Annotated in this window: 105 protein-coding genes and 4 tRNA genes (2 of these 109 running past the window's edge); 29 read left to right on the top strand and 80 right to left on the bottom strand. The window is 58.5% G+C overall.

Going from position 1 to position 114,396, the window contains the following annotated elements; all coding sequences use genetic code 11:
• Positions 1-663, top strand: partial view of a glycerophosphodiester phosphodiesterase gene (locus SIC15_RS12615; protein ID WP_136629788.1) — the 3' portion only. 132 nt of this gene lie to the left of the window's left edge; 663 of the gene's 795 nt are visible here — the last part of the coding sequence; its start codon lies beyond the left edge, outside the window; the stop codon is at positions 661-663.
• A 72-nt stretch (positions 664-735) separates the two neighbouring features.
• Here the strand turns inward: SIC15_RS12615 and sthA are convergent, their stop codons facing one another.
• The 10 genes from sthA to SIC15_RS12665 all read right to left on the bottom strand — a co-directional run bounded on the left by sthA (position 736) and on the right by SIC15_RS12665 (position 11,125).
• The gene (sthA, locus tag SIC15_RS12620) at positions 736-2,127 is read right to left on the bottom strand and encodes a Si-specific NAD(P)(+) transhydrogenase (RefSeq protein WP_136629789.1); all 1,392 of its coding nucleotides are present in this window, start codon (positions 2,125-2,127) and stop codon (positions 736-738) included.
• Positions 2,128-2,185: 58 nt separating this feature from the next.
• Positions 2,186-2,434 (bottom strand): (Na+)-NQR maturation NqrM, encoded by a 249-nt coding sequence (gene nqrM, locus SIC15_RS12625; protein WP_153633576.1) that lies wholly within the window; start codon positions 2,432-2,434, stop codon positions 2,186-2,188.
• A gap of 12 nt (positions 2,435-2,446) precedes the next feature.
• Entirely contained in the window at positions 2,447-3,496 is a 1,050-nt protein-coding gene (locus SIC15_RS12630; protein WP_412536066.1) for an FAD:protein FMN transferase, read from the bottom strand.
• 9 nt (positions 3,497-3,505) lie between these two features.
• Positions 3,506-4,732, bottom strand: a complete 1,227-nt coding sequence (nqrF, locus tag SIC15_RS12635) for an NADH:ubiquinone reductase (Na(+)-transporting) subunit F (protein WP_136629792.1) — start codon at positions 4,730-4,732, stop codon at positions 3,506-3,508.
• 37 nt (positions 4,733-4,769) lie between these two features.
• Positions 4,770-5,378 (bottom strand): NADH:ubiquinone reductase (Na(+)-transporting) subunit E, encoded by a 609-nt coding sequence (gene nqrE / locus SIC15_RS12640; protein ID WP_104320397.1) that lies wholly within the window; start codon positions 5,376-5,378, stop codon positions 4,770-4,772.
• Positions 5,378-6,043, bottom strand: coding sequence for an NADH:ubiquinone reductase (Na(+)-transporting) subunit D (locus SIC15_RS12645; protein ID WP_153633578.1), 666 nt, complete (start codon positions 6,041-6,043; stop codon positions 5,378-5,380). Before SIC15_RS12645 ends, nqrE begins: the two co-directional genes overlap by 1 nt.
• A 2-nt stretch (positions 6,044-6,045) precedes the next feature.
• Entirely contained in the window at positions 6,046-6,849 is an 804-nt protein-coding gene (locus SIC15_RS12650) for a Na(+)-translocating NADH-quinone reductase subunit C (RefSeq protein ID WP_412536067.1), read from the bottom strand.
• Positions 6,842-8,050: an NADH:ubiquinone reductase (Na(+)-transporting) subunit B gene (locus SIC15_RS12655; protein WP_064228852.1), complete on the bottom strand. Its 1,209-nt coding sequence runs from the start codon at positions 8,048-8,050 to the stop codon at positions 6,842-6,844. The genes SIC15_RS12650 and SIC15_RS12655 overlap by 8 nt, the downstream gene beginning before the upstream one ends.
• Positions 8,051-8,054: 4 nt before the next feature.
• Positions 8,055-9,401 carry a Na(+)-translocating NADH-quinone reductase subunit A gene (locus SIC15_RS12660; protein WP_069183241.1) on the bottom strand — a complete coding sequence of 449 codons (1,347 nt, stop codon included), beginning with the start codon at positions 9,399-9,401 and terminating at the stop codon, positions 8,055-8,057.
• A gap of 269 nt (positions 9,402-9,670) precedes the next feature.
• Entirely contained in the window at positions 9,671-11,125 is a 1,455-nt protein-coding gene (locus SIC15_RS12665) for a glyceraldehyde-3-phosphate dehydrogenase (protein WP_412537618.1), read from the bottom strand.
• Positions 11,126-11,361: 236 nt separating this feature from the next.
• Between SIC15_RS12665 and mfd the strand changes: the two genes are divergently transcribed.
• Positions 11,362-14,895: a transcription-repair coupling factor gene (gene mfd, locus SIC15_RS12670; RefSeq protein ID WP_412536068.1), complete on the top strand. Its 3,534-nt coding sequence runs from the start codon at positions 11,362-11,364 to the stop codon at positions 14,893-14,895.
• Positions 14,896-14,924: 29 nt separating this feature from the next.
• Positions 14,925-15,752 carry a CsiV family protein gene (locus SIC15_RS12675; RefSeq protein WP_412536069.1) on the top strand — a complete coding sequence of 276 codons (828 nt, stop codon included), beginning with the start codon at positions 14,925-14,927 and terminating at the stop codon, positions 15,750-15,752.
• Here the strand turns inward: SIC15_RS12675 and SIC15_RS12680 are convergent.
• The 5 genes from SIC15_RS12680 to SIC15_RS12700 form a co-directional block, all read right to left on the bottom strand.
• Positions 15,727-16,515 carry an S-methyl-5'-thioinosine phosphorylase gene (locus SIC15_RS12680; RefSeq protein WP_305967306.1) on the bottom strand — a complete coding sequence of 263 codons (789 nt, stop codon included), beginning with the start codon at positions 16,513-16,515 and terminating at the stop codon, positions 15,727-15,729. The two genes, SIC15_RS12675 and SIC15_RS12680, sit on opposite strands and share 26 nt — an antisense overlap.
• Entirely contained in the window at positions 16,512-17,735 is a 1,224-nt protein-coding gene (locus SIC15_RS12685; RefSeq protein ID WP_069183236.1) for a mechanosensitive ion channel family protein, read from the bottom strand. The genes SIC15_RS12680 and SIC15_RS12685 overlap by 4 nt, the downstream gene beginning before the upstream one ends.
• 24 nt (positions 17,736-17,759) lie before the next feature.
• Positions 17,760-18,224 carry a L,D-transpeptidase family protein gene (locus SIC15_RS12690; RefSeq protein WP_370686080.1) on the bottom strand — a complete coding sequence of 155 codons (465 nt, stop codon included), beginning with the start codon at positions 18,222-18,224 and terminating at the stop codon, positions 17,760-17,762.
• 84 nt (positions 18,225-18,308) lie between these two features.
• Positions 18,309-18,986 carry a TetR/AcrR family transcriptional regulator gene (locus tag SIC15_RS12695; protein WP_069183234.1) on the bottom strand — a complete coding sequence of 226 codons (678 nt, stop codon included), beginning with the start codon at positions 18,984-18,986 and terminating at the stop codon, positions 18,309-18,311.
• A 60-nt stretch (positions 18,987-19,046) separates the two neighbouring features.
• Positions 19,047-19,940, bottom strand: coding sequence for a hypothetical protein (locus SIC15_RS12700; RefSeq protein ID WP_222464836.1), 894 nt, complete (start codon positions 19,938-19,940; stop codon positions 19,047-19,049).
• A 157-nt stretch (positions 19,941-20,097) separates the two neighbouring features.
• Here SIC15_RS12700 and SIC15_RS12705 point away from each other — a divergent pair, with 157 nt between their 5' ends.
• Entirely contained in the window at positions 20,098-20,718 is a 621-nt protein-coding gene (locus SIC15_RS12705) for a riboflavin synthase subunit alpha (protein ID WP_209396905.1), read from the top strand.
• Between the two features lie 13 nt (positions 20,719-20,731).
• Here the strand turns inward: SIC15_RS12705 and SIC15_RS12710 are convergent, their stop codons facing one another.
• The 5 genes from SIC15_RS12710 to SIC15_RS12730 all read right to left on the bottom strand — a co-directional run bounded on the left by SIC15_RS12710 (position 20,732) and on the right by SIC15_RS12730 (position 29,147).
• Positions 20,732-21,880: a class I SAM-dependent methyltransferase gene (locus tag SIC15_RS12710; RefSeq protein ID WP_412536071.1), complete on the bottom strand. Its 1,149-nt coding sequence runs from the start codon at positions 21,878-21,880 to the stop codon at positions 20,732-20,734.
• Positions 21,881-22,045: 165 nt separating this feature from the next.
• The gene (locus SIC15_RS12715; protein WP_412536072.1) at positions 22,046-23,092 is read right to left on the bottom strand and encodes a methyltransferase; all 1,047 of its coding nucleotides are present in this window, start codon (positions 23,090-23,092) and stop codon (positions 22,046-22,048) included.
• A gap of 125 nt (positions 23,093-23,217) precedes the next feature.
• Entirely contained in the window at positions 23,218-23,391 is a 174-nt protein-coding gene (locus tag SIC15_RS12720) for a hypothetical protein (protein WP_167352692.1), read from the bottom strand.
• Positions 23,392-23,511: 120 nt separating this feature from the next.
• Positions 23,512-24,195: a carbonate dehydratase gene (gene can / locus SIC15_RS12725; protein ID WP_069183229.1), complete on the bottom strand. Its 684-nt coding sequence runs from the start codon at positions 24,193-24,195 to the stop codon at positions 23,512-23,514.
• A 65-nt stretch (positions 24,196-24,260) separates the two neighbouring features.
• Complete coding sequence (locus SIC15_RS12730) at positions 24,261-29,147, bottom strand: NAD-glutamate dehydrogenase (protein WP_153637157.1); 4,887 nt, start codon at positions 29,145-29,147, stop codon at positions 24,261-24,263.
• Between the two features lie 163 nt (positions 29,148-29,310).
• Between SIC15_RS12730 and SIC15_RS12735 the strand changes: the two genes are divergently transcribed.
• The 6 genes from SIC15_RS12735 to SIC15_RS12760 are packed head-to-tail and all read left to right on the top strand — an operon-like array spanning position 29,311 to position 36,275.
• Positions 29,311-30,273 (top strand): MoxR family ATPase, encoded by a 963-nt coding sequence (locus SIC15_RS12735; RefSeq protein WP_349342915.1) that lies wholly within the window; start codon positions 29,311-29,313, stop codon positions 30,271-30,273.
• A gap of 37 nt (positions 30,274-30,310) precedes the next feature.
• Positions 30,311-31,252 carry a DUF58 domain-containing protein gene (locus SIC15_RS12740; protein WP_136629802.1) on the top strand — a complete coding sequence of 314 codons (942 nt, stop codon included), beginning with the start codon at positions 30,311-30,313 and terminating at the stop codon, positions 31,250-31,252.
• Positions 31,249-31,719, top strand: coding sequence for a DUF4381 domain-containing protein (locus tag SIC15_RS12745; RefSeq protein WP_136629803.1), 471 nt, complete (start codon positions 31,249-31,251; stop codon positions 31,717-31,719). Before SIC15_RS12740 ends, SIC15_RS12745 begins: the two co-directional genes overlap by 4 nt.
• Complete coding sequence (locus SIC15_RS12750; protein ID WP_412536074.1) at positions 31,713-32,744, top strand: vWA domain-containing protein; 1,032 nt, start codon at positions 31,713-31,715, stop codon at positions 32,742-32,744. Before SIC15_RS12745 ends, SIC15_RS12750 begins: the two co-directional genes overlap by 7 nt.
• Positions 32,734-34,545, top strand: coding sequence for a VWA domain-containing protein (locus tag SIC15_RS12755; protein ID WP_412536075.1), 1,812 nt, complete (start codon positions 32,734-32,736; stop codon positions 34,543-34,545). The genes SIC15_RS12750 and SIC15_RS12755 overlap by 11 nt, the downstream gene beginning before the upstream one ends.
• On the top strand, positions 34,539-36,275 hold the full coding sequence (locus SIC15_RS12760; protein ID WP_412536076.1) for a BatD family protein: 1,737 nt from the start codon (positions 34,539-34,541) through the stop codon (positions 36,273-36,275). Before SIC15_RS12755 ends, SIC15_RS12760 begins: the two co-directional genes overlap by 7 nt.
• Before the next feature lie 3 nt (positions 36,276-36,278).
• Here the strand turns inward: SIC15_RS12760 and ccmI are convergent, their stop codons facing one another.
• The 9 genes from ccmI to ccmA all read right to left on the bottom strand — a co-directional run bounded on the left by ccmI (position 36,279) and on the right by ccmA (position 43,522).
• Positions 36,279-37,547: a c-type cytochrome biogenesis protein CcmI gene (ccmI, locus tag SIC15_RS12765; protein ID WP_412536077.1), complete on the bottom strand. Its 1,269-nt coding sequence runs from the start codon at positions 37,545-37,547 to the stop codon at positions 36,279-36,281.
• Positions 37,548-37,615: 68 nt separating this feature from the next.
• A complete protein-coding gene (locus SIC15_RS12770) occupies positions 37,616-38,089 on the bottom strand; it encodes a cytochrome c-type biogenesis protein (protein ID WP_412536079.1) in 474 nt (157 codons plus the stop codon).
• Positions 38,089-38,625: a DsbE family thiol:disulfide interchange protein gene (locus tag SIC15_RS12775; protein ID WP_008173107.1), complete on the bottom strand. Its 537-nt coding sequence runs from the start codon at positions 38,623-38,625 to the stop codon at positions 38,089-38,091. The genes SIC15_RS12770 and SIC15_RS12775 overlap by 1 nt, the downstream gene beginning before the upstream one ends.
• A complete protein-coding gene (locus SIC15_RS12780) occupies positions 38,622-40,628 on the bottom strand; it encodes a heme lyase CcmF/NrfE family subunit (RefSeq protein WP_053112449.1) in 2,007 nt (668 codons plus the stop codon). The genes SIC15_RS12775 and SIC15_RS12780 overlap by 4 nt, the downstream gene beginning before the upstream one ends.
• 37 nt (positions 40,629-40,665) lie before the next feature.
• A complete protein-coding gene (gene ccmE, locus SIC15_RS12785) occupies positions 40,666-41,136 on the bottom strand; it encodes a cytochrome c maturation protein CcmE (protein WP_104270017.1) in 471 nt (156 codons plus the stop codon).
• Between the two features lie 14 nt (positions 41,137-41,150).
• A complete protein-coding gene (gene ccmD / locus SIC15_RS12790) occupies positions 41,151-41,390 on the bottom strand; it encodes a heme exporter protein CcmD (RefSeq protein ID WP_053112452.1) in 240 nt (79 codons plus the stop codon).
• A gap of 3 nt (positions 41,391-41,393) precedes the next feature.
• Positions 41,394-42,137: a heme ABC transporter permease CcmC gene (gene ccmC / locus SIC15_RS12795; RefSeq protein WP_008173103.1), complete on the bottom strand. Its 744-nt coding sequence runs from the start codon at positions 42,135-42,137 to the stop codon at positions 41,394-41,396.
• A 31-nt stretch (positions 42,138-42,168) separates the two neighbouring features.
• A complete protein-coding gene (gene ccmB / locus SIC15_RS12800) occupies positions 42,169-42,894 on the bottom strand; it encodes a heme exporter protein CcmB (RefSeq protein ID WP_008173102.1) in 726 nt (241 codons plus the stop codon).
• A complete protein-coding gene (ccmA, locus tag SIC15_RS12805) occupies positions 42,884-43,522 on the bottom strand; it encodes a cytochrome c biogenesis heme-transporting ATPase CcmA (RefSeq protein ID WP_053112454.1) in 639 nt (212 codons plus the stop codon). The genes ccmB and ccmA overlap by 11 nt, the downstream gene beginning before the upstream one ends.
• 255 nt (positions 43,523-43,777) lie before the next feature.
• Between ccmA and SIC15_RS12810 the strand changes: the two genes are divergently transcribed.
• Positions 43,778-45,037 (top strand): flagellar hook-length control protein FliK, encoded by a 1,260-nt coding sequence (locus SIC15_RS12810; protein WP_412536080.1) that lies wholly within the window; start codon positions 43,778-43,780, stop codon positions 45,035-45,037.
• Positions 45,034-45,348, top strand: a complete 315-nt coding sequence (locus SIC15_RS12815) for an EscU/YscU/HrcU family type III secretion system export apparatus switch protein (RefSeq protein WP_014577604.1) — start codon at positions 45,034-45,036, stop codon at positions 45,346-45,348. The genes SIC15_RS12810 and SIC15_RS12815 overlap by 4 nt, the downstream gene beginning before the upstream one ends.
• Here SIC15_RS12815 and SIC15_RS12820 read toward each other — a convergent pair.
• The 16 genes from SIC15_RS12820 to flhA all read right to left on the bottom strand — a co-directional run bounded on the left by SIC15_RS12820 (position 45,334) and on the right by flhA (position 63,124).
• Positions 45,334-46,437, bottom strand: a complete 1,104-nt coding sequence (locus tag SIC15_RS12820) for an ATP-binding protein (RefSeq protein WP_014577605.1) — start codon at positions 46,435-46,437, stop codon at positions 45,334-45,336. The genes SIC15_RS12815 and SIC15_RS12820 overlap by 15 nt on opposite strands.
• Positions 46,434-48,716: an ATPase, T2SS/T4P/T4SS family gene (locus tag SIC15_RS12825; protein WP_053112460.1), complete on the bottom strand. Its 2,283-nt coding sequence runs from the start codon at positions 48,714-48,716 to the stop codon at positions 46,434-46,436. Before SIC15_RS12825 ends, SIC15_RS12820 begins: the two co-directional genes overlap by 4 nt.
• 26 nt (positions 48,717-48,742) lie before the next feature.
• A complete protein-coding gene (locus SIC15_RS12830; protein ID WP_053112462.1) occupies positions 48,743-49,135 on the bottom strand; it encodes a DUF2802 domain-containing protein in 393 nt (130 codons plus the stop codon).
• A gap of 67 nt (positions 49,136-49,202) precedes the next feature.
• Entirely contained in the window at positions 49,203-49,691 is a 489-nt protein-coding gene (locus tag SIC15_RS12835; RefSeq protein ID WP_008173094.1) for a chemotaxis protein CheW, read from the bottom strand.
• A 134-nt stretch (positions 49,692-49,825) separates the two neighbouring features.
• A complete protein-coding gene (locus SIC15_RS12840) occupies positions 49,826-50,635 on the bottom strand; it encodes a chemotaxis protein CheW (protein ID WP_008173093.1) in 810 nt (269 codons plus the stop codon).
• Complete coding sequence (locus SIC15_RS12845) at positions 50,628-51,425, bottom strand: ParA family protein (protein ID WP_412536082.1); 798 nt, start codon at positions 51,423-51,425, stop codon at positions 50,628-50,630. Before SIC15_RS12845 ends, SIC15_RS12840 begins: the two co-directional genes overlap by 8 nt.
• A gap of 197 nt (positions 51,426-51,622) precedes the next feature.
• A complete protein-coding gene (motD, locus tag SIC15_RS12850) occupies positions 51,623-52,405 on the bottom strand; it encodes a flagellar motor protein MotD (RefSeq protein ID WP_008173091.1) in 783 nt (260 codons plus the stop codon).
• Positions 52,406-52,423: 18 nt separating this feature from the next.
• Positions 52,424-53,164 (bottom strand): flagellar motor protein, encoded by a 741-nt coding sequence (locus SIC15_RS12855; RefSeq protein ID WP_008173090.1) that lies wholly within the window; start codon positions 53,162-53,164, stop codon positions 52,424-52,426.
• Entirely contained in the window at positions 53,164-54,315 is a 1,152-nt protein-coding gene (locus SIC15_RS12860) for a protein-glutamate methylesterase/protein-glutamine glutaminase (protein WP_412536084.1), read from the bottom strand. The genes SIC15_RS12855 and SIC15_RS12860 overlap by 1 nt, the downstream gene beginning before the upstream one ends.
• A gap of 65 nt (positions 54,316-54,380) precedes the next feature.
• A complete protein-coding gene (locus SIC15_RS12865) occupies positions 54,381-56,549 on the bottom strand; it encodes a chemotaxis protein CheW (RefSeq protein WP_412536085.1) in 2,169 nt (722 codons plus the stop codon).
• A gap of 16 nt (positions 56,550-56,565) precedes the next feature.
• Positions 56,566-57,351, bottom strand: coding sequence for a protein phosphatase CheZ (locus tag SIC15_RS12870; RefSeq protein ID WP_069183676.1), 786 nt, complete (start codon positions 57,349-57,351; stop codon positions 56,566-56,568).
• 20 nt (positions 57,352-57,371) lie between these two features.
• Complete coding sequence (gene cheY / locus SIC15_RS12875) at positions 57,372-57,755, bottom strand: chemotaxis response regulator CheY (RefSeq protein ID WP_008173086.1); 384 nt, start codon at positions 57,753-57,755, stop codon at positions 57,372-57,374.
• A gap of 162 nt (positions 57,756-57,917) precedes the next feature.
• Positions 57,918-58,661, bottom strand: a complete 744-nt coding sequence (locus tag SIC15_RS12880; RefSeq protein ID WP_069183202.1) for an RNA polymerase sigma factor FliA — start codon at positions 58,659-58,661, stop codon at positions 57,918-57,920.
• Positions 58,662-58,692: 31 nt separating this feature from the next.
• Positions 58,693-59,505: a MinD/ParA family protein gene (locus SIC15_RS12885; protein WP_069183201.1), complete on the bottom strand. Its 813-nt coding sequence runs from the start codon at positions 59,503-59,505 to the stop codon at positions 58,693-58,695.
• 67 nt (positions 59,506-59,572) lie between these two features.
• A complete protein-coding gene (flhF, locus tag SIC15_RS12890) occupies positions 59,573-60,883 on the bottom strand; it encodes a flagellar biosynthesis protein FlhF (RefSeq protein WP_412536086.1) in 1,311 nt (436 codons plus the stop codon).
• 60 nt (positions 60,884-60,943) lie between these two features.
• Complete coding sequence (gene flhA / locus SIC15_RS12895; protein ID WP_153633608.1) at positions 60,944-63,124, bottom strand: flagellar biosynthesis protein FlhA; 2,181 nt, start codon at positions 63,122-63,124, stop codon at positions 60,944-60,946.
• A 218-nt stretch (positions 63,125-63,342) separates the two neighbouring features.
• Here flhA and upp point away from each other — a divergent pair, with 218 nt between their 5' ends.
• Genes upp through SIC15_RS12910 form a run of 3 tightly spaced genes read left to right on the top strand, consistent with a single transcriptional unit; the run spans position 63,343 to position 66,075 of the window.
• Positions 63,343-63,981: a uracil phosphoribosyltransferase gene (gene upp / locus SIC15_RS12900; RefSeq protein ID WP_069183198.1), complete on the top strand. Its 639-nt coding sequence runs from the start codon at positions 63,343-63,345 to the stop codon at positions 63,979-63,981.
• A 2-nt stretch (positions 63,982-63,983) separates the two neighbouring features.
• Positions 63,984-65,240, top strand: coding sequence for a uracil-xanthine permease family protein (locus SIC15_RS12905; RefSeq protein ID WP_412536088.1), 1,257 nt, complete (start codon positions 63,984-63,986; stop codon positions 65,238-65,240).
• Positions 65,221-66,075, top strand: coding sequence for a class I SAM-dependent methyltransferase (locus tag SIC15_RS12910; protein ID WP_412536089.1), 855 nt, complete (start codon positions 65,221-65,223; stop codon positions 66,073-66,075). Before SIC15_RS12905 ends, SIC15_RS12910 begins: the two co-directional genes overlap by 20 nt.
• A gap of 466 nt (positions 66,076-66,541) precedes the next feature.
• Here SIC15_RS12910 and flhB read toward each other — a convergent pair whose 3' ends face one another.
• The 23 genes from flhB to SIC15_RS13025 form a co-directional block, all read right to left on the bottom strand.
• Complete coding sequence (gene flhB, locus SIC15_RS12915) at positions 66,542-67,678, bottom strand: flagellar biosynthesis protein FlhB (RefSeq protein WP_412536091.1); 1,137 nt, start codon at positions 67,676-67,678, stop codon at positions 66,542-66,544.
• 6 nt (positions 67,679-67,684) lie between these two features.
• The gene (fliR, locus tag SIC15_RS12920) at positions 67,685-68,470 is read right to left on the bottom strand and encodes a flagellar biosynthetic protein FliR (RefSeq protein ID WP_153633611.1); all 786 of its coding nucleotides are present in this window, start codon (positions 68,468-68,470) and stop codon (positions 67,685-67,687) included.
• A 3-nt stretch (positions 68,471-68,473) separates the two neighbouring features.
• Positions 68,474-68,743 carry a flagellar biosynthesis protein FliQ gene (gene fliQ, locus SIC15_RS12925; RefSeq protein WP_008173075.1) on the bottom strand — a complete coding sequence of 90 codons (270 nt, stop codon included), beginning with the start codon at positions 68,741-68,743 and terminating at the stop codon, positions 68,474-68,476.
• A gap of 8 nt (positions 68,744-68,751) precedes the next feature.
• A complete protein-coding gene (gene fliP / locus SIC15_RS12930) occupies positions 68,752-69,528 on the bottom strand; it encodes a flagellar type III secretion system pore protein FliP (RefSeq protein ID WP_136631518.1) in 777 nt (258 codons plus the stop codon).
• 4 nt (positions 69,529-69,532) lie between these two features.
• Complete coding sequence (fliO, locus tag SIC15_RS12935) at positions 69,533-69,982, bottom strand: flagellar biosynthetic protein FliO (protein ID WP_412536092.1); 450 nt, start codon at positions 69,980-69,982, stop codon at positions 69,533-69,535.
• Between the two features lies 1 nt (position 69,983).
• Positions 69,984-70,475 carry a flagellar motor switch protein FliN gene (gene fliN, locus SIC15_RS12940; RefSeq protein WP_069183191.1) on the bottom strand — a complete coding sequence of 164 codons (492 nt, stop codon included), beginning with the start codon at positions 70,473-70,475 and terminating at the stop codon, positions 69,984-69,986.
• The gene (gene fliM / locus SIC15_RS12945; protein WP_069183190.1) at positions 70,468-71,466 is read right to left on the bottom strand and encodes a flagellar motor switch protein FliM; all 999 of its coding nucleotides are present in this window, start codon (positions 71,464-71,466) and stop codon (positions 70,468-70,470) included. The genes fliN and fliM overlap by 8 nt, the downstream gene beginning before the upstream one ends.
• A gap of 36 nt (positions 71,467-71,502) precedes the next feature.
• Positions 71,503-72,012, bottom strand: a complete 510-nt coding sequence (gene fliL / locus SIC15_RS12950; protein WP_412536093.1) for a flagellar basal body-associated protein FliL — start codon at positions 72,010-72,012, stop codon at positions 71,503-71,505.
• A 163-nt stretch (positions 72,013-72,175) separates the two neighbouring features.
• Positions 72,176-73,363, bottom strand: a complete 1,188-nt coding sequence (locus SIC15_RS12955) for a flagellar hook-length control protein FliK (RefSeq protein WP_412536095.1) — start codon at positions 73,361-73,363, stop codon at positions 72,176-72,178.
• A gap of 154 nt (positions 73,364-73,517) precedes the next feature.
• Positions 73,518-73,865 (bottom strand): Hpt domain-containing protein, encoded by a 348-nt coding sequence (locus SIC15_RS12960; RefSeq protein ID WP_136631523.1) that lies wholly within the window; start codon positions 73,863-73,865, stop codon positions 73,518-73,520.
• Positions 73,858-75,615 (bottom strand): PP2C family protein-serine/threonine phosphatase, encoded by a 1,758-nt coding sequence (locus SIC15_RS12965; RefSeq protein ID WP_412536096.1) that lies wholly within the window; start codon positions 75,613-75,615, stop codon positions 73,858-73,860. Before SIC15_RS12965 ends, SIC15_RS12960 begins: the two co-directional genes overlap by 8 nt.
• A 24-nt stretch (positions 75,616-75,639) precedes the next feature.
• A complete protein-coding gene (locus tag SIC15_RS12970; protein WP_412536097.1) occupies positions 75,640-75,945 on the bottom strand; it encodes an STAS domain-containing protein in 306 nt (101 codons plus the stop codon).
• 122 nt (positions 75,946-76,067) lie between these two features.
• The gene (gene fliJ / locus SIC15_RS12975) at positions 76,068-76,511 is read right to left on the bottom strand and encodes a flagellar export protein FliJ (RefSeq protein ID WP_412536098.1); all 444 of its coding nucleotides are present in this window, start codon (positions 76,509-76,511) and stop codon (positions 76,068-76,070) included.
• A complete protein-coding gene (gene fliI, locus SIC15_RS12980) occupies positions 76,511-77,908 on the bottom strand; it encodes a flagellar protein export ATPase FliI (protein ID WP_209400990.1) in 1,398 nt (465 codons plus the stop codon). The genes fliJ and fliI overlap by 1 nt, the downstream gene beginning before the upstream one ends.
• Positions 77,889-78,782, bottom strand: coding sequence for a flagellar assembly protein FliH (locus SIC15_RS12985; RefSeq protein WP_136631527.1), 894 nt, complete (start codon positions 78,780-78,782; stop codon positions 77,889-77,891). Before SIC15_RS12985 ends, fliI begins: the two co-directional genes overlap by 20 nt.
• Positions 78,782-79,825 (bottom strand): flagellar motor switch protein FliG, encoded by a 1,044-nt coding sequence (gene fliG, locus SIC15_RS12990; protein WP_153633620.1) that lies wholly within the window; start codon positions 79,823-79,825, stop codon positions 78,782-78,784. The genes SIC15_RS12985 and fliG overlap by 1 nt, the downstream gene beginning before the upstream one ends.
• A complete protein-coding gene (gene fliF / locus SIC15_RS12995; RefSeq protein ID WP_136631529.1) occupies positions 79,818-81,521 on the bottom strand; it encodes a flagellar basal-body MS-ring/collar protein FliF in 1,704 nt (567 codons plus the stop codon). The genes fliG and fliF overlap by 8 nt, the downstream gene beginning before the upstream one ends.
• A gap of 15 nt (positions 81,522-81,536) precedes the next feature.
• A complete protein-coding gene (fliE, locus tag SIC15_RS13000; protein ID WP_069183179.1) occupies positions 81,537-81,905 on the bottom strand; it encodes a flagellar hook-basal body complex protein FliE in 369 nt (122 codons plus the stop codon).
• Positions 81,906-82,123: 218 nt separating this feature from the next.
• Complete coding sequence (locus SIC15_RS13005; protein ID WP_412536099.1) at positions 82,124-83,587, bottom strand: sigma-54-dependent transcriptional regulator; 1,464 nt, start codon at positions 83,585-83,587, stop codon at positions 82,124-82,126.
• 12 nt (positions 83,588-83,599) lie between these two features.
• Positions 83,600-84,838, bottom strand: coding sequence for a sensor histidine kinase (locus SIC15_RS13010; protein WP_412536101.1), 1,239 nt, complete (start codon positions 84,836-84,838; stop codon positions 83,600-83,602).
• A gap of 230 nt (positions 84,839-85,068) precedes the next feature.
• The gene (locus SIC15_RS13015; RefSeq protein WP_412536102.1) at positions 85,069-86,520 is read right to left on the bottom strand and encodes a sigma-54 dependent transcriptional regulator; all 1,452 of its coding nucleotides are present in this window, start codon (positions 86,518-86,520) and stop codon (positions 85,069-85,071) included.
• Between the two features lie 70 nt (positions 86,521-86,590).
• A complete protein-coding gene (locus SIC15_RS13020; protein ID WP_412536103.1) occupies positions 86,591-86,920 on the bottom strand; it encodes an SOS cell division inhibitor in 330 nt (109 codons plus the stop codon).
• A gap of 17 nt (positions 86,921-86,937) precedes the next feature.
• Positions 86,938-88,296, bottom strand: coding sequence for a DUF1329 domain-containing protein (locus SIC15_RS13025; protein WP_412536104.1), 1,359 nt, complete (start codon positions 88,294-88,296; stop codon positions 86,938-86,940).
• Between the two features lie 224 nt (positions 88,297-88,520).
• Between SIC15_RS13025 and SIC15_RS13030 the strand changes: the two genes are divergently transcribed.
• Both SIC15_RS13030 and SIC15_RS13035 read left to right on the top strand, forming a co-directional pair.
• Positions 88,521-89,033 (top strand): DUF6586 family protein, encoded by a 513-nt coding sequence (locus tag SIC15_RS13030; RefSeq protein WP_412536105.1) that lies wholly within the window; start codon positions 88,521-88,523, stop codon positions 89,031-89,033.
• A 51-nt stretch (positions 89,034-89,084) separates the two neighbouring features.
• Positions 89,085-89,345, top strand: coding sequence for a hypothetical protein (locus tag SIC15_RS13035; protein ID WP_008177453.1), 261 nt, complete (start codon positions 89,085-89,087; stop codon positions 89,343-89,345).
• A gap of 4 nt (positions 89,346-89,349) precedes the next feature.
• On the opposite strand, the gene SIC15_RS13040 is transcribed toward SIC15_RS13035, so the two are convergent.
• Positions 89,350-89,841 (bottom strand): cell division inhibitor SulA, encoded by a 492-nt coding sequence (locus tag SIC15_RS13040; RefSeq protein WP_069183172.1) that lies wholly within the window; start codon positions 89,839-89,841, stop codon positions 89,350-89,352.
• Positions 89,842-89,883: 42 nt separating this feature from the next.
• Positions 89,884-90,495: a transcriptional repressor LexA gene (lexA, locus tag SIC15_RS13045; RefSeq protein WP_174805002.1), complete on the bottom strand. Its 612-nt coding sequence runs from the start codon at positions 90,493-90,495 to the stop codon at positions 89,884-89,886.
• A 225-nt stretch (positions 90,496-90,720) separates the two neighbouring features.
• On the opposite strand from lexA, the gene SIC15_RS13050 reads away from it, so the two are divergent.
• The 3 genes from SIC15_RS13050 to SIC15_RS13060 are packed head-to-tail and all read left to right on the top strand — an operon-like array spanning position 90,721 to position 93,185.
• Positions 90,721-91,722, top strand: coding sequence for an amidoligase family protein (locus SIC15_RS13050; protein WP_136631536.1), 1,002 nt, complete (start codon positions 90,721-90,723; stop codon positions 91,720-91,722).
• Positions 91,715-92,449 carry a gamma-glutamyl-gamma-aminobutyrate hydrolase family protein gene (locus SIC15_RS13055; RefSeq protein ID WP_069183169.1) on the top strand — a complete coding sequence of 245 codons (735 nt, stop codon included), beginning with the start codon at positions 91,715-91,717 and terminating at the stop codon, positions 92,447-92,449. Before SIC15_RS13050 ends, SIC15_RS13055 begins: the two co-directional genes overlap by 8 nt.
• Before the next feature lie 31 nt (positions 92,450-92,480).
• Entirely contained in the window at positions 92,481-93,185 is a 705-nt protein-coding gene (locus tag SIC15_RS13060; RefSeq protein WP_412536107.1) for an SIMPL domain-containing protein, read from the top strand.
• A gap of 2 nt (positions 93,186-93,187) precedes the next feature.
• Here the strand turns inward: SIC15_RS13060 and SIC15_RS13065 are convergent, their stop codons facing one another.
• Both SIC15_RS13065 and SIC15_RS13070 read right to left on the bottom strand, forming a co-directional pair.
• Positions 93,188-96,871 carry a translocation/assembly module TamB domain-containing protein gene (locus SIC15_RS13065; RefSeq protein WP_412537619.1) on the bottom strand — a complete coding sequence of 1,228 codons (3,684 nt, stop codon included), beginning with the start codon at positions 96,869-96,871 and terminating at the stop codon, positions 93,188-93,190.
• 74 nt (positions 96,872-96,945) lie between these two features.
• Positions 96,946-98,700, bottom strand: a complete 1,755-nt coding sequence (locus SIC15_RS13070; protein ID WP_412536109.1) for an autotransporter assembly complex protein TamA — start codon at positions 98,698-98,700, stop codon at positions 96,946-96,948.
• Between the two features lie 186 nt (positions 98,701-98,886).
• Between SIC15_RS13070 and SIC15_RS13075 the strand changes: the two genes are divergently transcribed.
• Together SIC15_RS13075 and SIC15_RS13080 are read left to right on the top strand one after the other, a co-directional pair.
• Complete coding sequence (locus tag SIC15_RS13075) at positions 98,887-99,894, top strand: hypothetical protein (RefSeq protein WP_412536110.1); 1,008 nt, start codon at positions 98,887-98,889, stop codon at positions 99,892-99,894.
• Between the two features lie 45 nt (positions 99,895-99,939).
• Positions 99,940-101,427, top strand: a complete 1,488-nt coding sequence (locus tag SIC15_RS13080) for an amidase family protein (protein ID WP_136631539.1) — start codon at positions 99,940-99,942, stop codon at positions 101,425-101,427.
• Positions 101,428-101,483: 56 nt separating this feature from the next.
• Here the strand turns inward: SIC15_RS13080 and SIC15_RS13085 are convergent.
• Positions 101,484-101,560, bottom strand: a tRNA-Met gene (locus SIC15_RS13085).
• 99 nt (positions 101,561-101,659) lie between these two features.
• Positions 101,660-102,997 (bottom strand): acetyl-CoA C-acetyltransferase, encoded by a 1,338-nt coding sequence (locus SIC15_RS13090; protein ID WP_412536112.1) that lies wholly within the window; start codon positions 102,995-102,997, stop codon positions 101,660-101,662.
• A gap of 322 nt (positions 102,998-103,319) precedes the next feature.
• On the opposite strand from SIC15_RS13090, the gene SIC15_RS13095 reads away from it, so the two are divergent.
• A complete protein-coding gene (locus tag SIC15_RS13095) occupies positions 103,320-104,726 on the top strand; it encodes a 3-oxoacyl-ACP reductase (protein WP_412536113.1) in 1,407 nt (468 codons plus the stop codon).
• Between the two features lie 41 nt (positions 104,727-104,767).
• Here the strand turns inward: SIC15_RS13095 and SIC15_RS13100 are convergent.
• The 6 genes from SIC15_RS13100 to SIC15_RS13125 form a co-directional block, all read right to left on the bottom strand.
• A tRNA-Val gene (locus SIC15_RS13100) sits at positions 104,768-104,843 on the bottom strand.
• Positions 104,844-104,866: 23 nt separating this feature from the next.
• Positions 104,867-104,943: transfer RNA gene (locus SIC15_RS13105), tRNA-Asp, on the bottom strand.
• A gap of 66 nt (positions 104,944-105,009) precedes the next feature.
• A tRNA-Val gene (locus SIC15_RS13110) sits at positions 105,010-105,085 on the bottom strand.
• Positions 105,086-105,247: 162 nt separating this feature from the next.
• A complete protein-coding gene (locus SIC15_RS13115) occupies positions 105,248-105,493 on the bottom strand; it encodes a hypothetical protein (protein WP_412536114.1) in 246 nt (81 codons plus the stop codon).
• A 49-nt stretch (positions 105,494-105,542) separates the two neighbouring features.
• Entirely contained in the window at positions 105,543-106,415 is an 873-nt protein-coding gene (locus tag SIC15_RS13120) for a DUF2846 domain-containing protein (protein WP_412536116.1), read from the bottom strand.
• A gap of 139 nt (positions 106,416-106,554) precedes the next feature.
• Complete coding sequence (locus tag SIC15_RS13125) at positions 106,555-107,526, bottom strand: hypothetical protein (RefSeq protein WP_136631543.1); 972 nt, start codon at positions 107,524-107,526, stop codon at positions 106,555-106,557.
• 298 nt (positions 107,527-107,824) lie between these two features.
• Here SIC15_RS13125 and purE point away from each other — a divergent pair, with 298 nt between their 5' ends.
• The 6 genes from purE to SIC15_RS13155 form a co-directional block, all read left to right on the top strand.
• On the top strand, positions 107,825-108,316 hold the full coding sequence (gene purE / locus SIC15_RS13130; RefSeq protein ID WP_153633634.1) for a 5-(carboxyamino)imidazole ribonucleotide mutase: 492 nt from the start codon (positions 107,825-107,827) through the stop codon (positions 108,314-108,316).
• 168 nt (positions 108,317-108,484) lie between these two features.
• Entirely contained in the window at positions 108,485-109,603 is a 1,119-nt protein-coding gene (locus SIC15_RS13135) for a 5-(carboxyamino)imidazole ribonucleotide synthase (RefSeq protein ID WP_136631544.1), read from the top strand.
• 71 nt (positions 109,604-109,674) lie between these two features.
• Positions 109,675-110,253 carry a superoxide dismutase [Fe] gene (sodB, locus tag SIC15_RS13140; protein WP_136631545.1) on the top strand — a complete coding sequence of 193 codons (579 nt, stop codon included), beginning with the start codon at positions 109,675-109,677 and terminating at the stop codon, positions 110,251-110,253.
• A 288-nt stretch (positions 110,254-110,541) separates the two neighbouring features.
• Complete coding sequence (locus tag SIC15_RS13145; RefSeq protein WP_136631913.1) at positions 110,542-112,602, top strand: putative bifunctional diguanylate cyclase/phosphodiesterase; 2,061 nt, start codon at positions 110,542-110,544, stop codon at positions 112,600-112,602.
• A gap of 22 nt (positions 112,603-112,624) precedes the next feature.
• Positions 112,625-113,212: a LemA family protein gene (locus tag SIC15_RS13150; protein WP_069183158.1), complete on the top strand. Its 588-nt coding sequence runs from the start codon at positions 112,625-112,627 to the stop codon at positions 113,210-113,212.
• Positions 113,213-113,223: 11 nt separating this feature from the next.
• Positions 113,224-114,396 carry the 5' portion of a M48 family metallopeptidase gene (locus SIC15_RS13155; RefSeq protein WP_412536118.1) on the top strand. Its footprint extends 825 nt past the window's final position, so only the first 1,173 of its 1,998 coding nucleotides appear in the window; it begins with the start codon at positions 113,224-113,226; its stop codon lies off the right edge, out of view.

The raw sequence follows: 114,396 nt of genomic DNA on the forward strand, positions 1-114,396 counted from the left end.
GTTCTTGTGCATGACCTTTCGGTAGACCGCACCACCAGTCAGAAAGGCAGCATCAGCCAGTACACAGCGGCCGAACTTGCAGCCATGGACGCTCGTCGTAACACGAGCTCCTGGCCCAAACCTACAGGGATCCCCGCCCTGGAAGACCTTCTCGATCAGTTCGACGACATCGAACACCTGCAACTGGAGGTCAAGAAGGATACGCGTCAGCGGCTCAACATCCTGAGCAATCGGCTGACCGAGGTGATCCAGCGTCGCAACCTTTACCAGACGGTGGCGATAACCTCGTCAGATACCTGGTTTCTGAAACAGATCCGGAGGCGGAACACAAACATCCGCATCGGCCTCGTAGCGGAACGAAAGTTTCCACGGCCACTGAGCATGGCAAACCGGCTTGGCTGTGACTATCTCTGCATCAATTGGAAGCTGTGCTCCAAAATGCTGGTTGAACAGGCCCATCGCAGGGGTATGCACGTGTCCACCTGGACCGTGAACCGGATTCACGACATGTTGCAACTGGAAGCGATGGGGGTGGACAGCATCATCACCGATTATCCGACAAGCACACGCATGTTTTTCGATAATCGCGCCAGATCGGCGCTGTCGCTCCCCCAGAGTCAGGATGGAGTTACCCCGAACCAGGAGGCCGTCTCGGCGGGTTGAGAGCAAAAGATTGAATCAAAAGAAAACGGGGTCGGAGGGATGCTTTCCCCGGACCCCGTTTTCTATAGCAGCCTAGAAAATTCGATTCAGGCCATTCAATGCGGCAACCCGGTAGGCTTCCGCCATGGTCGGGTAATTGAACGTTGTATTGATGAAGTAGTTCAGAGAGTTGGCCTCTCCTTCCTGATTCATGATCGCCTGGCCGATGTGAACGATTTCTGCTGCCTGGTCACCGAAACAGTGGATACCCAGAATCTGGCGGGTCTCCCGGTGGAACAGGATTTTCAGCATGCCTACCGCTTCTCCGGTGATCTGCGCGCGGGCCAGATCCTTGAAGAACGCCTGTCCAACCTCGTAAGGCACCTTGGCTTCAGTCAGTTCACGCTCGGTTTTCCCCACGGAACTGATTTCCGGAATGGTGTAGATCCCGGTCGGCACATCGGACACAAAGCGGAAGTACTCGTCATCAACAATGTCTGAAGACGCCGAACGGCCCTGGTCATAAGCCGCGCTTGCCAGACTCGGCCAGCCGATCACATCACCCGCCGCGTAGATATTCTCCACCTCGGTGCGGTAGTGCTCATCAACCGCCAGTTGACCCCGACCGTTGGGCACCAGGCCGATGTTCTCCAGACCAAGCTTCTCAGTGTTGCCACTGCGCCCGTTGCACCAGAGGAATGCATCCGCACGGATTTTCTTGCCGGACTGCAGCGACAGCACTACGCCGTGGTCATCACCCACAACCGACTCGTACTGCTCGTTGTGGCGCACCAGGACGCCGTTATTGCGCAGGTGGTAACTCAGGGCGTCGGAAATTTCGTCATCCAGGAACGACAACAGCCGGCTACCCGGGTTGATCAGGTCCACCTTCACGCCCAACCCTGCAAAAATCGACGCATATTCTGAGCCGATAACGCCAGCGCCATAGATAATCAGGGTTCTGGGGGTATGGGACAGGTTCAGGATGGTGTCCGAGTTGTAGATACGGTGGTGACGGAAATCCACATCTGGCGGCAGATAGGGCCTGGACCCTGTGGCGATAATCGCCTGCTTGAAGTGAAGGGTCTCGGAGGACTTGCTGCCACGGACCTCAATACGGTTCTGGTCGATGAAAAAAGCCCGCCCGTTGATCAGATCCACCCGGTTGCGGGAATAGAACTGGGTTCGGAGCTTGACCTGCTTGCCAATGACCTTCTGGGCGTTCTGAAGTACCCGGGGGAAGGAGAACCAGCGGGGCTCCCCGATATCCCGGAACATCTGATTGGTGTTGAAGGTGATGATCTGTTTGACGGAGTGGCGCAGCGCCTTGGAAGGGATGGTGCCCCAGTGAGTGCAGTTCCCGCCGACGGTAGGCTTGTCCTCGATGATCGCGACACGTTTGCCATGTTTCGTCGCATTCATCGCCGCGCCTTCGCCGGACGGGCCGGCGCCGATAACGACGACGTCGTAATGATGTTCTGCCATGCGCGCAGTGACTCCTTATCTACGTCGTGAAAAGTTGATTGTAATTATCAGAAACAGATCAGTGCTTGCTGGTATTGCTGGCGTCGTAAGCCAACGCCTCGGGCTCTTTGCCCTCGTTGGCCAATCGCTCATTTTCTTCTTCGCATTTCTGGGTGTTGCCGCCGCAGATATCACAGGACTGGCTGATACCGAGCGCGCCAATCCCGCCGCAGGTTCCACTGATGGGCTTGCGGCCCAGAATTACGCCGATGGACATGGCTGCAACCAGCAGCACTACAATAAACAGAACCAAAAGAAAGGTACCCATATTGCCCTCCCCTCATTGAGTCACGTAGGACGAAAAAGCCGGCGTCTGGTGTGTCTCGAAGCCCTCTTCCGTCCTGACAATAAAATAGGCCGGGATGTTTTCCCTCACCGCAAGCTCATTGGCCTGCTCATAGCCCATCACGTTAAAGCCGGTCGCAAGGGCGTCCGCTGTCATACAGTCGTCTGCGATAACGGTTACCGACGCCAGCCTGTGCGCGATCGGCTTACCGGTTTCAGGGTCTATTGTATGGGAATAGCGACGCCCTTCCGATTCGTAATAGTTACGATAGTCGCCCGATGTTGCCATAGCACGGGATTCCAGCGCCACAACCCGGTTCACCTCGCGCCCCTCAGACACCGGTTGCTCGATGGCCAGTCGCCAGGTGCTGCCATCCGGTTTCCGGCCGTTTACCCGAACCTCGCCGCCAATTTCCACCAGATAAGCCTCGATACCCTCGCTTTCCAGGAAACGGGCTACCGCATCCACTCCGTAGCCCTTGGCAATCGCCGAAAGATCCACGTATTGCGGCGGTGTCGCACGCACGGCGGGCGGATCTGCCCGCAGTTCAAGTTTTTCGTAGCCAGTGGCGGCAAGAGCCATGGCAAGCGATTCCTCCGACGGCACCTGTTCCGGCCTTGCCTGGGGCCCGAAACCCCATAGATTCACAACCGGACCGATGGTTACGTCAAAAGCGCCGCCAGTCATTGAGGAGATCTCCCGGGCTTTCTGGAGCACCTCAAACAACCCGGCTGAAACGGGAATCCATTCGGACTGATCGTTCCTTTGGTTGAAAAGGGACAGCTCAGAATCATCGCGCCAGGTCGACATTGATGCATCGACGTCTTCAAGCACCTCATCGATGCCACTGGCCAGAGTTTCGAGCTTCTCCGGATCCTCGGTCAATACGACATTGATGTGGTAGCTGGTGCCGAACACGGGGCCGGAGATTTCCCAGATTTTTTCTTCTGGCTGAAACGAACAACCCGCCAGAACGGCAAAGACCAGCGCTGTAAAAGCGCTGGCCAGGGCCACCCTGGCGGGTCGTACCATGCGGGATGTCATCAGGACTGCTTAGCCTCCAAAGTCATCCAGCATGATGTTTTCATCCTCAACACCAAGATCCTTGAGCATCTTGATGCAGGAAGCGTTCATGATTGGGGGCCCACACATGTAGTACTCACAGTCTTCCGGAGCAGGGTGGTCCTTCAGATAGTTTTCGTACAACACGTTATGGATAAAGCCAGTCGGCCCTTCCCAGTTGTCCTCGGGCAGCGCATCGGACAGCGCAACGTGCCACTCGAAGTTTTCGTTCTCTTCCTGCAGACCGTCGAAATCTTCCACGTAGAACATCTCGCGGACGCTCCGAGCGCCATACCAGAAGCTGATCTTGCGCTTTGAGTTCAGGCGCTTGAGCTGATCGAAGATATGGGAACGCATGGGCGCCATACCGGCACCGCCGCCGATGAACACCATTTCAGCATCGGTCTTCTTGGCGAAGAACTCACCGAACGGCCCCATCACGGTTACCTTGTCACCCGGCTTCAGGTTGAAGACGTAGCTGGACATAATGCCCGGCGGGTGATCGGTGCCCGGAGGCGGCGTGGCGATACGAATGTTGAACTTGAGAACACCCTTCTCTTCCGGGTAGTTCGCCATGGAATAGGCCCGGATGGTCTCTTCCTTGTTAATCGCCTTGTAACGCCAGATGTTGTGCTTGTCCCAGTCTTCGTGGAACTCTTCCTCGATATCGAAATCCTTGAAGTCGATCTCGTAGGGAGGGCACTCGAGCTGAACATAACCGCCGGCCCGGAAGTCCACTTCCTCGCCTTCGGGCAGCTTGAGCACCAGCTCCTTGATGAAGGTGGCCACGTTGTGGTTGGAGATAACCTCGCATTCCCACTTCTTGACGCCGAAGAACTCTTCCGGCACTTCAACCTTCATGTCCTGTTTCACAGGAACCTGGCAGGACAGACGCCAGCCTTCTTTCTCTTCACGGTTGGTGAAGTGGGTCTTTTCCGTCGGCAGCATGGCACCGCCGCCTTCCAGCACCTTGCATTTGCACTGTGCGCAGGTACCACCGCCGCCACAGGCAGAGGACAGGAAAATACCGCTGTTTGCCAGGGTACCGAGCAGCTTGCCGCCGGCTTCGGTCTTCAGCGTGTGTTCAGGATCATCGTTGATCTCAATGGTCACGTCACCGGTGCTTACCAGCCTGGACCGGGCCGCAAGAATCACTGCGACCAGGGCCAGAACGATAACGGTGAACATGACCACGCCGAGAATAATTTCTGTATTCATGGTCTCGCCTTTTCGTTAAACCGAATCACCGGGTGAATTACAGTGAGATACCGGAGAAGGACATGAAGCCCAGGGACATCAGACCAACAGTAATGAAGGTGATACCCAGGCCACGGAGGCCTTCCGGAACGTCACTGTACTTGAGTTTCTCGCGGATACCCGCCAGGGCAATGATGGCCAGAGCCCAGCCGAGGCCGGCGCCGAAGCCATACACCACACTCTCGCCAAAGGTGTAGTCACGCTCCACCATGAACAGCGAAGCACCCAGAATGGCGCAGTTCACCGTGATCAGTGGCAGGAACACACCCAGAGCGGCGTAGAGCGCCGGGATATACTTGTCCAGAACCATTTCCATGATCTGGACAATAGCCGCGATTACACCGATATACGTCAGCAAGCCGAGAAAGCTCAGGTCTACGTTGGGCAGGCCTGCCCAGTCCAGGGCCCCTTCCCGCAGAATGCTGTTGTACAGCAGGTTGTTCACCGGCACGGTTACGGTCAGTACCACCACCACGGCAATACCGAGACCCGTCGCCGCCTCGATCTTCTTGGAGATAGCCAGGAATGTACACATCCCCAGGAAGAAGGCCAGAGCCATATTCTCAACGAAAATAGCCTTCAGAATCAGGCTGATATAATGTTCCATCAGAAAGCCTCCTTGGCGACATGGCGGGACATTTTATAGTCCGGCTCTTCAACCTGCTCCGGCTTCCAGGTCCGCAGACCCCAGATGGCCAGGCCGATAATGAAGAACGCGCTCGGCGGCAGCAGCAACAGACCGTTCGGAATGTACCAGCCACCTTCGTTGACTACCGGCATCAGGGATACACCGAACAGGGAGCCGGCACCCAGAAGCTCGCGGAAAAAGGCAACGAAGATCAGGAGTACGGAGTAGCCGAGGCCATTACCAACGCCATCCAGGAAGCTCAGCCAGGGGCCGTTCTTCATGGCGAAACCTTCTGCGCGGCCCATGACGATGCAGTTGGTGATGATCAGGCCAACGAACACCGAAAGCTGCTTGGAGATCTCATAGGCGTAGGCCTTGAGCACCTGGTCAACCACGATTACCAGGGAGGCGATGATGGTCATCTGCACGATGATCCGGATGCTGCCCGGGATCTGTGTGCGAACCAGAGAAACGGCCAGGTTGGAAAATGCGGTAACGGCGATAACCGCCATACACATAACCAGAGTGACGTTCATGCTGGTGGTTACCGCCAGCGCTGAACAGATGCCCAGAATCTGCAGGGCAATCGGGTTATTGCTGAAGATCGGTTCGAAGAGAACCTGTTTGGCTGATGCATCTGCCATGATCAGACCTCCCCTTCACGAAGTTTTTGCAGGAACGGCGCGTACCCGCGGTCGCCCATCCAGTAGTTGACCAACTGTTCAACGCCACGGCTTGTCAGGGTCGCACCAGAGAGAGCATCAACCTTGTGCTCCTTATCCTGGGCATCGGCGCTGACGCCGCCCTTGACCAGTCGCACCTGGGGTTCGGAACGGTCTTCGTTGTAGACCTCTTTACCAACCCACTGGCGCTTCCAGCGCGGGTTGTCCACCTCACCGCCAAGACCCGGGGTTTCCGCGTGCGCATAGAAGCCCAGACCTTCAATGGTGTTCAGATCGCCCTCGAGGGAAATGAAGCCGTAAAGGGTGGACCAGAGACCGTAGCCGTGGATCGGAAGAACCACGCGATTGATCTGGCCGTTCTCACTCATGGTGTAGACCTTGGCAACATTCGGACGGCGCTTGATACCGGCCTTGTCTTCAGAAGACGGAATGTTGGTGGACATTTGAGGGTCCGAAGCAGCCTTGTACATGTCGTACTTCATGGGGTCCTGGACACCCACGTCGGAAGGCTCGACGAATTCACCGGTATCCAGATCCACCAGACGAACATCGAAACTCTCGAATTTCTGCAAAATCTGCTCTGTGGTATCGCCTTGATCCAGCATACCTGCAGCAGAAAGAATATTGGTTGTCATATCGAGATGCTGATTCTTGACTTGGGCGGGTCTGAGCATGACTGCCGCGGTAGAAACCACGACAGAGAATACAATACTCAGCACCAGCGCAACGATCAGCGTACGGGAGACAGTTTCTTTAGCTTTAGCCACGAGCAAGCCTCCGTTTGATGTTGGCCTGAACCACGTAATGGTCCATCAGCGGCGCGAACAGGTTAGCGAACAGGATGGCCAGCATGATGCCTTCCGGGAAGGCCGGGTTGATCACGCGGATCAGAACCGTCATCACGCCCACCAGAATACCGAAGCACCAGCGACCGGTGTTGGTCATTGCCGCAGAAACCGGATCCGTTGCCATGAACATCATGCCGAAGGCGAATCCGCCCATGACCAGGTGCCAGTGCGCCGGAATGGCGAACATCGGATTGGTTTCAGAACCGATAATGTTCAGCAACAGGGACATACCGATCATGCCGATCAGCACACCACCGACAATCCGGTAGCTGGCGATTTTCATGGCCAGCAGGATCAGACCGCCGATCAGTACCGCAAGCGTTGAGGTCTCACCCATGGAGCCCTGAATGGTGCCCATAAAGGCGCTCATCCAGCCAATTTGCGCTTCCAGGGCTTCCAGGCCGCCACTTGCAGCCCAGCTCAGCGCGGTGGCACCACTGAAACCATCAACCGCGGTCCAAACGGTGTCACCGGAGATCTGCGCCGGGTAGGCAAAGTACAGGAACGCACGGCCGGTCAGGGCCGGGTTCAGGAAGTTCTTGCCAGTACCGCCGAACACTTCTTTACCGATGACGACACCGAAGGTGATACCCAGGGCCACCTGCCAGAGCGGAATGGTGGGCGGGCAGATCAGTGCAAAGAGTACAGATGTAACGAAGAAGCCTTCGTTCACTTCGTGACGACGCACAGTGGCAAACAGGACTTCCCAGAAACCGCCGACCACGAAGGTCACGAAGTAAATGGGCACGAAGTAAGCCATGCCGTACACGAAATTATCCCATACGCCGGCACCGGCGCCGGTAATGGCAAGCGCCTGGATAAAGGCAGTACGCAGGCCGCCGTCAGCGACCATGGCATCCGGGTTAGATGCCAGGAAACTGTTGGCCTGATAGCCGATGTTCCACATACCGAAGAACATCGCCGGGAAAGTACACAGCCATACCGTGATCATGATGCGCTTGAGGTCAACGCCGTCACGCACATGGGCGGTGGTTGAGGTTACCTTGCCGGGAGTGTAGAAAATGGTATCCACGGCCTCATACAGCGCGTACCAGCGCTCGTACTTGCCACCCTTTTCAAAGTGATGCTCGATTCCATCGAGAAACTGTCTGATAGCCATCGTATTAGCCCTCGATCTCGATTCGGGTCAGGTTCTCGCGGAGAATCGGACCATATTCATATTTGCCCGGGCACACGAATGTGCACAGCGCCAGATCTTCTTCATCCAGCTCCAGCGCACCAAGCTTCTGTGCCATCTCTGTGTCACCGACAATCAGTGAACGCAGCAGCTGCGTCGGCAGGATATCCAGAGGCATGATCTGCTCGTAAGCGCCAACCGGGACCATCGCCCGCTCACTACCGTTGGTCGTGGTGGTGAAGTTGAAAAGCTTGCCACTGGCGAGCTTGGACAGATATATGTTCAGCACCGAGAAGCGGTTCGGGCCCGGAGACAACCAGCCCATGAACTCACGTTTGTTGCCTTCTTCAAGCACGGATACCTGATTGGCAAAGCGGCCAAGGTAGGCGCAGGGTCCGTCGCCACGGCGACCACCGAACACGGATCCCGAAATCGCGCGGACCTCGCAATCCGTGGCAACTTCGCCGTCCAGAAGCTCCTCAAGGCTGGCACCCAGGCGGGTACGCACCAGGCGCGGCTTCAAAGCCTTGGGGCCACCGATCGCGACAATACGTTCAACCGGCACTTCGCCGGATTCAAACAATTTGGCGATGTCGATGACGTCCTGGTAATTGATGCTCCAGACGGTCTTGCTGCCGGATACCGGGTCCAGATGATGGATGTGGGTACCAACATTACCCGCGGGATGCTTGCCATCGAACTGGTGGACTTCAACGGCGTCGGTCTTGGGAACCGCCACGTTGGATCCTGGCTTGCCGGTAACAAAGACTTTGCCTGCGGTCAGCTTGGTAAGCAGTTTGAGGCCGTTTTCAAATGCCTGACTGTTCTCGCCAATGATGACTGTCGGGTCCGCTGCCAGCGGATTGGTGTCCATGACCGACACGAAAATGGAGTTGGGCGCGGAGTCAATTGCGGGAACCTTGCTGTAAGGCCGCGTCTTGAACGCCGTCCAAAGCCCGGATTCCACCAGATTGTCTACCACCTGCTGGCGTTCCAGGCCGGCAAGATCCGCGTCGCTGTAGCGCGCAAAGGTCTCAGCCTCATCGCCATCGATTTCGATAACGATCGACTGGAACACACGACGCTCACCACGGTTAATCTCTTTCACCACGCCGGCGGCGGGTGAGGTATAACGAACGCCTTCGGTCTTCTTGTCCGTGAACAGCAGCGTACCGCGCTTGACACGGTCTCCCTCTTTCACAGCCATCGTCGGCTTCATGCCGATGTAGTCAAAACCGATCAACGCCACGTGGCGAACGGGTTTGCCGTCTGTAATGGTCTGTTCGGGAGCGCCGCTGATGGGAAGATCCAGGCCTTTTTTGATCTTGATCATTAGCCTCATCCAATCATCAGAAACTTTTCAATGGATTCGTAACGCCCGACACCTGCGGCCCAGAAAAACCATGAGAAACGGAGTGCCAGACGTACCCAAAATCGCGCCAATTATAGAGATTAAGGAATCCTATTTCCACCAGAACTCGGAACAGGTTAAATGCCGACATCGAAATACCCCGACGGCAATGCCTGTAAAAACAAAAACCCCGACAGCACTCGCCATCGGGGTTTTCTGGACCTTCACTTCACCAGATCGGCGCGATCGACTCAGTCTCTCGCACGTTTGGGGAAGATCGGGTAACTTACGCCGGCCATCTGGTTGACCACGCGAATAACCTGGGCGCTATAACCAAACTCGTTGTCGTACCAGACGTACAGGATCAGACGCTTGCCGCTGGCGATGGTTGCCTGCGCGTCAACGATACCGGCATGACGGGAACCGACGAAATCGGTGGAAACCACTTCCGGAGAGTTCACGAAGTCGATCTGCTTCTGGAGCTCTGAATGCAGCGCCATATCCCGCAGATAGTCGTTCACACTTTCCGCATCGACTTCTTTCTTGAGATTGAGATTCAGAATCGCCATGGAGACGTTCGGCGTCGGCACCCGGATCGCATTGCCTGTCAGCTTGCCCTTCAGAACCGGCAGCGCCTTGGCAACAGCCTTGGCGGCACCTGTCTCGGTAATTACCATGTTCAGGGCAGCGCTGCGTCCGCGACGACTTCCCTTGTGGTAATTGTCGATCAGGTTCTGGTCATTGGTGTAGGAGTGCACCGTCTCTACGTGACCGTCTTCAATGCCGTACTCATCCTCAATCGCTTTCAGTACAGGGGTGATAGCATTGGTGGTACAGGAAGCCGCGGACAGGATCTTGTCTTCGTTGGTGATCCAGTCGTTGTTGATACCATAGACGATGTTCTTGATGTCGCCTTTGCCCGGTGCAGTCAGGATAACGCGACTGACGCCCTTGGACTTCAGGTGCAGACCAAGCCCGGCCTCGTCACGCCACTTGCCGGTGTTGTCGATCACAATGGCGTTGTTGATGCCGTATTCGGTGTAATCCACCTTGTCCGGACCGTCAGAGTAGATCACCTTGATGTAGTTGCCGTTGGCAATCAGGGCTGATTCTTTTTCATCGACGGTAATGGTGCCATCGAACGGTCCGTGTACGGAATCTCGGCGAAGCAGACTGGCACGCTTTTCAAGATCGTTTTCCGCACCGCCCTGACGCACAACAATCGCGCGCAGGCGCAGGTTGTTACCACCACCGGCTTTCTCAATCAGAATACGTGCCAGCAGACGGCCGATACGGCCAAAGCCGTACAGGACCACATCCTTGGTATCGTTGTGGGCGTCTTCTTCGGACTGAGCGGCATATTGGCCAACCACCGGACCGATTTCACGCTTGAGGAACTCGGTCAGGTCACCGCCTTCCTCTTTGAACTTGACCGCCAACTTGCCGATATCGACGTGAGCGCGGCCCAGATCAAGTTTGTCCATCGCCTGCAGGATCGGCAGGGTGTCGTGAACAGAAAGCTCGCTGTCTTCAACCTGGCGCACGAAACGGTGAGCGCGGATGATATCAATGACCGACTGGTTGATGATGGCGCGGCCATAGACAGAAGTAACCACATTGTTTTTGCGGTAGAGGCGGCCGATCAGCGGAATCATGGCTTCCGCGGTGGATTCTCTTTCCGTCCAGTTGGACAGGTGCTGATTGATCTGTTCGTGACTCACGCTTGAACCTCTGCAGTTGGCACTTGGAAAATGGGGCGCATATTATCCAACTTAATCCGGCTGACCGCAAATACGCCAGACCATGACCTTCGTATAGAACCTGCCCGTCGATTAAGCAAGTGTCAGCCACGACTTCAGCGCCATGACAGTGCCAGTCGCGAGCGTTAGAATACGCGCCACACCGCCGCCCGGACACCCAAACCAGGAGAATCAGACCGCCCATGAGCCAAGGTGCCAGCACACGCCCGTCACTCCGATCCATGATTGCCCCGGAATTCCCTTCCCGAGCGGCTGATCACAGGACATGGGGCCAATTGCATGGCAGCAGTGATGCGCTGGCCATCTGTGAAAGCGCCCGCGCCCACAAAGGCCTGACTCTGGTGATAACCCGGAGCACCGCCGATGCCATCCGGCTTGAACAGGCGATGCGGTTCTTTCTCGGGCTGCCTCCTGAAGAGGATGGCCCCGCCATCAGCGAAGACGGATTGGAGCTGCTCTCCCTGCCGGACTGGGAAACCCTGCCCTACGATCTGTTCTCTCCCCATCAGGACATCATCTCCCGGCGAATCCGGACGCTGCACCGCTTGCCCTCGACCAGCCATGGGGTTCTGGTGGTTCCTGCAAGAACCCTGATGCACAGGTTGCCGCCGGTTAACTACCTCCAGGGCAATACTCTGCTTCTGGAAGTCGGGCAGTCCCTGGATATAGAAAACTGGCGCATGCAGCTGGAGGCGGCAGGCTACCGGCACGCCGAGAACGTCTACGAACACGGTGAATACGCTGTTCGCGGCGCGATACTGGACATTTTTCCCATGGGCGCCAGCCTCCCCTACCGGATTGACCTGTTCGATGATGAAATCGAAACTCTCCGGACCTTCGATCCCGAAACCCAGCGTTCGATTGACCGGATAGATCGGATCGAACTGCTGCCTGCTTTCGAATTTCCGTGGCACAAGGAGGCACGGTCGGGCTTCCGTAGCCGCTGGTTCGAGCAGTTCCCGGACGCTGACAAGGACACGCCCATATACCAGGACGTGACCCAGGGCATCACGCCACCGGGGATCGAGTACTACCTGCCCCTGTTCTTCGACGAGACGGCAACCCTGTTCGATTATCTGCCTGGGGCGACCCATGTCTTTACCGCCGACGGGCTGAACGACGCGGTCAGCCATTTTGACAGCGAAACCCGTAACCGTTACGAAGACCGTCGCCACGATCGACTGCGGCCGATACTGCCACCCACCCGGCTGTTTCTGCAGCAGGAGGAGCTGTTCAGACACCTGAAAGCCTTTCCCAGGGTAACCATCTCCTCCGATTCCCAGGAGGCCACAGGATCGGTCAATTGCCCGACAAGAACCCTGCCGGATATCGCCATGGATGGTCGTGCCGCTGATCCTGCGGGCCGTCTCAAGCGGTTTCTCGATGATTTTGACGGCCACGTACTGATCTGCGCAGAGTCATCCGGCCGGCGGGAAGCCCTGCTGGAGAATCTTGGCGAACAGGGCCTTGAACTGAAAACCCTGGCCGGCTGGCAGGCTTTTCTGGACGATCACGAAACCCCGCTGGCCATTACCATTGCCCCGATGGAGCAAGGCCTGGTACTACCCGAGCATTCCATCGCCCTTATTACAGAAACGGCTTTATTTGGCGAGCGGGTATTGCAGCGACGTCGCCGGGAGAAGCCCACAGAAACCGACGATGCAGGTTTTCGGGACCTGTCGGAGTTGCGGATCGGTGCACCGGTGGTTCACATCGACCATGGGGTGGGCCGCTATCTGGGCCTCGAAACCATAACCGTTGAGGGCGAGGCCAGCGAGTTTCTGATGCTGGAGTACGCCGGTGGCTCCAAACTCTATGTGCCGGTGTCCAGCCTGCATCTGATTTCCCGTTATGCCGGCAATGACACCGAGCACGCGCCACTGCATAAGCTGGGCACGGATCGCTGGAGCACAGCGAAACAGAAAGCCCTTGAGAAAATCCGCGATACCGCCGCAGAGCTTCTGGACGTCTACGCCCGCCGGGAGGCGCGCAAGGGTTTCAGCTTCGAGGATCCGAAGGAGGCGTACCGAGCGTTTGCGGCCGGCTTCCCCTTCGAGGAGACGCCCGACCAGCAGGTGGCCATTCAGTCGGTATTCGAGGACATGACCAGTGAGCGACCGATGGACCGCCTGGTCTGTGGTGATGTCGGCTTCGGGAAAACTGAGGTAGCCATGCGCGCCGCCTTCCTGGCCACATGGTCCGGCAAACAGGTGGCGGTTCTTGTGCCCACCACCCTGCTCGCCCAACAGCACTACGAGTCCTTCCGGGACCGCTTCTCAGAAACCCCGGTTCAGGTCGAACTGCTCAGCCGATTCCGTACCGCCGGCCAGACCAGCAAAGCCCTCGAGGCGGTGGAGAATGGCAAGGCCGACATCGTGATCGGCACCCACAAACTGCTTCAGGGTGACATCAAATTCAAGAATCTCGGCCTGGTCATCATTGATGAAGAACACCGGTTTGGCGTGCAGCAAAAGGAAAGATTGAAAGCGCTGCGGGCCGAAGTGGACATGCTCAACCTCACCGCGACTCCGATCCCGCGGACCCTGAACATGGCCATGGGGCATCTGAGAGATCTCTCGATTATCGCAACACCTCCGGCCCGGCGACTCTCGGTGAAAACCTTCGTGCGCCAGAAAGACAATGCCATGGTCAAGGAAGCCATCTTGCGGGAAATTCTCCGCGGCGGTCAGGTGTACTTCCTGCACAATGATGTGGCAACAATCGAGAAAACCGCCGAGGATCTGCGGGCACTGATTCCCGAAGCCCGCGTGGGCGTCGCCCACGGCCAGATGCGGGAGCGGGATCTCGAGAAGATCATGTCGGACTTCTACCACAAGCGCTTCAACGTGCTGGTGTGCACAACCATCATTGAGACCGGCATCGACGTTCCCAGCGCCAACACCATTATTATCGAGCGGGCAGACAAGTTCGGCCTGGCCCAGCTGCACCAGCTTCGGGGTCGCGTTGGCCGGTCGCACCACCAGGCCTATGCGTATCTGCTGACGCCACCGCCGAAATCGATTACGGCCGACGCCAAAAAACGGCTGGACGCCATCTCGGAGGCGCAGGACCTCGGCGCTGGCTTTATGCTGGCCACCCATGACCTGGAAATCCGCGGCGCCGGTGAGCTGCTGGGCGAGGAACAGAGCGGGCAGATCGAAAGCATCGGCTTTACCCTCTACATGCAGCTGCTGGACGAGGCCGTCAAGGCTATCCGGGAGGGCCGGACACCCAACGCCGACCTGCCCCTGAGCCACGGCACCGAGATGAACCTGAGAATTCCGGCATTGATTCCAGAAGATTACCTGCCGGATGTTCATAACCGCCTGATGCTCTACAAGCGAATCGCCAGCGTCGACAGCCCGGATGCATTAAAAGAACTTCAGGTTGAAATGATTGACCGGTTCGGATTGTTACCGGATCCGGCCAAGAATCTAATCCGCCAGACCGAGCTTCGACTCCGGGCAGAAGGCCTGGGTATCGTGAAAGTTGACGCTGGCAAGGAATGGGCGCGCCTCGAGTTTGGCAGCTCGACGCCGGTGGACCCTCTGGTTCTGGTTAAAAAAGTGCAATCTGCACCGGACCAATACCGGCTCGAAGGTGCCAACAGCTTCCGTTTTCGGCTGAAGGATGCCACAACCGGTGGTAAACTCGACGGCATTTCCCGGATGCTTGGCGAGCTGGAGCCTGCGAAAAGTCACGCATCCGGCTCATGAACGGCCGACCAACATGTGGAGTACGACCCTTGCAGACTGACGGAATTCGCTGGTGCCGATACCCGACCCGGGCCTTTCTGGCCGCCCTCCTGCTGAGCTTCGCGGCCACAGGGGCTGCCCAACAGCCAGACCGGGCAACACTGCCCCTGGAGCCCGGCACCCCCATTCCCGACGATTACTACCGGGCCGAGTTCGTGATTCTTGAGCGGATTATAGAACCCGAGGCCGTGAATGAGCGCATGTCTGGCCGCACGGTAGAGGAGCCGATAGAAACGGAGGAGGTTCTCTGGTCTGCGCTGGAGGATGGCACCACGGAAACCACCCTGGAACTGGCGCCCCGGGAAGACCTTCACCTTGCCAGCGCGGCGGCGCGACTTGAGCGCAGTGGACGGTACCGTGTGCTCCTGGCTGCCGGTTGGTATGAGGCGTTCCCGCCGGATTACGAGGGCACGCCCCTGCAGGTGGAAATTGGTGATTGGATTGACAACGCCCGTACCAGGGAGGTTGAAGGCCACATTACCATCGACCGGCAACGCTACCTGCACGTAAATGTTCACCTCAACCACTGGCAGCTGGCGGAAGATGCTCAAGCCCTGCCTGAAGACGAGACGACCGAGTTGTCACAGGAGACGCCCCCGCCTGCAGGGGCGACCGGCGCTGAAGACACCGCTCCCTCTTCAACGACACTCGACGAATCTGCCGCTCAGCCACTTGCTGTAATGGCTGAGCCTGCCCCGCTGGAGTTATTGACCTGGATCCGGGAAACCCGGCGTATGCGCAGTGAGGAAATCCACTTCCTGGACTCCCCCACGATCGGCGTACTGGTGTTCTTCAAGAAGATTGAGGCAACGGAGTAAGCACTCCAAGGCCGGCCATCGACACTGCGAGAATCCGTTTAACACCGGACATTCCCTGCTCGATGGCCGCCTCGATCTCTTCCATCGTGATGATGTGATCGGATTTGCCAGCCGCCCAATTGACCACCAGCCCCAGACAGACATATCGCATCCCCAGTTCCGCTGCCAGCGCGGCCTCCGGCATGCCGGTCATGCCCACCAGGTCGCATCCGTCCCGTTCCATCCGGATGATCTCGGCTGAAGTTTCCAACCTTGGCCCCTGGGTTGCGCCATACACCCCGAAACCGGAAAACGGCACGCCCTCTGCGCCTGCGGCATCAATCAGGATCTGACGGGCACTCTCGTCATAGGGCCAGGTGAAATCTATATGGGTCACCGACTCCAGGTCACCCTCGAAAAAGGTGCTGGCACGCCCCCAGGTGTAATCAATAATCTGATCGGGAATAACGACGTGGGCAGGCCCCATATCCGGGTGGATACCACCGACGGCGTTGACACCCACTACCGTCCGGACACCGGCATCGTAAAGGGCCTTCAGATTCGCCCGATAGTTCACCTGATGGGGTGGAATACGGTGCGGATTACCATGTCGCGACAGGAAGATAGCGGGCTGATCGCCAAGCCGCCCTTCCACCAGCGGCGCCGATGGACTGCCCCATGGCGTGCCAACCTGCTTTTCACCGGTGATTTCCAGGCCCGAAAGGGTGGTCAGGCCGGTGCCGCCAATAATGCCAACAGGGTGCATTTTCTCCGGTGACGTCATTCTGCCTCTCCTGAATCTTCCACATCTCCGGTTGTCTGGCGATTCTGCGACTTGCCGGAGCTCTTGCCGGATGAATCCGCCGCGCCCTTGTCTGAGGAACCCTCGGACTGTGATCCGGACAGCCTCACGCCCTCCGGAAGATGCAATGTGCGGGTCGGGAAAGCCACCTCGGCACCGTAACCCTCAATGATGTCACTGATTTTCAGCAGCACATCCTGCTTCACCTCGTGGAACCGGACCCACTGGGTTGTCTTGGTAAAGGTGTACACCATGATATCCAGCGAGGAGGCATTGAACGCGAGGAAGTTCACGATCAGGGTCTCATCGCTGTCAATCTCTTCATGCTCTTGTAGCATGGCCTTGATGTCATCAACGATGGACGCCATCTGCCCGACATCGGCATACCGAATGCCGATGGTTTCGTAGATCCGGCGATTGGTCATGCGCGATGGATTCTCCACCGCGATGGTGGTGAACGCGGCATTCGGCACATAAAGCGGCCGTTTATCGAAGGTTCGGATGGTGGTGAGACGCCAGCCGATATGTTCCACCGTACCCTCGATATTGCGATCCGGTGAACGTACCCAGTCTCCTACCTTGAATGGCCGGTCCAGATGGATAATAAAGCCGCCGAAAAAGTTGGCCAGCAGGTCCTTGGCAGCAAAGCCAACGGCAATACCGCCCACGCCGCCGAACGCCAGGACACCGGAAATGCTGTAGCCCATGGACTGCATCGCAATGAGCACTGCAGTAATGATAACCACCGCCCGGGACAGTTTGCTCACCGCGTTGACGGTTGTGTAGTCCATGGGCTGCTTCATTTTCAGAGGCGATACCAGTATCCCCTCAGCTTCCTTGATCAGTCTCAGAACGGCCCACACCAGAACAAAGATGAAACCGATCTGAAGGACGGACTCGTTCGCCTTGAATATCTCTGCTTCCGAGTATTTATGAGCCACTTCCGCAGCCCAGTAGACTCCTTGCAGCCAGACAAACGCTACAACCGGTTTGCGGGCCGCGTGCAATAACGCGTCGTCAAACAGGTTCTTGGTCTGACTGAATTTACGCTCCAGGGCAGCGATGATATGGCTGGCGATATACGCCACCGTGGCTGTCCCGAAAACCAGCGCAAACACGACAATTCCGACGCGCCAGGCTTCAGACAGCAGCCCGAAATTCTCGATCCAGCCATTCACCATGGCCATAACATCTCCGATCATCGGATCCCTCTGGTCTCGAAAGGTTTATCGAATGGAAACGGCCGTTCCCGGCGCGACGCGATCAAACAGATCAATAATGTCTTCATTGCGCATCCGCACACAGCCGTGGGACAGCGGCACTCCCATCGGCTCACTGTCCGGCGTGCCGTGAATGTATATGAAGCGACGGAAAGTATCGACACCCGGCCCCCGATTTTCGCCCCACTGGCGGCCGCACAACCAGAGAATCCGGCTCAGGATCCAGTCGCGGTCAGGGTGCTGACGGGCAAGTTCGGAGCTGTAGATTTCTCCGGTGGGGCGCCGTGCCCGGAATACGGTTCCAACGGGAAGTCCTGCCCCGATACAGGCCCGGACATAGTGCTCTCCCCGGGGCGTACAGCCACTGCCATCGCTCTCTCCCGGCCCGTTCAACGCGGTGGAAACCGGATAGGAAGCAACAAGCTCTCCGCCTGCGGTTTCAAGCCGCAGGCGCTGGAGGCTCAGATCTATATCAATGCGGACTGATGCAGGATGCGTCAAAACCGGCCAGGCTCCCTTGGGGTAAAGGAGGAAGCCTAACCGAGAGAGTGGAACTCAGGCAACCGAGACCTTGCTGCCAACCGGTGGAACCAGCATGGCATCTTCCGCCTGCATGCCGGCGGCCAGGAAGGGGACCAATCGCGCGGCAATTTCCTGAACTGTGGTTTCCACACCCAACTTGTTCTGAAGGATGTCTCTCAATGCATCGCTGCTGGACATGGTGAAGGCTGTTGCTCCCAACATGAACTGGATGCGCCAGTATCTATCCACCGACGAAAGCTGGGGAGTCGCTTCCTTGAGCAACCGCATGAAACGGCTGAAGGGCTCGCTGTATTCCTGTTCCAGGAACTTGCGCAAATGCCCCTGGGACTGGGTGTAGGCAAGCCCAAGCAAGCGCATGAAGATCGAGATGCCCTTCTCGTTGCGTTGAGGCATGCGCACCGCACTTTCGGTAAGCGCCCAGAGCGTCTGATTCAGCGTTGGCGGTTTGCCGTCACAGCGTTCCTCAAGCTCATCAAAGGCGTTCTCCAGGGTTGCAGAAAACGGCGTCAGAAAGCGTGCGAAAACGGCGTGAATCAGGGCGTTCTTTGAACCAAAGTGGTAATTGACAGCGGCCAGATTTACTTTAGCCTTACTGGTAATCATTCGGAGCGAGGTTTCCGAAAAACCCCGGTCGGCGAACAGCTCTTCGGCTGCATCGAGAATCCGGTCAACGGTATCAGACTGCGCCATTTTGTTATCAATGCCTCTAGCAAACGTCTGTTTGAAACATACGTTTGAAGCGCATCCGTGTCAAGTTCTGGGCTCAGGCTCTGCCGCCACTTCCTCCCAACCCCGGTCAATTGCTTCCTGGTTACCCTCGAAAAAGGCCTTCTGGACGCGGCTGTACGCCTTCTCTGCTTCCAGCAGGTAGATCAGGTACAGACGCACATGCTCCCTGCGCGTCAACTGCCGGGACAGAACCCGGCTCTCGGACAACTTCAGGAGATGACTGAACCGGGTATTCTTCAGCGCAGGATTAAAATCTGCCATCCGGGCGCATTGCCAGATCAGGCCGTCCGAGCCTTCAAGGTGGGCAACGTGCTGCCGCGCTTCACGGATCATCCTCTGGCGGGTCATGATCAGGTCAAGATAGGAAGGTTTGGTGGTATAGATTCTGCGTACCGCCGGTATTCCCAGCAACAGAATGATCACGAAGGCGCCGAAGCCGCCGCCTGCAATCCAGGCAGGGACAAACCCGGTCAGCCCGCTCAGAAAGATGGCTGCGGCAATCAGGGCGCTGAACAACCACAGATCCCGCCCACGACGGGCTTCAGCCAACGTAAAGTTATCCGGCCAACCGTTCATGGCCAGCAGATCAAAATCCATCAGCAGAACCCGATCACATTGCCGCAGCATCAGCCGGAGCTTGCGCTGCCGGGATTCTGCCATCACTCTCTCGGCCCCGCTGCTACCTGCCTCCCGGGATTCCTGACCAGCTGAAGCGTTATCGGGCTCTGAACCGGTGTCCGGGCCCTGCTCGGACGGTGCACCTTTGTCAGCCTGACTGTCGGATACTGGAGCCGAAGGCTGGGCATCCGCCGTTCTGGGGGCCGGCACAGGATCGGCCGCCCGCCCCGGCCTCAACACCGGCGCCTGCACCGGCTCATTCGCCTGGGTGGCAGCCTTACTCTGATTTTCAGCCATGGCAGATTGTCCGGATTAAAGGGTTTAAACAGGTATCGACCGTCACATCGGATACTTGAATTCCCTGCCCCGATCTTGGCATTCGCCAGTCCGGTCGCTATCCTTGGCGCACCTGCCAGAAAGGCATCCGAACACCACACTTTACGAGGTCAGGATTATGTTCACAGGCATTGTCCAGGGCATTGCAACCATCGACGACGTCAAGGCCGAGCCCGGACTGAGCACGTTTGCTATCCGGCTGCCCGCAGACAAGGCTAGCGGCGTGTCGATTGGCGCATCGGTGGCAATCAACGGCACCTGCCTGACCGTGACACGCCAGGAAGACAGCGTGCTTTACTTCGATGCCATGCAGGAAACCCTGAGACTGACTACCCTGGGGGATCTGAAAACCGGAGACCAGGTGAATTTCGAACGGGCCGCCCGTATCGGCGATGAGATTGGCGGTCACCTGCTGTCCGGACATATTCATACAACCGCCCGGATTGTCGAAATCCTGAGACCGGAAAACAACGTCACCCTGTGGTTTGAAGTTCCCGACGAGTGGACACGCTACATCTTTCCCAAAGGCTACATCGCCATCAACGGCGCCAGCCTGACCATCGGTGAAGTGCGGGGCAACCGGTTCAACATCCATCTGATTCCGGAAACACTGAGGGCCACAACCTTCGGCACCTGTGAAGAGGGTCAACGGGTTAACATCGAAATAGACAGCCAGACCCAGACCATCGTGGACACCCTGGCCCGACTGGGATACGACCGCCCGGCCCCGACGCTCTGACTCATGTGGTGTTTCAGCGGTTGCCGGCCCGGAACACCACGAATTTGGGGCTGGCATCCAGCTGTTCTACCTGCGAAAAATACCGCCGCAGGCTTCGGTGATAACCCAGGTGGCGATTACCAACCATGAGCAAGCGCCCTCCTGGCTTCAGGTGCTTCGAGGCCTGCTCAAACAACCGCAGGGCAATATGATCACCGACCACGCCGCCCTCGTGGAACGGTGGATTCAGAAGGATCAGCTCGAAAGCGCCCGCACCGACATCAATGCCATCGCAGTGCGAAAAGAACGCGCTGGCCTCCGGGAAAGCCTTTTCGACATTATGTCGGGCACTGAGCACAGCGTGGCTTGAAACGTCACTGAAACCCAACTGCACATCCCCTCTCTCCGCGAGCGCCGTCAAGCCCAGCACGCCGTTGCCACAGGCCAGATCCATCACAGAGCTCCCAGCCTGCAAGGAGGATACCTCTCTCGCCACGTGGGGAAGGAGCAAGCGGCTACCGATATCCAGCTTTTCCCTGGCGAACACCGCGGGCAATGCCTGGACTGCCAGCTCACCGTTCCTGCCGGATAGTGCATACCCCTTCCAGCATCCCGGCCAGCCCGCCAGACTCTCAGTACCTTTCCGACACCGAATGACCCGTGCCTTTTTTCGTGCGGGAAGCACCTGTTCCGTCTGCACCGCTTCGCCAAATACCTCGACACTTTTGGCCGGCAAATGCTTGATCATCCCGCCTGCCAGCAAGACACTGGAATCAGTTATCACGCCATTGAGCCAGCGCAACAACCAGGCCAGATAGTCAGCCTGGCGCGGTATCCGCAACACCACCAGATCGAATGGGCCCGCAGGCGGATCGATCCAGCTATAAACCTGCTTTGCTGAAGAAAACGCGGAATTCAATGCAGCGTTGCTTGCAAGTGCGGCGGGCAGCACAGCACTATCGGCAACAACGATGGGCGACAGTCGCGAAAGCCCCAACGCAAGGGCCCCGAACTGATCGTCCACCACCAGGACCCGGGGCTCTTCTATACCCGCCGCAACGTCAAGAGCCTGTTCCAGCAAAAGCTCGTCAGCAGCATCCCACGCTCTCAGCGTCGGATCATCGGTCCCCGGGCGGCCCAGAATCAGCCTGCCTTCGGAAAAAACGAGTTCTGCAGTTGTCATTTCAGGCATCCTGGAGGCTTTTTGTCACAAAAGCGCCATTCTAGGCTGTTTATTCTAGAAATTAATCCTAACGTTGGAGGTGTTCACCCTGAACATCCCTTTTCCGGTTGGCTCCGTTGTTCTGGACGCAAACCTTTTGCCCCTCACCCCAGGGGCTTTTTTCGTTCAGGAACGCCGAAAAGCGCGATAAACCGAAAACCTGCGGTCTTCTCTCAGGCGCTCAACCGGGCCGATGCAGCGCTTCATCAATGGCTCATAGGGCAGAAAGCTGTTCGCGACCAGACGCACCTCACCACCCGGCGCCAGATGTCGCCCAACTTCCCGGAGAAAGCGCTCGGTCATCGACATGTCCGTTCTGACACCGGTATGAAAGGGGGGATTACTCAGAATAACGGGCCAGGTGCCCTCAACTGCGGAGAGACCATCCGAGGCCAGGATGCGTCCGGAAACGCCATTGCGCTCATAGGTAGCCCGGGCACAGATGACTGCCTGGGACTGAACGTCGATTCCGTCGACTGTGACCCGAGGTTGGTTCTGCTGCTCGTGCCAGCGGTGCAACCAGGCGCCAAGGACTCCGGCGCCACAGGCAAAATCCAGCACAGGGCCAGACCGCAATGGATTTTCGTCCAGCGTCTCCAGCAGCATGCGAGTACCCTCGTCCAGCTCGCCGAGGCTGAAAATGCCCGGCAGTCCCGCGACTTCCAGATGCACCGCTTTGCAGTCAATGCCTGTCCAGCTCATCCATTGCTCAAGCGAGAATTCAGGCAGTGGTTCGATCTGATCAACACACCAGACCTGGCAGTGTCTTGCGCTATCGACCTTAGTAGCCCCAGGGGCCACAGCCTTGAGCTGCTTGACGGCGCCGGCAATCCCTTCTTTTTTTTCACCAACAAGCACCAGCCGCGCGCCCGCCGCCGCCAGCCAGCGCGCCAGGGCAAGACGTAGATCAAGTTCGGCCCGGGCCTTGGGCAGAAATACAACCAGGGTGTCGAAAGCGCCGGCTGCCAGTGCCGGATCATCGTAGCCGAAACAGATCTGCCAGCCCTCTTGCCCGGCGAGCGAGGCACAGACACCGGCATGCTCGCTCATGGCCATGCCACCGGCAGGCAGGTCGGCCAGCAGCCCGGTGGCGGCTACGCCTAACAGGGCGACCCGCCCCTGCAACAGTTGGCGGTTTCGCAATAAGGCTTCATGGGAATTGGGCAATGACATTGATTAGCTGGTCCCGCGTGGTTGGATCACAAGCGGGATACTCTAACCGGAATGAGCCCTCGCGTCTCCCCTGCAAGGCAGAGGCTGGGAGGGCTTTCAGAGGGTAACTACCACGGCAAACTCGGTCACTTGTAGCGGGCAACAGTGCCAACCCGCAAGGCATCTTCAGGGGACATACCCCAGTCTTCGGACTGGCTGGCATCAGAAGGTTTCCGCCCCCGACCCTGCTGCTCCGCGCCGGCCGAGATGTCTTTACGCTGGCTCAGTACTGTCAGGGCTTTTTGCATCAGTTCTTTCATGGTCTACCTCCTCGCTTACTGCAGGATCCACTTTAGCAAAGCGGGAGGCGACCAACCGTGATGACGCCGAGGGTCAGGAAGTGACGCTCATCACGAATTTTTGACGCAATTTTACATTCTTTATTGGACGACTTTCTGACGCCCCGACCTTACCGGCCTTTGCACCAATTCGTCGATACTGTTCTGCCGGACCCGTTCACGATCCTCCTCGCTGGCGACCGATAGTCCCATATCCCGGAGAATCCCGTCGGCAACGTCATAAACAAAACCATGGACCGTTAGTGGCTGGCCCCGCCTCCAGGCTTCCTGAACAATGTTGTTCTGGCACACATGCCCTACCTGCTCAACGACGTTGAGCTCGCAAAGCCGATCCACCCGATCCTGCACGTTAGGCAGATTATCCAGCACCTGCTGATGACGGTCCCGGACATCCTGAACATGACGAAGCCAGTTGCTGATCAGCCCGAACCCTTCATTGAGCAAGGCCGCTCTTACACCGCCACAACCGTAGTGACCAACCACCAGGATGTGCTTCACCTTCAACACTTCGATAGCGAATTGCAGCACCGACAGACAGTTAAAATCCGTATGGACAACCACGTTGGCCACATTTCGGTGTACAAACAGTTCCCCCGGCAGAAGGTCGACGATCTGGTTGGCCGGCACGCGACTGTCCGCACAGCCTATCCACAGGTATTCCGGTGCCTGCTGGTTCGACAGGCGGTGAAAAAACTGGGGATCCTGGGCCTTGATGCCATCCGCCCAGGCCCGGTTTTTTTCAAGAAGATGGTCAAGCTGACCCATTATCCCACTCCATTTGATGGTTCCCGATCAGCGATTGAACGGGAATGCGGGTTTCAACGCAATACTCAGTTGGTCTCAACCTCTGCCTCAGCGTGCGGCTGATGCATTGTGCTCTGGGCCAGATCCAGCAATTCTCGCAATGCCACCGAGAACATGGCGTATTCCGGCTCTCGCACGCCCTTGAGTTCGGACAGCATGGACTTCCAGCGCTCAATCATCTGCTGATGACGCGAGAGCCAGTTCTCAACAGAGGCAGGGACGTCCTCCGGCTTTTCCGCGAGCTTCAGAACACCGGTGGTCAGCGCGCGCTGCTGCCAGTCGAGGTCCTCACGGAAACTCTCCCTGGCCAGTGCCTGCCAGTGGGAAGCCGGTTTGAGCGCAGCAATGGCGTTGGCAAACCAGTTCAGGTCCAGACGATCACCCAGCTCATAATAGAGGTTGGCAACGGTTTTCAGCGGCATGCCAGAGGCTTCGTGGGCCTCAATAATGCCCAGGGACGAATACAGGTGCCCTGTGCCCGAGACCACGGATGCCAGCTCCGAAGGCAGACCGGCATCCACGAGAGCCTGATGCCGTTTCTCCCAGTTGGTCCTGGCCTGATCACCCAGGTATTCAGGCAGCCCCGCAGTAATCGCCCAGACGCTGTCGGCAAAACGCTCCATATGGTGCTGGATGCTGAGCTCCGCTCGACGGTTGCGCAGCAGCCACCGCACCGAACGACGCATCAGACGCATCAGGTCCTGCATCAGTTCCATCTGCAGCTGGGCCGGCACATGAAAATCCAGGGCCTCAATCCTGTCCCACCAGTTATCAATGCGGAACACATCCCGGGCGATGATCCAGGCCAGGGCAATGGAAGCCGCATCGGCGCCGGTAGACTGATTCAGACGCTCCACAAAGGTAATCCCCATGTGGTTGACCATGTCGTTGGCAATCTGGGTCGCGATGATTTCACGGCGCAGTTGATGCTCTCCCAGCTCCTTCGAGAATTTCTGGGTCAGATCCCTCGGGAACACCTTGTACATCTCGCCAGCCAGCAGCGGATCGTCAGGCAGAGTGCTGTCGATCAGGGTCTGCTTCAGATCGCCTTTCACGTAGGAAATCAGAACCGACAGTTCCGGCCGGGTCAGACCCTTCTTGTCGAGCTTGCGCTCGGACAGGGTTTCATCATCCGGCAGGAATTCCAGGGTGCGGTTCAGTTTGCCCTCACCCTCAAAGGTGTTCATCAGCCGGCGATATTCCTCCAGCCGCGTCGCGGCATCCTCACTGGCAATACTGATCGCCTGGGTCTGCCGGTAGTTGTTCTTCAGCACCAGCTCTGCGACATCGTCGGTCATCTCCTCAAGCATGACGTTGCGCTGCTTGTTGGTGAGATCGCCCATGGCCACGGCCCGGTTGAGCAGGATCTTCATGTTGACCTCATGGTCAGAACAATCCACACCCCCGGAATTATCGATGAAGTCGGTGTTCAGACGCCCGCCCCGCAGGGCAAATTCAATCCGGCCAAGCTGTGTCAGGCCCAGGTTGCCGCCCTCGCCGACCACCTTGCAGCGCAGCTCCGAACCATTGATCCGCAGCCCGTCGTTGGCCTTGTCACCCACATCGCCGTGAGACTCACTGGCGCCTTTCACATAGGTGCCGATACCACCCACCCAGAGCAGGTCGACCTGGGCCTTGAGGATGTGCGAGATCAGCATGTTTGGTGGCACCCGATCCGATTTGATACCCAGCAGTTTCTTCATTTCCGGACTGACGGGGATCGATTTCGAATTCCGGCTGAATACCCCGCCGCCCTTCGATATCAGCTTGCTGTCGTAATCGGTCCAGGCCGATCGCGGAAGCCCGAACAGGCGCTTGCGCTCCTTGAAACTTTTCTCCGGATCCGGCGAGGGATCAATGAAAATATGCACGTGGTTGAAGGCCGCAACCAGCTTGGTCTTCTCCGAGCACAGCATGCCGTTGCCGAACACGTCGCCGCCCATATCACCAATGCCGATGGCGGTAAATTCATCGAGCGCAGGGTTGATGCCCATCTCCCGGAAGTGTCGCTCTACCGATACCCACGCGCCCCGGGCGGTAATGCCCATTTTCTTGTGATCGTAACCATTGCTGCCACCGGAGGCGAAGGCATCGCCCATCCAGAAGCCGTATTCCGCGGCCAGTCCGTTGGCAATATCCGAGAAGGTGGCGGTGCCTTTGTCAGCGGCCACAACCAGATAATGGTCATCTTCGTCGTGGCGAATAACCCGTTCAGGGGCCACGATTCCCGAATCCACCAGGTTGTCGGTAATATCGAGCAACCCCCGAATGAACGTTTTGTAGGCCTCGATGCCCTCAGCCTGGAACGCTTCCCGGTCTGACGGGTCCGGCAGGCGCTTGGCCACAAAACCTCCCTTGGCACCAACCGGCACGATGACGGCATTCTTGACCTGCTGGGCTTTGACCAGGCCCAGAATCTCGGTGCGGTAGTCCTCGAACCGGTCTGACCAGCGCAGGCCGCCCCGGGCGACCTTGCCACCCCGCAGGTGCACACCCTCAACACGCGGCGAATACACGAAGATCTCGAACATCGGCATGGGCAGAGGCATGTCCGGAATGCGGGACGGATCGAACTTCACACTGATGTAGGGTTTGGGGCCACCTGCCTCGTCCAACTGGTAGTAGTTTGTGCGCAGGGTGGCCTGCATCAGCTCCAGGTAGAGCCGAAGCACCCGGTCCTCACTGAGATTCTCAACGTTCTCGAGACCGGCATTGAATTCGATTTCCAGTTTCTGCTGGGCCGCCTGGCTCTTGCCGGGACTCTGGTAGCGCTCCGGGTTGAAGCGGATCTCGAAAAACTCCAGCAACAGACGGGTCAACTCAACATGGTTGACCAGCGTGTTGGAAATAAACGTCTGACTGTTGGAGAACCGGATCTGACGCATGTAGCGGGCATAGGTCCTCAGCAGCGCAATTTCCCGCCAGCTCATGTAGGAGGAAAGCAGCATCCTGTTGAAGGCGTCGTTCTCCGCTTCGCCGTGCCAGACCCGACGGAACAGCTCCTCAAATATTGGCCGGATGCGATGGATGTCGACAACACTGCCGGTGTGGGCCTGGAGGGTGAAATCGTGGATCCAGACGGTTTTGTTGTGCCTGTCGGTCACCTCGAAGGGGTGCTCACCAATTACCCGGAAGCCCAGGTTGTCGAATATCGGCATCACATCCGACAGGGGCAACGGCTCATCTGGATAGAAGAGTTTGAAATGCAGCGTGCTTTCGTCCTCCTCCAGGGCCCGGTAGAAGCTCATGGCCAGATCGTGATTGTTGGCCGATGCCGCAATGTGGTCCAGATCGATGGCCGCCCTCCTGGGCGAGAACATGTCGGTATAACTGGCCGGGAATCCACCCGCCCAAAGCCGGTACAGCTCATTACCCTGCTCTTCGCCATAAGCCTCGCTCAGGGCTTCGGAAAGTCCGTCGCGCCAGGACTGCGCAAGCTCAATAACCTTCTCGCGAATCTCGGCTGTGGGCAGTTGGCGGTTTTCAACCTGGGGGACCCGGATGGTGAACTGGACCCGTGCCAGTACCGACTCGGAAAAGTGCGTTACGAACTCCACGTCCTCGGCTTCCAGCCGGTCTACCAGCACCTGCTCTACCTTGAGTCGCAACTCGGTGTTGTAGATGTCCCGTGGGAAGAACGCCAGGCAGGTAACAAACTGGCCGTACACATCCTCCCGCATGAACAGCTCGATCCGGCGGCGCTCCTGAATATACAGAATGCTTTTCGCCACCTTGAGAAGTTCTTCCGGTTCAATCTGGAACAGCTCGTCGCGGGGATACACCGTGAGGATCTGCTCGAGTTCCTTGCCGGCGTAATCATCGCGAAGGAATCCGGACCGCTTCATGACACTCTGGAACTTGCGACGCAGCAGGGGAATCTCGTCGGGCCGCTCGTTGTAGACCCGGGCGGTGTAAAGGCCGAGAAAACGGCGTTCACCGACCACCTCGCCCTTGTTGTTGAATTTCTTGACGGCAATGTAGTCCGGGTACGCAGGCCGGTGGACCCGCGAACGTTGGGCCGACTTGGCGAAGATAAAAATATCGTCGCTTCGGGTCATTTCATGGCGGGTGCGCTGGGGCAATTCATTCAGGCGAACCCGGTCCGGGCGCTCGTTATTGACGCGGAGAATGCCCAGTTCCGAGTTCTCGACCCGGCGAACAACCATTCCGCTTTTGTCCTTGGCGAAGTCGTACTCGTCATAACCAAGGAAGGTAAAATGATCCCGGGCCAGCCATTCCAGAAATGCCCGGGCTTCCTCTTTCTGTTCGTCATTGATGCCCGCCGTGGTGCTGTCCAGCTCGCCCAGGATCTCGTTTACCTTTTCGGTAACGACCGGGAAGTCGCTGACGGCAATCCGAACCTCATGGAGGACATTCTGGAGCGTGTCCTCCAGGTCCCGGAGATCTTCCGGATCACTGTGTCTGTCGATCTCAAGGACAATGAACGCTTCGTAGTCCGAACCGGAGGCCTTCTTCTTGGTGGTGTGCAGTTTCTTCAGCTTCCCATCGCTCTGTCTTTCCACTTGCAAAATCGAGTGCTGGATAGAATGGGTACCAATCTCCCGCTGGTTAATGGCGATACGAAGGGAATCGATCAGAAACGGGATGTTCGGGTGCAGAATAAAGACAACGGTGTGCGTCGACTGCCAGCCATCACTCTCCAGATCAGGATTGAATACGGCAACCGGCGTTTCTTCGGCAGACCGCTTCTGCAGAAACTGCCATGCGGCAAGAACTGCCCCATAGGTGTCGCCGAATCGTCGACTGACCAGTTCTTCAAGTGGGATATGCGCATAATGCTGCTTGGCAAATTCGCTGATTTTCCTGGCTTCGGTTTTTGAAATCTTCTTCGCGAAAGCGTCAGCCAACTGTTCAAAGAATTGATCCTTGCTGGCCACTGTCAGCGCATTCATGGTCGACCTCAGTTAGTGTGAAATAAACGTAATCGGCGTATCGTCACATAAGCATAGTCAAACCCTTGATTTTTGCCGGCCAGACGCCAAAACTTCGGCAACTACCTACGCACGATACGGGTTTCTCCGGAAAATCTTCAGATACAGAGAGCAGTCATTTCCAATGTCGCTACAGCATACGTTCGGTGAGTTACGGGAACAGTTAGCCAAACGGATAATCGGACAGGAAAAACTGGTGGATCGTCTGCTGATCGCGCTGCTTGCCGACGGCCATCTGCTGGTCGAAGGCGCACCGGGTCTGGCCAAAACCACCGCCATCAAAGCCCTTGCCGACCACCTGGACGGTGATTTCCACAGAATCCAGTTTACCCCGGACCTGCTGCCTTCCGACGTCACTGGCAGCGAGATTTACCGCCCGGAAACAGGGCAGTTCGAATTCCAGCGCGGTCCCATATTCCATAACCTCGTGCTTGCCGATGAAATCAACCGGGCACCCGCCAAGGTCCAGTCCGCGCTTCTCGAAGCCATGGGCGAGCGACAGATCAGCGTAGGCATGCGCACCTTTCCGTTGGACCGGCTGTTTCTGGTCATGGCCACCCAGAACCCCATCGAACAGGAAGGCACCTACCCGCTGCCCGAAGCCCAACTGGACCGGTTCCTGATGCATGTGGTCATCCATTACCCGTCGGCGGAGGCTGAAAAGGCCATTCTGCAACTGGCAAGGAACGATTATCGGCATGGCCTGCCCAAGACAGATCTGCGCCTGACGGCAGATCAGGTGTTCGAAGCCCGGGCGGACGTCGCCAACATCTACATGGCAGAGCCTGTTGAGCAATACCTGCTGGCGCTGGTGCTGGCCACCCGTGATCCGGCCGCCCTGGACCCGGAACTGGCCCGCTGGACCGCCTTTGGCGCCAGCCCCCGCGGCACCATTGCCCTGGATCGTTGTGCCCGGGCACTGGCCTGGCTTGACGGCCGCGACTACGTCACCCCGGATGATGTACGTGCCATGGCCTTCGACGTGCTCCGACACCGCATCCTGCTGACGTTTGAGGCAGAGGCCGAAGGCATGACCGCTGATACCGTCATCGAGCGGCTGATCGAGCGTGTTCCGGTGAGCGCCTGAAGCCATCGACGGAAGTAATACACGGGAGCCGTCAGGCATGGGCCACAGCGAAGCCATTACCCACATCAGCCTACCGGACCTGATCCGCTTGCAGGCGGACGCCCGGGCATTGAAACTGCCCTCCGCCCGTCCAGTGCGCTCACGCCAGGCTGGTTTGCAACGCTCGCCCCAGCGCGGCCGCGGCATGGCGTTTGCGGAAGTCCGGCTGTACCAGCCCGGAGATGACATCCGCAGCATCGACTGGCGGGTCACCGCCCGCCGCCAGGAGCCACACACAAAGCTCTATGAGGAGGAGCGGGAAAGGCCCGTGCTGCTCCTGTGCGATCTCGGCCCCAGCCTTTTTTTTGCCAGCACCGGCGCCTTTAAACAGGTCCGCTGTGCCCAGATCGCTGCCATTCTGGCCTGGCTTGCGCTGTGGTCGGGAGACCAGGTGGGAGGCATCGTATTCAATGATGAGACCCTGAGTGTTCTTCGCCCTGCCCGTCGTAAAAAATCGGTGCTGCGGTTGCTGGACACGCTGGACGAACAGCAACGACGGGACAACCAAGCGCCGGCACAGGACGAGCAACCCGCCCAGTGCAGGCTGGACATGGCACTTACCGAGGCCCGCCGGGTCGCCCACACCGGCAGCCGGATTTTCGTGATCAGTGATTTTCTGGATATTTCTGCAGAAACAGGCACGCTGCTCGGGGCCCTGGCCCGCCACAATTCAGTCAGCGCCCTGAGAATCGTCGACCCACTCGAAAAGGAGCTGCCAAAAAGTGGACGCTTCGCGGTTGCCGGCCCGGACGGTCCCGTGTGGTTCGACGCCGGAAACCCCCGGTTCCAGCGCGCCTGGCATGAGAAAGTCACCAACCACGAACACCGGTTGGAAGACTGTTTCCGAACCTCCGGGGTCACCATGGCAGAGGTGTCCACGGCGGAAGATCCGGCGGCGACCCTGAAACTACTGCTTGGGCCGGGAGGGCGCATCGGATGAACCCGCAGGATCCGCTCAGCCAGCTCCGGGACATACACCTGCCCGAGACTGGTGGTTTCTGGCCACCCGCTCCTGGCTGGTGGATGCTGGCCGTCCTGGTCATTGCGGCACTTGCAGCGCTGATCTGGCTTATCCTGAAGCGACGGAAACGAAATCGGTGGCTGCGATCCGCCCGCGCCCAGCTGGCGAGACTGGAAGGTTCAGCCAGCTCCGACCCCGCGTGGTTTGCGCAACTGAATACCCTGCTCAAACAAGCCGCCCGGGAGCGCTACCCTGACCAGCATCCGGAAGCGCTGACTGGTGATGCCTGGGTGAACTTCCTTCTGTCTACCGCCCCAAGGGACCGGGTTGCCTCCAGGCCGGTTGCCGAGGCACTGGTGCAGAGTGCCTGGCGGCCGACGGTTTCGGCGGAACCCACCGAGGCACTGGCGTTCGCCCGGTTGTGGCTGGGAGGTCAGAAATGCTGACTCTTGCCTGGCCCTGGGTACTGGTTCTCTTACTGATACCGCTTATCGTCAAATGGCGGAAGCCTGGGGGGCAGTCGGTGGATGCGCCGGTGCTGCCGGTCGGTCACTGGCTGTCAGACCTGCCCGGTGTCAGTCGTCGCGGCAATGCCGTTCCACTGTGGCAACAGCTGTTGCTGTTCCTAATGTGGACGCTTCTGGTGATTGCCCTGGCGCGCCCCCAACACGTAGGCGAGCAGGTGCAAATGCCGGTTTCCGGCCGGGATCTGATGCTGGTTGTCGACATCTCCCCCAGCATGGACGAGCAGGATATGGTCCTTCAGGGCCGGAGCATCAATCGCCTGCAGGCGGTCAAGCGGGTGCTTGATGACTTCATTTCCCGCCGCCAGGGTGACCGGCTCGGTCTGATCCTGTTCGGCACTGAGCCCTATGTTCAGGCCCCACTGACCTTCGATCTTGAAACCGTCAGGACCCTGATGCGAGAGGCGGGTCTGGGCATGGCCGGACGCGCAACTGCCATTGGCGACGCGGTCGGTCTGGCGACCAAGCGACTGAGAGACAGGCCCCAGGACCAGCGCGTTGTAGTCCTGCTGACCGATGGCGCCAACACGGCTGGCGAAATTACCCCCGACAAGGCCACCGAAATCGCCGCCGCTGCCAGTATTCGGCTTTACACCATCGGCATTGGGGCCGAATCCATGGTGCAGCGCGGCCTGCTGGGTTCGCGTCGAGTCAATCCATCCCGGGACCTGGATGAAAATCTGCTCACCCGGATGGCCCAGCAAACCGGCGGTGAGTATTTCCGGGCGCGAAGCCTGCCGGAGCTGGAACTGATTTACGAGAGTATCGACCAACTGGAACCGATAGAGCTGGAAGGTAAGTTTTATCGGCCAGTGACCGAACTCTATGTCTGGCCCGCCGGCCTGGCGGTCCTGCTGTGGCTGGCCCTGTTCCTCGTTCGCCACGGGCATGCGCTGGCTGCCGACTCCCGGCGCAACAGGAAGGAGGAGGAAGCGAATGTGGGCTGACTTTCACTTTCTGCGGCCGTTCTGGCTCTTGCTGCTTCTGCTGCTGCCGATCCTGTACCTGGCGTTCCGGCAAATGCGCCTGGGCGACAGCGGCTGGTCCCGGCTTATTCCGGCCCGCTTGCTGTCGCCGCTGATTCGTCACAACGGCAGCTCGGGGAAAACGGCAAAGTCGCCTCTGGCCCCGGCCACCGCTGCCCTTATCATCCTGTCGCTGGCTCTGGCCGGCCCCGCCTGGCAGGAGGCACCCACCCCGCTGAAACAGCCGGGCGACAGCCTTGTGATTGCCCTGGACCTTTCCCTGTCCATGCTGGCCACAGACGTTGAACCTGATCGCCTGACGCGGGCCAAACGGAAAATCCGGGATATCCTTGCGCTGCGGGAAGGCAGCCTGACCGGTCTGCTTGTCTTTTCCGGCGACGCCCACGTGGTCACCCCGCTCACCGATGATGGCCGAACGATTGAGGGCATGCTCAATGTGCTGGACCCGGTCATCATGCCGGCCACAGGCAACCGGGCCGACCTGGCGGTTGCCCGGGCAAAAGAGTTGTTGCAGCAGGGGGCTCCGGGCGAGGGCCGGATCCTGCTGATCACGGACGACATCAACGATCGCTATACCGGGACGATCCGGAACACCCTTTCTGAAACCGGTTACGCCCTCAACACTCTCGTTGTCGGCACCGAGGAAGGTGGCCCAATTCCCCTGGCCCGGCGCGGATTTATCCGTGAAAACGACGACATCGTGATCAGTCAGGCCAACCCGCAAGCACTGTCGCAACTCGCTGCCAGCACCGGCGGCCGAAGCCACGAGCTGACCCTGGACGATACCGATATTCGCTCCCTGAACCTGAGCCCGAAGGACAGCGACGACTGGCAGGAATCTGAAGACGGCCTCACGGTCAGTCGCTGGCAGGACGACGGCTACTGGCTGCTCTGGCTAGCCCTTCCCCTGATTCTGCTTGGCTGGCGCCGCGGAGCATTCAGTGCCCTCGCACTGATCCTCCTGCCGGTCTGGCCACAGCCCGCCTCTGCCTTAAGCTGGGATGAGCTCTGGCAACGGGAGGACCAGAGAGCTCCGGAACTGATCGAGAAAAGTCCTGAGGCAGCCGCCCGGCAGCTGGAAGACCCGGAATGGCGAGGATCCGCACTGTATCGTTCCGGGCAATTCGAGAGCGCCGCCCAGGCATTCGCCCGGTCGCAGGGCCCACGTGCCAGTTACAACCGTGGCAACGCGCTGGCCCGTGCCGGCAAACTACAGGAGGCTTTGGCCGCCTACGATGCAGCCCTGGAGCAAGCACCCGACATGGAGGATGCCCGACACAATCGCAAGATTGTCGAAGAGCTGCTGAATCAACAGCAGCAGGATCAAGAAGGCGGCCAGCAGGACTCGTCGGAATCCTCCAGCAACGAGGAAAACCAGGGCAGTCAGCAACAGAGCCGCCAGAACCAGGACGGCAACAGTGAAAGCGAATCTTCCAGCGGTTCGGGAAACAATCAGCAGCAGGATCCCCGGAACAGCCAGAACCCGTCCGGTAATGAGGATTCGGCAAACAATCAGGGCGATGAGCAGAATCAGCAGGAGCCAGGTGAGGAAGGCAATTCTGAGCAGGCATCCGGCGAGGGGAAATCTCCCGCAGGCGAGGCACAGGCTCCCGCCCCTATTTCCGAAACGCCGCTGACCCAGAGCCAGGAACAATGGCTCAGACGGGTACCTGATAACCCGGGCGGCTTACTGCAGCGCAAATTCCTGCAGCAGTATCAACAACGCCAGACTCCATCCGATGAGGGCGATACACCATGGTAAAACGGCTGATTACACCCGCCGTCTGTCAATTTCTTCTAGCGATGCTTCTGACGGCAATCTGGCTGCCGGCCCAGGCACAGTCACAGCAGCTGACGGTCGAACCCGACCGTACCCGCCTCTACGAAGGCGAGGTGCTGACACTGACTGTTAAGGGTAGCATGGAGATCGATATCAACCTGGGCAACCTGTTTGACTTTGACATGTCCAGCCTGCCCAAGCCGGATATCGAGAAAGTGGAGCCGGATTTTGAAATCCTGGCCCAGAACCAGCAATACAGTATCCGAACCGTGAACAGTCAGATGGTGGGCGAGATTACCTGGACCTACCAGCTTGCACCGAAGAGCACCGGCGAGCTGACCATCCCCGCGCTCACCTTTAAAGAGGCAGTATCAGCGCCGGTTACCATAGAAGTGGTGGATGGCTCACCACCGGATCAGGCCACTCCCGGTCGGGACAGCTTTATCGAGTTGTCTGCCGACAAAGATGAAGTGTATGTCCAGGAGCAGTTGATTCTGACGGTCCGGCTTTTCTTTCGGGGTAACCTGATTCGCGGAGAGCTCTCCGAGCCCACCCATCCCCATGTCATTATCGAATCCCTGGGCAGGCAACAGGAATTCTCCCGCTACCGCGACGGAGTCCGATACCGTGTTGTGGAACGCCGGTATGCGATCTTCCCCCAGCGTGCGGGTACCCTGAAACTGCCGGCGATCCGTTTCGAGGGCCAGGCCAGGGACGCTTCCGGCAACCTTCGTTTTCTGCGGGACAGCGAGGAGCTGTTTGAAGTGCCGGTGAAGGATGTACCTGCACAATACAGTGGCGAAACCTGGCTGCCGGCAACCGGCGTCGCGCTTGAGGAGTCCGGGCTTCCGCCGTCGCTGGAGGTGGCCACCGGTGAAAACATGACCCGCGAAATCAAGCTGACGGCAGCGGGGCTTCCCGGGGAGGCACTACCACCGCTGCCCGATGCGGTACCGGACGGATTAAGAAGTTACCCCGAAGAGCCGGAGCGACAGACCGAGGCCACACCCGCTGGCCTCACATCCTCACTGACCCAGTCTGTGGCCCTGGTACCCGTGGAGCCCGGCCAGATGACCCTGCCAGCCATACGCGTTGTCTGGTGGGACACGGAAGCCGATCAGGAGCGGGTGGCCACGATTCCACAGAGAACACTGACGGTGAAAACCCCAACTACCGCTGCCGCGACTCCATCCCCGCAAAACGACCAGGGCAATGCAGGCCCGGAACCGGATGTCAGCAGCACCGAATCGTCGGCTAACCCGGCATCCGAGCGCACCCGACTGTGGCAGTGGCTCGCCCTGCTGCTGGGAATACTCTGGGCGGGCACGCTAGTGGCATGGTGGTGGTCGGGAAAAAGCCGGAAAAGCACGCCAGCACAAACTGACAACCGGGACGAAGATGCCGCGTTCAACCGTCTGATCAGGGCCGCAAGGGACGGCGCAGCGGTAACGCCGGAACTGGTCGTGGAATGGGCCAATCTGCACGTGCCCGGCCACGGCTTCCGCTCGGCGTCTGACGTTGTGGATCATTTCGATGACGAGACGCTGGCAGCAGAACTCAGAAGGCTTCAGGCCCGGCTTTTTGCCCCCGGCCAGGAGAACGACAGCTGGGACGGCCGACCACTGGTGCGGGTCCTTGAACAGGTCCGGAGGCACCGGCAAGTGCAAAAGAACGCCGATCTGCCTCCGCTCTACCCGAAAGGGCTGTCCTGAGGCTCAGTCGATAAGCTGCTGATCGATCACGACGGCGACCGGCGCGTCCTGGCCTTCATTAACCGCGATGGGCAGGTCGGTGCTGCCCTGCCAGTCACCCGCCTGGGCGCTGACACTGCCGGAACGACTGAGACGGGCAGTCACGACAACCTCGTCAACACTGGAAATCGTAGCCTGGGGTGACATCGCGTAACGGTCGTCCAGACGAATTTCCACCGGCAACTGATCTGCCGTCAGCCGGGCTACTGCCAGAGGCGGGCCCTGCTGGACATTGGGCTGGCGAGCAAACAGGAACAGAGTGGTATCTGCAGGCACCTGATTCTGGAAATCCTCGGAAAGCGTTACCCGAACGGTAACCCCAGCACCGGAGGTTTCGGCTGCGGCCACCTGTGCCGGTGGCTCCTCGCCGAGACGGGTGTAGGCTTCACGAATACCTTCCCGAATGGAGCCAATCTGGGGGTGGTCGGGTGCTACGGTTTCGATCCGCTCCCAGTACTCGATGGCTTCCCGATAGTTCTGCTGGCTGAAGGCATTGATCCCCAGCAAACCGAGGGCATTCACTTCATCCGGATTCAGCTCACGGGCCTGCTCAATGGCCGCCGTAACCTCTTTCGTCATGGCGCCCTGGCTCCCGAAGAACAACGCCTGGGCCGACAGACCATAAGCAACGGCTCGCGCCCGACTATCGTCATTAACACTGTCGGCCAGTTGCCGGAAAGCCCAGGCTGCATCGTCGAAGCGTTCCAGACGCATGTAGGTGCGTCCCAGCATTGCCCAGCCGTCCGGATTATCCGGGCTGGCTTCCAGACGTTCCCGGAGCTGCCCTGAAAGCTCGGTCATCTGGGCCTGCCTCGATCCTTCGGTGGTTCCCATTTCCTGCATGGTAATGAACTGTTCAACCCGATCCATCGCGCCCCAGCGCTCATACAGATAAACCGTGGCAGCCGGGATCAGTAGAATCGAGACCAGGGCCACTGCCATGGCACTCCTGCGACCACTGATCACGGGCCTCACCTGGTCCTGCTCTGGAACGTCATCGAGCATGCTCCCTGCAAGCTCCTCCTTGAGTTGCCGGTAATTTTCGTCGTCCAGAATACCGGCCTCGTATTCGTTGTCGAGCTCCTTCATCCTGGAGCGATAGGCCATCAGATTCTGGTTTTTCAGGTCCGTCTGCTTCCTCGTGCCGAGCCGATGGAAAAAGACGGGGTACAAGACAAACAACAGGGCAAGAACAATCAGTACCGTTGCGGCAATCCAGAAAGTGTCAGTCATGGAGTTTCAGTCACAGGTTCAGAATTAAGAATGAGGTTGCGGCCAGGACATGCCGGAAAGTGCCGGCTTCAGGAGGATCTTTCCTGCTCTGCCAGCATTTTGTCGACACGGGCTTTCTCTTCAGTGCTCAACGCCGGGCCTGACGGCCCCGCTCGCCGGGAACGAATCACCACACCAGCAACCACCAGAAACCCGCCGAACACCGCAATCGCAGGTGTCGCCCAGAGCAAGATTGTCCGGCTGTCCAGCTCGGGTTTGTAGCGAACAAACTCACCAAACCTGCCAACGAGAGACTCAACGATTTCCTCGTTGCTGGCCCCGTTTTTCATCATCCGGTAAACAACATCCCGCATATCCTTCGAGATAGGCGCGTTGGAATCGGCAATGTTCTGGTTCTGGCATTTCGGGCAGCGTAATTCCGCGATCAGGTTTTGGTAACGCTGCTCCTGAGCCCGATCCGAAAAATCGTATACGTCGGCCACCTCGGCTGCAGCGGCACCGGAAAGCAGAAGCACCAACATCAAATAAACGATCCGGACCATCAGCCATTCCCCTGAGCGTCATTGAACACAGGCAGCAGCGTTTGTTCCCAGACCGCCTTATTGACCACACCCACATGGCGATAGCGAACCACGCCTTCGGCATCAATCACGAAGGTTTCCGGCGCGCCGTATACCCCCAGATCAAACCCGAGTGTGCCCCTGGGGTCATAGATGATTTTCCGGTAAGGGTCGCCCAAACGGTCAAGCCACAACAGCGCATCCTCGCGGTTGTCCTTGTAGTTGAGACCAATGATGTTGACGCCTTTCTCTTCGGCCAGCCACATCAGGTCGTCGTGCTCGTCCTTGCAGGCGGGGCACCAAGTGCCCCAGACATTCAGCAGAGTGACCTGGCCACGAAACAGGCTCTGATCGAGCACGACATCAGCGTTGTGCAAATCTTTCAGACTGAACTCTGGCACCGGTTTGCCAACCAGAGCCGATTCCAGTTTGGTCGGATCCTTGCCGATACCCGCGAACAGCACGACACCAACAACAAGGGCAATCAGCAGTGGCAGAAAGAGCAGGAACCGCTTCATGAGGTAACTCCAGCGGACGTCGCAGAACCTGGCTCAGGCGCGACAGTATCGGTCTGCACCTTCGTGTCAGCTCCCTCCCGGATGCGGTAGCGGCGATCAGCGATAGCCAGGAAGCCGCCGGCTGCCATAAACAGCGAGCCCAGCCAGAGCCAGCGAACAAGCGGCTTGTATTGCAGCCGGATGGCCCAAGCCTCGTCGGTGATGCGCTCACCAATGGCCACGAAGATGTCCCGGAACAGACCGGCGTCGATATCGGCCTCGGTCATGACGCTCATCCCCACGGAGTATTGGCGCTTCTCGGGATGAAGCACGGAAACACGCTCGCCATCCAACATGACATCGAAGGTGCCATATTGAGCCGTAAAGTTAGCGCCCTGGCGCGCGCCGATATCCCTGAATACAAAATGATAATCGCCGACGGTCGCGACATCGCCCGGCACCATGCGAACATCACGCTCAATGCCGTAGTTGGAAACCACCGTAGCCCCCGCCATGGTAATGGCCAGGCCCAGATGCCCGAGCACCATGCCGTAATAGCTGCGGGACTGCCGCTTGAGGCCGTGCAGACGGCCTTTTCGGGACGATGATTTTTCCCAGAGATCCCAGAAAGTAGCAACGGTTACCCACATGGCAGAAAACACGCCGAGGAAAGCCCAGGGCTTGAATCCACCATAGCCGATCAGGACCGCCGTGGTGGCAACGATGCTGATTGCCAAGGGCCACAGCAGTTTGCGCGCCAGCCAGCCACCATCGGTTTTCTTCCAGCGGGAGAAGATACCAGCGCCCAGCAACAGGCCCGTTGCGACGGCCAGTGGGCTGAACGTCAGATTGAAGAACGGTTCACCGATCGACAGTTTGCCCAGTTCCAGATAATCAAGAACCAGCGGATACAGTGTGCCGACCGCCACCAGAATCGTGGCGGAAACCAACAGTACGTTGTTAAGAAGCAGGAAAACCTCTCGGGAAAACGAGCCGTAGCGCGACCGGACGTGAACCACCGGCGCCCGGAACGCATAGAGCGCCAGGCTTGCGATCACCGTTACTGCCAGCAGGCCCAGCAGGAAGGTGCCCCGCTCCGGGTCCGCCGCAAAAGAATGCACAGAGGTGAGCACGCCGGAACGGACCAGGAAAGCGCCCAGCAGACTTAGTGAAAAGGTGACAATGGCAAGCAGTACGGTCCAGCTCTTGAACACGCCGCGCTTCTCGGTAACGGCCAGCGAGTGCATGAGTGCAGTCCCCGACAACCAGGGCAGCAACGATGCATTTTCGACCGGATCCCAGAACCACCAGCCGCCCCAGCCCAGCTCGTAGTAGGCCCACCAGCTCCCGAGGGCGATACCCAGAGAGAGAAAGGCCCAGGCAACCGTGGTCCAGGGGCGCGACCAACGGGCCCAGGCGGCATCGAGGCGGCCATTGATCAGCGCAGCAATGGCAAAAGCGAAAGCAACGGCAAAGCCGACATAGCCCATGTAGAGCATCGGCGGATGCACGATCAGCCCGAAATCCTGGAGCAAGGGGTTCAGATCTGCGCCATCGGCGGGCACATTGGGCAACAAACGGTCGAACGGATTGGAGGTAATCACGATAAACAGTAGGAAGCCGACGCAGACCATGCCCAGCACCGAGAGCACCTGGGAGATCATCACCGCCGGCAGGCGACGGCTGAAAATAGCGACCGCCAACGTCCAGCCCGCCAGCATCAGTATCCAGAGTAGCAGCGAGCCCTCGTGACCGCCCCAAACAGCGCTGAACTTGTAATACCAGGGCAACAGGCTGTTACTGTTATTGGCCACATAGGCCACCGAAAAGTCGTCAGTCACGAAGGCATGGGTCAAGACGGCAAAAGCAAGCCCCACGAAGACAAACACGCCGGACGCCAGCGGCCTGGCGAACGCCTGAAGATTGTTTCTGCCGGTCAAAGAACCGGCCAAAGGGACTACGGATAGAAGCACTGCCAACAACAGTGCGAGAATCAGTGCAAGCTGTCCGAGTTCGGGATACATTAAAGGCCTCCAGAAACCAGGCTGTTAGATAAATCGGTTAGTAGGACACGGTTTCCGCACTGCCACTGGCTGCATGCCGACCCTTCGAGGCCTTCTCCAGCGCATCCGCGACTTCCGGCGGCATATAGTTTTCATCGTGCTTGGCCAGCACTTGATCGGCCACAAAGCGGCCACTTTCATTCAGCCTGCCCATGGCAACCACACCCTGCCCCTCGGCAAACAGATCCGGAAGGATACCGGTGTACTGAACCGGCACAGACGCGTTGAAGTCGGTCACCTTGAACTCAACCATCAGGCTGTCCGGATCACGCAGAACCGAGCCCTCCTCGACCATACCACCGGCCCGGATTCTGACATCCACCGGCGCTTCGCCGGCGGAAATCTGGGTGGGGTCGTAGAACAGATTGATGTTCTGTCGCAGCGCATAGGTGGTCAGACCCACAGCGATGGCCAGCCCCACCAGCAGGAACAGGACAATAGTCAGTCGCTTTTTTCGGATTGGATGCATCAGATATCTGCCTTTCAGTCTTGGGAAACCTTGACGCGGGTGAAGGACGCTGCCGAAGCTGACGCAGCCTGCGGGTCCTGCCGGCCTGCCTGAAACTCATAACCGCGACGGCAGGCCTCAATAGCGGCGTTGCGGCGACGCAGAGACCATACCATAAGGCCGATCATCAGCAGGAAAAATACGGCGTAACAGGCCCAGACATAGGGCCCGTGACCTTCCATCACCATAAATGCCGAAAAGGATTCAAATGCCATGCTTCAGCCCCTCCCGGCCAACACATAATCTTTAACCCAGCGCGTTCTCTGCTCGCGCAGAAGAATCTCGGTCTGCATACGCAAACAGGCCAGCCAGCCGAACAGCAGGTACAGCCCGAGTACCGAAAGGAGCAGCGGTACCCACATTTCCGCCGGCATGGACGGCTTTTCAGTCAGTTTGAACGTCGACGGCTGATGTAACGTATTCCACCATTCAACGGAGTACTGGATAATCGGTATATTCACCACCCCGACCAGAACCAGCACCGATACAGCCCGCGCCGCGGATTTTTCGTCGTTGATTGCCCTGTCCAGAGCAATGACACCACCGTACAGGAACAGAAGAATCAGCATCGAGGTCAGCCGGGCATCCCAGACCCACCAGGTACCCCAGGTGGGCTTACCCCAGACCGCTCCGGTAAACAGGGACAGAAAGGTCAGTACCAGCCCCACCGGTGCGACCGACTTGACGAATACATCCGCCAGCTTCATGCGCCAGACCAGAGTGACGACAGCCGCCACCGCCATCATCACGTAGACCGACTGGGCGAGAAAGGCCGTAGGGACGTGGATGAAAATAATGCGGTAGCTGTTGCCTTGCAGGTAATCCTTGGGAGCATAGGCCAGCCCCCAGACAATGCCTGCCATCAACAGCAGGATGCCACCTGCCAGTAGCCAGGGCATCAGCCGGGCTGCAATCCCGAAGAACCATTTGGGAGAACCCAGCTTGTGAAAAAATTGCCACATCAGATGGTTACCGTCCTACCGTTACCTTGTTTTACCCGTTGAACAGGCTGATACGCAGCGCCGCTGCCGATGCAAAGGGTGCCAGGGTCAGTGCCAGCACCAGAAACGCGCCCATCAGGGCCAGATAGGCTCCCGCGGGAGCGCCCTCTGCGGCCGAAGCCACCGTACCTGTTCCGAAAATCAGGACGGGAATGTACAGCGGAATGATCAACAGGGACAAGAGCACCCCTGCCGACCGTAATCCAAGCGTCAGCGCCGCGCCGATTGACCCGATCAGACTCAGCACCGGTGTACCGATCAGCAGCGTTAGACACAAAACTCCGATGGAGTTCCCGTCAAGATGGACCATTACGCCCAAAACCGGCGTTAGTACCACCAGCGGCAAGCCTGTTAACACCCAGTGCGCCGCTGTTTTCGCCAGTACCAGCAGAAACAGGGGCTGGGGCTGAAGCACAAGTTGCTCGAGCGTGCCGTCGTCAAAATCATGGCGAAACAGGTGGTCCAGCGACAACAACACCGATAGCAACGCCGCTACCCACAGGATACCGGCCCCGGCCTCCCGCAGAAATGACACTTCCGGGCTAACCCCCAGGGGAAAAAGGGTTACGACCATGACAAAAAACAACAGCGGATTGAGCAGATCCTGGCGCTGCCGGAAGGCCACCTTCATATCCCGGGCAAACACGGTCTGCATTGCCGCCAGCGCACCGACGGTGTCTTGCCGCAAAGTCAGTGCCGGCCTGCAATCAGCATTCATCGGTCGACCCTCCGCCCAACACAATGCGTTGCATACCGGGCAATCTGAGATCGTGATGGGTCGTCACTACCACCGCACCTCCCTCGGCAGCCCGTTGTTGAAGCAGCTGTTCAATGGCGCTGACACCGCTGGCATCAATGGCGGTAAAAACTTCATCCAGCAGCCAGAGCGGCTCGTCGGCAATCAACAGGCGCGCCAGGGCAACCCGTCTTTGCTGCCCCGCCGAAAGATTGCGACAGGGCACATCCTGGAACCCGGTCAATCCGGTGCCATCAAGCGCCTGACGCAGAACGGGATCTGGCAGCGGCCGCCGCCCGGCCGTCAGTGCCCGGAGATTCTCCATCGGTGTCAGCAACGGCTTTATGCCAGGCCGGTGGCCAAGATACAGGGTATTGCGGAGGAATTCTTCCCGCTGGGCAGACCTGGACTTGCCGCACCAGAGCAGATTGCCGGACCAGGCGTCGTTCAGGCCGGCCAGCATTCGCAGCAGCGTGGTCTTGCCGGAGCCGTTCGGCCCCTCGACACGGGCGACCGTACCGGGCAGTATGGAGAACGACAGGTCACGGAACAGGATCCGTTCATCCCGCTCGCACTGCAGATCGACAGCCTGTAATAACGGCTCAGACATCAGGACCCCGTAACCAGGACGATGCGCGTGAAGACGGCATCGGGTGCATTCGTGACAGCGGCGACCATGAACATTGTTCGCGCATGACCTGCCGGCGCGGACTATTATAACAAAAGCGCCGGCGGATTACTCTTGTCCAACATCAAATCAGTGACGATGAAACTACCCAACGGACAACAGCCCCCGACACCTCCAGCCCAGCCTGCAACACAGACGTCCCGGCCTTCAGTCTCAACCGAAGCGGCCCGGGAGCCCGTGGCCGCATCAGCGCGGCAACTGCTCGATCAGCTGCAGCTGACGAACCGGGAAACCACCCTGGCCCGGGTGGCCGAGATCATCAACCGTCAGGGCGGTAACAGCGCGGACCTGTTACTGGACATTCGCGGCAAGTCTCTTCTGGTTCAGGCGGCCGTCGGCAAGACTGAACTGGCAACCGGTGACTGGGTAAAAGTGATGCGGGCCGGCAATGAGCTGCAGCTGATGGGCAAACTGGCACCCGCACCCGAAGCCGGTATCGCCCGAGCGCTGGCCCAGCGACTGCCCTGGCAGCAAACCCTGGATGGTGGACTGGCAAGGCTGCTGGGCACTCTCACACAAGGCCTCCGGCAAGACCCGCTACCGGGCCAACTGCCCTCATCGCGAGGCCCCCAACCTCTGCCGGAGGCCGCCAGACAGGCTATTGAACAAATGATGGCGAGGCTGCCTTCGGGGAACAGTCTGACTCCCGGTTCTGGCAGCCAGGACACGACATCGCAACAGGTCCGGCAATGGCTTTCAGAAAGTGGCCTGTTCGCCGAGTCGCGACTGGCCCAGGCACCCTCTGCCCAGTTGCCCGATCTCAAGCTGGCGCTCGGTAGAGTGATCACCGCCTTGCTTGCCCAACAGGGCAGTACACCAGAACACTTCAACCGGCTGACACCTATCTCGACGCCAGAGCTCATGCAGGCGCCGCTGCAATTTCCCCAACCGCTGGCCACACCCCAGGCCCCCGGCAGTGGCGAAGCGCCCAGCGTCGGGCAGATGCTCCGCCTGCTGGCCGGAATGCTCAACCGGATCACCGTCAACCAGTTGCACAGCCAGGTACTCACGGCCAGGGGGGGCGGCGAAGCTCCGGGCCCGGCGCCCGCGTCGACTCTGGTACTTGATCTGCCGTGGCTGACACCACAAAACGAACCGAGACTGGCACAGGTCCGGATCGAACAGTACCCCGAGAACAGCGAGTCAGAAACCAGGTCCGCGAAAACCACCACGGCTGAATGGCGGCTATCACTGACCATGGATCTGGATGAGGCAGGCCCCCTGCACTTTGATGTTTCCCTCCGCCAGCAGGCGGTCAGTGCAAGGGTCTGGGCCGAAAAGCAGTCAACCCTGCGCCAGGTGAACCAGGAGCTTCCCGCCTTGCGGCAGAGCCTGAGCGATCTGGGCCTGGAAGTCACTGACCTGGACTGCCGCCGCGGCACGCCCCAGAGCAGCGTAACCCGACTCGAACACAGACTGGTGGATACCCGGGCATGACCTCAGAGACAGAGCATCACAGCAGAGCCGCCGTTGCGCTCAAGTACGATGGCGAGAAAGCGCCAACCATCAGCGCCACCGGCACCCATGAGCTGGCGGAAGAGATCATCCGCATCGCCCGGGAGCACAATGTTCCCCTTTATGAAAATGCGGAGCTGGCCAGCATTCTGGCGCGCCTGTCACTGAACGAAGAAATTCCCGAGTCGCTGTACCGGGTGATTGCGGAAATCCTGGCGTTTGCCTTCCATATTCGCGGGCTAACCCCAGACGATCGCAGACCCGGCGAGTCGGATGATTCAGTGAATCAGTGATCGGAGCGCCCAGGCCTGCTGCCAGTTGTCGCCACGCCTTGGCGCCACGGTGGTTTCAAAGTAATGACGCAGCCGGCGCCGGTCCTCGGGCTGGTCCTTGAGGGCTGAACCGATGATGTGGTGCATTAGCTGCTCCACCGTGATACTGCCCCCGCCGTAATACCAGGCGTTCAGGCTGGCCGCGTGAGCCACCGAAACCGCTTCCGCCGTCGACAGCGCCGAACCGGCGAGTCGGTCGGTACTGCGTCCATCAAGTGTCTGACCATTGCGCAGCTCGTGGAACATGGTCACCAGTACCTCGATGACCGATTCTTCAAGTGCCACCTCTATCCCGGCCCGACTGTTGGCCCTGCCAACCTCCCGGAGAACCACATCCATCTCGTCGGCCAGATTGCGGATCGGGCGTATTTCCTCGAAGTCCATGCGCCGCTTCAGGGCGGCGCTCATCCGGTGTACACCCTCATCAATACTGTTGGACGTGGCGATGACGTTGAAGCCTTCCCGCGCAAGCACCACCCCGTCGTCGCCCGCCAGCTCCGGAATCACCACAACCCTGTCGGACAAGACCGAGAGCAACGCATCCTGCAGCGCCTGCGGACAGCGGGCGATCTCTTCAAACCGCACCATTCGACCCTCCATCATGCCCCGCAGCAACGGGCTCGGAACCAGCGCTTTCAGACACGGCCCCTCGGTGTGCAGGACCGCCTCGTTCCAGCTGTACAACAGTTGCCCTACGTCGCTCACCGCCCCGCCCTGCAAGGTCAGGGTAGAGCCACCCGAAATGGCGGCAGCCAGCAATTCCGACAACCAGGATTTGGCCGTTCCCGGCTCGCCAACCAGCAGGCACCCGCGACTGGTGCACAGGGAAATGATGATCCGGACCACCATGGCACGCTCCGCCACGAACTTCCGTTCAATGCCGAGCTTCTCATCCCCCATCACGAACTTTTCCACCGCTCGCGGGGACATCTGCCAGCCGGGTGGCACCGGGCCATGATCCATCCCTCTCAGCTTGTCCAGCTCAGCGGCATAGACCACTTCTGCCGGTTCCCGCTGGGCTGCCTTTGTAACCGATTGCTTGTTGCTCATTCCTGACTCCTGCGGCCGCCGCGAACTTCCGGTGCCATGCGCTCTCTCGGGAGAATACGGGGCAGTTCGGACAGCGGAATTATGCCTTCAATAACATGGTCCAGAGCACTGTCCCGCATGGTCACCAGTCCGGCATCGAGAGCGCGCCAGCGAAGCTCACCGATGGGCGGTTGGCTGGAAATGGCATTCCGGATGTCCGAATCAACTTCCATATACTCGACGATCGCCACTCGCCCCTGGGTGCCGCGGCCGTTGCATTTGTCACAACCGGCGCCCTGAAAACACCGGAAATCCGCGGGCGGGCCGTCGGGAAACACCTCGGACAGAATCACCGGGTCCGGCTCTGCAGGCTGGCAACAATGCTTGCAGATGCGCTTGGCCAGCCGCTGGGCGATCACAGCCAGCAGCTCACCGGCAATGGAATTCGGGTGGATACCCAGATCATACAAGCGCTGCAGTGAATCCACCGCGTCGTTGCAGTGCAGCGTGGACAGAACCACGTGGCCGGTCTGGGAGGCCCGTATCGCCTCCAGAGCGGTTTCCTGGTCACGGATCTCGCCCACCAGAATGACATCCGGATCTTCCCGGACAAACGCCCTCATGGCATCGGCGAAACCAAAGCCAATTTCTGATCTGACCCGGGTTTGTTGAATGTTGTCGATGGAGTACTCGATGGGGTCTTCCACCGTGATAACTTTCCGGCGGCCGTCATCGGCAAGGGTCTGCAGCCCGGCATACAGCGTGGTGGACTTGCCTGACCCGGTCGGACCGACCACCAGCACCAGTCCCGCCGGGTTATCCAGCAAGCGCTGATAACGGGCACCGATCATGGATGACATGCCAAGTTCGGCAATGGTCATGGCGCGGCCGGTCTGCGGCAGCAGACGTATAACGGCATGTTCGCCATGGAGCGAAGGCTGGGTCTGTATCCGCAGATCGTAGGCCATATCGCCGAGCTGCAGCCGGGACCGCCCACCCTGGGGCAGCCGGTGCTCGGCGATGTTCAGCTCTGCCCGCAGCTTGATGACGTTAATCACCCCTTTCATCTCCCGGGCCGACAGCTGGTACTGGGGCAGATCATGGAGATCGCCATCCACCCGAAGGCGAATGCGAATCCGGTCACCGTACTGTTCTATATGGATGTCGCTGGCTTTTTCACTTACAGCGTCCATCAGAATGGCTTCGTAGACAGACACCAGATAGGGGCTGACGTGCTTGTTTTTCGGATCCTTGCCCAGAAGCTGATCCTTGCTGCCAGTCGGGTCCGCCGCCTGGTTCGGGGTTGGTTCCTGATCCGCTGCAAAGCGGCGCCCTTTGGCAGTCAGATCAAGAGCTGACCAGAGCCGACGAAAGTCCGTCGGTGTAACCAGCAGGCAGTCAACCACCTGGTTAGGACTCAACCGCTCGAGCTGATCAGTGCGCGCATCGGGATCGTCGGTCACAACCGTGATCCGACCATCTTCCTCGGCGATGGGTATCAGTCGTGAGAGATCCAGAAACGTTCGGGAAAATCGCCGGAAAAGCGCCGGATGGAGATCCGGCAGAAGCTCGTCCGCATCGGTGAAGGTCATGCCCCGCTGACGGGCAAGAGAACGGTAGAGATCAATCTCTTCAAGATTCAGTTTCCGGCGGAGCACGTCCAGCAGCCGGCAATTCTGCTTCGCTGCCTCCGCCTTTGCCTCGGCCAGGACCGCTTCGTCCACGACACCCTGATCAATGAGGATCTGCTCGACGTTACGGTTGAAGTCGACCCAGCCCAGGGTGCGCACACGCTTGAGCTTGGCACCCTGTTTTTCGAACATGGCCAGGCTCGGGACGGGTCCCGCTCGCCCTTCAAGACACACCAGGCGCCCCCCCTCACGAACCAGGTGCGCCAGGGCAGTCTGGTCCCTGACAAACGAGGTACACAAAACGAGATCACAGAGTGGATCAGGCTCGGGCGCCTCTTCCGCACGGGCAACAACGACATCCACATTGTGCATACCCAGACGGACAAACCGCTCTCTGGCAGCCTCGGCGACAACGGCATTCCGCTCCACGTACAGGACCCGATGGGCGAGCCCGGACAGCACAGCGGCAAAATAGCCTGAGCCACCGCCCACGTGCATCACCATCTGATCCGGTTCTATTTCCGGGAGCAGGGAGAGAATGTGGCTGACAGTTTCTTCGCGGGGAATGGAGTGGCCGGTTATCGAGGCAACCAGGTCGGAACCGGAAACAAAATCATGGCGGGATACAGATCGAAGGGCCTCAAGGGCCCTCGGATAGACTCTCTTCATTCAACAACGTCCGTAACGGCTTGGTATCAGGCCGCCTGACGTTTTCTGAGTGCTGACACCAGCTCGGCCTCGGGACGGGAAATTCCGCACGTGTTCATAAGATCGTCGATATCGGCGCCGAGATCAACCAGTCGAGAGGCTTCATCGTAAGAGATTCGCAGCGGATCGTTCTGGCGCATTTCGTCGAGCGTGGTCCTCAGCTCGTGCAACTGACGCTCACAGCTAACCAACCGCTGCCCTACCCCCATGCTGCCACTGGTGGTGGCATGCAGTTCCCGGCCAAGGGTATCACAGCGCTCTTTCAGCGTTGCTCGGAGGCTACGTACCTGGCGCCCGAGAACCAGGCCCTGAACGAAAACCAGAGACAGGGCCGCAACAGTCAGCGCCCAGGGAAGGTATGAAGGAATTTCTGCAAACATGACGGATGTCTCCCGTTAATTGCCACGGAAGGCATCCATCGTGAGGCCTGTAGCGGGTTGCCCCGGATCACAGTGCCGCGATTTCAGCCCACTCGTGGTCTGACAGCATCTTGTCGAACTCAACCAGAATGATCAGTTCGCCATCCTTGTTGCACACGCCCTGGATAAATTTGGCACTTTCCTCGTTACCCACGTTCGGTGCAGTTTCAATTTCGCTGGCTTTCAGGTACACCACCTCGGCGACAGAATCCACCAGAATGCCCATAACCTGGTTGGCAGATTCCATAACCACAATCCGGGTGGCATCGGTTACTTCGGCATCGGCCAGGCCAAAGCGCCGGCGGGTGTCGATAACGGTAACCACGTTACCCCGAAGGTTGATGATGCCGAGCACATAATCCGGGGCCCCCGGAACCGGAGCAATCTCCGTGTATCTCAGCACTTCCTGAATCTGCATGACGTTCAGACCGTAGGTCTCATCATCCAGCCGGAAGGTAACGTACTGCAGTACCTGATCGTCCTGGGCCTGATTGGTTTGTCCGCTCGGGGATGCCATAGCGATGTTTCTCCTCTTGGGCTGCCCGGCGGGCAACCTGATCGTCAAAAAAATATCATCAGTGCCCAATACTATAGTTAAGGGCACAAACCGTGCCAGCACGGCTCGGTTTCATTCAGTAACCATTGTTTGCGTCAGCTCAGATCCAGATGGTGCTCTCTTTCCGCCCTCACCAGCAAGTCTGCCATGGTGCGCACATCAATCAGCGCACACATGTGGTCAATCACAGTGCCGGCCAGCCACGGACGCTTGCTTCGGGCTGTGCGCCAACGCACTTCGTCCGGCCGGAGGGTAAAGGACTGGGCGACGTCATCACAGGCGAGCCCCCAGTCGCTGTTATCCAGCCGGATCACGAACCGGTAGTTGTCCCGGGCATCGGGCGGCACCCGCCCTGCCATGATCCATTCGGCGGTATCCACCACCCTCAGGTTCTGATCCCGGTCCGGGCGGATTCCCATGTACCAGCGTGGACTTCCCGGGATGGGCCGGATCTCTTCTTCAATGCGGTGAATGGCACCGAGCAGAATCAGAGGCACCGCCAGCTGCAGACCGGCCACCGTGAAAATGAGGCACTCAAAGGGCTGTTCTGACCACTCCGGGCGGGACGGCGGCGCGGCCGGCTCCGGCGCAGGCTGAGCTTCAATCCTTGCCTTCGGCACCGGCGCTTCCGGCACCTGTCGCACCACTGGCCTCTCAGGTTCCGCCGGCGTTTCCCGGACCCGTTTGGGTGGTTCAGGTCTTGCCGGCGGTTTTTCGACGGTTGGCACAGATGCCGGTTTCGTGCGGGTTGCCACCCGCGGTTCCGGAGGTGCAGGTTTCACCGGTTCCGGCGCTTCGATTTCCTCCCGAAGCGCCGTATCAGTGGCCGTGTGCAGCAGTTCGTCAAGATAACTGGCAATGGCAGTTTCCGGATCCGCCAGCCGTGTCAATTTATCGTCAGCCATGCTGACGCTCCTTCACCCTGCCCACCCGGGCCATGAGATCATCCAGCAGATGGCTGTAGGCGCGGACACCATGGGTTTCGGCATCCAGCGCGGACGGTGTTATGCCGCCCTGGCTGGCATCCCGAAACTTGGTGTCCACCGGAATCGCAAACTGCCAGAGGGACTCGCGGTAGGTCTTCCGCAACAGGTTCAGGCTTTTCACCGACGCCTGTGTCCGCCGGTCATACAAGGTGGGCACAATGGTGTAAGAAAGTTCGTTTTTCTGGGAACGCATGATCATCTTCAGGGTGTGGAGCATGCGCTCCAGGCCCTTGATGGCCAGAAATTCGGTTTGCACGGGAATGATCAGATGCTGGGCTGCCGCAAGGGCGTTAACCATCAGAACCCCCAGAGAGGGAGTATTGTCGAGCAGGACATAATCAAAGTCGTCCCAGAGCTGGGCCAGGGCCCTGGAGATAATCAGCCCCATGCCCTCAACCCCGATCATCCTGCGCTCAAGGGTAGCCAGAGCCGCACTTGCCGGTAGCAGGGACAGCCCCTTGCAGCTGGTTTCGGTAATCAGCTGGGCCGGAAGACCCTCGGGCACCTTACCCTGATGCTGGAACAGATCGAAAACGCTGTGGGCGATGGTATCCGGGTCATACCCGAACCAGCTGGTGAGCGAGCCGTGTGGGTCCAGGTCTACAACGAGAACACGCTTGCCTCGCTCGGCAAGCAGGCCGCCCAGCGCGACAACACTCGTGGTTTTACCGACACCACCTTTTTGATTGGCTACTGCCCAGATTCGCACGCTTCGATTCTCCAGAGAACACGTCGGTGTGGCCGAACTTTAACGATAGCCACAGCCCGGTTATCGGCCACTCCCCGGGCAACTTGAACGAATTGCATTCGGGAGTGCCGGCAAGCTCTTGCCGGCGCCTTTTTGTTAACGGGGATTAATACAGGAACCGTGCCAATGGCTCTATACGCATCTGCCGACGATGCCATTCAGCGCATAGCGCCGCGGATACTGGCGTCACGGGAAATCAGCAATACCACCCGCCGATTTCTGCGCCGTCCCTCTTCCGTGTCATTCCGGGCAACCGGCTGATACTGGCCATAGCCGACAGCCGCCAGACGTTCCGGCTCGATGCCCTCCATCACCAGCATCCGGACCATGGCAGCCGCCCGGGCGGCTGACAATTCCCAGTTTGACGGAAAACGGGAGGTACTGATCGGCTGATTATCGGTGAAGCCTTCCACTTTGACAGCGTTGTCCCGGTTGTTCAGAACCGTGGCGATTTTCTCGACCACCTCGAACGCATCGTAATGGGGCTCGGCATCGCCGCTGCCAAACAACAGACTGTTGGGCAGATTCAGCTCCAGCCACTGGTCGCTGGTCTCAAGCGACACCACGCCCTGGTTGATCAGCTCATCAAACTCCATGGAAAGCTGGTCAGCCATGGCTCGCAGCGCTTCGGTCCGCGCCTGCGCGTCCATCTCCGGATTTCGGGGCGCTTCGGTCACCGCCGGCGGGATTACGTTCTCGGCAGGCGCATTCAGCGATCTCTGGGGCTGGTCGCCAATCTCGATTGGCTGGAAGGAGCGCTGGGGTGCATTGAACACGCCGGTCAGGGTTTCAGAAAGGACTTTGTATTTGCCTTCGTTAACGGACGATACCGAGTACATCACGACGAAAAAGGCGAACAGCAGGGTGATGAAATCCGCGTAGGAAATCAGCCACCGCTCCTTGTTGTGCAGATCATCCTGGGGTTGCCTACGGCGCCGCATAAGTTGGCCTGCGCATGCTTACTGCAGGAAGCCCCGCAGCCGCAATTCGATGGATTTCGGGTTTTCACCCTCGGCGATGGCAATCAGGCCATCGATCATCATGTCCTCATAGCGGGTGCGCTCCCGCACGATACCGCGCATCTTGTTAGCGACCGGGAAGAACAGGAGGTTGGCCAGCGCCACACCGTAGATGGTGGCTACAAAGGCGGTTGCGATCCCGCTACCCAGGGATTGGGGATCCTCAAGGTTGGTCATCACCTGGATCAGGCCCATGACAGCCCCGATAATGCCGATGGTTGGCGAGTAACCACCCATGGCCTCGAACACCTTGGCCGACTCCAGATCCCTCTGCTCACGGGATTCCAGATCAACTTCCATGATGCCCCTGATGGTCTCGGTTTCGGCACCGTCGACCAGCAACTGCAACCCCTTGCGGGCAAAGGGCTCCGGCTCGCGCTCGGCAAGCCCTTCAAGGCCCAGCAAGCCCTGCTTGCGAGCTTTTACACTCCAGTCAATGACTTTTCCGATACCGTCTTCAAGGTTGATAAACGGCGGGAAAAAGACCCAGCGCACCTGAGTGAAAGCCCGCTTCAGCATGGGCCACGAGGTCTGCAGGATAGTCGCGGCCAGAGTGCCACCGATGACGATGATGGCCGCCGGCCCATTAAACAGTGAGCCAACCGCTCCGCCTTCCAGCAGGTTACCGCCAAGAATTGCGGCAAAGGCCAGTATGACCCCGAGCAAACTCAGGATATCCATCAGCAGACACCTTCGACCAGACGCGGACCGATTTCGTCCAGGGACAGCACGTCGTCAGTCAGTCCTGCCTTGGCAACGGCCATGGGCATGCCATAGATAACCGATGACTTTTCATCCTGGGACCAGATGTCCGACCCGCTCTGCTTCATCATCCGGCACCCTTCCTTGCCGTCCGAGCCCATGCCGGTAAGAATGACGCCGAGCGTCTTGCCCGGGAAACTGCGGGCCAGGGAACCGAAGGTGACGTCGACACAGGGCTTGTAGTTGAGCCGCTCGTCGCCGGGCAGGATGCGGATCCTGGCCTGCCCACCCCGGTTCTCAACCATCATCTGCTTGCCACCCGGTGCCAGAAGAGCAAGTCCCGGCCGCAACACATCGCCATCCGCGGCCTGCCGGACTTCAATCCGACAGAGCTTGTTCAGGCGTTCAGCGAAAGCCGGCGTGAAGCTGGCAGGCATGTGCTGTACCAACACGATGGGAGCCGGAAAGGTTGCGGGCAACGCCGTCAGTACCCGTTGCAGGGCAACAGGTCCACCGGTGGAGGTTCCGATGCCAACCACAGCGTAATGCTTTGCCGGGCCTCGACGGGTAGGACGCCTCTGCGCCTCGGGTTCAGGCGCAGCCGCAGGGCTGTGGGCGCCTGGCCGCTGGCGCGGCGTGACTTCCGCACGAGGACGGGCCGGCGTGGCGGGAGCGCGGGACGTGGGCGCCGAAGGTTCGGGGCGGGCCGGCGCTGCAGGGCGGTTGCCAGGGCGGCTGCGGGCCACGTCCAGAATCCGCTCAATCAGGATTTTCTGGAGCTGGCTGTTGTCCCGGGCAATTTCTTCAAAGTTCTTGGGCAGGAAATCGACGGCACCCGCCTCGAGGGCATCGAGTGTGACGCGGGCGCCCTCATAGGTGAGAGAAGAAAACATGAGTACCGGTATGGGGTGTTTGCGCATGATTTCGCGCACGGCGGAGATGCCATCCATCACCGGCATTTCGTAATCCATGGTGATCACATCGGGACGCAGCTTTTCGGCCAGCTCCACGCCTTCCCGGCCGTTGGTTGCAGCCCCAACCACCTTGATCTGGCCGGAGCTGGTCAGGATTTCCGTCAGCCGTTTGCGAAAAAACCCTGAATCGTCAACGACCAGGACAGAAACTGTCATCCACTTCTCCTACCCAATCCATCGTTCTTCGGCCTTCTATGGCCGCAGTCACCTGAAAGCCCGGCTTAGCCGTAGTGTTGCAACAGGCTTGGCACATCAATGATCAGCGCGATCCTGCCGTCGCCGGTAATGGTGGCGCCGGCCATTCCCGGCGTACCCTGGAGGGCTCGACCGAGGGGCTTGATCACCACCTCTTCCTGCCCCACCAACTGGTCGACAACAAAACCGACCTGTTTGGTCCCCATGGCTACGATGACCACATGGGCGTTCTCCGGCACTTCCTGGGAAGTACCATCACGCACCAGCCATCGTTTGATGTGAAACAGCGGGAACACCTTTTCCCGGACCACAATACACTCTCGTCCGTCGACGATATTGGTCTTGGTCAGGTCCAGATGGAAGATCTCGACCACATTCACCAACGGCAGCGCGAACGATTGGTCACCCAACATGATCATCAGTGTGGGCATGATGGCCAGGGTCAACGGAACCTTGATGACAATCCGGGAACCCTTACCCAGTTGCGATTCAATGCTCAACTGTCCATTGAGCTGGCCTATCTTGGTTTTGACCACATCCATGCCTACGCCACGACCGGAGACGTCCGAGATCTGCTCCTTCGTGGAAAAACCGGCTGCGAAAATCAGGTTAAAGCACTCGGAATCGGTCAGGCGATCCGCGGCATCCTGATCGTAAATCCCCTTCTCGACGGCCTTGCGACGGAGCACTTCCGGATCCATACCGGCGCCATCATCCTCGATGAACAGCAGGATATGATCCCCCTCCTGTTCGGCAGACAGGGTTACCGTACCCTGGCGTGGCTTACCTGCTTTCTCGCGCACTTCCGGGGCTTCGATCCCGTGATCGACCGAGTTTCGCACCAGGTGAACCAGCGGATCAGACAGCGCTTCGACCAGATTCTTGTCCAGATCGGTGTCTTCACCGTGCATCACCAGGTTGACCTCTTTCTTGAGGTTCCGGGCCAGGTCACGCACAACCCGGGGGAACCGGCCGAACACCTTCTTGATCGGCTGCATACGGGTCTGCATGACGGCAGACTGGAGGTCGGTGGTGACCACATCCAGGTTGGACACGGCTTTGTGCATGTGTTCGTCTTCGCTTTCCGCGCCCAGACGCTGCAAGCGGTTACGCACCAGCACCAGTTCACCCACCATGTTCATGATGTCGTCGAGACGCTTGGTGTCAACACGCACCGTTGTTTCAGCCGCGGGCGCGTGTTCGCGGGCGGGCATCGCAGGGGTGGCAGCGCCTTTGGTCTCCGGCTTCCCGGGCTTCGGTGCCTCTGCTTTTGGCTTGGCTGGCTCTTTCGGCGCTGAGGGCTCTTTTGGCGCTGAGGGCTCTTTCGCTGCTGAAGGCTCTTTTGGCGCTGAAGGCTCCTTCGCTCCCGCGGGCTTTTTCGGAGTGGAGGACTCTCCGCCGGCAGTCGGGCTTCCACCCTTGCCATGGAGATCGTCCAGCAGTTTTTCGAATTCGTCGTCGGTGATCAGATCGTCGCTGCCACCGCCTTCTGCCTTGGCCGCCGGCTTTTCTTCTTTGCTGACAGCCTCGTCCTCGCCCGCAGGTGCGCCGGCAAACTGCCCTTTTCCGTGCAGCTGGTCGAGCAGCGCCTCGAACTCGTCGTCGGTTATCTCGTCATCTCCGGAACCCTCCCGGTCACCGGAAGACGCTCCGGAGTCTGAAGCCGGTGCCTGTTCTTCGCTCTTTTCGTCCTGCAAGGCATCCAGAAGCTGTTCGAATTCGTCGTCGGTGATGTCGCCGCCATCCTCCGCCGGTTCACTCTCTTCGTGCTCTGGCTGAGGGGCAGCGACAGGCGCTCCCTCACCTTCTGGCAGGGCCAGGGCATCGAGGCGGGCAATCAGTTCGTCCGGAGCCGGTGTTGGTTCCTCGTGATTGCGAACCTCTTCAAACATGGCATTAACGTTATCCAGGGCCTCCAGAACCACGTCCATCAGTTCAGAGTCCACCTTACGCTTGTGATTGCGCAGAGTGTCGAAAACGTTTTCGGCGGAGTGGCAGCAATTTACCAGCGCTTCAAGCTGAAGGAAGCCGGCGCCGCCTTTAACGGTGTGAAAGCCACGGAAAATGGCGTTGAGCAGATCACTGTCGTCAGGATGTTGCTCAAGATCTACCAACTGCTCTGACAGCTTTTCGAGAATTTCACCGGCTTCTACCAGGAAGTCCTGCAAAATCTCTTCATCAGCATCAAACGCCATGCGTTACCCTCTTTGTTCAGAAACCGAGACTGGACAACAGGTCGTCAACGTCATCCTGTCCCGAAACTACATCTTCACGCTCATCGGCCTTGATCTGGGGCCCGACGCCCTTCTCTGCAGATTCTTCCTTCTCTTCAATCTGGTGCACGGTGCCGGTGAGCTGATCCACATGGCTGGCCATCACCACCAGGCTGAGCATCTGCTCCTCAACCTCTTTTACCAGGGCGGTGACCTTCTGGATAACCTGGCCCGTCAAATCCTGATAATCCTGAGCAAGCAGGATTTCCGACAGATTGTTGTACATGGTGTCAGCGTCGCTGGCTGTGCTGACAAAAAAGCGATCAATACGGCCGTACAGTTCCCGGAACTCCGCCGGCTGCATCTCCCGACGACGCAGACGTTGCCATTCGTCCCGCAAGGAGGCCGCTTCTTCACGAAACGCGTTGGCCACCGGCATGGTTTCCTCAACCAGGTCCATGGTGCGGTTGGCCGCTTCGCCGGTCATCTGCACAACGTATTCGAGGCGATCGGAGGCGTCTGTCATCTTCGACAGCGCTTCCTGCTGTTCCGCGTTCCGGGGGTCAATCTGGAAGTTCCGGATGGCTTCGTGCAGGCTCCGGGTCAATCGCCCTACCTCGCGGTACAGACTTTGATCCCTGACCTCGCTGAGTTCATTGATCAGGGTCATGGCTTTGGCATAATCACCGGCATCAACACTCTCTGCCAGCTCTGCTGCCTGCCGCTGGAGCTTTTCGGTCACCTCCGGCTCAAGGCCCCGATGGTTCTTTTTGCTATCGCTCATGAGAGCCATCCGACCTCTGGTTACTGGATTCTTTCAAAGATTTTCTCAATCTTTTCCTTGAGCACAGCGGCAGTGAACGGTTTGACAACGTAGCCGTTCACGCCCGCCTGAGCCGCGGCAACAATCTGGTCGCGCTTCGCCTCAGCCGTTACCATCAATACCGGCAGGGTTTTCAGATTCTCGTCAGCCCGGACAGCCTTCAGAAGATCGAACCCGGACATGCCCGGCATGTTCCAGTCGGTGACCAGAAAGTCGTATTTGCCGCTCTTCAGCATCGGCAAGGCTGTGTTGCCATCGTCTGCTTCATCGGTGTTGGTGAAGCCCAGATCACGCAGCAGGTTTTTGATGATCCGTCGCATTGTGGAGAAATCATCCACAATGAGGATTTTCATGTTTTTGTCCAATGGGACCTCCAGTTAGTAACACCCGGAATTCGTTTGACCTTCGCGTTCAAAGTCTAGCAGGCCGCTGTTTAAACCGCTTATTGTCAGACCTTTGCTTCCGTTGTAAAGCATCGGTTACCAAAAACTACAGACTGCCCCTTCGCAGACACAGACTGAACGCAATCAGCTGTCCGGTTCCTGGCGCCAATCCGACAACCGCCCCCGAAGGCGCAAGGCAGCCTGGCTGTGAATCTGGCTGACCCTGCTCTCGCTGACGCCCAGCACGGCGCCTATTTCCTTGAGGTTCAGCTCTTCCTGGTAATAAAGGCTCAGAACCAGTTTTTCCCGCTCCGGCAGGTCTTCAATGGCCTCAGCCAGGCTCCGCCGGAAGGCATCGGAGGACAACCCCTCCAGAGGGTTATCCTGCGTCTCTGTCTGTTCTATCGGCAGCTCTCCGGATTCATTGAGCTCATCGAGGCTAAAAAGTCGGCCACTGTTGGAATCGGAAAGATAGGAATGATACTCAGCAAGCTCCATGCCCAGCTCCTCGGCCACTTCCTGATCCTGGGCTTCCCGGCCAAGCCGGTCTTCCACAGCCTTGATGGCCTGGGAAATGCGACGGGCGTTTCGATGCACGGAGCGGGGAACCCAGTCGCCCTTGCGAATTTCATCGACCATCGCCCCACGAATCCGGATACCGGCGTAGGTCTCGAAGGTGGCTCCTTTGGTGGAACTGTATCGCTGGGCAGCCTCAAGCAGGCCAATCATGCCGGCCTGCATAAGATCTTCAAGCTGAACGGAAGCCGGCAGGCGGGCCATCAAATGGAGGGCAATTTTCTTGACCAGCGGCGCGTGTTGCTCAACAAGCTGAGATGCCTTCTGCGCACCCGACTGGTTATAGATTCCGAGGTTTTTCGCCAATGTCATGTATCCGGTTTCTTGTTTGACTGGATCCGATTCAGACTTCGACGAGCCGCTCCACAAAGAATTCCAGATGTCCACGGGGAGAGGACGGCAACGGCCAGCTGTCTACCTTGTCGGCCAGAGACTTGATGGCCAGGGAGGCTTTCGCTCTGGGATAGGCATCCAGCACTGCCCTCTGTCTCTGGACTGCTTTCTTCACTGCCTCATCGTAGGGGACTATACCGACATATTGTAGTGCCACATCGAGGAAGCGCTCGGTGACCCGAGTCAGTTTTTCGAACAGATGCCGGCCTTCCTGCTCATTCCGCACCTGGTTGGCAAGAATGCGGAAACGATTGGTTCCATAATCCCGGTTCATCAGCTTGATCAGGGCGTAGGCATCGGTGATGGACGTGGGTTCGTCACACACAACCAACAGTAACTCCTGGGACGCCCTGAGAAAGCTGACCACCGATTCGGAGATACCGGCGGCAGTGTCGACAATCAGTACATCGATCTGATCCCCCAGCTCGCTGAACGCATTAATGAGCCCGGCATGCTCCATGGGACTGAGCTGGGTCATCCGCTGGGTACCTGAGGAGGCAGGAACGATCTTTATGCCGCCGGGACCATTTACCAGAACGTCCTTGAGGTCACAGTCGCCTGCCAGAACATCCTGAAGGTTACGGTTGGCGGTGATGCCCAGCAATACGTCGATGTTGGCGAGCCCAAGATCGGCGTCGAGCAGCACCACTCTCCGGCCTTTCTGCGCCAGGGCAATTCCGAGGTTGACCGACACGTTACTCTTGCCGACTCCACCTTTACCGCCGGAAACTGCAATCACCTGTACCGGATGTGCTCTGCTCATACTGTTTTTTGTCTCTTGCCACGTTTCGCCGGTGCGTTTCCGACGCCTGCTGTCAATCTGTCCGGTCTCAGGCGTGCTCTTTCAGGCCCTCTGCGACCGCCTGCTGTTGCTGGAGTGTTTTAAGCCGATCCACGGCCAGCCGCACCAGCGGAACAGCTTCTGCGTGGTGCAGATCTTCAGGAATCTTCTGCCCGTCTGTGTAGTAGGCTACCGGCAGACCGGTTTCCATGACAAAACCGAGGGACTCACCCAATGTGAGGGCCTCATCGATCTTGGTCATCACACAGCCCGCAAGATTTGCCATCTTATAGCAATGCCAGACGGATTTCATGATGCGCGGCTGACTGGTTGCCGAGACGACCAGATGCGTTTTGACATTGTGATGGCTGCGAGCCAGTTCGGCCAGCTGTTCCTGATAACCTTTATCCGAACTTGTCAGCCCGGCAGTATCAATCAGAACCAGGTGACGGTCTGACAGCTCGTCCAGAATATCGTCCAGGCTGTGAGTCTCATCCACCACCCGAACCGGCACATTCAGGATACGACCGAACACGAACAGCTGCTCGTGCGCCGCCACCCGGTATCGATCGGTGGTGACCAGAGCCAGGGAGTCGGAGCCATGCTTGAGCACATACCGCGCCGCCAGCTTTCCAATCGTGGTGGTCTTGCCGGAACCGGTAGGACCCACCAGCGCATAGGCGCCCCCCTCATCAAGCCACTCCATGCGAGAGGTCCGGACGCCGGTGCACAGCATTTTCAGGGACTGCTTCCAACCATCTTCCAGTCGCCCTGCCTTATGGCGACGGGAAATTGACCCTGCCAGCTCGCTGTCCAGGCCGAATTCCTGCAGGCGCTCGGCCAGCCTTTGCTGAACAGCCGTGTTTGTCGAAACCACCGGGTCCGGCTGCGGGCGACCACCCTGCATCATATCCCTGAGGGAGCTGATCTCGGCACGCATCTGTGCGAGTTCATCAGAATAGACATCCTTCGGCGCCTGGGGCTCAGCCACACTATCACCGAAATCGCCGCCGACCGTTTCCTGAACAGCAGCAAACGACGGACCTGAGTAGCCGGCTCCCTGGGAGGCACGCTTTTCCCTGACTTCACGGATGCGGTCACGGGATCGGCTCAATTCATCCTCGAGACGACGATGCTGGTCAGCCTGCATTTCTGCCAGGCGGGATCCGTTGGTGGCTTCTTCGGCCTGGTTGCCCAGGCGCTGGCGCGCCATGTTTTCGTCATAGTCCAGCGCCGTCACGATTTCGACACCACCGTCGACCCGACGGTTGGAAAGAATCACGGCATCCGGCCCCATCTGTTCACTGACCTGTTTCAGCGCCTCTGCCATGGTCTGAGCAAAAAACCGTTTTACTTTCATGATGCCTCTTCCTCCACCGGCAACGCCGTGCCGGCGCTGTCCGCTCTGTCATCCGCGCCGTTACTGGCCAACGGACGCCACGATCGTAATCTGTTTGTTATCCGGAATTTCCTGGTATGAGAGCACGTGCAGTCGCTCTACCCCATAGCTGGCAAACTTCGCCAGGACCGGCCGCAGTGGCCCGGACACCAGCAGAATGGCCGGTTTGCCAAGCATCTCCTGGCGCTGGACGCTCTCCTGAAGCGATCGCTGGAGCTTCTCCACCATATTCGGCTCCAGAACCAGGCCAATGTCTTCCTGACCGCCGGATTGTTGACTCTGCTGAACAGACTTCAGCAATAACTGTTCCAAGTCCGGATCCAGGGTGATCACCGGTATCTCCGATTCGTTGCCGCAGATGCTCTGGACAATCATCCGGCGCAGGGACTGCCGGGCTACGGTGGTCAGCAGCTTGGGATCCTGACTCTTCGGATGAACATTCACGATGGCCTCGGCAATGGACCGCATATCCCGGATCGGCACTTCCTCCTTCAGCAGGTTCTGCAAGACCTTCAGGAGCAGACTGATTGAAACGGTGGTGGGTACCAGCTCTTCGGCCAGCTTCGGAGAAATCTTCTCAAGCTGATCCAGCCACTTCTGGACTTCCTCGTGGCCCAGCAGTTCGTGGGCGTGTTTCTGCAACACCTGGTTCAGATGGGTGGCAACCACGGTACTGGCATCGACCACGGTATAGCCAAGGGTCTGAGCCTGGTCTTTCTTATCGGGCTCGATCCAGCAGGCATCAAGACCGAACGCCGGATCCTTTCCTTCAATCCCTTCGACCTTTCCAAATACCTGGCCGGGGTCGATGGCCAGCTCCCGGTCCGGGTGAATCTCCGCCTCGGCGATGGTTACGCCCATCAGGGTGATGCGATAGACGTTGGGCATCAGGTCCAGATTGTCGCGAATGTGCACCGAAGGCATCAGGAATCCCAGATCCTGGGACAGTTTTTTACGAACACCCTTGATGCGACTGAGCAACTGACCGCCCTGGGACTTATCCACCAGCGGAATCAGCCGATACCCCACTTCCAGACCGACGATATCGACGGTGGAGACATCGTCCCAGCCCAGCTCTTTGGTCTCTCCGGGTGCCGGCAGCTGACGACCCTGATCGCCACCCGCGTCTCCGCCCGGCGGCAGATCACGACCCGCCGGTCGCGGTGCCGCGCCGCCAGCGCCCCTGGCCGGGAAGGCGCCCTCCTCCTCGACAGTCTGCCTCTGGTGTTTCCAGATATACCAGGCAGCGCCGCCAGCCAGCGCACCCAGACCCAGGAAGGCCACGTGAGGCATGCCGGGAATCAGGCCGAGGATAATCAGGATTCCAGCGGCAATGGACAGTGCCTTCGGCGCACTGAACATCTGCTGCAGGATCTGGCCGCCCATGTCCTGGCTGGAAGTAACCCGCGTTACCATGATCGCCGCAGACGTGGACAGCAGCAGCGAGGGAATCTGTGCCACCAGGCCGTCACCAATGGTCAATAGCGCATAGCGCTCCATGGCCAGCCCGAAATCCAGGCCGTGCTGGAGCATACCGATGGCGATCCCGCCGACGATGTTAATGGCAAGAATGAGCAGGCCGGCAATGGCATCGCCTTTAACGAACTTGGACGCACCGTCCATGGAACCATAGAAATCCGCTTCCTGGGCAATCTCGGCCCGGCGATGCTTGGCTTCGTCCTGATTGATCAGGCCGGCGTTGAGATCCGCATCAATGGCCATCTGTTTGCCGGGCATGGCATCCAGGGTGAAACGGGCACTCACTTCGGAGACCCGGCCGGCGCCCTTGGTGACCACCAGGAAGTTAATGATCATCAGGATCGCAAAGACCACCAGACCCACGGCGTAGTTGCCTCCGATGAGTACCGCACCGAAGGATTCGATCACCTTACCGGCCGCGTCGCCGCCCTCGTGGCCGTTCAACAGAACGATCCGGGTGGACGCCACGTTCAAGGCCAGACGCAGCAGCGTGGCCACCAGCAGTACCGTGGGGAAAGAGGCAAACTCCATGGGCCGAAGGGCGTAGACACAGACCAGCAGAATGACAATCGACAGGGTGATGTTGAACGTGAAGAACACGTCCAGCAAAAACGCCGGCATGGGCAGAATCATCATACCGAGCAAGCCCATCAGCATGATGGGAATGCCCAGATTTCCCCGCGTCAGGGTTTTGACGTTATTGAGGACTAAAGCTCTGTCCATGCCGGATACTTCTCCGATTGGCCGTGCCTGCAGGCGTTTCAAAGGTCGAAAATCTGACGCGGCGGCGTCGTTTGGAAGAGTTATCGCAAGATCCGTACCAGCCCTTAGTGGATTTCCGCGAACCGGCCATTTGCGGCCTGACTCGCCTTGCCAGATGCGGTATCCTTGCGCCATTTAATTGCGACGCTAAAACCCCAACCAGACACACAGGTGACCCCATGCCAATCCACGAGGTAAAACACCCTCTGATCCGCCACAAGCTCGGCATCATGCGCCGTGCGGATATCAGCACCAAGAATTTCCGGGAGCTGGCACAGGAAGTTGGTGCACTTCTGACCTACGAGGCCACCAAGGACTTTAACCTGCAGGAAAAAACCATCGAAGGCTGGGCCGGCCCAGTGAATGTGGAACAGATTCACGGCAAGAAAGTCACCATCGTTCCGATCCTCCGGGCCGGGCTTGGCATGCTCGACGGTGTTCTGAGCCTCATTCCCGTTGCCCGGGTCAGTGTTGTCGGCCAGATCCGCAACGAGGAGACACTCGAGGCCAGCACCTATCTGGAAAAACTGGTGGGTGAGCTGGATCAGCGAATGGCCATGATCGTCGATCCGATGCTCGCTACCGGCGGCTCCATGATCTCCACCATTGACCTGCTCAAGAAAGCCGGCAGCACCGAGATCAGGGCCCTGGTTCTGGTAGCCGCGCCCGAGGGCGTCAAGAAAGTCCTCGAGGCCCATCCGGACGTGTCGATCTACACGGCCTCCGTTGATGAACGCCTGAACGAGAAAGGTTATATCCTTCCGGGTCTCGGCGATGCCGGCGACAAGATTTTCGGCACCAAGCAGAAGGACGTTTAAGCATGCAGGATCGTACCAACGACCCGGTCTGGAAACAGGCCATTGCCGGCTCGCAAATGCTGCTGGTGGCCTTCGGTGCCCTGGTGCTGATGCCATTGATCACCGGCCTGGATCCCAACGTGGCCCTCTTCACCGCCGGCCTGGGCACCCTGATCTTTCACGTGGTGACCGGCGGGCAGATCCCGATCTTCCTGGCGTCCTCCTTCGCCTTTATTGCCCCCGTAATCGCTTCCAAGGGCCGATTTGGCATGGAAGAAACCCTGGGCGGCCTGATGGCCGCAGGTATTCTCTACATCTTCCTGAGTGGCCTGGTTCGGATGCGGGGCACCGGCTTTGTCCGCCGCCTGCTGCCGCCAGTGGTCATCGGCCCCGTGATCATGACCATCGGCCTCGGCCTGGCACCGGTTGCCGTTCACATGGCCTCCGGCCGCACTGGTGACGGCGCCAACCAGCTGATCCCCTACGACACCGCCATCTGGATCGCGATGATTTCCCTGGCCGTAACCATCATCATGTCGGTCTGGGCCAAGGGCATCTTCCGCCTGATTCCCATCATGTTTGGCGTGATCACCGGCTACATCCTCTCCGCGTTTGCCGGCATCGTAGATACTACGCCCGTCAAAGAAGCCGCCTGGTTTGCCGTTCCCAACTTCGTTGCGCCCGAGTTCAGCTGGGGCGCCGTGCTGTTCATGATTCCGGTGGCCATCGCCCCGGCCATCGAACACATTGGCGACGTACTGGCCATCGGCAACGTGACCCGCAAGAACTATCTGGAAAAGCCGGGCCTCCACCGCACCCTCCTGGGTGACGGCCTGGCCACCAGTGCTGCTTCCATGCTCGGTGGACCACCCAACACCACCTACTCTGAAGTCACCGGCGCGGTCATGCTGACCAAGAACTTCAACCCGAAAGTCATGTGGTGGGCGGCCGGCGTAGCCATCGTTCTGGCCTTTGTTGGCAAGTTCGGCGCGGCACTGCAGACCATCCCGGTCCCCGTTATGGGCGGCATCCTGTGCCTGCTGTTCGGCTCCATTGCCGTGGTTGGCCTTAACACACTGATCCGTCACCAGGTGGACCTGTCACAGTCTCGCAACCTGGTTATCGTCGGGGTCACCCTGGTATTCGGTATCGGCGGGATGGTGCTGGGGCACCTGGAAGGCATCGCGCTTTGTGCGGTAGCGGCCATCATCCTGAACCTGATCCTCCCAGGCAGCCGCGAGGCATGGGGCAAAGCCGTCTATGAGCAGAAAGCCGACTGACAGCTCCGGCATCAGCTTCACTGCCCTCTATACCGGTGCCGTCTGGCACCGGTACGGGCTTTCTGACGATACCCTGGCAACGGAAAAAGGCCGCTGGCTATACCGCTTGATGACACCCTTCGAGGCCGCCAGCAAGGCGGCTATCGGTGGCAACATCCGCACCTTCCTCCTGCAACGCCATCTGATCATCGACCACCTGATCGACCAGGCCATCAAAGAAAAGGGCATCACTCAGTTCCTGGAAATCGCCTGCGGCATGTCTCCCCGGGGCATCCGGTTACGCCAGAAACACCCCCTGCTCCACATGGTCGAAGCCGACCTGCCCGACATGGCCGCCCGCAAGGCGCTCCGCCTGATGGCCACGGGCCGCCTCGGCGACCATCACCAGGTCACGCCCATCGATATCCTCGCGGATCACGGCGAGTACCAACTGGAAAAAGTAATCGACCGGGTATTCGAGAACAACGAGCCGGTAATCATCGTCACCGAAGGCCTGACCAGCTATTTTTCCCTTAAAACCATCACCGAGTTCTGGCGCCGCCTGGCCGCAGCCATGGCCAAGCGCCCGGGTTCAGTTTACCTGTCCGAAAGCTACTGCCAGCCAAGCCAGCCTGTACTGAACACCACCCTAAAAGCATTAGGAGGCGTCCTCGGGGCCATCACCCGCAGCGAGGTATCCTTCCACTTCCGGACTGACGCTCAGGCAAGGGAGCATTTCCTGTCCTGTGGGTTCGCCTCTGCCACCGTGCATGACCCGCGGTCCTGGTATGGAATCTTGCCGATTCCCGAAAGCCGCGCTGAGCCGATGGTTCGGGTTATTGAGGCTGGTTGCTGACCTTGCCTTCGAGTCCTGCCCTAGCCTGCTGTTTCGGGGTAAGAGGTTTGTGGGTCTGCTTCCCAAAAACCGCTACGAGCACATCCATGTGCGCTTGACTGTGGCCATCCATGGCCACAGACATTTTTGGGAAGCAGACCCACAAACCTCGCAAACCTGACGGGAATCCGCCAAAACCGCGTAGATTGGATTAGGCGAGGCCCTAATCCAACAAATGTTATTAAAACCACAACGGGATTGTCGGATTACGGCTTCGCCTAATCCGACCTACGGTCAGCACTAGTATTTTTCAGCGATATCGATGGGTTTGAAAAGCGGTTGTGGGTGGCCTTTTCAGGACTGTCTGTGGCCATGGATGGCCACAGTCAAGCGCACATGGATGTGCTCGTAGCGTGTCCTGAAAAGGCCACCCACAACAGCGCTAACTCCTAAACCCGCAGGCTACTTACAGGAACCCCGCTCAGAACTAAACGTCGCGCCGCAAATCAGAGGGAATCGGGAAATCAGGCATACCGGGCTTGGGCCCACGCCCCTTGCGGAACTGCCGTAGCTGGAAGACATAAGCGAGCACCTGAGCAATAGCCATATAGAGGCCATCAGGAATTTCCTCGCCGATATCCGTGTTGTGGTAAACCGCGCGGGTCAGCGGCGGTGTTCTCAGAATCTCGACTTTGTTCTCGCGGGCAATTTCCATGATCTTAAAGGCCACCTCATCCGCCCCCTTGGCCACTACAATCGGCGCAGCCATCGCCTTCTGATCGTACTTCAGGGCCACGGCATAGTGAGTCGGGTTGGTAATTACAACGTCGGCGGTCGGCACATCCTGCATCATCCGGCGCTGGGCCATTTCGCGTTGGAGCTGTCGGATCTTGCCTTTGACCTCGGGTTTACCTTCGGTGTCCTTGTACTCGTCCTTCACTTCCTGCTTGGTCATCCGCAGTTTTTTCTGGTGATCGTAGATCTGGAAGGGTACGTCGATGGCCGCGATGATGATCGTGGCGCAAGCCAGGAGGAAAAAGCTCCAGGCGATGGTCCAGAGCACGTGTTCCATTGCCGGCACCACCGGTTCCTCGGCGATGGACAACAGGTCTTCGGTGCGTAGATCCAGGATGAGAATGGCCAAAGCCATGACAAGGCCGACTTTTGCAATGGCCTTGACCAGCTCGATCAGAGAGCGCATTGAGAACATGCGCCCCAGGCCCTTGATGGGGTCCATACGATTTAGTTTCGGGGCCACGGCCTTGCCGCTGATCAGCAGACCGCCAATTCCGATTGAGCCGAAGATGGCGGCAATAAGAAGTAGTACCAGAATCGGCGAGAGGGCCCAGGCGGCTTCCTTGGAAGATTCGATGAGCTGGACGCTCATGTGCCGCATGTCAAAGATGGCGGACCGTTCGATCACGAAGCTTTCGCGCATGATGGCTTCCAGCGACGCTCCGAGGCTGGCGCCGAACACGAGCATGCCTCCCGCGCCAGCCAGGAGCACCGCCATGGTGGCCAGCTCTTTGGAACGGGCAGTCTGGCCCTCCTCCCTGGCTTTTTCGAGCCTTCGGGGGGTGGCCTCTTCCGTTTTTTCCTGACTGTTATCGTCTTCTTCGGCCATGAGTCTCTATGGCTGCCCTTGCAGTCCCCGCATGAATTCAAAGGTCTCCCGGGTGTACTGATCAAAGTGCGGCAGAAAATTGGCGTGCAGCACCCATATGGCAAACAATCCAAAAATCAGGCCAATCGGGAAGCCCAGGGCGAAGATGTTCATCTGCGGCGCCGCCCGGGTCATGACGCCGAAGGAGATGTTGACGATCAGCACGGCGGTAACAGCCGGCAGCGCCAGCAGCATGGCCGAGGCGAACATCCAGCTGATCCGGTGGGCCAGTTCCCATACGCCTGTCTGGCCCAACCCTTCCATGCCGATGGGCAGGGTCCGGAAGCTTTCGATAAAGACTTCGAAAGCCACCAGATGTCCATTCATGGCCAGGAACAGCAGAGTGATAGTAATGGTATAGATCTGGGACAGGACGGGCACGTTCACGCCGTTGGCCGGATCCACCATGGAAGCGAAGCCCAGGCCCATCTGCATGGCGATCATCTGGCCGGCGATGACGAAGAGTTGCCAGAGCGCCGTGAGTGCGAAGCCCATGCCGACACCAATGAGGATCTGCTGCAGGGTGATCACCACCGCATCGGCGCTCAGGGCCTCCACCTGAGGTACAGGCGGGATCATGGGTGCAATCAGGATGGTCATTAGCAGAGCCAGCCCCAGACGGATCCGCGCGGGTACCAGCTGGGTACCGAAGATGGGGATCACCATCAGGAAGCTGGCCAGGCGGAACAGTGGCCAGATGTGCTGGCCGACCCATTGGCCGATAACGTCCGCGCTGATTTCCGCCGGTATCATCCGTCAGCCGATCAGGTAAGGAATGTTACCGAACAGCCGGTTGGCGTGGTCCAGCAGCTGCGTCAGCATCCAGGGGCCCCACACGATGATAACGATCAGCGTAACCAGCAGGCGGGGCAGGAAGCTCAGGGTCTGTTCGTTGATCTGCGTCGCCGCCTGAAAGGTACTGACCACAAGGCCAATCACCAGACCCGGTCCGATGATGATCGAGGCAAGGAGAACAATCATCCAGAGGGCTTCGCGCAGGATGTCGATAACGGTTTCCGGAGTCATGACGCCTCCTATATTCCGTAGCTGGCGGCCAGGGTGCCCATGATCAGGGCCCAACCGTCCACCAGCACAAACAGCATGATCTTGAACGGCAGGGAGATGATGATCGGCGACAGCATCATCATACCCATGGCCATGAGAACACTGGCCACCACCATGTCGATAATCAGGAACGGGATAAACAGGATAAACCCGATCTGGAACGCGGTTTTGAGCTCACTGGTCACGAATGCCGGCATCAGTATCCAGAAGGACACGTCCTCGGGGGTATCGTATTGTACGTCCGAGATTCGCATGAACAGGGCCAGGTCACTCTCCCGGGTCTGCTCCAGCATGAATTTCCGGAACGGCTGGCTGGCCAGTTCCACTGCCTCCAGGGACGTCACCTCTTCCTGCATATAGGGTTGTAATGCCACCCGATTGGCCTCTTCCAGCACCGGTTTCATGATGAAGATGCTGAGGAACAGGGCCAGTCCCAGGAGAATCTGGTTCGAGGGCGTGGACTGCAGGCCGATGGCCTGGCGCAGGATGGCGAACACAACGATGATGCGGGTAAACGAAGTCATCATCATGAGCATGGCCGGCAGGAACGTCAGCGCGGTCATCAGCGCAAGGATCTGCAGGGTGACCGAGTATTCCTGCGCGCCCTCGCCTTCTCCCGGGGTCACGGTAAACGCCGGTATACCGGGGATGCCGGAGGGTTCCTGCGCGAACGCCAGAGGTGCCCAGAAAAAGCCTGCCAATAAAATCAGGGAAGGCAGCAGTCGCTTGATGGTTGCGGCAAGCATGGGGCTAATCGTTCCTTGTCGGGGAGGTCCAGGACTTGCCGATCATGCCCTGCAGGCGGCGGGCAAAATCGCTGGAACCGGCGCTGCCGGCCTCGACAACCGGCTCATCAAACACATGGAGGGTTCGGATTGCCGATGGCGTAATGCCCAACAGGATCTGCTGGCCGCCCACTTCAATCAGGGCAATACGCTCCCGGGCTCCTATAGCCATCACCGAAACCACCTTGATGGCGTTGTTGTTCATGCCGGTCATGCCGTTCATCCGCCGGATGATCCAGGCGCAGCCATAGATGACTGCCACAACGGCCACCAGACCCAGCCCGAGGCTGACGATGGTACCGAGCGTATCCGGGGCTCGCACCGGAGAGTCGGGCGCGGCTGTGTTTGCCGTTTCCTGGGCAACAACCGGATGGATTACCAGCAGCGCCAGTGCCGCAGTCAGTCTGGCCCACATGTTACTTCTGCAACCGCTTGATGCGTTCGCCCGGGCTGATCACATCGGTGAGACGGATGCCGAACTTTTCATTCACCATGACCACCTCGCCATGGGCAATCAGCGTACCGTTGACCAATACGTCCAGAGGTTCACCCGCCAGCCGGTCCAGCTCGATAACCGACCCCTGGTTCAGCTGTAGCAGGTTCCGTATCGGGATCTGGGTGTTGCCGACTTCCATGGAGATAGTGACCGGTATGTCGAGGATAACGTCGATATCCGGAGCCGGGCCACCACCCTGGGCAGGTTCGCTTCCGGCATCAAATTCTTCCATGGGCGCAGTCTGAACGTCGTCTTCGTCGCCACCGGTCTCGCCGGCCTCGGCCATGGCAGCGGCCCACTCGTCCTCACGTTCGCCTTCGTCACCGGACTCTTCCATGGCGGCTTCCCACTCGGCAGCCAGCTTTTCGTCTTCGCTGAGTTCCTGCTCGTCTTTCTTGTCGTCGTCAGCCATTGCGTCCCACCTTCAGTTGTTTCTTTACCTTGGGCACAGATGCCCGTTCGTGAATTCGAAGCGCCAGTTTCCCGTCACGGGTTCCCAGAGTCGCCTTGTAGACCGGGATTCCGTTGGCGGTGACCGTCAAATGCTCGGGAATCTCAACCGGGATGATGTCGCCGGCTTTCATCTTGGCAATGTCCCGCAACGAGATCCGACGGCGACAGACCGTGGTGTTGATCGGTACGTTTACCTCTTTGATGTCTTCCTGAAGCGCATTCACCCAGCGCTCATCCACATCGTCGATATCACTCTGGACCCCGGCATCCAGCACATCACGAATGGGCTCGATCATGGAATAGGGCAAGGCAAAGTGCAGCTCACCACCGCCGCCATCGAGCTCAATATGGAAGGTGCTGACGACAACCACCTCACTGGGGCTGACGATGTTGGCCATGGCCGGGTTGACCTCGGAGCTCAGGTACTCGAAGTCCACCTTGAGGACCGCATGCCAGGCTTCCTTCATGTCATGAAACACCTGGTCCAGAACCATCTGGACAATGCGGGTCTCGGTCGGGGTGAACTCGCGACCCTCGATCTTGGCGTGGCGCCCTTCCCCACCGAAGAAATTGTCCACCAGTTTGAAGACCAGCTTGGCATCCAGCACGAAGAGCGACGTGCCGCGCAACGGGCGTACCTTGCACAGGTTGAGACTGGTGGGCACGTAGAGGGTATGGATGTACTCTCCAAACTTCATGATCTGAACGCCGCCAGTCGAGACATCGGCGTTGCGACGCATCAGGTTGAAGAGGCTGATCCGGGTATAGCGGGCAAAGCGCTCGTTGATCATTTCCAGGGTCGGCATCCGGCCCCGGACAATGCGGTCCTGACTGGCAAGGTCGTAGGACTTTATGCCGGTATCGTCAGTCTCTTCATAGGTGTCAATGTCACCGTCGTCCACCCCGTGGAGGAGGGCATCGATTTCATCCTGTGACAACAAGTCCTGCATACGTAGTCCTGCCCCTGAAGTACCTTGGCCCGTGCGCTATTGCACGACGAAATTTCTGAATAACACCCGTTTGATCGCGGGCTCGCCTTCCAGCTCCAGCACCTGATTCACCGTAGTCAGCATCCGGTCGGCCAGGCCGCTCCGCCCCTCGGGCGTCTGCAATTCATTGAAGTCGCTGCTTCCAAGAACCGTGACCAACTGGCTTCGAATCAAGGGCATATGCAATTTGGCAGCTTCCAGCGCCTGCTGATCCGTTGACTCGAGCGCCAGATAAACCTGGGCGTAGCGCTGGCGACCCTCCGCCTGAACTGTGGTAACGATGGCTTTGTCGATCTGGTGATAGCTACTGGGAATGAAGGTTTCCTCTGCAACCTCTTCCGACTCACCGTCGTCGCCACCCATACCCGGCAAGCCATCACCGAGAAACCAGAGGGTGCCCACCACGGACAGTACAATCGCCAGAATGACCACCACGACCAGCATGATGATCAGCTTCAGTTTTCCTTTCTTGGCAGGCGCCGCTTCAGATTCGTTATTTTCAGCCATAGTCTTCGATTTGCCAGAAATCCGTCAGACGGAGCGTTTTCCGTGACTTTTCAGGATAAGATGCAAAGGACGGGCCAGAACACCCAACCTTCCCGTTCAGAACAGCAGTTTAGCGTTGCCGGGAAGGATGGGCAAAAGAGATTGGGGGGAATTTTCAGGAGTGTCAGGCGAAGATGTCCACTTCGCCTTTCCAGCTCAGATCAAGGCTACCGGTATTGGCATTGTCATCTTCATGATCGCCAGCGACGAGGGACGTCGAATCTGCATCGGAGCCGTCACCGCCTCCGGTTCCCTGTTCGCCGGTCTGCTGCCTGGGCGAGTCAGACACATCAAAGCCAGCCAGTGACAACCCCTGCTCACCCAGCATGTCCCGGAGCCGATGGGAGTGGAGTTCCAACTGATCCCGGACCACCGGATTCGCAGAATGGACAGTAATGTTCGCCTGCTCGTTCTGCACCCTGACCTTGACCTCCATGGGCCCCATGTCTGGCGGAGTCAGGTGGATTTCAGCAACCGACATATTGCGGGCGGTCAGCCAGCTGAGCTTGCCGACCAGTTTGTCGCCCCATTCAGCGTGGCCGACCGGCACGTCGATCGACGTGGCATAACCTCGCAGGGGCGCAGCATTCTCGCCTGCCAGCTTGGCGGCGCCATTCGCGTTATTGGCCACCTGCTGGGAGACAAGATCCATGGCTGACTGGAATCGGCCAGACCCCATCAGCGAGCCCGAATCCGGATTCCGACCTGAATCGGTGAGTACCGACGCTTTCATAACATCTGTCAATGTGGCATCGCCAGTGACGGCACCGGCCGAGGTCTGCCCCTTCTGACCGGACACGGACGAGAGAACGCCATTAAACATGCCGGCAACCGCAGTTGCCTGCCCCGTCCCGCCAGCTGACACACTGGCGCCGGTTCCAGCGCCGCTCACCGAAACGACGGCTTCACCGGAACGGCCAGCCTGCGGCCCCAGTAATGACTGTAACTCGGCAAAGGTCAGTGGCAGTGCGGTGGGCCCTGCTCCGGCTTCATCGCTGGCAACGGGCACGTCACTGGATTCCCGGGAGTCGCTACCGGAGGCCGCATCAGGCTTCTCGCCAGACTTTGCGCTGGCATTGGCATCGGGTTTTGTATCCGACGCATCGTCACGGGCAGACCGGGTTTCATCAGCAGACTTTGCATCGGCGTTGCGATCCGCTCTCTGGCGGTCCAAACGCTTCTGCTCTGCCTGGGAGACAGATTCAAAATCGTTTTTTCTGTCAGCCGGATCCCGGCTGGCTCCGGATTTCGACGGGCCGGAATCCTTTTGAGTCCCGGGCGAGGGAGTTTGGGGGAGAACCATCTGGGCCATGGCAACCTCTTGCCGCTTTTATCGCATTGTCGCCCTCACCTTGCCGGACTTCGCCGGTGTTTGGGCGGTTAATCAACTCTATGCGAAAGACTTAGCAATTGTGATGCCAGAGCACATGGGCGCTTTCTGGGGGAAGACCTCCTGTTGACGAAAATTACCGGGCCATCAATCCATCAAGGCCATGAATCACCTGCGCGAATTCCTGATCGATATCATTCAATAGATCCGGCGCATCGCCCAGCCTGGACTCTTTTCCAGCCATCTCGGCCTTGAGACAAATTTCGCCAAGCCTGGGTGCACCGATATTGATGCAACTGCCCTTGAAACTGTGGGCTGTCTTCGCGAAGGCGTCGCTATCCTCTGCCTTGAGCGCTTCCCGCAGCGCCCGGATTCTGTCCCGGGAATCTGCCAGATAGGTCTGTATCAGGACTTCGAATTCATCCTCCATGACGTCCCGAAGTTCAGCCAGCGCCTCCTCGTCCAGGTGTGGTTTATCAGTCATCTCGATCCTCCGCTGTACGGGCGAACTGCCAATCATAAACAATTTCAACATGATTGCCCTGTTCATGAAACCTGATGGTTTCAGCCAGACGTTTCAACAGCAGCAGGCCCCGCCCTGCATAACGCCCCCCTTTTGGCGGGGAGATACCGGAAGCCACACTGGGATGATTCCGGAAATCAAACCCCTGACCACTGTCCTCGCAAACAACACGAAGCCTGCCGCCATCCGGTTTCAAGGAATGATGCAGCGTAAACCGGATGTAGTGACCCTCTACGTTGGCCAACCTCCGGTTGCGCTCGGCATAGTAACGGCCAAACCCCTCGGGCGAGTGCTTCCAGTCTGAGGGCAGCTCCAGAACGCCGTGTTCCAGTGCATTGTTGTAGAGTTCCGCCAACAAGGTGTAGATTTCGCCGCTTTTCCGTCGAAGACCCGGCACTTCCATGCAGATATGGAGTAACAAAGGCAAGGGGCTGAATTCTCCAAGGGTCCTTTCCCGGATTTCATAGGTGCAGCGCCACTCCGCCGGCCCTGCAAGCGCAGACGGTGAGGCGCGATCTGGCAGCGGCGCCAGCCCTGCCTCGTCCATCATTTCCAGACAGCACAGCGTCAGGTCGTCGCCATCCTCAAAGTTGCCGGTAAACCGGTGAACCGCGGCCATCATGGCGTCAAAAGGGTGATCATCCGCTTCCAACTGATCAAGGGTTCCAGTCACACCCTGCTCGCCAAAAACGTTGCCCTCGCTGTCGGCGGACTCCAGAAAGCCGTCGGTCATCATCAACACCCGGTCACCCGGTGCAGCTCCGACCCTCTCGAAATCGGCATTGAACTGATCCGGCGACAGGATACCGAGGGGCAAATGCCGTGATGGTAATGCCAGATGCTCGCCTGAGTGCCGGATCAGCCAGCCATCCGGGAGCCCACCGTTCCAGATCTGAATCTGATTAAGCTTGAAGTCCGCCTCTATCATGGCGCCACAACAGAACATCCCGGTGGGCAGAATTCGTTTGAGCTTCTGGTTAATCTCGCGCAGTACGTCCTCACCATTAAAGCCCTTGTTGGTCATGCCGTAGAAGATCTCGGCAACCGGCATGGCCCCAATCGCCGCCGGCAGACCGTGGCCGGTGAAATCCCCCATAAAAATCAACATTCCGCCCGCGGGCCGGGGCGAAGCAAACAGCACATCGCCGTTGAAAATGGACTGAGGGGAGGCGTGATAGCGAATGCTGGCGGCGTCGAGGCAACCCGAATGGGCCACATTATCGAACACCCGCTTGGCGATCTCCTGTTCTTCCGTGAGCTGGCGATTGCGCTCACGGATCAGATCGCGCTGGTCTGACAGGGTCTGGTGCATCAGCCGCATTCGATTGAACGCCTTGATCTTGGCTTCGATGATAATCCTGTTGTAGGGCTTGCCCAGAAAGTCATCACCACCGGCCTCCAGGCACCGGGCCAGGGCGCCCGCTTCAGACAGGGAAGTCAGAAAGATCAGGGGGACCAGCCGCTCACCAGCCAGAACCTTGATCTGACGGGCAGCTTCCATGCCATCCATGATCGGCATAAGGGCGTCAAGCAGAACCAGATCCGGTGCCTCGCGCTGAAATACCGAGACGGCATCCAGCCCATTGGCGACGTCCAGAACCTCGTGCCCAAGGCGCTTCAGGAGTGTTTTCAGGATGAGGCGGTCGCTGTCCGAATCGTCAGCGATGAGTATTCTCAGAGGACTGCTATGTTCTGCAGCGGAATCATCCATGACTACTCCGGCAGTCCGCGAGCATCAGCGGATGTTGAACAGTTGCTCGAAATTGGAGATGGAAAGAATCCGCCTCACATCGTTATTACAGTTTTCAATAACGATGCGGGCACTGTCGCCCCCGGCGTAATCCCTGAGCAGCAACAACATGCCAAGGGCCGAGCTATCCAGATAGGTGGTGTCCGACAGGTCCACAATGTAGTTGCGGACAGTCGGGTCACCGTGCTCATAGGCATCCCGGAACGCCTGGTGGGTGCTGAAATCAAACCGGCCCTCAATACTGATAACAAGGGTCTGGCCGTCATCATCACGGCGGGTCTGAATCGGCATTCCTCAACCTCCCAAGGTATCAAGAGCAGCGTTTAACCGGCGGTTTTCACCGATCCTTCTTCGGGTAAGGATAGCTGAGTGGACTGACTTTGCATCCGTTTTTGCTTGATGTGGAGCAAGATTCAGCGTCGACGCCGAGAAAAGGCCCGCCCGGCCGCCTCATCCGAGAGCTTTTGTTCGCGAAGATCCTGCTCTCTCTGCTCCTGTTGCCGACAGGTTTCTATGTACTTTTCCATGCCGCGACGCCGCTCCCAGGCCTGCTGCCACTCCTGTTTGCGTGTCTCAAAGACCTGTTCGGCCTGCGCCAGCTGCTTCTGCTGCTGCCGTATCACCTGGTCCAGCTGCGCAATAAAGGCCTGCCAGGCCTGCAGACGGGACACCTGCACCACGCCCTGCTGGCTGTTGCGGATCTGATCCCGGTACTCCTGCTGGTAACGATTCAGGTTTTGCACCTGTTCGCGCTGCTGTTCGACCAGTTTTCGGGCCTCACCCATTCGCTCCAGTGCTTCCTGTTCCTTGCGTTCTTCCAGGGAAAGAACCACCTCCAGCCGCCGGGATCGCAGCATCAGGCATCACCGCCGCTGGCGCCGGCAGCCGGATTGGGAACGGCCGACTTGCGCCGCTCGGGGGAACGACGTTCCGGCACCACCGCCAGCAACTGTTCAATGCTGTCTTTCAAGGGAGCGCTCTCGTTGAGCCCCTGCTGCAAAAACTGGCGCATATTGCCAATATGAGTGATGGCAAAATCGGTCTCCGGGTCGGAGCCCTTCACGTAGGCGCCCACGGAAATCAGGTCCCGGGCCTGCTGATACCGGGAGTACACCTGTTTGAAACGCTGGGCTCTGGAAAAATGCTCGGTCTCGGTAACCTGGGGCATCACCCGACTGATGGACGCTTCCACATCAATGGCCGGGTAATGGCCCTCTTCGGCGAGCCGACGGGACAATACAATGTGGCCGTCCAGAATCGCACGGGCGGCATCGGCGATCGGATCCTGCTGGTCGTCACCCTCGGTAAGCACGGTGTAGAAGGCGGTAATCGAGCCGCCCCCGGGGCGACCGTTGCCGGTTCGTTCCACCAACTGGGGCAGCTTGGCAAACACCGAGGGTGGGTAGCCTTTGGTCGCCGGAGGCTCGCCCACAGCAAGCGCGATCTCCCGCTGGGCCTGGGCGTAACGGGTCAGGGAATCCATGAGCAGGAGCACTCGCTTGCCCTGGTCCCGGTAATATTCGGCAATCCGGGTGGTCAGCATGGCGGCGCGCAGCCGCATCAGGGGGGAGTCATCGGCGGGCGCGGCCACCACCACCGAGCGTGAAAGCCCCTCCTCGCCCAGGATATCCTCGATAAATTCCTTTACCTCGCGGCCCCGTTCACCAATCAGGCCCACGACCGTAATGTCGGCATCGGTAAAGCGGGTCATCATGCCGAGGAGCATACTCTTGCCCACGCCGCTGCCGGCGAACAGACCCAGGCGCTGACCCTGGCCGACGGTCATCAACGCGTTAATTGCCCGAATACCTACATCCATCGATTGGCGCACCGGCGCACGATTCAGGGGGTTGATGATATCGCCTGTGAGCGCTACGCGGGCTTCGGCCTGCAAGGGCCCTTTTCCGTCCAGAGGCTCACCGCTGCCATCCACAACCCGACCGAGCAACTGGGGCCCGACCGGAACTCGGCTGGCGGCGGAGAGCGGCACGACCCTGGCACCGGGCTTGAGCCCTTCAATGGCAGTGAGCGGCATCAGGTAAACCCGGTCATCCTCGAAACCCACCACCTCTGCTTCAACATTGCCGGTGTTCTGGCCGAAGATCACGCAGCGGTCACCGACAACCATGGGGCAGCCGACACATTCCAGTGTCAGACCGACCATTCGGGTCAATCGGCCCGAGAGTTCCGGCTCCGGTTCGTTGCCCAGAAAGCCCTGAAAGCGGTTCAGACGGTCAGCGAGGTTCGAGGTCATCACCGTCACCTTCATCTTGCGCCGGCTTCGAATCACCCGAGGAATCCCCGGCATCCTGAGAATCCAGGACGTCCCGGTGGAAACCGGTCAGGTCTTCCATCATCGAATCCAGCTCTTCGGTTTCTCCGCCCTCGCTGTCGTTCATCTGCTGGTCCAGCATGCTCTGAACCGACCGCTGGAAGCGTTTTTCGACGGTGAAGTCCACAAGGCTGTGACGGGTCTCTACCTTGCAACCACCAGGTAGAATGCTGGCGTCTTCAATGACTGAAGCAGAGGCATCCAGACGCGCGGTCACCTCGCGGACCATCTCACAGTCTTCGGGATTTATATGGATCCGGATATTGTCGGCAGTGGAGGGCAAGGCTTCCATGGCACGGCGAACGACATGCCGGATCTGGGAGGAGTCGATGGTCAGTTCGCGGTAGACCACGGCCCTCGCCAGAACCGTAGTCAGGTTCACCAGAGAGGTTTCCAGCTCGTCTTCGTGCCGCTTGATTGGCTGCAGCAGCTCACCCAGCAAATGCTCAAGCCGGTCGAGCTTGGCGTCGATCTCCTTGCGGGTGTCATCGTACCCCTGGGTCTGGCCCTGTTCCCTGCCCTCTGCCAGGCCGGTTTCCAGTCCTTCCCGGTGCCCTTCTTCCTTCCCGGCCCTCAGACCGTCCTCGTAACCCTGATCCCGCCCCTCTTTAAAACCGTCTTCACGGGCGGCCTGACGAATCTCATCGATGTCCGCTGCCGTCAGGGGTTTGACCTCGCGCTCCTCCTCCCGGGGCACTTCATTGCCACGGGCATCGAGTAAGGGCAACTCCCAGCGCTCATAGGCGGTCAGCTGCTCCTTGGGAATACGATTGACGTCTCGGCTGGAATCTTTCATTACATCATTTCTTCGCCGGCCCCGCCGAGGGAGATTTCACCGGCCTCGGCCATACGGCGGGCAATGGTAATAATGTCCTTCTGGGCCGACTCGACTTCGCTGACCTTGACCGGCCCCTTGGCCTCAAGATCATCCTGCAGCAACTCCGCAGCACGTTTGGACATGTTCTTGAAGATCTTCTCCTGGACCTCTTCGTCGGCACCCTTGAGGGCCACCACCAGCACTTCCGAGGATACTTCCCGCAACAACGCCTGAATACCGCGATCGTCCACTTCCTTGAGGTTGTCGAACACAAACATCAGATCCTCAATGGTGCTGGCAAGATCCGGATCCATATCCTTGATGGAATCCATCAGATTGCCTTCAATGCTGCGATCCATGAAGTTCATAATGTCGGCTGCGCGTTTGACACCACCGATACGGCTGGTCTGTGAAGCGGCACCGCCTGAGAACTGCTTCTCCAGAATATCGTTGAGCTCCTGTAACGCCTGGGGCTGGATACTCTCGAGAGACGCCACCCGCATCATGACGTCAAGGCGCACTTTTTCGTCGAGGGTACCAAGAATTTCGGCCGCCTGATCCGGATCCAGATAGGAAATGACAATGGCCTGAATCTGCGGATGCTCGTAGCGGATGATGTCACCCACCGCACGGGGCTCCATCCATTTGAGGGTATCAAGGCCCGTGGTGTTGCCTCCAATTAGTATACGATCGATCAGGCTCGATGCCTTGTCGTCTCCCAGCGCCTGGGTCAGCATCGTGCGGATGTACTCATCATTGCCAACACCCAGACCGGTCTGGCCGCCCACGGCGTCAACGAATTGATTCATCACATAGGTAACTTCGTCCTTGCTGACGTCCTTCATCTGGGCCATGGCCACGCCCACACGCTGAACTTCCTTTGGCCCCATATGCTTGAGGATCTCGGCAGCGTCCGCTTCGCCCAGTGACATCAGCAGAATCGCAGCCTGTTCCACACGCGGAATCTTCCGCTGTGGCTTCTTCGCCTCACCGCCACCCTGTTGATTGGTTTGCTCAGTCATCGACATTCACCCACTGGCGCATTACCTGTGCGACCCTCGCAGGATCCTCGGCAATCAGACCTTTCAATGCGTTCAGCTGCCTATCATAGCCGTCTGTGGCACCCGGCAAAAGCAGATCATCCTGAGCAGACATGGCCTTGCGTAACTCATCTCCGCCCTCGATATCGTCAAGACCACCGTAACCGCCACCGCTGCCAGAATCCAGACCGCGCTCGCGCTGGCCACCACCCGACAGGCTCTTGAGCGTGGGACGCAACAAGCCAAGCACCAGCACCAGAATGACCAGACCTGCCAACACCTGCTTCATCAGGTCCCAGAACCAGGGCTGCTCCCAGAAGGCCGGGGCCTCAAACTCGACCGCTTCTTCCGGTGCAAACGCGGTATTCATCACCGTAACGCTGTCTCCGCGGGCGGCGGAGTACCCCACCGCATCCCGCACCAGCATGCTCAGACGCTGCAGTTCCTGCTCCGGCCAGGGTTCGTAGCTGACTTCGCCGGTCTGGGGATCAACCACTTTCATATCATCCACCGCCAGAGCAACAGTGACGCGCTTCACTCGTCCCAGTTCCTGGCGTCTGTAGCTGACAGTGCGATCCATTTCGTAGTTCCGCGTTGACTCTCGACGCACGTTCACCGGCTGGGGCGCAGCCTCTTCGCCATCAGCACCGGCGGCCTGTTCCGGAACAGTGGCATCGGCCGGGGGCTGATTCGCCAGCGCTCCGGGGATGCCGCCCTGGGCACCAGCTGCACGCTGTTCGGTGAGTTCCCGCTCGCTGCGCACCGCCTGCTGTTCGGGGTTGAACAGTTCTTCCGCCTGCTCCACCGAGGAAAAGTCCAGATCTGCCGAAACTTCCGCGCGGTAACGGCCGTCTCCTACAATCGGTGCAATCAATGACGCCACACGGCGGGTCAGACGCTCCTCGACCTTGGCGGTGTATTCATATTGATCCGCCATCTGGTCGGCGGTGCTCTGACTCTCCTTGCCAGTCAGCAGATTGCCGTTCTGGTCGACGACGGTGACATGCTCTTTGCTCATCATGGGAACGCTGCCGGCAACCAGATTCACAATGGCGTTGATCTGCTCCTGCTCCGGCCGGCGGCCAGCGAACACTTCGAGGAATACCGAAGCCGACGGATCGCGTGCATCACGGACAAAGACCGAGCGCTCCGGAATTGCCAGGTGCACCCGGGCATTCCGCACACCGCGCATACTGGCGACTGTGCGGGCAAGCTCCCCCTCAAGCCCGCGGCGGTAAGAAATGGTTTCCATGAACTGGGAGGTGCCAAGACCGCGTTCCTGATCCAGCAACTCGTAGCCCATGGTTTGACGATCGGTAACACCCTCCGCCGCCAGTTTCAGACGAGCGTCGTAAACCTGCTCGGACGGCACAAGCAATGCGCCGGTACGCGGATCCATCTTGTAGTCGATGCCGCTGTTGTCGAGGATGCTGGTCACGTCCTGAGGGTTGTAGGAGGAAAGGTCGCCAACTACCGGCTGATAGTTCGGTTCCTGGGCCCAGAGCACGACCGCCAATCCCAGCGCTACGCTGGCGGCAAGCCCCACCATCAAACCGATCTGACGCAGCAGATTGAGCCGGTTGAAACCCATGAACAGGTCGCTACGGCTCTCTGGTGCGTCGCCCTCGCGAGCTGCCGGCATGTTGGAGGGGTTGGATTCTGCAGGTACGCTGGCCATGACTCTGCTCCGTTATCAGATCGGCATGTTCATAATGTCTTCGTAGGCCCGAACCACCCGGTTACGTACCTGGGTCAGCGCTTCGAAGGAGACAGAGGATTTCTGGGCGGCGATCATCACGCGGGTGATGTCGACATTCGGATCGCCCATGTCGTACGCGGTTCTTAGATCCCCCGCGGTTTTCTGGAGGTCGTTCACGGTGTTCACGGCATTGCTCAGCATGTCATTAAAACTGGGCGTTTCCTGGGTTTCCTGAACCTGGCGGGGACCGTCTATCCGGCCACGAACCGATTGATCCTGTTCGATTCGCTGGTTCTGCATCATCTGGGAACGCAGGGACCGGATATCGGACAAAACACTGTTGATGTCGGCACGCTGAACCATAACTCTCTCCTGGCTCCGCCCTCCCCGGGACGGATTTGCTCTTGGGGTGCTGTTATCCCCAATTAAGCAATTGGCAGGCCAAGTAACTTTCTATATTTATTATCAGACACTTACGAAGAACATCCGTCGTACAGGAGAAATCACTGACGGACTTTTGACGACAGATAAAAAAATGGCACCCTGACGGGTGCCAATGAAGGAGTTCGTTTTGCAGGGGGTCAGACCAAGGCCATTTCGGCGTCCAGATCGATACCGGCGTCGCGCATCTGGGCCAATTTGTACCTCAGCGTCCTGGGACTGATGCCCAGCTGCTCGGCGGCCCGGTTGCGACGTCCACGCTCTTTCCGAAGTGTCTGGATAATAATACGGAATTCCTGCTGCCTCAGATCATCTCCGAGCGAAACCGCGCCTTCCGGCTCTCCAGCCTGCCCATGAGGCGGCTGATTGATGGCAGAAACGGCGGGCTCTGACATCTCCGCGTCAACCGCCGGGTTGGCGACAGGTTCAGGATACGAAACCGGCTCCAGGCAGCGAAGGTCCGGTCGCCCGGTAATGCCCAGCTCCAGACACAGGTCCCCGGCGTGAATAACATTGCCCTGGTGCAGCACCAGGGCTCGCTGGATTGCGTTGTCCAGCTCCCGGACATTCCCAGGCCACTGATGATTCATAAGCGCGCTCTTTGCGTCCTGGGCGAAGGCAATTCCTGTCAGCTTCATTTTTCGGCAGTGCTTTTTAAGCAGTGACGTGGCGAGCGGCATGATGTCCAGCGGACGCTCCCTGAGCGGCTGCCAGTGCATCGGGAAAACCGTCAGGCGGTAATAGAGATCCTCCCGGAACTTGCCTTCGCGCACGTAATCTGCGAGATCGCGGTTGGTGGTCGCCACCACCCGGACATCGAGACTGATGGTCTTGCGACCTCCAACCCGCTCCACTTCGCGCTCCTGCAGAACCCGCAACAGCTTGGACTGAAGCCCAAGATCCATCTCAGAAATTTCGTCCAGAAGGATAGTGCCACCGTTGGCCTGCTCGAATTTACCGGGCGACGAGGCAACAGCCCCGGTAAAGGCCCCTTTCTCGTGGCCAAACAGAATGGCTTCCAGCATGTTCTCGGGAATGGCGGCACAGTTTATGGCCACGAAGGGCTGATCCGCCCGTGGGGACTGCTGGTGAATGTACCGGGCCAGGACTTCCTTGCCAGTTCCGCTTTCGCCGGAGATCATGACGGTCGAGTCGCTGCCGGCCACTTTGGTCGCCAGCTGGAACATGCGTTTGCTGATCGGATCCTCGGCCACCGGCTCATCGCTGGCTTTTTCGCGTCCGCCACCCACAATTTTACTGACAGCGTCGACCAGGAACCGTGGCTCGAAGGGCTTCACAAGGTAATCGATAGCGCCGGCCTGCATGGCCGAGACCGCATCGCTGATCTGGCCATAGGCCGTGATCAACATCATTGGCAAGCCCGGATACAGCCGCTGGACCTCGGCCAGCAACTGATGCCCAGACAGGCCCGGCATATTGACATCGCTGACCACCATATCCACCGGGGACTCTGCCAGTCGCTGAAGCGCCTCGTTGGCATTTGACGCTTCCCTCACCCGGAATTTTGCCAGTTCAAGGGTGGTTACCAGCGCTTCCCGCAGGTCATGGTCGTCCTCAACAATCAGAATCTGGGCCTTTGCCATGGTTGCCTCCGATCAGTTTCTGTTACGTAATTGCGGCAGGCGCAAGGTAGCGATGGCGCCGCCCTGCTCTGGCGATTCAATGGAAAACCGCCCCTGATGCGCCTTGATGACGGCTTGCACCACCGCAAGGCCGAGCCCCGTACCATGGGACTTGGTTGTATAAAAGGCTTCTGTTAACCGGGCCGCGTCCGAATGCTCGAACCCCGGTCCGTTGTCCACAACGCGAATAACCAGCTCGCTGTTCTCCTCGGTTACCCGAACTGCAACCTGGGTCGCTCCGGCCTCAAGACTGTTATTCACAAGATTGGTGCAGGCGCCGACAAGGGCATCCCGGTTACACAAGAGACGGCAGTCGCCGGAAATTTCGTTCTCGAGAGTCACCTCTGCGCCGGGAGCCGGCTTCAGCCCCTCCACTGCGGACGCCAGAGCCGAGACCAGCTTGCCGGCAGACATCTCCTCTGCCAGCCGGGTTTCGCCCCGGGCGAATATGAGCATATCCCGCACCTGCTGCTCCAGGTGAGTCAGTCGAGACATCAGACGCGAAGCGCAGCGTTGACGCATTTCTTCATCGAGGTCGTCCTGGCTCAGGTGGCCACCATAGAGAATTGCCGCAGACAGAGGCGTACGGATCTGGTGTGCAAGGGATGCCACCATCTTGCCCATGGCAGACAGCCGCTGGGCGTGTGCCAGCTGCGCCTGGAGATGTCGGGTTTCAGTGAGGTCGGTCAGAAGGATCAGCTGGCCGGGCTGGTTTTCCATGGTCCGGATCTCAATGCTGACCCTGCGACCATCTTTCAGGGAGACTTCGTGGCCATCGTCCCGCCGGGGGGCAAAACAGCGATGGATGACATCCACCCACCGGGTGCCGTCCAGGGGTTCCCCGAGAAGCGCAATGGCGGCGGGATTGGTCTGCGTCACCACGCCCTGGCTGTCCAGCACCACCACGCCCGCAGGCAGTGCGTTCAACAAGGTCGACAGACGGTCTGCCAATCGCTCTTTCTCCTCCAACTCCTGCTGACGCTGGAGCGATTCCTGGTTCAACTCGCCGGAAAGCTGGTTCACCCGGGACTCAAGGGTTCGGTAGGAGTCGGTAATCTGTCGCGACATACGGTTGAACAGCTCGAGGGCGGAATCCACCGCCGCGTCGTCCTGCTCCGGGAACAGGGCCGTAACCTTGTCGTTTACATCCGCCGCCGCGTTGGCTTTCGCGCTGCCTGCGCCGGACTGAAGAACAAACTGTGCCTGACTCATAACCTGACTCCCCGATCGGTCCGTCGGATCGGACCTCCTGATTCGGATACTTCGTTTACAGGTCACTAAGCCAGCACCGTGCCAACTTAATTTTTCCTTTATATATCAGCAGGAAAGAGAATCCAGAAAGAGGCGAATGACAATTTTACGTCGGTCAAAAACAGAAACGGCGCCTTAGGTTACGAACCTTTGACGCCGTCTCAAAAACTCGAAAATGCGAACTATCCAGTTCACGAATCCTCGGATTCCTCTTCTCTCAGCCCGTACTTACGCACCTTCTCTACCAGTGTGGTTCGACGAATACGCAGCTTTTCGGCAGCCCTGGCCACGACACCGCCAGCCTCGTCGAGCGCCTGCTGGATCAACTGCTTCTCGAGGTTCGAGAGGTAATCCTTCAGATCGATGCCGTTCACCGGCAGCAACGCAGGGGCATCCAGCCCGACCAGTCCCGGAATACCGGAAGGCATGCCGGTGTCCTCGACCGGACGGTTCTCATCGTAGTCATCCACGTAGCGGAACTTCTTGGGCAACTCCTGTACGCCGATCACACCGTACGGGTGCATGATCGAGAGGCGTTCGACGAGATTGGCCAGTTCACGCACGTTGCCAGGCCAGTCGTGGCGGCAAAGACTCATGATTGCGGCCGAATTCATCCTCAGCGAGCCGCGCTTCTCTTTTTCCATCCGGGAAATAAGCTCGTTGATCAGCAAGGGAATGTCTTCCACCCGATCACGCAAAGCAGGCATCTCAATGGGAAATACATTCAGGCGGTAATAGAGATCTTCCCGGAAATCCCCGGACTCGATCATGTCTTCCAGATGCTTGTGGGTTGCAGCAATCACTCGGACATCGGCCGATTGGGTCCGGTTACTACCCACCCGTTCGAAGGTACGCTCCTGCAGAACCCGAAGAATCTTTACCTGCATATTGAGAGGCATGTCGCCTATTTCATCCAGAAACAGGGTACCGCCCTCAGCCATTTCGAAGCGCCCCACCCGGGCTGTGATCGCACCGGTAAAGGCGCCCTTCTCATGGCCAAAAAGTTCGCTTTCCAGCAGTTCGGCGGGGATGGCGCCACAATTTACAGGCACAAACGGCTTATCCCGTCGGGAAGAGTGATAGTGCAGGTTTCGGGCAACCACTTCCTTGCCAGTACCGGATTCGCCGGTGATCAGAACGCTGACGTCCTTATCGGCTATCTGTTCCATCAACTGACGGACCTGCTGGACCTTGCGACTGGTCCCCACGAGACTACGGAAGAGTTGAAGACCGCGCTGCTGGCCTCGCTCCCGGGATCGACTGAACTGATCGCGGAAGACCTGGGCACGGTAGAGCGAATCAACAAACTTGGTGTAATTCAGCGGCCACTCCATGCGGGCAATAATGCGAGCGCCGGCATCTTCGGAAAGGCCTGAGAGTTCGGGGTGTCCAACCAGCAGTAACGGAACGCCCTTAACCGCATTGCAGACTGTGGTAATGGTCTCGGTGACTCCGGCATCTTCGCCGTTTACCACCGCGACCGCGATGTCCGAAAGGCTTTCCTCGTCGCCACTGCTCAAAAGTGCCCTGGCTTCATCGCCGGCAAGGATCTGTTCCTCGCCGATGAACTCAAGAATGGTGACCATGTCCCGCAGTCTTGAATCATCCTCGCTCAGCACCAGCACTTTGTTATTTTTAGACATTCAACCGAATCTCTTGGGGGATTTGTGCGGTATTTAAGACTGTAAGGGCGACAGAGTCAATTTTATGACGCTATTTCGGTCGATTTGAAGAAACGTTCTGATAGGCCTTCGCTGCGCTGCGATTTCGGTTAATACCTTTGAGGCCGTCCTCCGCTTCCTTGCGGGCAATACGCGCGGATCCGTCCGCTGCGTCAATAAACTGCTGCAATTCCTGCAAGCGGAGCCGCACCGGCTCCGCCTCGATCTCACCCGCTTCCAGGGCAGCCATCAGCGGCTCGACTGCCGGCTTCACCTTCTCGTTAAGACTGGCCATCGCTTCCCAGTCTTTATCTGCCAAAGCGCGACCAAGCCTGGCCATCAACTGGTCGAGATGATCAAGGTGCGCTTGCGGGTCTGCCATATCGGCCTCCTTGGTGATCAACGGCGAGCGGCTCTACGGGCAGCGGAAGCAGTAAATTCATTACCCCGGAACCCCGGGCTGAAATCGTACGCCGGGAAGGCATCATCCAGCCCATCAATGTAGTAACGCTCCGCCTTCAGGTCGTAGGTCATCTCCATGGTAGTCCAGAATACGGGCTCACTGTAATAGCTGATATTATGGGCCTCCGACACTCGCCACAGGTTCCCTTCCGCATCGTACTCCTCGGATGCCAGAATCTGCCAGCTGTCTTCGTCCACGTAGAACACGCGGCGATCGTAGATGTGACTGATCCCGGTCCTGCGTTTCGCCTCAACCACCCAGACCCGGTGCAGCTCATAGCGGGTCAGTGCCTGATTGATGTGGCCCGGACGAATCACATCATCGGCCTCCACCTGCGGCCCGTGTAGCTTGTAGGCATTGTAGGGTACGAACAGCTCCCGCTTGCCTTTCAATTCCCAGTCGTACTGATTGGGTGCGCCGTTGTACATATCTTTCTGGTCAACCGAACGCAGTGACGATGAGTTCGGCAAGTCCGTCTCATAGGCCAGGTTTGGGGACCTGCGAAGCCGGCGCGAGCCGGAATCATACCGCCAGGCCAGCCTCGGCGAGCGCACCTGATCCAGGGTTTCGTGGACCAGTGTGATGGTGCCGGCCAGCGAAGAGGGTGCAATGGTGTCAGTCTTCAGGTAGAAAATCTTGTTATCGATTTCCGCCAGTTCCGCCCCTTTCTGACTATAGGCAAAGAAATAGTCGTAATCATTTACCACCGGATTGTACGAACCGTCCCTTTGGGGCGTTGCGGACGCACTACGCAGGGAAATCTCTTCGCCCCGGTAGCGAAGAATGTGGTTCCAGATGACCTCCAGACCGTCTTTGGGGATCGGGAATGGGCTGGTCATAATGGTGTCTCGAACACCGTTACCGTTGTCCAGCAACTGCGCTGTCAGAGCATTCTCACGAAACTTGTCGTAAACGTGCTCGGGAAACGCTGCCGTTCGGCGAGTCTGATAGACCGGCATGAAATAGTCCGGCCCGTACTTGTCCAGCATGGCGATATGGCCATCGGAAAGCTTGTCGCGGTAGAGATGGACATTATCGGCGGTTATGACGAAGAGGGCCTCGTCTTCGGGAAAGGGATCAATTTCAACCTGCCCCTCGCGCCAGCCGTCCGGGGGCGTTGCAAGACCACCGGTCCACTCGGGTATGCTGCCTGACCTGTTGCCGGCCCGTTCGGCTCCAACCGGAGTGAGATCATCACCCAGCCGCTGCGCTTCGGCAGTCGTGACTTTGGACAGAGCCTGTCCGGAAAAACCGAGAAAAACCAGTGCGACACCTGCAACGATGTGGCTTCGCATCCCTTACACCTCCAGAAGTTCATGCTGTTGGGCAGCCGAAACGATCAGAACTCGCACAGCCGGGCGCCTTTTTGCCAAATTCAAACGGTCGTTTCAAGTGAATGTTTGTATTTTATTGTGAAACCTCCCCTGGCAGACAGTTGAAGAAATTTGCCGCCAAAAATGGTATGCTGTCGCATTAATTTTCCGGGGTTGCACCCGCGCTGGGGGATTGAAGGTATTCCATGGCCTCGCAATGGCACTCGCAGGTTTCGCAAAAACTCTTTCTCGCCCGCACTCTGCTGGGGCAACTGGATCGACCAACAGTCGAGGGCGTAGGCCATCCCCCCAATGAAGCTGAACAGGCTTTGCGCCGGGAAGCCGCGATCCAGGGGGCGATCGAGTTACTTCTCAGATCCCGGAAATTATTGCTGGTGATGATTGCCAGGTTGTACCAGAAAAAATCAGAAGAGCCTGCCACTCTGGCTGAACTGGCCTCGCTGATCGGACCGGAACCGAATGAAATAAGTCGGCTCAGAGAGCTGGAACAGCGCTCAGGCAGCTGGTGGAACCATCTGGAACAACTGGAACGCTCTCAGAGCCGACCGCCAGCAACCAAAAAAACCGTGAGCGCGGAGAACATTATTGCGGTAGCCGCCGACACCGGCCCGGATCGCTCCGCGGCGGCCTTGCTGAAAACACTGAATGCCGTCAAACACTTTGCCGACGATCTGGAAGACCAGCACAGCGAGTGGTGAACCACTCCAATTGCCGGTTACACTGATCTGATTAACTTGAAGGTTTACTGAATGTCACCATCGTTTTTTGAAATTGTGCAACTGACCAACGGCGATTACGCCCTGCGCCGCATTGACGATGACAGTGCGCCACTGGTGAAGATCTCATTCTCGGAGGAAGCCCGGGAAATGATGGAAGACCGTGATATGTCTGTTGCTAAAGCAATGATCGCCGCAGGTATCGAGGCGGTCGGAAATGTTGCCCACGATATCGACTGGGAAGACGACGAACTGGACGCTTCAGACGCCCAGCCCTCCTACACTCTCCACTGAGTCATTAACGCTGCCTGAGAACGACCCCATGGCTGTTGCCTTCGGCAGAGGCTTTTTGCAGGGACTCAAAGGCAGCGCGGCCCAGTTTACGGGTCCACATGACCACAGCATGGCAGGTGCCTGCACTGAGGGCTCGCTCGGCCAGTTCCTGCGCGGAATAATCCGACGTTGAACGAAGCACTAGCAACTCACCAGCCACGATCCCATGCATTTTCTGCCACTTGCTGACCAATGCCTGAGGCGGATCAATCCAGGCCAGCCAGCGCTTTTCCTGGTTCAGCTGCGTCAGCATGGGCAACAGCAACTGAAAGTTTTCCACCTGGCCTTCCGGCAAGATGATTTCCGTCACATTGCCAGAGACCTTGGTCTCGTTGGATTCCGGAGAACGTCGGGCACGAATGACAGAGCGTCGCTCGCGGGCGGCGGTTGCCGGCACTGAACAGGACAGAGCATTGGGATTGTAAGCCAGATTCTGATTAAAGCTCATTTGTTCCATAATTCACCCGTTTTCCAATCTATCAGAGGTTATCCGTACTGATCAGTGCAGATCAGAGCGTCGGATAACACCCACACCCAGGCCTTCGATGAACAATTCCTGCTCGGTAAGGTCTACTTCGATGGGTGCGAATTCTTCGTTCTCGGCAATCAGGTAGACTTTCGAGCCTTCCTTGCGGAAACGCTTTACCGTAACCTCGTCGCCGACCCGGGCAACGACCACCTGGCCGTTGTGAACATCCTGGGTGCTGTGCACTGCCAGCAAATCGCCATCAAGAATGCCGATATCTTTCATACTCATGCCCCGGACCCGCAGTAGATAATCTGCCGAGGGCGAGAAGAACTCGGGCTGGAGCGTGCAGTGATCCTCAACGTGCTCCTGGGCCAGGATCGGACTACCAGCGGCAACCTGCCCGATCACCGGCAGCCCAAGATCCTCCTCTGCCTCTGGCAGCCGGATACCGCGGCTGGCCCCTGGCACCATCTCAATGGCCCCCTTCCGAGCCAGCGCACGAAGATGCTCCTCTGCAGCATTGGCCGAACGAAAACCCAGTTCAGCTGCGATTTCAGCACGAGTTGGCGGATAGCCGGTCTCATCGACGTAGCGGCGTATGATATCCAGTACCTGTGACTGCCTTGCTGTGAGTTTCATCAAGCTACTCCGTTGTATCGGGGTCGGTGCCAGTATCCGCAGTCCGGGAATGCCTGCTCCGGATAGCCTGCTTCAGGCGCCCTGTTTTTTTATACAGTAAACTGACTATATACAGTGTTTTATCCAGTGTAAAGTCAGGCCCGTGATTTTCTTGCATTGGGTTAACCATGATGATCAGCAGCGGTGTGATATGGTTAGTGTTCAAGCCCTCACAAGTCAGGAAGTAGCATGACGCAAGCCAGTAGTTGCAGGATGCCTGATATCCGAGAGACAAACGAAGGCCGGGAACGCCGCGTGGGTGTCGAGATCGAATTGTCTGGTCTGGGCTACGATGAACTGGTCACCCTGGCCGCAAGGCTTCTTGAAGGGACGGCGGTGCTCCAGTCACGCTACGTGACCAAGCTGGAGACCGCACTCGGCGAATTCACGGTGGAACTGGATTCCGACCCGATCAAGGACCTTGATCTGGCCGATGAACGCCTGCCTCAGTCGATCCGGGAACTGGGCGGCCAGGCGATGGATGTGATTGATGCTGCCGCAGAACGGGTTGTGCCCCTGGAAATCATCAGCCCACCCCTGCCTTTCTCCAGCCTGGAGACTATCGAATCTCTCGTTGAAGACCTCAGGAAAGCAGGCGCTCTGGGCAGCCGGGATGCCATCTATTTTGCCTTCGGCCTCCAGTTGAACCCGGAACTGCCCGATCTCAGCCCGGAAACAATGGTTCGATACTTCCAGGCGTTCGCGGCGCTTTACGACTGGCTCAAAGACCGGCATCAACTGGATGTCAGCCGCAAATTCACCACCTATATCGAACCCTGGCATGGGCGCTATACCGAGCTTTTGATGGAAGACAACTACCGGCCCAACCTCGGTGAGCTGATGGAGGACTACCTGGAGTTCAACCCAACCAGGAACCGGGCGCTTGACCTGCTGCCTCTGTTTGCTCACCTGGACAGTGAGCGTCTTGAGCGCCATGTTCACGATCCGCGGATCAAGAGCCGGCCAACCCTGCACTACCGGCTGCCGGATTGCGACATCGATAATCCGGATTGGCACTTTTCTACCGTGTGGAACGATTGGGTGGTACTGGAGCAATTGGCCAACAACCCGGACGACCTGGCGGACATGCGGCGACTGTTCCGGGAGCGACGGAAGCTCAACCTGCATAACCTGACCCACAGCTGGCAGGAAACCACCGACGACTGGTTGGCCAAGAACGGGTATGTCTGAGCCGTTTCCCGAACAGGAACTTGAGGTTCCCGGCCTGACCATTGGCATCAGTGGTCCTGCTCGCAAAAGCCTGGCCCATCGCCTGATCAGCCTTGGATTGCGTCTTCACGGCGCTCGTACCCACTACATCCGTCCCGGGTCGCGGGTGGCCGTAGCAATGCTTGATGGCCTGGTGCTCTCCGGCGGCACCCATGTCCATCCTGAGCGATATGGCCAGGAACCCCAGGTTACCGCAAACTATGATCGCAAACGGGATGCGACCGATCAGTCGCTGCTGGAGCAGGCCGAGGCCATTGGCATTCCCGTGCTGGGGATTTGCCGCGGCGCGCAATTCATTAACGTTTTTCATGGCGGATCGTTGTGCCAGAACGTGACCCCGCTGAGGGTCAACACCCGGCATCGGCCTCTGCTGTTGCCCCTGCAAACGGTGCGACTGGTAACGCAAAGCCGGCTTGAACAAGCCATGCGCTCGCCTGTGATCGGCGCCAACCGCATTCACAGCCAGGCGATCAAACGCCTGGGCCAAAATCTGCGTGTAACCGCCGTGGATAATGATCTTTTTGTACAGGCCATTGAAAGCACGCAAGGTCAGTGGCTGACGGGCATCCAGTGGCATCCTGAATATCTGCTTTACCACGGTGGGCACCGGCGCATTTTTGGCCAGTTCGTGGATGCCGCCCGCCGTTTCAAACTGGCGCGCCTGGAACCGGATTCCGGCGAAGCCTGATCCATCAACGGTTGCCAAAGGAGGCAATGTCATGAACGGAAGGAACCCCAAGCTCCGTTTTAACCTGAAATCCCGTTTCCTTATTGCCCTGGCTCTCACAGTGCCAACCCTGGCGATGGCGGGCGAGGTGACGCTCACCGGTGAAGGCAGTGTCCGATACGAGCCGGACAGCGCCAGGCTTCAGTTTACTGCCAGTGCCGAGCACGAATTGCCGCAGAAGGCTACTGAACGTGTAGCTGCGCTGATGGAGCAATGGCGGGAGGGGATTGGCAAATACCGTGACCAACTCAACGACTATTCAGACGCCACCGTGAACCTGTACACCCGAACCTTGCCTGCACCGGAGCGGGAAGAGGAGCCTCATAAACAGGCCGTGGCTTCACAAACCATCAGTTTCAGCATCAGCGACCTTAACCTGCTCAACCCCCTCCTCCAGCAAGCCCAGTCTTTGGGCCTGGATTACCATCTGGGCCCACACCAGTTCTTCCACTCGGATGAGACCGGGATGGAGCAGGAGGCGCTTGCCAGGGCAATCGCAGACGCGAAGGCCCGGTGCCAATTCGTGGCCAATCAGCTCGACCAGACCTGCGGCGATGTTGTCACCATCAACATCAATGGCGGGCACCGCCCGGTTCCGATGATGATGGCCGAGGCCAAATCCATGTCGGATACAGTCGCAAGCGTGGGGGAGCGGGAAATCCGCGCTTCGGTGAGCGCGACCTTCGAACTCGACTGAGTTCAGAAATCCCGCGTGTAGAAAATATCCAGGGAGGCCGCCAGACCACTGGCCGCCTCCAGGTAAAAGTATCGGCCCAAGTCGTAACGCAGTGCAACGGTCGTGATCGGCTCGAAAATGCCGACACCATAGCGAACACTCAGCTCATCCGTCAGGTAGCCGCTGGCCACCACCGACGTCTGATCGCCCGAGCCCTCTGCCTCAAGTGTCAGTTGTCGGATACCGAACTCCTCACCAATCTGCCCGGTTACCTTGCTGGCCTGGGTCAGCCCCAGCGAAAGCGCAGCCCGGCTCATCTGGCCTTCGTCGCCCTGGCTTTGGGGGGGCCTGCCAAGAATCACGTAGGACAAAGCTTCAGTCTGCGGCATATCGGGATTGGAGAACACCTCGGTCTCAGGTGATTGCACCGGCCCCGTCAGACGGATACCGGCAACCACGGTATCAACCCGCCGCACGGCTTCGATATCCAGATAGGGCTGAGCAAGATTGCCAACGAACAGGAGCCTGGCACGCCTGAGTTCGAGTTCCTGACCGTAGGCCTCATACTGGCCATTAACCAGCTGGAGTGTTCCCCGGGTATCCATATCGTTGGTGATCCTGAGGGACCCTTCGAGATCGCCTGTCACGCCGAAGGCCGAAAACGTCACCTGATCCTCACCCACCAAGACATTCACATCCATGTTCAGTGAGCGAACTACGGGTTCCTCCTTCTCAACACCTACGATGACTTCGTCTTCAGAAACCGACACGGCCTGCTCAGGTAGCCCCTTTATCTCGATGTCCCCTCTTGGGACTGCAACCTGTCCGGTGATTTCCAGGGTGCCTTCACGGAAAACCAGGGTCAGATCCGGCTCCACCTCAACCTGGGCATAGGGCTCCACACTGAACGGTACGCGCTCCCCGGAAATCGTGATTTTCCCCCGCGGCGCCTGTTGCCAGTCGACCTCGCCATCCAGGATGGTCTGACTCCGGGCATTGCTCTGGATCCTGCCGCTGATCTGTGCCGAATAGCCCGAGAATTCAATAGTGGCAATCATCTCCTCAATGGGCAGCGGCAACCGGGGATCTGAAACCCGGCCATCCACCAGATGCAATTCGCCGGTCACAGCCGGCTTCATCAACGGGCCCGAAAGCTGACCCTGGCCATTCACTTTCCCCGCCACCTCATCAAGCCCGGACAGCAATCCTGCAAGGGCGATATCAAGCCCTTCCAGATTGAACGAACCCTCGATGTTGCGATTTTCGGAGTTCGGGTCCAGCCCCATGTCCAGCTCAAACCTGCCCAATTGGGGGCCAGCCAGACGAACGGAGACATCGGCCTGTCGAGGTTTGAGGGTGAGCTCGGTGGTAAAGGCATCATAGTCGAGGTCTTCCCACTCACCATCGACCAAAAGCTGGAATTCGCCATCACCGGCATCAAGATACACGCGACCATCAGGGCCTTCCGCCGTGGTGGTAAAATCGATCTCGCCATCTAACCGCGCATTCCAGCGCACGGTTTCCGGCAACAAGGGCGCCAGAGCGAGCGTTGGGAACCGGCTGATTCGGTAGGCGATATCGGGAACCGGAAGCAATGTCTGATCGTCGGCGCAAACGGTGCTTTGTTGCCAACGCCAACAATGGCTGCCAAAGGTCAGTTCACCGTTGGCACCATAGGCGAGGGTCGCTGGTGACTCCAACTGCCATCGCTGCGACTGTTCCGGAACATTTATCACCCCGGTTGATAGCTGCCCCTGCCAGGTTTTCCATTCGGAACCAGCACCACCCTCGAAAGCCAGTTCCAGGTCGGCTTCGGAATGCTCAGCCCTCAGGCTCACGGTGTGCTGCCCCTGAGTGCCATTCGCCTGGAGCGTGAGCGTTTCAAGCTCCTGACCGCCCCCACCTATATTCTCCGCTTGCAACTGGCTTGTGAGCCTCAGCCCGTCGTCCAGGTCGGCCTCAAGGCTCAGGGTTTCAATGGTCAGCTGGTCGCGCCAGGCAAGGTTTTGGCCGCCCGCTTTCAACTCTCCCACCGGACGCTCTGGCGTTCCTTCAGCCATCAGGGTCGCTTCCAGATTGCCGGTCAGGCCGGGGAGTAAGATCTCGGGCTCAGGCAGGTTCAGGGCCAGATCGCCCTGCAACAGCTCGCCCCAGGTACCACGTCCTTCTACCCGGTTGGCACCGATCGCCAGAGTCAGCCCAGACAACTCCCAGCTACCGGATGAGGTATCAAGGCGCCCTTCGAGGGATGCAGGATTGGAACGCCAGTCACCCTCGAGATTCCAGGTGGCGTTCATGGCAGGAATGGGACCGTCCCCGAGCTGCCCTTCGGTGGTGACATCGCCACTCAGGCTGGCTTCAAGAACCGGCACCCAGTATCCCGGATTGAAATTCTGAAGGGCCAGGGCTGCCTGCCAGGACAGCGGGCCGGCAAAGTTGACCGATCCGTTTCCGGTCAGCGACCCGGCGCCAGTGCTGATTCTCAGATCGGTCAGCGTGGTTTGCTCGCTGTCACCATCCACCGTGGTAGACAGATCAGCACGGCCCTGAGGGCCGTCAACGCCTGCTTCAAGCTCCGCATGGTAGCTTCCCTCTCGCCAGGACACCGTACCATCGAGCGACTGGAGCGTAACCGCCGGCTCTTCAAGGCCCGGGACCAGGGTGTACCAGGGAAACCCGCGCAAGCGGACATCGGCACTGGCCTCCAAGACCTCACTCCAGCCCACACGTCCGTTGGCCACCACCGTATTCCGTTCACTGCCATTTGAGCTATCCGTGGCCAGTTCAATACGGATGCCCTGAGCCGCCTGTGTGGTCACAAGGCCCTCAAGCGCCAGCTGCACCGGCCCGGTTGTCCCGGGCAGTCGTGCTCGCCCCTGTGCACGGAAACCTTTCTGCAGACTGCCACGGGCCTCCACAGACCAGTCGTTGAGCACCAGGGTCTCCGGCAGCGCCTCAGCTGCCCGGAACTGGTCCGAGGTTATCCTGAGTCTTGCTGGCAGGCTGGGATCGAGCGGCGCGACCTGCCCCGAGAGTTTGGCATTCAGATAGCCGCGACTCGTAGCTGCCACCATCAGATCCCGCACGCTGCCAGAGAGTGTTGCATCCAGCGTCCACTGGTCACCGTAGGGAGGTGGAACCTCTGCCCTGACCTCAAGATTGACGGGCCAGTCCCGTCGGGTTTCTATCCGGCCGTTGGCAGAAACCGTGTAATCACCCAACCGATACCAGGCGCGCTCGATGGTCCAGTCAGCACCCGATCCGCCCGCGTCCAGCTCAAGCCGGTCCCAGACCCTGTTGCCATTGAAGGTGAAAGGGCCCATCCGGACGCCGCTGATATTCAGCGCCAGAGGCAAGTCGAGCCCAGGCAGCGTTATTGCACCGCCATCCCCCGATTTATCCGCCGGGGGCAACTGGGTAACCGCAAGCGTCTCTGCTTTCAGACCGTCAACACAAAGCTGTTTCCTGAAGAGGCAGGAGGGCGACCAGTCCACGAAAGGCGATTCAACAATAACCTCTACCCCATAACCTCGCCATTGCAGACGATCAGCCTGCCACTGGCCAAACAATGAGCCACGGTCGTTTTCGACCTGCAGCCCCGGGACCTGTTCAATGACCCACGCGGTCCCGGTCTCGGAACGCAAGGCCAGCAGAACCGCTGTCAGCAACAAGATGGGCGCGAGGATCAACACCCCGAGACATACAATCAGCCAGAAGCGAAGCCGGTGTGAGCGGGCCGGCTGTTCCTGTTGGTTGTCTTCGTGTCTGTCCGGTGTCTGCGTCAAAGCTCGGGCCCCATGGAAAAGTGAATCCGCCACTCCCCGCCAAATTCGCGATCCAGCCCTTTGGCAACGTCGAACCGCAACGGGCCCACCGGGCTGATCCAACGAACGCCAATGCCGACGCCGGTTGCCAGGGGGTCGTTCAGATCGTTGATGGCATTGCCATGATCGACGAACACCGCAGCCCGCCATTGGTCGGCAAACTGGTACTGATACTCACCGCTGCCCACCATCAAAAAACGGCCGCCCACCGGCACACCATTTTCGTTTTCAGGCGAGAGTGTTTCATAACCATAGCCCCGGACGCTTTGATCGCCACCGGCAAAAAAACGGAGGGACGGCGGCACATCCGAGAACCGGTTTGTGGCAACGGCTCCTGCCTGAAACCGGCCGACAAATCGGTGCTTACCAGCTAAGGTAAACAAGCCCTTAACCAGCGCATTCACGTGCAGGATATCCACATCCGAGAGCACAGCCCGATGCGAGCCGGTAACATCAAACTGCAAACGATAGCCGCGGGAAGGGTCCAGGGGCGAATCCGCGTGGATCTTGGAGTAGCCTGCGCCCGGGAGCAGAAGCGTGCTCGTGCCCTTCTCGTCGTTGCCGATGTTGAACCGTTCGCCCTCCCAACGTAGTGAGAGTACCTGGAGCCAGCCATTATCCAGCTGATGCTGCCACTGCTGGCCTAAGGTCAGAAGTTCCGATTCAACATTCTCGATATCCTCCCGCTGATATCCGGCCGTCAGACGGATCAGATCCGTCATGGGCGGGTCCAGAGGCAGTTCGTACCAGGTACTCAGATTCTGACGTGGCACCGAAAGCTCTGTCTCCGCACCCCGCTTGTACCCCATGGGATTGATCCAGTGCTCCCGCCATGTGCCGCGGAACCGCGGACCCACGTCGGTCGAGAAACCGACGCCGGCCGATACCGAGCGTGCTTCGCGCCGAGTCAGTCCTACGCTAACGGGAATGACACCATTTTCGGCTTCTTGCGGTGAAATATTGATGTCGACATTGCTGAAATAGCCGCTGTTAAGCAGATCCTTGTTCAGCTGCGCAATTTCGTCGGCATGATAGGGGGTCCCCGGTTCAAAGGTGACGAAATCCCGCAGAAGCTCGATCTCGAACCAATGTCCCTCCTCGAAAGTGACCTCTCCCAGCTGATATCGCTGACCACTCTCATAAATGAGCGTGATTTCGGCGCTGCGCCTCGCCGGATCCACCTCCAGGGTGCGAGTGACAAACCTGCCGTCGAAATACCCCCTGCGCCGGGCACGGGTCTGGATGGTGTCTCTCAGGTTGGCGTAGTCGCCGTGATTGAGAATATCGCCCTCTGCCGGATGTGGCGGCAGATCAGAGGTAAGCCTTGCATCAGCCGCAGCCTCGCCCCGTATCTCCACGATCCGGGAGCTGACTCTCACCGGCTCACCGGGGGTAATGGACAGGGTGAGCGTCGCCGTTGTGTCCGAGTCGCCCTCTTCTATCCGCCAGTCAATCAGGGGCCTGTAATAACCCAAGGCACGCAGGGCTTCCCGGGCCTGATTGACAGCCGTTGGGGCATATCGCCTCAGATTGCCGGCGCTTCGGCCTTCAACCTCTCCAATGAAAGCCTCAGCGTTGGATTTGAGCTCTGGATAGTCACCTTCCACGTTAACAACCACCTGTTGAGCAGAAACCCACGACGGCAGCCAGCAGAGCAGCAGGATCAGAAGCCGGACCCGGCCCGAATTCACGACTTGGTAGATTGATAGCATCCGGCTATTTCAGTGTTGGTGGTAACAAGAAGGATTTACGTTAAAGCGTGGGAGTTTAATGGCAGACGGTCAAGTTAATCCATGGTTGACCCTCGGGCACGCGTCAGGCGGCGCCAGGGCAAGTCGTTTGTGGCTTCGAAATAAGCTAACCTGTCAGATACTTAGCAACAGACCGGACCCAGGCGAATGCTGAAAATAAATCGAGAAAACCTGAAATCCAGTCACCAGCTTATCTGGTTCATCATTGATTTCCTGATGCTGGGGCTGCTAATCATCAACCTTGCCTTCATTATCTGGGACTCGATCTACAACTTTATCGCGGTTCAGAATCTCCTGAAAGAACACGCCCCCGCTATTCAGTCCGCCTACCACCCCATTCATGAACGCTTCATCTTTTACGATCTGATCTTTGTCAGCATCTTCCTGACCGAGTTCTTTGTTCGGTGGGGTTATGCCATAAAGGCCAAGGTGTATGACCGCTGGTACTTCTACCCGTTCATCCACTGGTATGACCTGGTGGGCTGTATTCCCGTAGGAAGCCTGCGTTTCCTGCGTATTCTGCGGGTGATCTCGATCATCTATCGCCTGCACCAGTACAAGATCATCGATATCACCAACACCAAGATCTACCGGTTCGTAAATTTTTATTATGAAGCCTTTATGGAAGAGCTCTCGGACCGCATCGTGCTCAAGGTTCTGAGCGGCGTGCAGCAGGAGGTTAGACGCGGCTCACCGCTATTCGACAAGATCCAGGAGGACATTCTCTACCCCCGGAGGGACATGCTCTCAGACTGGATTTCCAAGCGCGTTGCTGAGGCAACCCAGGAGGGCTATGTACCCAACCGCGGAGCGCTGCGCAGCTATCTGGAGGACCGGGTCGATAACGCCCTCAAGCAGAATCTTGAACTGTCGCGGCTGAAATACCTGCCGGTGGTCGGCCCCACGATTCAGGAAACCCTGGAAGAGGCCGTGGGAGACATCGTTGCCAACGTTATCCACCAGATTCTGGAAGACCTGGCCTCGGCCTCCAATCACGCCTTTATTGAAGACATCGTGAACGTGTTCCTGCCGACACCCGGCGAAGTGAGAGCCGACGAAACCCAGAACGAAGCACTGATCAATCTGATTATCGAGATCATTGATGCGATCAAGGGGCAGGTTAAAGTGAAACACTGGCGATCCGAGCTGCCTTGACGAACCGGCGAGATTTTCCAGAAACCAACAACAAAGAGAACATCCATGGATGCATCGCACTTGCCACTGCACTACCAATCCGCCCATGACCTTTTGGCGCAGCTGGAGGCGGGCAGTCTGACCAGCGAAGCCCTTACCGCAGCAATTCTGGACCAGATCCGGAAGCACAATCCCGCTATCAATGCCGTTGTGACCCTGGATGAACAGCTGGCACTCGCCAACGCCCGTCAGGCCGATGAACAACGGGCAGCTAACGCGGTGAAAGGCCCACTCCATGGACTGCCGCTTACCCTCAAGGACACCTGGGAAGTGGCTGGTATGACTTGCACCGCAGGCGCGCCGGCCCTTAGGAACCACAACCCGGAATACCACGCTGACGTCGTGCAGAGGCTGGAAGACGCCGGCGCCATTATTCTGGGCAAGACCAATGTGCCCATCTACGCCACGGACCTCCAGAGCTACAACAAGCTGTTCGGGGTCACCAACAACCCCCACAACCCGGCTCACACTCCGGGGGGCTCCTCGGGCGGCGCAGCGGCTGCTCTGGCCGCTGGCATGACGCCGCTCGAAGTGGGCAGCGACCTGGCCGGCTCCATTCGCACACCGGCCCATTTTTGTGGTGTGTTCGGCCACAAGCCAACCCGCTCCCTGGTCTCGTTTCGGGGCCACATTCCCGGACCGCCCGGCACCCAATCCCGGCCCGACCTGGCCGAGGGCGGCCCAATGGCGCGCAGCGCCCGGGATCTGGAGCTTTTGCTAAAAGTCATTGCCGGGCCACGGCCAGCCGAAGAGCGAAGCTGGGCGCTTCACATGGCACCGTCAGTGCTCCAGAGACTCGACCAGGCGCGGGTCGGCTTGTGGCTTGAAGACCCACTGTGCCCGGTAGAGCAGGAACTCACCGAAGGCTATCAGGCCCTGGGAAAATCACTTGCAGAGCGGGGCGCACTGGTCACCGAAGCAAAGCATCCTTTACTGAGCCTTGAGCATATCCTGCCCGCTTACTTCAACCTGCTCGGCACTCTGCTCAGTACCTCCCTGAAACCTGCGCAGCGCCGGCAAATGAAATGGGTCGGGCGACTCGAACCCTGGCTCAAATTCCTGGGCCCGATGACACCATTTATTGGTGAATACGGTAGGGGCGTGAACCAGCCCGTTTACCAGTGGATGGCCTGGAGCGAAATGCGGGAGAAAATGCGCGCCGAAATCGAATCCCTGTTTCAGGAAGTGGACGTTCTGCTGACGCCGGTCACACCAACCACGGCCATCCGGCATGACCACACCCACCCTGTCTTCAAACGCCGAATCACCGTCGCCGGCCAGCCACGGGCCTACATGGACCAGTTCTGCTGGATCGCCTTCGCCACCCTGCTGGGGCTGCCCGCCACCTCCGTGCCTATTGGCCGGACCCAGGAAGGCCTGCCGTTCAATGTTCAGGTAATCGGTGCACCGGGGATGGATCTGACGACGATCGGGTTTGCGGGACTGCTGGAGGAGGCGGGGCTTGCCGGCTTTGTTCAGCCGGAAGGATTCTGAAAAACACAGGAGTAGAAACGAACAAAGCCGGTTCTCGGCCGGCTTTGTTTCAATAGTGGTAGCGGGGGCTGGATTCGAACCAACGACCTCCGGGTTATGAGCCCGACGAGCTACCAGACTGCTCTACCCCGCATCAAACTGGTTATTTCTCAGGGAACCCCTGATCGACGTGGCGCGCATGATAAGGGGTGTGATCGACACTGTCAAAGGAAAGTTCCGGGTTTAACCAAACCTACCTCTCCAGAATCGCAGTAACCCCCTGGCCACCCGCAGCGCAGATGGAAATAAGGCCCCGACCGCTGCCCTTCTCCTCCAGCAACTTGGCCAGAGTCGCAACAATGCGGGCACCGGTGGCCGCAAAGGGATGGCCGGTCGCCAGGCTGCTGCCTTTCACATTGAGTTTGTCGCGGTCAATGCTACCCAGGGGCTTGTCCAGACCCAGGCGCTCCTTGCAGAAAGCCGGATCCTCCCAGGCTTTCAGAGTGCAAAGCACCTGAGCGGCAAAGGCTTCATGGATTTCATAGAAATCGAAATCCTGCAGTGTCAGCCCGGCCTTCTCGAGCATCCGGGGTACCGCATAGGCAGGCGCCATCAGCAGGCCTTCCTTCTTGTCCACGAAATCCACTGCCGCAACCTCCGAGAACGTCAGCCACGCCTTAACTTCGTAATTATTGGCCTTCGCCCACTCCTCACTGGCCAGCAGCACGCAAGACGCGCCATCCGTCAGCGCCGTGCTGTTGGCTGCCGTCATGGTGCCGTTTTCGCGATCAAAAACCGGCTTGAGCGTCGCCAGCTTTTCCAGCGAGGTATCCGGCCGCAGAATGTTGTCCTTTTCCAAACCTGCCATCGGCGTCATCAAGTCGTTGAAAAAACCCTCCTCATAGGCCTTGGCCAGCTTCTGATGGCTCTCGACGGCCAGCTTATCCTGATCCTCCCGGGCAACGTCCCACTCCTTCGCCGTCACCTGGGCATGCTCGCCCATCGACATACCGGTGCGGGGCTCGCCATTTTCAGGAACCTCCGGCTTGAGATGCCCCGGCCGGAACCGCCCCAGAGTTTTCAGCCGCTCGCCCGCAGTCTTGGCCCGGTTCAAATCCAGCAAAATCTCCCGGAGCCCCTCACCCACGCCAATCGGCGCATCGGATGTGGTGTCGGTTCCACCGGCGATGCCGCACTCGATTTGCCCCAGGGCAATCTTGTTGGCCACCAGAATCGCCGCCTCCAGCCCAGTTCCACAGGCCTGTTGGATATCGTAAGCCGGAGTCTCCGGAGCCAATCCACAGCTCATCACCGCCTCACGGGTAAGATTAAAATCCCGCGAGTGCTTGATAACCGCCCCGGCAGCCACCTCACCCAGCCGCTGCCCCTCAAGACCATACCGATCCACCAGCCCCCGCAGAGCCGACGTCAGCAACTCCTGGTTACTGATCTTGCTGTAGGCTGTATTGGAACGCGCAAACGGAATCCGGTTGCCACCCAGCACCGCCACGCGGCGAATACCCGAAGGCGCGGAGCTGGTCTTTTTCGAAGTAGCGGTTTTCTTGCGTGGAGTTTTCGATGCTTCTGCCATGATCAAACCATTCCTTTTATGAGATATCGAGATGTTCAAAGGAGCAATGGGGTTGGGCTTCCCAAAACCGTGGAGCGCCAGGGACGGCGCGACCGAGCCCTACATGGATGTATTCACGGGCGTGTTCTGGGAAGCCTTCCCCCAATGTTCCCTGCACCCAGGCTGAGTTGTTAATGTCGACAGTTTAGCGACAACCCGAAATGCCTCATTGGCACCCCTGACAACACCCTACAGGCATTGAGTCAATCCAAAAACTATCCGATTCTTTACCCTGTAGGACGATTCGCATCCAGCAACCCGAATGCAAAACAAGGAAGCCACCATGTCTGACCTCTATCTTAGAATAGTAAACACCCCGGTAGGTAAAACCGCCGCACAATCCCTCGGCCTGCCAGCACCAGTGCCCCTGAAACGCCTCAAACGCACCGACCAGCCCTTTATTGAGGGCGACGTACTCATTGGTGCAGCAGCCGGCGGCAAAGCCATCGCAACCATTGGCAGCACCCTCAGCGCCAGTGCCGCCACACTACACCATGCCAGCGGCAACGAGCGCCTGAACGATTCATCCAAAGCCGGCAACAAAGCCCGACCACTGGACCTGGGGTCGGACATCGACCACAAATTCTCGGCCCTGGTATTCGACGCCTCTGGCCTGAAAGGCCCCGACGACCTTCGAGCGCTCTACGACTTTTTCCACCCCACCATCAAAAAGCTCGGCAGCAACGCTCGCGTTCTGGTCGTTGGCCAGACCCCCGCCACCTGCAGGAAAGCACCCCAGGCCGCGGCTCAGCAGGCACTGGAAGGATTTGTTCGCAGCGTGGGTAAGGAGATCGGCAAGAAAGGCTCAACGGCAAACCTGCTGTGGATGGCGCCCGGAGCAGAGAAGCAACTGGAGTCCAGCGTTCGGTTCTTCCTGTCTGCCCGCTCTGCCTACGTGTCCGGCCAGGTCGTCAAGATCGGCAAAAGCGATGCGGCGCCGGCAACTAACCCCGTCGCCCCACTGACCGGCAGGGTTGCATTGGTCACGGGCGCCTCCCGTGGCATAGGCGCCGCCATCGCAGAAACCCTGGCACGGGACGGCGCGACCGTCATTGGTCTGGATATTCCGCCAGCCATGGAAGATCTTCAAAAGGTCACATCCGCCATCAAGGGCAAGGCCCTGGCCTGCGACATTACCGACGACAAAGCACCAAAACTGATCGCCGACTTTATCGACGAGCATTTCGGCGGGGTGGACCTGGTGATTCACAATGCGGGAATTACCCGCGACAAGACCCTGGGCAACATGCCTGAACACTTCTGGGATATGACCATCGCCGTAAACCTGACCGCCGAAGAGTTGATCGACGAGGAACTGGCCAGGCGTGAGCTTATGAAAGACAACGGGCGCATTGTTTGCATCTCTTCCATCAGCGGGATTGCTGGCAACTTCGGGCAGACCAACTACTCAACCGCCAAATGCGGAGTCATCGGATACGTGGAAGCCATGGCCCGGCAACTGAAAAACGGGGTGACCATCAACGCCATTGCTCCCGGGTTTATCGAAACCCAGATGACAGCAGCAATGCCGGTCACTATCCGCGAGGCGGGTCGCCGGATGAACAGCCTTTCCCAGGGCGGACAGCCGGTGGATGTGGCAGAAGCCATCGCCTGGTATTGCAGCCCGGCATCCACTGGAGTGAACGGCAATGTTGTGCGGGTTTGCGGGCAATCGTTGATTGGCAAATAAAAAAAGGGCCGATCCTTGCGGATCGGCCCTTTTTCGAAATTTGGTGGGTGGTACTGGGATCGAACCAGTGACCCTCGCCTTGTAAGGGCGATGCTCTCCCAGCTGAGCTAACCACCCGGGAATACTATCTAAATAAAAAATGGCGGAGCGGACGGGACTCGAACCCGCGACCCCCGGCGTGACAGGCCGGTATTCTAACCAACTGAACTACCGCTCCGCATCAATTCGGCCCTCGGGCTCGAACCTGAAACCGGATGGGGTGATCCGGTGATGCATTTGAAAGTGGTGGGTGGTACTGGGATCGAACCAGTGACCCTCGCCTTGTAAGGGCGATGCTCTCCCAGCTGAGCTAACCACCCACTTTCAAGCCTTTCAAAAGGCATTCACTTGCTTGGCAGCCGTGCTGTCTCAACCAAGTGAGAGGCGCATTTTAAGCATTTGGCTGGCGGTGTCAAATATTTTCCCGGAATTTTCTTTAAAAACCTGCAAGCCATTCAAAAGCGTACAGTTTTTAAGCAAATTCACTTCTGCCGCGAGGTTTTGACGGCCCGCACAACCGGACGATCCTGCCCTGCCTGCTGGGCTTTCTCCTGCAGAGACAACTCGCTAACACGGCTGCGCCTATCTTCAGGAACGGCCCGATTGGCCAGGGAACAATTCAGGTCATCCAGCCTTTTTTGCAGATCGCCCCAGCTATCGAGAAGTTGGGGAACAACATCGTCCGCCAGCTTTTCAAATCTGAGTTTAAGAGAATCCTTGAGAGTCATTGTTTTTGAATTTCCCGCGTTTTTCACCTGACGTCAGTGTAGTCAGCACTCAGAAAATCCACCAGCCACCTCCGGATTCTGCCTCTTCCCTTCGCTCACGCTCCTGCTCCAGTTCCGCGTACTCCCGCTCCAGCTGCTCAATCTTTTGATCTGTCTCCAGGGGAGCGGTGGGGCCACCACCGAATGGCCAGAACCAGGAAGCGGATTCGTACTTGCCTTCTTCCTTCATCCGCTCGATCTCAAGCTCCCGCTCCTCTTCCAGCAACACCAGTTGCCGCTCGTAATCCATGTCTTCATTCACTTCCACAATCGAAGTTGCAGCGTGGTTCGGTGCCAATAGATCACTGTTGAGGAATCGAGTGGAAACGATCTCATCTGCCTGCATGGCATACTCCCGGGTAACCAGCTGTAGGTCACCCTGGGTCAGCGGGTGGTCCGGATCCAGATCAGGGTGTCGCTGGCCCGGCTCGGAGAGCTCGTTATAACGCAGGTAATAAATCTTTCCGGGCTCGACTTCCAGCGTGGCATCGGCGATCAGGCTCAGACTGAAGGAGTTCATTCCCTCCAGCCCCAGCAGCGGCCGACGCATGGCGATATGGCGCTCCCCGGGGCTCACCTCCAGCCAGGTGAAGCTGTCGTTACGGATGTTGAAATAGTGGGTATCGTCTATGTAGACACTTGGGGCTTCGATCTCGTCTGCAGCCCACTGGGAATGGGTCCGATAGAAGTACAGCACGGCGTTGCGCCGGTCCCAGCTGTCGTTATCAATGTGGACGAAATCATGGCCGGAAACCGGGTGCAGGAACGAACCGACGCTTTTACCAATGGACTGATAAACCGTACACCCGGACGCCGCCAGCAACAGAAGTAACGCGACCAGCGGCCGGAGCAAGGGAAAAACGGAAGGCACTCGGGTTTTCATTGTTGTTAACTCTTCATCCTGATTGCGAGTTGCCTGATCATAACAACTGCAAATCCCCAGAAATGAGAGCTACCGCAAGGGATGGCTACAAACCGTTACAAAACCCGAAATGCGATGACCGAAACGCCTTGCGGGACAATTACTGCCCGCTGACCTGGCTCCGCAGCTGGTTCACTTCTTCAGACAGCCGAACCAGACGGGAAGTCAGTTGTGAACGGGAAGCATCGATCGACTCGACCGTTCGCTTCAGACTGGCCACCTCGTTCCGGAGTGCCTGAACCCGGCCATCGCCGGCCAACTCATCCGTCTCCCGCTCCAGAGCCGAAATCCGCCCCTCCATACCACTGATTCCAAGCTTCTGCTCCTGCTCGAATCGCCGGATACGGCTCTCGATCACCTGATCCACATCCGCCAGTTGCTGACTCAGTTTCGTCAACTGATCCGTTGCCTGCCGGCTGGCCTCCTGTAGTGCCGTTATCGACGTCTCCGTCTGCTGCTTCAGAGCGACAATATCGGCAGAGAGCGACGACCGGGCCTTCTCTACCGATGCTTCAAGTGCACCAATGGCCTGTTTCCCTTCCGCAAGACCGGATTCCAACGCAGCAATCCGCTCCTGCTGCTCATCCAGACGCTTCTTGTTGCGCTCATTGGCAATCGCCCAAAGCTTCCGGATCTCACTATCTGCCGTATCCAGGCGCTTGGTGTGCGCCGCGATCTGCTCCTCCAGAGTCGCTCCCCGCTCCTGCAGGTTCTCCCCAGTTTCCGAAAGCTCCCCCTCAAACCGGGCCAGCGCCAGCTTGCTCTGACGAGCCCAGTAATCTGCCTCCTCAAGCTGCCCTTCCAATGCCTGAACCCGCTGCTCCTGCGAATACCAACCGGCACCGCCCGCCACGGCCAGCACGATCAAGAGCACCCAAAGCATGGCCGAGCTGCCATGACCACCGCCCCCGTTACCGCCTTTACCCCCTTTGGGAGGCTTTGCTGGCGCCGACGGTTCGCCCTTCCCACCGGACGATGGCCTGGACTTTTTCTCCGCCGCTTTCTTCGGCCCGGCAATACCAATCGGTCGTTCAGCCCTCAGCTCATCATCATCTGGACGGATGGGTTCCATTACAGCTCCTGACTATGGACGGTTAAAACAATAAGGCCAGATAATACCTGTAGTTACTCGCAGGTAAAAATGAAGCCTTGCCAATCTATAATTCTTGCAAAGAGTTGGGGGGCAGGATGGAGGCGCTTTCCGGAAATGTCTGAAGCCATGGATGGCTTCAGTCAAGCGCACAGGGATGTGCTCGTAGCGTTTTCCGGAAAGCGCCTCCATCCTGCCCTACTCCGAAGCCATAAGTTTGCATGGTAGGTAGGCAAAACATACAATGGCCGGCTTTCCAATTATCACAGGACTGTTGCATATGCAGCCGCTTGTAGGACTCATCATGGGCTCCAAATCCGACTGGCCCACCATGGAACACGCCGCCAACATGCTCGAAAAACTCGGCGTGCCCTATGAAACCAAAGTCGTCTCGGCCCACCGCACCCCGGATCTGTTGTTTGAGTACGCCAAAACCGCCGCAGACCGTGGCCTGAAGGTTATTATCGCCGGCGCTGGCGGCGCCGCGCATCTGCCGGGCATGGTTGCTTCACAAACCGCCCTGCCGGTCCTGGGTGTACCTGTTCAGTCCAAAGCCCTGAACGGCCTGGATTCGCTACTGTCCATCGTCCAGATGCCGGGTGGCATTGCCGTCGGCACCCTGGCCATTGGCAAAGCCGGGGCCACCAACGCGGGTCTGCTGGCGGCACAGATTATCGGCACCTCAGACGATAATGTCCGCAAGGCTGTGGAACAGTTCCGGGCCACACAGACCGAAACGATTCTGGAGAATCCCGACCCTCGGGACCAGTAACGCAACATTGGGAGAAAGAAGCAGGCGGGACCTTGTGTCCAAAACACGCTACGAGCACATCCATGTGCGCTTGTTTCGGGCCGTCCCTGGCCCTCAACAGTTTTGGACACAAGGTCCCGCCCGCTTCCCATACTTTTGCAAAATGCCGACAGAGGCAGGAGAACACAAATGAGAATTGGTGTACTGGGCGCCGGCCAACTCGGAAGAATGCTGGCACTGGCCGGATACCCACTGGCCAAGACCTTTGTTTTCTATGACATGTCTGGCAGCCCCAGTGCCGGTCTTGGTGAAGTCATCATTGACCGGGACGGCGAATACCTGGATGACTTCCTCTCTCGCGTCGATCGCGTTACCTACGAGTTTGAACACCTGCCGGTCGAGGTGGCAGAGAAGATTGCCGCCCACAAACCAGTGCATCCCTGCCCCCGGGCATTGCAGGTGTGCCAGAACCGGGAAGCGGAGAAGACCCTTTTCGGCCAGCTGGGCATTCCCACGCCAGAGTGGAAAATTGCCGACAGCGCAGCCTCACTGAAAGCCGCTGCCGAGGAGCTTGGCTGCCCGGTGGTGGCGAAGTCCAACACCGAAGGTTATGACGGCAAGGGCCAGGCTGTGCTCAGAACGCCCGAGGAAGCAGAGGCGGCATGGGCGTCCATTGGCCACCCCCGCCTGATTGTGGAAAAGTTTGTCGACTTCCGCCGGGAAGTATCGATTATTGCAGTGCGCGCTGAAGACGGCGAACTCGCGTTCTACCCGATGGCTGAGAACACTCACCACGAGGGGATTCTGCGGTACTCGATTGCACCGGCACCAAAACTCGAAAAGCATGTTCAGGAAGATGCGGAGCGCTACATAAAGGCACTACTGAACGAATTGGACTATGTCGGCGTATTAACCCTTGAGCTTTTCGAAACAGCCGATGGTCTGGTGGCCAATGAAATGGCCCCGCGGGTTCATAACTCCGGGCACTGGACCATCGAGGGCGCGATGACGAGCCAGTTCGAGAACCACATTCGTGCGGTCAGTGGCCACCCGCTGGGCAACGTGGCACCCCGTGGTCTCAGTTGTATGATCAATATTATTGGCGAGCATGGCGAGATCGAGCGCATTCTTGAACTGCCCTATGCCCATGTTCACCTCTACAATAAAGGTGAACGACCGGGCCGGAAGTTGGGCCACGTAAACATTCTGGCCGACAGCTACGAGGAACTGGTTTGGCGGGTAAAGAACTGCGCGCAGTTCCTGCCCGGCAGCCCCGAGTTTAAAAGTTCTTTGACAGCAAAGGGTTGATATAGCTCAAAGCGCCCTTATATTGGGCAAGTGAACATCCAAATAAACAGAGAGACAGGGAGAACGACCTCATGGCATTTGAACTTCCCGCACTGCCTTATGAAAAGAACGCACTGGAACCGCACATCTCTCAGGAAACTCTTGAGTACCATTACGGCAAGCATCACAACACCTACGTCACCAAGCTCAATGGCCTGATCGAAGGTACTGATAACGCCAACAAATCTCTTGAAGACATTATCAAGAGCGCCAGCGGCCCGCTGTTCAACAACGCCGCACAGGTTTGGAACCACACCTTCTACTGGCACTGCCTGAGCCCGAACGGCGGCGGCGAGCCGACCGGCGCAGCCAAGGAAGCCATCGAAAAGGCGTTTGGTTCTTTCGAAGACTTCAAAAAAGAATTTAACGACAAGGCCGCCAACAACTTTGGTTCTGGCTGGACCTGGCTGGTGAAGAAAGCAGACGGCAGTGTTGCCATCGTTAACACCAGCAACGCGGAAACGCCGCTGACCGGCGCAGACAAGCCGGTGCTGACCGTCGACGTTTGGGAGCACGCTTACTACATCGACTACCGCAACTCCCGTCCGAACTATCTGGAAGCTTTCTGGAACCTGGTCAACTGGGATTTCGTGAACGAAAACCTGGCTTGATCGAAGCCCTGCTTCCAGACACAGACTGCAAACACTGCACTGTGTTAAAACGCCCGCCCCTGGCGGGCGTTTTTGTGTCTGTCATACCTGAGCAATTACAATTTGATACAAGCACACCCTGAAATCTTTGAAAAAATCGCCGATACTCCATGAAGATATGGCAACTCTCGACCATACTTGGCAGCAAGAATCAGGGTGAAGCCCCAAACAAAACGCCCGAAGCAGGACATTTTCGCCGTGAAGAGTGCGGAATTATCGTCCTGCATAACCGGAATAAGACAGGCTTGAATGCAAAACACCTTCGAGGTTGAACATCGCCTCGGCTATCGAATCTTACGTTGGATTCTTGCCGTGGCCCTTGTCAGTGGCGTGATCGTCAGCACGATACAGGTCATCCTGGATGCCCAACGCGTATCGAAGGGTCTGGATAACGACGCCGAGCAGACAATAGCGATGGTGAAAGACGCCGCTACCCAGGCAGTGTTCAGTATAGATGCCGAACTTGCCCAGCAAGTGGTGGACGGCCTCTTTGCGAAGGAGGCTGTTCATATGGCCCGCATCGTCCACCCCGACGGAGAGCCACTCGGTAATCGCGACCGTCCTTTGCAGCAAACCGCCTTTCGCCCGGTTACTGATCCCTTCTTCGATAATGAACGCCTGTTCCGGGAACCACTTTCCCGGGAAGGTAATCCCGGCGACGTCTACGGCTACCTTGATGTTCACTACGATACTGCCCCGGCTGCCCGCACCTGGCTGGACAGGGCAGCGGTCACCTTTGCTTCCGGCATAGCGACGGCCCTTATCCTCGGGATGGTGCTGTTCTATGTCTTCCACCTGCTGCTGACGCGTCCACTTCTCAGAATCGTAAGTTCCGTCAAACAGGTGGACCCTGCACACCCGGATGATCGTCTTGTCACGACGCCACCCGGTCACCAGAGTGACGAGCTGGGGCTGTGGGTAAACGCCACCAACAATCTGCTGGTTGCGATTGGTGACAGCCAGAAACGTCATCGCGAGGCGGAGGACCGCGTAAGTCGCCTGTCCCGCTACGATCAGCTCACCGGCCTGCCCAGTCGGGATACCTTCATGGAATTGCTGATGCGGGACATTGAGGAGGCCAACAAGCGCCACTCACAGCTGTCCCTGATTGTCTGCGGAATTGATGACTTCAAGTCGGTGAACGAGCAATGCGGTTTCCGCTCTGGCGATCTCATTCTGCAGACGGTCGCAGACCGGCTGACCAACAAACTGGACAATGCCCGCTTTACCATCGCACGCCTTGGCAGTGACCAGTTCGTGATCGTGCAAAAGGGACTCCGGGACGGATTCCAGGCGGCAGATACTGCTGAGCGGATCCTCGCCTGTATCAGCGAGCCCATGCTTGTTGAAGATCAGAGCATTTCCATGACCGCTACCATGGGGGTTGCCCTTTACCCGTCGGACACCAGCCAGGCAGACCGTCTGCTCCAGAGTGCCGAACAGACCATGACCCTGGCCAAGCAGAACGGCCATAACCACTTCCAGTTCTATGTCGCCAGCATTGACCAGGAAATCCGCGACAGGAAGCAGCTGGAAAAGGACCTGTCCCAGGCACTCGCCAACCATCAGCTGCATCTGGTTTACCAGCCCCAGATCAACCTGGAGAGCAAACGGGTGATCGGGGCTGAGGCGCTACTCCGTTGGGAACACCCGGCTCGGGGTATGGTGCCTCCCGACACATTCATACCTGTCGCCGAAGCGAATGGGTCTATCGTTGAAATCGGCCAGTGGGTCCTGGATCAGGCCTGCTGGCAGGCGGCTCGGTGGGCAGCCGATGGCACGCCACTGCGTATTGCCGTTAACCTTTCGGCAGTACAGCTGCGCCAGGAAACCATCGTCGATGACATCCTCGATACCCTGCGAAGACACAAGATTCCTGCCGGGCGGCTGGAGCTTGAGGTGACCGAAACCAGCTTCATGACCAACCTTTCTGATGCGGTGGCCAAACTCCACAGGCTGAACAGAGCCGGGATAAGCATCGCAGTGGACGACTTCGGCACCGGCTACTCTTCGCTCACCTACCTGAAGCAGATGCCGGTTCAACACCTGAAGATCGACAAACAGTTTATCCAGGATCTGCTTGTCAACGAAGAAGACACCCGAATCGCCAACACCATTATCGATCTCGGCAAGAGCCTGAACCTGTCGGTGGTTGCAGAGGGTGTGGAAACGGCAGAACAGGAATACTATCTGAGCCAGCGCGGCTGTCAGCTGGCTCAGGGTTATTTTTTCAGCAAGCCGCTGCCGCCGCGTGAATTTGAGACCTTCGTAAAAGGTTTCCACGAGCAAATCGTGGAAAATAACGCCTGACCCATTACCCTGAGGAGTTGCCATGGGAACCACCGTTATCGGCCTGATTGTCATTGCCGTCGTTGTTTTCTACCTGGTCTTTATCTACAACCGTCTGGTTTCCCTCCGTAACCAGTTCAAGAACGGGTTTGCCCAGATTGACGTTCAGCTGCAGCGCCGGCACGACCTGATCCCGAACCTGGTGGAAGCGGCAAAGGCCTATCTTACCCATGAGAAAACCACCCTCACCCAGGTGATGGAAGCCCGCAACAATGCGGTCAGCGCCCAAAAAGATGCCGCCAAGGATCCTGGCGATGGCACCAAGATCCAGCGACTTGGCAGCGCGGAAAACCTGCTGACCAAGGCACTTGCCAACTTTTACGCCGTGGCCGAGAACTACCCGGAGCTGAAGGCCAACGAAACCATCCAGCAACTGATGGAAGAACTCTCCAGCACCGAGAACCGTGTCGCCTTTGCTCGCCAGGCCTACAATGACGGCGTGATGAGCTACAACATCTTCCGGGAGCAGTTCCCCAACAACATCGTTGCCGGCATGTTCGCGTTCAAGGAAACGTCGCAACTGGAACTGGAATCACCGGAAGCCCGTCAGGCACCGAAAGTGGCCTTCTGAGGCCCTGAGGCATGGCTCACCCCGGTTTCTTTCAGCGCCAGGCCCATGCCCGGCGCAACACTAGTCTGCTGATCTTCCTTTTCCTGACGGCGGTTGCGTTTATTACGCTCGCCGTCTGCCTCGTAGGCTATTTCGTAACCCGCAGTGAATCCTCTGGTCTCGCCTTCCACCACTGGCTGCTCTCCAACCATGGCCTTTTAACGGCCGTTACGGTTATCGGGCTAATTGTTCTGGGCTCCCTGCTCCGCTGGGTCGACCTGGCTGGCGGCGGCGACCGGGTTGCCAAAATGGTGGGCGCACGACCGATTGATCCGGATACCCGGGACAGTGACGAACGTAAACTGCGCAATATTGTCGAGGAGATGGCTATTGCCAGCGGTGTGTCCGTACCGGAACTCTACGTGATGGATCAGGAAACCGGTATCAATGCCTTCGTGGCAGGCTACACGCCCGGCGAAGCCGTCATGGTCGTCACTCACGGTGCCATCACCCAGCTATCCCGGGACGAACTGCAAGGCGTGGTCGCCCACGAGTTCAGCCATATTTTCAACGGGGACATGCGGCTAAATGTCCGGCTCATAGCTTTGCTCGCCGGCATCCTGATGATCGGTCAGATTGGCGGCTTCCTGCTTCGAGCTTCCTTTTATCGTGGCCACCGCGTGGGTCGATCCCGGGACGGAAGGGCACAGGCGGCCATGGGCATTATCGGCCTGGCGCTGTTCGTGATCGGCTATGTAGGAGTTTTCTTTGGCCGGCTCATACAGGCGGCCGTCTCCAGGCAGCGAGAGATGCTGGCCGATGCCTCGTCCGTGCAGTTTACCCGTAACCCCGAAGGCATCGCCGGCGCACTGTTCAAAATCGGCATGAAGGGCGGCTATCTGGACACCACCAGTCACGCCAGCGATATGAACCACATGTGTTTCGGCGAGAGTGCGCGGATGAAGTTTACCTCGCTGCTGGCCTCCCATCCGCCCATCGACGAGCGCATCAATGCCATCCAGCCCGGCATGCTGGCCAGATTGCGCAGCCGGCTGAGGGATACCGAACCCGGCGCCGACCTTTACCGAAGCTCCTCATCGGCGCCTGAAACCGGCGCATCGGGATTCACCGGAGCGGCATCCGACATCCTTGGACCGGTCACCGGCAAGAATGGGAGAACCTCGCCCCTGGCGTCGAGCCCGGAG

The organism is Marinobacter sp. MIT932201 (genome assembly GCF_047123295.1).
GTDB lineage: Bacteria > Pseudomonadota > Gammaproteobacteria > Pseudomonadales > Oleiphilaceae > Marinobacter > Marinobacter salsuginis.

What these genes read in the sequence shown, in the direction of transcription:
- sthA (WP_136629789.1), bottom strand. Translation starts at nt 2,127, where the DNA reads ATGGCAGAACATCATTACGACGTCGTCGTTATCGGCGCCGGCCCGTCC.
- nqrM (WP_153633576.1), bottom strand. Translation starts at nt 2,434, where the DNA reads ATGGGTACCTTTCTTTTGGTTCTGTTTATTGTAGTGCTGCTGGTTGCA.
- SIC15_RS12630 (WP_412536066.1), bottom strand. Translation starts at nt 3,496, where the DNA reads ATGACATCCCGCATGGTACGACCCGCCAGGGTGGCCCTGGCCAGCGCT.
- nqrF (WP_136629792.1), bottom strand. Translation starts at nt 4,732, where the DNA reads ATGAATACAGAAATTATTCTCGGCGTGGTCATGTTCACCGTTATCGTT.
- nqrE (WP_104320397.1), bottom strand. Translation starts at nt 5,378, where the DNA reads ATGGAACATTATATCAGCCTGATTCTGAAGGCTATTTTCGTTGAGAAT.
- SIC15_RS12645 (WP_153633578.1), bottom strand. Translation starts at nt 6,043, where the DNA reads ATGGCAGATGCATCAGCCAAACAGGTTCTCTTCGAACCGATCTTCAGC.
- SIC15_RS12655 (WP_064228852.1), bottom strand. Translation starts at nt 8,050, where the DNA reads ATGGCTATCAGACAGTTTCTCGATGGAATCGAGCATCACTTTGAAAAG.
- SIC15_RS12660 (WP_069183241.1), bottom strand. Translation starts at nt 9,401, where the DNA reads ATGATCAAGATCAAAAAAGGCCTGGATCTTCCCATCAGCGGCGCTCCC.
- mfd (WP_412536068.1), top strand. Translation starts at nt 11,362, where the DNA reads ATGAGCCAAGGTGCCAGCACACGCCCGTCACTCCGATCCATGATTGCC.
- SIC15_RS12680 (WP_305967306.1), bottom strand. Translation starts at nt 16,515, where the DNA reads ATGACGTCACCGGAGAAAATGCACCCTGTTGGCATTATTGGCGGCACC.
- SIC15_RS12685 (WP_069183236.1), bottom strand. Translation starts at nt 17,735, where the DNA reads ATGATCGGAGATGTTATGGCCATGGTGAATGGCTGGATCGAGAATTTC.
- SIC15_RS12695 (WP_069183234.1), bottom strand. Translation starts at nt 18,986, where the DNA reads ATGGCGCAGTCTGATACCGTTGACCGGATTCTCGATGCAGCCGAAGAG.
- SIC15_RS12700 (WP_222464836.1), bottom strand. Translation starts at nt 19,940, where the DNA reads ATGGCTGAAAATCAGAGTAAGGCTGCCACCCAGGCGAATGAGCCGGTG.
- SIC15_RS12705 (WP_209396905.1), top strand. Translation starts at nt 20,098, where the DNA reads ATGTTCACAGGCATTGTCCAGGGCATTGCAACCATCGACGACGTCAAG.
- SIC15_RS12710 (WP_412536071.1), bottom strand. Translation starts at nt 21,880, where the DNA reads ATGACAACTGCAGAACTCGTTTTTTCCGAAGGCAGGCTGATTCTGGGC.
- SIC15_RS12715 (WP_412536072.1), bottom strand. Translation starts at nt 23,092, where the DNA reads ATGTCATTGCCCAATTCCCATGAAGCCTTATTGCGAAACCGCCAACTG.
- SIC15_RS12720 (WP_167352692.1), bottom strand. Translation starts at nt 23,391, where the DNA reads ATGAAAGAACTGATGCAAAAAGCCCTGACAGTACTGAGCCAGCGTAAA.
- can (WP_069183229.1), bottom strand. Translation starts at nt 24,195, where the DNA reads ATGGGTCAGCTTGACCATCTTCTTGAAAAAAACCGGGCCTGGGCGGAT.
- SIC15_RS12730 (WP_153637157.1), bottom strand. Translation starts at nt 29,147, where the DNA reads ATGAATGCGCTGACAGTGGCCAGCAAGGATCAATTCTTTGAACAGTTG.
- SIC15_RS12735 (WP_349342915.1), top strand. Translation starts at nt 29,311, where the DNA reads ATGTCGCTACAGCATACGTTCGGTGAGTTACGGGAACAGTTAGCCAAA.
- SIC15_RS12740 (WP_136629802.1), top strand. Translation starts at nt 30,311, where the DNA reads ATGGGCCACAGCGAAGCCATTACCCACATCAGCCTACCGGACCTGATC.
- SIC15_RS12745 (WP_136629803.1), top strand. Translation starts at nt 31,249, where the DNA reads ATGAACCCGCAGGATCCGCTCAGCCAGCTCCGGGACATACACCTGCCC.
- SIC15_RS12750 (WP_412536074.1), top strand. Translation starts at nt 31,713, where the DNA reads ATGCTGACTCTTGCCTGGCCCTGGGTACTGGTTCTCTTACTGATACCG.
- SIC15_RS12755 (WP_412536075.1), top strand. Translation starts at nt 32,734, where the DNA reads ATGTGGGCTGACTTTCACTTTCTGCGGCCGTTCTGGCTCTTGCTGCTT.
- SIC15_RS12760 (WP_412536076.1), top strand. Translation starts at nt 34,539, where the DNA reads ATGGTAAAACGGCTGATTACACCCGCCGTCTGTCAATTTCTTCTAGCG.
- ccmI (WP_412536077.1), bottom strand. Translation starts at nt 37,547, where the DNA reads ATGACTGACACTTTCTGGATTGCCGCAACGGTACTGATTGTTCTTGCC.
- SIC15_RS12770 (WP_412536079.1), bottom strand. Translation starts at nt 38,089, where the DNA reads ATGGTCCGGATCGTTTATTTGATGTTGGTGCTTCTGCTTTCCGGTGCC.
- SIC15_RS12775 (WP_008173107.1), bottom strand. Translation starts at nt 38,625, where the DNA reads ATGAAGCGGTTCCTGCTCTTTCTGCCACTGCTGATTGCCCTTGTTGTT.
- SIC15_RS12780 (WP_053112449.1), bottom strand. Translation starts at nt 40,628, where the DNA reads ATGTATCCCGAACTCGGACAGCTTGCACTGATTCTCGCACTGTTGTTG.
- ccmE (WP_104270017.1), bottom strand. Translation starts at nt 41,136, where the DNA reads ATGCATCCAATCCGAAAAAAGCGACTGACTATTGTCCTGTTCCTGCTG.
- ccmD (WP_053112452.1), bottom strand. Translation starts at nt 41,390, where the DNA reads ATGGCATTTGAATCCTTTTCGGCATTTATGGTGATGGAAGGTCACGGG.
- ccmC (WP_008173103.1), bottom strand. Translation starts at nt 42,137, where the DNA reads ATGTGGCAATTTTTTCACAAGCTGGGTTCTCCCAAATGGTTCTTCGGG.
- ccmB (WP_008173102.1), bottom strand. Translation starts at nt 42,894, where the DNA reads ATGAATGCTGATTGCAGGCCGGCACTGACTTTGCGGCAAGACACCGTC.
- ccmA (WP_053112454.1), bottom strand. Translation starts at nt 43,522, where the DNA reads ATGTCTGAGCCGTTATTACAGGCTGTCGATCTGCAGTGCGAGCGGGAT.
- SIC15_RS12815 (WP_014577604.1), top strand. Translation starts at nt 45,034, where the DNA reads ATGACCTCAGAGACAGAGCATCACAGCAGAGCCGCCGTTGCGCTCAAG.
- SIC15_RS12820 (WP_014577605.1), bottom strand. Translation starts at nt 46,437, where the DNA reads ATGAGCAACAAGCAATCGGTTACAAAGGCAGCCCAGCGGGAACCGGCA.
- SIC15_RS12825 (WP_053112460.1), bottom strand. Translation starts at nt 48,716, where the DNA reads ATGAAGAGAGTCTATCCGAGGGCCCTTGAGGCCCTTCGATCTGTATCC.
- SIC15_RS12830 (WP_053112462.1), bottom strand. Translation starts at nt 49,135, where the DNA reads ATGTTTGCAGAAATTCCTTCATACCTTCCCTGGGCGCTGACTGTTGCG.
- SIC15_RS12835 (WP_008173094.1), bottom strand. Translation starts at nt 49,691, where the DNA reads ATGGCATCCCCGAGCGGACAAACCAATCAGGCCCAGGACGATCAGGTA.
- SIC15_RS12840 (WP_008173093.1), bottom strand. Translation starts at nt 50,635, where the DNA reads ATGGCTGACGATAAATTGACACGGCTGGCGGATCCGGAAACTGCCATT.
- motD (WP_008173091.1), bottom strand. Translation starts at nt 52,405, where the DNA reads ATGCGGCGCCGTAGGCAACCCCAGGATGATCTGCACAACAAGGAGCGG.
- SIC15_RS12855 (WP_008173090.1), bottom strand. Translation starts at nt 53,164, where the DNA reads ATGGATATCCTGAGTTTGCTCGGGGTCATACTGGCCTTTGCCGCAATT.
- SIC15_RS12860 (WP_412536084.1), bottom strand. Translation starts at nt 54,315, where the DNA reads ATGACAGTTTCTGTCCTGGTCGTTGACGATTCAGGGTTTTTTCGCAAA.
- SIC15_RS12865 (WP_412536085.1), bottom strand. Translation starts at nt 56,549, where the DNA reads ATGGCGTTTGATGCTGATGAAGAGATTTTGCAGGACTTCCTGGTAGAA.
- SIC15_RS12870 (WP_069183676.1), bottom strand. Translation starts at nt 57,351, where the DNA reads ATGAGCGATAGCAAAAAGAACCATCGGGGCCTTGAGCCGGAGGTGACC.
- SIC15_RS12880 (WP_069183202.1), bottom strand. Translation starts at nt 58,661, where the DNA reads ATGACATTGGCGAAAAACCTCGGAATCTATAACCAGTCGGGTGCGCAG.
- SIC15_RS12885 (WP_069183201.1), bottom strand. Translation starts at nt 59,505, where the DNA reads ATGAGCAGAGCACATCCGGTACAGGTGATTGCAGTTTCCGGCGGTAAA.
- flhF (WP_412536086.1), bottom strand. Translation starts at nt 60,883, where the DNA reads ATGAAAGTAAAACGGTTTTTTGCTCAGACCATGGCAGAGGCGCTGAAA.
- flhA (WP_153633608.1), bottom strand. Translation starts at nt 63,124, where the DNA reads ATGGACAGAGCTTTAGTCCTCAATAACGTCAAAACCCTGACGCGGGGA.
- upp (WP_069183198.1), top strand. Translation starts at nt 63,343, where the DNA reads ATGCCAATCCACGAGGTAAAACACCCTCTGATCCGCCACAAGCTCGGC.
- SIC15_RS12905 (WP_412536088.1), top strand. Translation starts at nt 63,984, where the DNA reads ATGCAGGATCGTACCAACGACCCGGTCTGGAAACAGGCCATTGCCGGC.
- SIC15_RS12910 (WP_412536089.1), top strand. Translation starts at nt 65,221, where the DNA reads ATGAGCAGAAAGCCGACTGACAGCTCCGGCATCAGCTTCACTGCCCTC.
- flhB (WP_412536091.1), bottom strand. Translation starts at nt 67,678, where the DNA reads ATGGCCGAAGAAGACGATAACAGTCAGGAAAAAACGGAAGAGGCCACC.
- fliR (WP_153633611.1), bottom strand. Translation starts at nt 68,470, where the DNA reads ATGATACCGGCGGAAATCAGCGCGGACGTTATCGGCCAATGGGTCGGC.
- fliQ (WP_008173075.1), bottom strand. Translation starts at nt 68,743, where the DNA reads ATGACTCCGGAAACCGTTATCGACATCCTGCGCGAAGCCCTCTGGATG.
- fliP (WP_136631518.1), bottom strand. Translation starts at nt 69,528, where the DNA reads ATGCTTGCCGCAACCATCAAGCGACTGCTGCCTTCCCTGATTTTATTG.
- fliO (WP_412536092.1), bottom strand. Translation starts at nt 69,982, where the DNA reads ATGTGGGCCAGACTGACTGCGGCACTGGCGCTGCTGGTAATCCATCCG.
- fliN (WP_069183191.1), bottom strand. Translation starts at nt 70,475, where the DNA reads ATGGCTGACGACGACAAGAAAGACGAGCAGGAACTCAGCGAAGACGAA.
- fliM (WP_069183190.1), bottom strand. Translation starts at nt 71,466, where the DNA reads ATGCAGGACTTGTTGTCACAGGATGAAATCGATGCCCTCCTCCACGGG.
- fliL (WP_412536093.1), bottom strand. Translation starts at nt 72,012, where the DNA reads ATGGCTGAAAATAACGAATCTGAAGCGGCGCCTGCCAAGAAAGGAAAA.
- SIC15_RS12955 (WP_412536095.1), bottom strand. Translation starts at nt 73,363, where the DNA reads ATGGCCCAGATGGTTCTCCCCCAAACTCCCTCGCCCGGGACTCAAAAG.
- SIC15_RS12960 (WP_136631523.1), bottom strand. Translation starts at nt 73,865, where the DNA reads ATGACTGATAAACCACACCTGGACGAGGAGGCGCTGGCTGAACTTCGG.
- SIC15_RS12965 (WP_412536096.1), bottom strand. Translation starts at nt 75,615, where the DNA reads ATGGATGATTCCGCTGCAGAACATAGCAGTCCTCTGAGAATACTCATC.
- SIC15_RS12970 (WP_412536097.1), bottom strand. Translation starts at nt 75,945, where the DNA reads ATGCCGATTCAGACCCGCCGTGATGATGACGGCCAGACCCTTGTTATC.
- fliJ (WP_412536098.1), bottom strand. Translation starts at nt 76,511, where the DNA reads ATGCTGCGATCCCGGCGGCTGGAGGTGGTTCTTTCCCTGGAAGAACGC.
- fliI (WP_209400990.1), bottom strand. Translation starts at nt 77,908, where the DNA reads ATGACCTCGAACCTCGCTGACCGTCTGAACCGCTTTCAGGGCTTTCTG.
- SIC15_RS12985 (WP_136631527.1), bottom strand. Translation starts at nt 78,782, where the DNA reads ATGAAAGATTCCAGCCGAGACGTCAATCGTATTCCCAAGGAGCAGCTG.
- fliG (WP_153633620.1), bottom strand. Translation starts at nt 79,825, where the DNA reads ATGACTGAGCAAACCAATCAACAGGGTGGCGGTGAGGCGAAGAAGCCA.
- fliF (WP_136631529.1), bottom strand. Translation starts at nt 81,521, where the DNA reads ATGGCCAGCGTACCTGCAGAATCCAACCCCTCCAACATGCCGGCAGCT.
- fliE (WP_069183179.1), bottom strand. Translation starts at nt 81,905, where the DNA reads ATGGTTCAGCGTGCCGACATCAACAGTGTTTTGTCCGATATCCGGTCC.
- SIC15_RS13005 (WP_412536099.1), bottom strand. Translation starts at nt 83,587, where the DNA reads ATGGCAAAGGCCCAGATTCTGATTGTTGAGGACGACCATGACCTGCGG.
- SIC15_RS13010 (WP_412536101.1), bottom strand. Translation starts at nt 84,838, where the DNA reads ATGAGTCAGGCACAGTTTGTTCTTCAGTCCGGCGCAGGCAGCGCGAAA.
- SIC15_RS13015 (WP_412536102.1), bottom strand. Translation starts at nt 86,520, where the DNA reads ATGTCTAAAAATAACAAAGTGCTGGTGCTGAGCGAGGATGATTCAAGA.
- SIC15_RS13020 (WP_412536103.1), bottom strand. Translation starts at nt 86,920, where the DNA reads ATGGCAGACCCGCAAGCGCACCTTGATCATCTCGACCAGTTGATGGCC.
- SIC15_RS13025 (WP_412536104.1), bottom strand. Translation starts at nt 88,296, where the DNA reads ATGCGAAGCCACATCGTTGCAGGTGTCGCACTGGTTTTTCTCGGTTTT.
- SIC15_RS13030 (WP_412536105.1), top strand. Translation starts at nt 88,521, where the DNA reads ATGGCCTCGCAATGGCACTCGCAGGTTTCGCAAAAACTCTTTCTCGCC.
- SIC15_RS13035 (WP_008177453.1), top strand. Translation starts at nt 89,085, where the DNA reads ATGTCACCATCGTTTTTTGAAATTGTGCAACTGACCAACGGCGATTAC.
- SIC15_RS13040 (WP_069183172.1), bottom strand. Translation starts at nt 89,841, where the DNA reads ATGGAACAAATGAGCTTTAATCAGAATCTGGCTTACAATCCCAATGCT.
- SIC15_RS13050 (WP_136631536.1), top strand. Translation starts at nt 90,721, where the DNA reads ATGACGCAAGCCAGTAGTTGCAGGATGCCTGATATCCGAGAGACAAAC.
- SIC15_RS13055 (WP_069183169.1), top strand. Translation starts at nt 91,715, where the DNA reads ATGTCTGAGCCGTTTCCCGAACAGGAACTTGAGGTTCCCGGCCTGACC.
- SIC15_RS13060 (WP_412536107.1), top strand. Translation starts at nt 92,481, where the DNA reads ATGAACGGAAGGAACCCCAAGCTCCGTTTTAACCTGAAATCCCGTTTC.
- SIC15_RS13070 (WP_412536109.1), bottom strand. Translation starts at nt 98,700, where the DNA reads ATGCTATCAATCTACCAAGTCGTGAATTCGGGCCGGGTCCGGCTTCTG.
- SIC15_RS13075 (WP_412536110.1), top strand. Translation starts at nt 98,887, where the DNA reads ATGCTGAAAATAAATCGAGAAAACCTGAAATCCAGTCACCAGCTTATC.
- SIC15_RS13080 (WP_136631539.1), top strand. Translation starts at nt 99,940, where the DNA reads ATGGATGCATCGCACTTGCCACTGCACTACCAATCCGCCCATGACCTT.
- SIC15_RS13090 (WP_412536112.1), bottom strand. Translation starts at nt 102,997, where the DNA reads ATGGCAGAAGCATCGAAAACTCCACGCAAGAAAACCGCTACTTCGAAA.
- SIC15_RS13095 (WP_412536113.1), top strand. Translation starts at nt 103,320, where the DNA reads ATGTCTGACCTCTATCTTAGAATAGTAAACACCCCGGTAGGTAAAACC.
- SIC15_RS13115 (WP_412536114.1), bottom strand. Translation starts at nt 105,493, where the DNA reads ATGACTCTCAAGGATTCTCTTAAACTCAGATTTGAAAAGCTGGCGGAC.
- SIC15_RS13120 (WP_412536116.1), bottom strand. Translation starts at nt 106,415, where the DNA reads ATGAAAACCCGAGTGCCTTCCGTTTTTCCCTTGCTCCGGCCGCTGGTC.
- SIC15_RS13125 (WP_136631543.1), bottom strand. Translation starts at nt 107,526, where the DNA reads ATGGAACCCATCCGTCCAGATGATGATGAGCTGAGGGCTGAACGACCG.
- purE (WP_153633634.1), top strand. Translation starts at nt 107,825, where the DNA reads ATGCAGCCGCTTGTAGGACTCATCATGGGCTCCAAATCCGACTGGCCC.
- SIC15_RS13135 (WP_136631544.1), top strand. Translation starts at nt 108,485, where the DNA reads ATGAGAATTGGTGTACTGGGCGCCGGCCAACTCGGAAGAATGCTGGCA.
- sodB (WP_136631545.1), top strand. Translation starts at nt 109,675, where the DNA reads ATGGCATTTGAACTTCCCGCACTGCCTTATGAAAAGAACGCACTGGAA.
- SIC15_RS13145 (WP_136631913.1), top strand. Translation starts at nt 110,542, where the DNA reads ATGCAAAACACCTTCGAGGTTGAACATCGCCTCGGCTATCGAATCTTA.
- SIC15_RS13150 (WP_069183158.1), top strand. Translation starts at nt 112,625, where the DNA reads ATGGGAACCACCGTTATCGGCCTGATTGTCATTGCCGTCGTTGTTTTC.